General features: G+C 44.4%; 96 protein-coding genes and 1 tRNA gene (2 of these 97 cut by a window edge). 39 read left to right on the forward strand and 58 right to left on the reverse strand.

Annotation, left to right across the window (positions count from 1 at the left end; translation table 11 throughout):
• A protein-coding gene (locus tag AC1DCV_RS10230; RefSeq protein WP_477023094.1) for an alpha-L-fucosidase crosses the window boundary here: on the reverse strand, nt 1-392 show its beginning. 1,048 nt of this gene lie to the left of the window's left edge; 392 of the gene's 1,440 nt are visible here — the first part of the coding sequence; it begins with the start codon at nt 390-392; its stop codon lies off the left edge, out of view.
• 2 nt (nt 393-394) lie between these two features.
• Nucleotides 395-2,974 carry a beta-mannosidase gene (locus tag AC1DCV_RS10235; RefSeq protein WP_477023095.1) on the reverse strand — a complete coding sequence of 860 codons (2,580 nt, stop codon included), beginning with the start codon at nt 2,972-2,974 and terminating at the stop codon, nt 395-397.
• A gap of 54 nt (nt 2,975-3,028) precedes the next feature.
• Between AC1DCV_RS10235 and AC1DCV_RS10240 the strand changes: the two genes are divergently transcribed.
• Nucleotides 3,029-3,199, forward strand: coding sequence for a DUF6728 family protein (locus AC1DCV_RS10240; protein ID WP_441573569.1), 171 nt, complete (start codon nt 3,029-3,031; stop codon nt 3,197-3,199).
• Here AC1DCV_RS10240 and lpxB read toward each other — a convergent pair.
• From lpxB to metG, 8 genes are all read right to left on the reverse strand, one after another.
• The gene (lpxB, locus tag AC1DCV_RS10245) at nt 3,196-4,299 is read right to left on the reverse strand and encodes a lipid-A-disaccharide synthase (protein WP_477023096.1); all 1,104 of its coding nucleotides are present in this window, start codon (nt 4,297-4,299) and stop codon (nt 3,196-3,198) included. The genes AC1DCV_RS10240 and lpxB overlap by 4 nt on opposite strands.
• A gap of 18 nt (nt 4,300-4,317) precedes the next feature.
• The gene (locus tag AC1DCV_RS10250) at nt 4,318-4,623 is read right to left on the reverse strand and encodes a hypothetical protein (RefSeq protein WP_441573567.1); all 306 of its coding nucleotides are present in this window, start codon (nt 4,621-4,623) and stop codon (nt 4,318-4,320) included.
• A 97-nt stretch (nt 4,624-4,720) separates the two neighbouring features.
• Nucleotides 4,721-5,497 carry a 5'/3'-nucleotidase SurE gene (gene surE, locus AC1DCV_RS10255; RefSeq protein WP_477023097.1) on the reverse strand — a complete coding sequence of 259 codons (777 nt, stop codon included), beginning with the start codon at nt 5,495-5,497 and terminating at the stop codon, nt 4,721-4,723.
• Nucleotides 5,498-5,581: 84 nt separating this feature from the next.
• Nucleotides 5,582-6,361 carry an ABC transporter permease gene (locus AC1DCV_RS10260; protein ID WP_477023098.1) on the reverse strand — a complete coding sequence of 260 codons (780 nt, stop codon included), beginning with the start codon at nt 6,359-6,361 and terminating at the stop codon, nt 5,582-5,584.
• Entirely contained in the window at nt 6,361-7,254 is an 894-nt protein-coding gene (locus tag AC1DCV_RS10265; RefSeq protein ID WP_477023099.1) for an ABC transporter ATP-binding protein, read from the reverse strand. Before AC1DCV_RS10265 ends, AC1DCV_RS10260 begins: the two co-directional genes overlap by 1 nt.
• Nucleotides 7,255-7,351: 97 nt before the next feature.
• On the reverse strand, nt 7,352-9,754 hold the full coding sequence (locus tag AC1DCV_RS10270) for a 3-hydroxyacyl-CoA dehydrogenase/enoyl-CoA hydratase family protein (protein ID WP_441573563.1): 2,403 nt from the start codon (nt 9,752-9,754) through the stop codon (nt 7,352-7,354).
• A 26-nt stretch (nt 9,755-9,780) separates the two neighbouring features.
• Nucleotides 9,781-10,158, reverse strand: coding sequence for a four helix bundle protein (locus tag AC1DCV_RS10275; RefSeq protein ID WP_477023100.1), 378 nt, complete (start codon nt 10,156-10,158; stop codon nt 9,781-9,783).
• Between the two features lie 178 nt (nt 10,159-10,336).
• The gene (metG, locus tag AC1DCV_RS10280) at nt 10,337-12,475 is read right to left on the reverse strand and encodes a methionine--tRNA ligase (protein WP_477023101.1); all 2,139 of its coding nucleotides are present in this window, start codon (nt 12,473-12,475) and stop codon (nt 10,337-10,339) included.
• A gap of 157 nt (nt 12,476-12,632) precedes the next feature.
• Here metG and AC1DCV_RS10285 point away from each other — a divergent pair, with 157 nt between their 5' ends.
• Nucleotides 12,633-13,517 carry a S66 peptidase family protein gene (locus AC1DCV_RS10285; protein ID WP_477023102.1) on the forward strand — a complete coding sequence of 295 codons (885 nt, stop codon included), beginning with the start codon at nt 12,633-12,635 and terminating at the stop codon, nt 13,515-13,517.
• Between the two features lie 106 nt (nt 13,518-13,623).
• Here the strand turns inward: AC1DCV_RS10285 and AC1DCV_RS10290 are convergent, their stop codons facing one another.
• Nucleotides 13,624-14,436 (reverse strand): HesA/MoeB/ThiF family protein, encoded by an 813-nt coding sequence (locus AC1DCV_RS10290; protein WP_477023103.1) that lies wholly within the window; start codon nt 14,434-14,436, stop codon nt 13,624-13,626.
• A gap of 15 nt (nt 14,437-14,451) precedes the next feature.
• On the reverse strand, nt 14,452-15,828 hold the full coding sequence (locus AC1DCV_RS10295) for a sensor histidine kinase (RefSeq protein WP_477023104.1): 1,377 nt from the start codon (nt 15,826-15,828) through the stop codon (nt 14,452-14,454).
• Between the two features lie 1,027 nt (nt 15,829-16,855).
• Between AC1DCV_RS10295 and AC1DCV_RS10300 the strand changes: the two genes are divergently transcribed.
• The gene (locus AC1DCV_RS10300; protein ID WP_477023105.1) at nt 16,856-17,413 is read left to right on the forward strand and encodes a YqgE/AlgH family protein; all 558 of its coding nucleotides are present in this window, start codon (nt 16,856-16,858) and stop codon (nt 17,411-17,413) included.
• A 502-nt stretch (nt 17,414-17,915) separates the two neighbouring features.
• Here AC1DCV_RS10300 and atpC read toward each other — a convergent pair.
• Nucleotides 17,916-18,224, reverse strand: a complete 309-nt coding sequence (gene atpC, locus AC1DCV_RS10305; protein ID WP_441573556.1) for an ATP synthase F1 subunit epsilon — start codon at nt 18,222-18,224, stop codon at nt 17,916-17,918.
• Between the two features lie 8 nt (nt 18,225-18,232).
• Nucleotides 18,233-19,735 (reverse strand): F0F1 ATP synthase subunit beta, encoded by a 1,503-nt coding sequence (gene atpD, locus AC1DCV_RS10310; protein ID WP_441573555.1) that lies wholly within the window; start codon nt 19,733-19,735, stop codon nt 18,233-18,235.
• 342 nt (nt 19,736-20,077) lie between these two features.
• On the opposite strand from atpD, the gene AC1DCV_RS10315 reads away from it, so the two are divergent.
• Nucleotides 20,078-21,304 (forward strand): purple acid phosphatase family protein, encoded by a 1,227-nt coding sequence (locus AC1DCV_RS10315; RefSeq protein WP_477023106.1) that lies wholly within the window; start codon nt 20,078-20,080, stop codon nt 21,302-21,304.
• Nucleotides 21,305-21,338: 34 nt separating this feature from the next.
• Here AC1DCV_RS10315 and AC1DCV_RS10320 read toward each other — a convergent pair whose 3' ends face one another.
• Together AC1DCV_RS10320 and pnuC are read right to left on the reverse strand one after the other, a co-directional pair.
• A complete protein-coding gene (locus tag AC1DCV_RS10320) occupies nt 21,339-22,214 on the reverse strand; it encodes a DUF4349 domain-containing protein (protein WP_477023107.1) in 876 nt (291 codons plus the stop codon).
• Nucleotides 22,215-22,237: 23 nt separating this feature from the next.
• Nucleotides 22,238-22,891, reverse strand: a complete 654-nt coding sequence (pnuC, locus tag AC1DCV_RS10325) for a nicotinamide riboside transporter PnuC (RefSeq protein ID WP_477023108.1) — start codon at nt 22,889-22,891, stop codon at nt 22,238-22,240.
• Between the two features lie 334 nt (nt 22,892-23,225).
• On the opposite strand from pnuC, the gene AC1DCV_RS10330 reads away from it, so the two are divergent.
• Complete coding sequence (locus tag AC1DCV_RS10330) at nt 23,226-24,707, forward strand: DUF6600 domain-containing protein (RefSeq protein ID WP_477023109.1); 1,482 nt, start codon at nt 23,226-23,228, stop codon at nt 24,705-24,707.
• Between the two features lie 128 nt (nt 24,708-24,835).
• On the opposite strand, the gene AC1DCV_RS10335 is transcribed toward AC1DCV_RS10330, so the two are convergent.
• Entirely contained in the window at nt 24,836-25,342 is a 507-nt protein-coding gene (locus tag AC1DCV_RS10335; protein WP_477023110.1) for a GNAT family N-acetyltransferase, read from the reverse strand.
• 18 nt (nt 25,343-25,360) lie between these two features.
• Nucleotides 25,361-25,978 (reverse strand): hypothetical protein, encoded by a 618-nt coding sequence (locus AC1DCV_RS10340; RefSeq protein WP_477023111.1) that lies wholly within the window; start codon nt 25,976-25,978, stop codon nt 25,361-25,363.
• Between the two features lie 63 nt (nt 25,979-26,041).
• Between AC1DCV_RS10340 and AC1DCV_RS10345 the strand changes: the two genes are divergently transcribed.
• The 12 genes from AC1DCV_RS10345 (at nt 26,042) to AC1DCV_RS10400 (ending at nt 38,437) form a co-directional block, all read left to right on the forward strand.
• On the forward strand, nt 26,042-27,208 hold the full coding sequence (locus tag AC1DCV_RS10345) for a hypothetical protein (protein WP_477023112.1): 1,167 nt from the start codon (nt 26,042-26,044) through the stop codon (nt 27,206-27,208).
• A gap of 539 nt (nt 27,209-27,747) precedes the next feature.
• On the forward strand, nt 27,748-29,865 hold the full coding sequence (locus AC1DCV_RS10350; protein ID WP_477023113.1) for a M48 family metallopeptidase: 2,118 nt from the start codon (nt 27,748-27,750) through the stop codon (nt 29,863-29,865).
• An 88-nt stretch (nt 29,866-29,953) separates the two neighbouring features.
• Nucleotides 29,954-31,942, forward strand: a complete 1,989-nt coding sequence (locus AC1DCV_RS10355) for a DNA polymerase III subunit gamma/tau (protein WP_477023114.1) — start codon at nt 29,954-29,956, stop codon at nt 31,940-31,942.
• A gap of 118 nt (nt 31,943-32,060) precedes the next feature.
• Nucleotides 32,061-33,713, forward strand: a complete 1,653-nt coding sequence (locus AC1DCV_RS10360) for a pyruvate dehydrogenase complex dihydrolipoamide acetyltransferase (RefSeq protein WP_477023115.1) — start codon at nt 32,061-32,063, stop codon at nt 33,711-33,713.
• Nucleotides 33,714-33,876: 163 nt separating this feature from the next.
• Nucleotides 33,877-34,383 carry a GbsR/MarR family transcriptional regulator gene (locus AC1DCV_RS10365; RefSeq protein ID WP_133806502.1) on the forward strand — a complete coding sequence of 169 codons (507 nt, stop codon included), beginning with the start codon at nt 33,877-33,879 and terminating at the stop codon, nt 34,381-34,383.
• Nucleotides 34,384-34,428: 45 nt separating this feature from the next.
• On the forward strand, nt 34,429-34,794 hold the full coding sequence (locus tag AC1DCV_RS10370; RefSeq protein WP_477023116.1) for a hypothetical protein: 366 nt from the start codon (nt 34,429-34,431) through the stop codon (nt 34,792-34,794).
• Nucleotides 34,791-35,738 carry a TIGR01777 family oxidoreductase gene (locus AC1DCV_RS10375; protein WP_477023117.1) on the forward strand — a complete coding sequence of 316 codons (948 nt, stop codon included), beginning with the start codon at nt 34,791-34,793 and terminating at the stop codon, nt 35,736-35,738. Before AC1DCV_RS10370 ends, AC1DCV_RS10375 begins: the two co-directional genes overlap by 4 nt.
• 18 nt (nt 35,739-35,756) lie before the next feature.
• A complete protein-coding gene (locus AC1DCV_RS10380) occupies nt 35,757-36,134 on the forward strand; it encodes a CoA-binding protein (RefSeq protein WP_477023118.1) in 378 nt (125 codons plus the stop codon).
• Between the two features lie 206 nt (nt 36,135-36,340).
• A complete protein-coding gene (locus tag AC1DCV_RS10385; protein WP_441573540.1) occupies nt 36,341-36,814 on the forward strand; it encodes a ribonuclease H-like YkuK family protein in 474 nt (157 codons plus the stop codon).
• 152 nt (nt 36,815-36,966) lie between these two features.
• Nucleotides 36,967-37,452 (forward strand): hypothetical protein, encoded by a 486-nt coding sequence (locus AC1DCV_RS10390; RefSeq protein ID WP_477023119.1) that lies wholly within the window; start codon nt 36,967-36,969, stop codon nt 37,450-37,452.
• A 98-nt stretch (nt 37,453-37,550) separates the two neighbouring features.
• A complete protein-coding gene (locus tag AC1DCV_RS10395) occupies nt 37,551-38,039 on the forward strand; it encodes a hypothetical protein (RefSeq protein ID WP_477023120.1) in 489 nt (162 codons plus the stop codon).
• A gap of 11 nt (nt 38,040-38,050) precedes the next feature.
• The gene (locus tag AC1DCV_RS10400; RefSeq protein ID WP_477023121.1) at nt 38,051-38,437 is read left to right on the forward strand and encodes a hypothetical protein; all 387 of its coding nucleotides are present in this window, start codon (nt 38,051-38,053) and stop codon (nt 38,435-38,437) included.
• Between the two features lie 63 nt (nt 38,438-38,500).
• Here the strand turns inward: AC1DCV_RS10400 and AC1DCV_RS10405 are convergent, their stop codons facing one another.
• The 5 genes from AC1DCV_RS10405 to yihA all read right to left on the reverse strand — a co-directional run bounded on the left by AC1DCV_RS10405 (nt 38,501) and on the right by yihA (nt 45,784).
• Nucleotides 38,501-40,060, reverse strand: coding sequence for a SusD/RagB family nutrient-binding outer membrane lipoprotein (locus tag AC1DCV_RS10405; protein WP_477023122.1), 1,560 nt, complete (start codon nt 40,058-40,060; stop codon nt 38,501-38,503).
• Between the two features lie 24 nt (nt 40,061-40,084).
• Nucleotides 40,085-43,435: a SusC/RagA family TonB-linked outer membrane protein gene (locus AC1DCV_RS10410; protein WP_477023123.1), complete on the reverse strand. Its 3,351-nt coding sequence runs from the start codon at nt 43,433-43,435 to the stop codon at nt 40,085-40,087.
• Nucleotides 43,436-43,454: 19 nt separating this feature from the next.
• Nucleotides 43,455-44,423, reverse strand: a complete 969-nt coding sequence (locus AC1DCV_RS10415; RefSeq protein ID WP_477023124.1) for a FecR family protein — start codon at nt 44,421-44,423, stop codon at nt 43,455-43,457.
• Nucleotides 44,424-44,493: 70 nt separating this feature from the next.
• Nucleotides 44,494-45,084, reverse strand: coding sequence for an RNA polymerase sigma factor (locus tag AC1DCV_RS10420; protein ID WP_441573533.1), 591 nt, complete (start codon nt 45,082-45,084; stop codon nt 44,494-44,496).
• 91 nt (nt 45,085-45,175) lie between these two features.
• Nucleotides 45,176-45,784 carry a ribosome biogenesis GTP-binding protein YihA/YsxC gene (gene yihA / locus AC1DCV_RS10425; protein WP_133806507.1) on the reverse strand — a complete coding sequence of 203 codons (609 nt, stop codon included), beginning with the start codon at nt 45,782-45,784 and terminating at the stop codon, nt 45,176-45,178.
• Between the two features lie 76 nt (nt 45,785-45,860).
• On the opposite strand from yihA, the gene ubiE reads away from it, so the two are divergent.
• The 5 genes from ubiE (at nt 45,861) to AC1DCV_RS10450 (ending at nt 51,865) form a co-directional block, all read left to right on the forward strand.
• Nucleotides 45,861-46,607 (forward strand): bifunctional demethylmenaquinone methyltransferase/2-methoxy-6-polyprenyl-1,4-benzoquinol methylase UbiE, encoded by a 747-nt coding sequence (gene ubiE, locus AC1DCV_RS10430; RefSeq protein ID WP_441573531.1) that lies wholly within the window; start codon nt 45,861-45,863, stop codon nt 46,605-46,607.
• Nucleotides 46,580-47,281 (forward strand): type IX secretion/gliding motility protein PorT/SprT, encoded by a 702-nt coding sequence (gene porT, locus AC1DCV_RS10435; protein ID WP_477023125.1) that lies wholly within the window; start codon nt 46,580-46,582, stop codon nt 47,279-47,281. Before ubiE ends, porT begins: the two co-directional genes overlap by 28 nt.
• A gap of 58 nt (nt 47,282-47,339) precedes the next feature.
• Nucleotides 47,340-48,683 (forward strand): dihydroorotase, encoded by a 1,344-nt coding sequence (locus AC1DCV_RS10440; protein ID WP_477023126.1) that lies wholly within the window; start codon nt 47,340-47,342, stop codon nt 48,681-48,683.
• A gap of 173 nt (nt 48,684-48,856) precedes the next feature.
• Nucleotides 48,857-50,185, forward strand: coding sequence for a MutS-related protein (locus tag AC1DCV_RS10445; RefSeq protein WP_477023127.1), 1,329 nt, complete (start codon nt 48,857-48,859; stop codon nt 50,183-50,185).
• A 141-nt stretch (nt 50,186-50,326) separates the two neighbouring features.
• Nucleotides 50,327-51,865: a YifB family Mg chelatase-like AAA ATPase gene (locus AC1DCV_RS10450; protein ID WP_477023128.1), complete on the forward strand. Its 1,539-nt coding sequence runs from the start codon at nt 50,327-50,329 to the stop codon at nt 51,863-51,865.
• On the opposite strand, the gene AC1DCV_RS10455 is transcribed toward AC1DCV_RS10450, so the two are convergent.
• Nucleotides 51,862-53,988: an elongation factor G gene (locus AC1DCV_RS10455; RefSeq protein ID WP_477023129.1), complete on the reverse strand. Its 2,127-nt coding sequence runs from the start codon at nt 53,986-53,988 to the stop codon at nt 51,862-51,864. The genes AC1DCV_RS10450 and AC1DCV_RS10455 overlap by 4 nt on opposite strands.
• Nucleotides 53,989-54,137: 149 nt before the next feature.
• Between AC1DCV_RS10455 and AC1DCV_RS10460 the strand changes: the two genes are divergently transcribed.
• The 3 genes from AC1DCV_RS10460 to AC1DCV_RS10470 all read left to right on the forward strand — a co-directional run bounded on the left by AC1DCV_RS10460 (nt 54,138) and on the right by AC1DCV_RS10470 (nt 57,341).
• Nucleotides 54,138-55,916: an ABC transporter ATP-binding protein gene (locus tag AC1DCV_RS10460; protein ID WP_477023130.1), complete on the forward strand. Its 1,779-nt coding sequence runs from the start codon at nt 54,138-54,140 to the stop codon at nt 55,914-55,916.
• Nucleotides 55,917-55,989: 73 nt separating this feature from the next.
• Complete coding sequence (locus tag AC1DCV_RS10465) at nt 55,990-56,433, forward strand: DUF983 domain-containing protein (protein WP_477023131.1); 444 nt, start codon at nt 55,990-55,992, stop codon at nt 56,431-56,433.
• 434 nt (nt 56,434-56,867) lie between these two features.
• The gene (locus tag AC1DCV_RS10470) at nt 56,868-57,341 is read left to right on the forward strand and encodes a hypothetical protein (RefSeq protein ID WP_477023132.1); all 474 of its coding nucleotides are present in this window, start codon (nt 56,868-56,870) and stop codon (nt 57,339-57,341) included.
• Between the two features lie 14 nt (nt 57,342-57,355).
• On the opposite strand, the gene AC1DCV_RS10475 is transcribed toward AC1DCV_RS10470, so the two are convergent.
• The 4 genes from AC1DCV_RS10475 to AC1DCV_RS10490 form a co-directional block, all read right to left on the reverse strand.
• Complete coding sequence (locus AC1DCV_RS10475; protein WP_477023133.1) at nt 57,356-59,812, reverse strand: TonB-dependent receptor; 2,457 nt, start codon at nt 59,810-59,812, stop codon at nt 57,356-57,358.
• Between the two features lie 93 nt (nt 59,813-59,905).
• A complete protein-coding gene (locus AC1DCV_RS10480; RefSeq protein WP_477023134.1) occupies nt 59,906-60,262 on the reverse strand; it encodes a hypothetical protein in 357 nt (118 codons plus the stop codon).
• 43 nt (nt 60,263-60,305) lie between these two features.
• Nucleotides 60,306-61,889 carry a DUF1501 domain-containing protein gene (locus AC1DCV_RS10485; protein ID WP_477023135.1) on the reverse strand — a complete coding sequence of 528 codons (1,584 nt, stop codon included), beginning with the start codon at nt 61,887-61,889 and terminating at the stop codon, nt 60,306-60,308.
• A gap of 18 nt (nt 61,890-61,907) precedes the next feature.
• Complete coding sequence (locus AC1DCV_RS10490) at nt 61,908-63,542, reverse strand: DUF1800 domain-containing protein (protein WP_477023136.1); 1,635 nt, start codon at nt 63,540-63,542, stop codon at nt 61,908-61,910.
• Nucleotides 63,543-64,181: 639 nt separating this feature from the next.
• Between AC1DCV_RS10490 and AC1DCV_RS10495 the strand changes: the two genes are divergently transcribed.
• A complete protein-coding gene (locus AC1DCV_RS10495; RefSeq protein ID WP_477023137.1) occupies nt 64,182-64,466 on the forward strand; it encodes a helix-turn-helix domain-containing protein in 285 nt (94 codons plus the stop codon).
• 52 nt (nt 64,467-64,518) lie between these two features.
• Here the strand turns inward: AC1DCV_RS10495 and AC1DCV_RS10500 are convergent, their stop codons facing one another.
• Nucleotides 64,519-65,697: a thiolase family protein gene (locus tag AC1DCV_RS10500; RefSeq protein ID WP_441573478.1), complete on the reverse strand. Its 1,179-nt coding sequence runs from the start codon at nt 65,695-65,697 to the stop codon at nt 64,519-64,521.
• Nucleotides 65,698-65,856: 159 nt separating this feature from the next.
• Between AC1DCV_RS10500 and AC1DCV_RS10505 the strand changes: the two genes are divergently transcribed.
• A tRNA-Lys gene (locus AC1DCV_RS10505) sits at nt 65,857-65,930 on the forward strand.
• Nucleotides 65,931-66,212: 282 nt separating this feature from the next.
• Nucleotides 66,213-66,956 (forward strand): hypothetical protein, encoded by a 744-nt coding sequence (locus AC1DCV_RS10510; RefSeq protein WP_477023138.1) that lies wholly within the window; start codon nt 66,213-66,215, stop codon nt 66,954-66,956.
• 466 nt (nt 66,957-67,422) lie between these two features.
• Here the strand turns inward: AC1DCV_RS10510 and AC1DCV_RS10515 are convergent, their stop codons facing one another.
• On the reverse strand, nt 67,423-68,946 hold the full coding sequence (locus AC1DCV_RS10515; RefSeq protein ID WP_477023139.1) for a serine hydrolase domain-containing protein: 1,524 nt from the start codon (nt 68,944-68,946) through the stop codon (nt 67,423-67,425).
• A 354-nt stretch (nt 68,947-69,300) separates the two neighbouring features.
• Here AC1DCV_RS10515 and AC1DCV_RS10520 point away from each other — a divergent pair, with 354 nt between their 5' ends.
• Both AC1DCV_RS10520 and AC1DCV_RS10525 read left to right on the forward strand, forming a co-directional pair.
• Entirely contained in the window at nt 69,301-69,885 is a 585-nt protein-coding gene (locus tag AC1DCV_RS10520) for a hypothetical protein (protein WP_477023140.1), read from the forward strand.
• 991 nt (nt 69,886-70,876) lie between these two features.
• Nucleotides 70,877-71,026 (forward strand): hypothetical protein, encoded by a 150-nt coding sequence (locus AC1DCV_RS10525; protein ID WP_477023141.1) that lies wholly within the window; start codon nt 70,877-70,879, stop codon nt 71,024-71,026.
• Nucleotides 71,027-71,148: 122 nt separating this feature from the next.
• On the opposite strand, the gene AC1DCV_RS10530 is transcribed toward AC1DCV_RS10525, so the two are convergent.
• Nucleotides 71,149-72,327: an acyltransferase family protein gene (locus AC1DCV_RS10530; protein WP_477023142.1), complete on the reverse strand. Its 1,179-nt coding sequence runs from the start codon at nt 72,325-72,327 to the stop codon at nt 71,149-71,151.
• Nucleotides 72,328-72,498: 171 nt separating this feature from the next.
• On the opposite strand from AC1DCV_RS10530, the gene AC1DCV_RS10535 reads away from it, so the two are divergent.
• Nucleotides 72,499-73,461 carry a D-2-hydroxyacid dehydrogenase family protein gene (locus AC1DCV_RS10535; protein WP_477023143.1) on the forward strand — a complete coding sequence of 321 codons (963 nt, stop codon included), beginning with the start codon at nt 72,499-72,501 and terminating at the stop codon, nt 73,459-73,461.
• A 332-nt stretch (nt 73,462-73,793) separates the two neighbouring features.
• On the opposite strand, the gene AC1DCV_RS10540 is transcribed toward AC1DCV_RS10535, so the two are convergent.
• The 9 genes from AC1DCV_RS10540 to AC1DCV_RS10580 all read right to left on the reverse strand — a co-directional run bounded on the left by AC1DCV_RS10540 (nt 73,794) and on the right by AC1DCV_RS10580 (nt 87,188).
• On the reverse strand, nt 73,794-74,531 hold the full coding sequence (locus AC1DCV_RS10540; protein ID WP_477023144.1) for a protein phosphatase 2C domain-containing protein: 738 nt from the start codon (nt 74,529-74,531) through the stop codon (nt 73,794-73,796).
• Between the two features lie 2 nt (nt 74,532-74,533).
• On the reverse strand, nt 74,534-75,901 hold the full coding sequence (locus AC1DCV_RS10545; protein WP_477023145.1) for an ATP-binding protein: 1,368 nt from the start codon (nt 75,899-75,901) through the stop codon (nt 74,534-74,536).
• A 173-nt stretch (nt 75,902-76,074) separates the two neighbouring features.
• Complete coding sequence (locus tag AC1DCV_RS10550; protein WP_477023146.1) at nt 76,075-77,385, reverse strand: RagB/SusD family nutrient uptake outer membrane protein; 1,311 nt, start codon at nt 77,383-77,385, stop codon at nt 76,075-76,077.
• A gap of 21 nt (nt 77,386-77,406) precedes the next feature.
• Nucleotides 77,407-80,538: a SusC/RagA family TonB-linked outer membrane protein gene (locus AC1DCV_RS10555; protein WP_477023147.1), complete on the reverse strand. Its 3,132-nt coding sequence runs from the start codon at nt 80,536-80,538 to the stop codon at nt 77,407-77,409.
• Between the two features lie 202 nt (nt 80,539-80,740).
• Nucleotides 80,741-83,230 carry a bifunctional glycoside hydrolase family 9 protein/polysaccharide deacetylase gene (locus AC1DCV_RS10560; RefSeq protein WP_477023148.1) on the reverse strand — a complete coding sequence of 830 codons (2,490 nt, stop codon included), beginning with the start codon at nt 83,228-83,230 and terminating at the stop codon, nt 80,741-80,743.
• A gap of 66 nt (nt 83,231-83,296) precedes the next feature.
• Nucleotides 83,297-83,731, reverse strand: coding sequence for a DoxX family protein (locus AC1DCV_RS10565; RefSeq protein WP_477023149.1), 435 nt, complete (start codon nt 83,729-83,731; stop codon nt 83,297-83,299).
• A gap of 71 nt (nt 83,732-83,802) precedes the next feature.
• Nucleotides 83,803-86,187, reverse strand: coding sequence for an ABC transporter permease (locus tag AC1DCV_RS10570; RefSeq protein WP_477023150.1), 2,385 nt, complete (start codon nt 86,185-86,187; stop codon nt 83,803-83,805).
• Between the two features lie 139 nt (nt 86,188-86,326).
• Nucleotides 86,327-86,791 (reverse strand): hypothetical protein, encoded by a 465-nt coding sequence (locus tag AC1DCV_RS10575; protein WP_477023151.1) that lies wholly within the window; start codon nt 86,789-86,791, stop codon nt 86,327-86,329.
• Nucleotides 86,792-86,819: 28 nt separating this feature from the next.
• Nucleotides 86,820-87,188: a VOC family protein gene (locus AC1DCV_RS10580; RefSeq protein ID WP_441573462.1), complete on the reverse strand. Its 369-nt coding sequence runs from the start codon at nt 87,186-87,188 to the stop codon at nt 86,820-86,822.
• 58 nt (nt 87,189-87,246) lie between these two features.
• Here AC1DCV_RS10580 and AC1DCV_RS10585 point away from each other — a divergent pair, with 58 nt between their 5' ends.
• Complete coding sequence (locus tag AC1DCV_RS10585) at nt 87,247-87,642, forward strand: SRPBCC domain-containing protein (protein ID WP_477023152.1); 396 nt, start codon at nt 87,247-87,249, stop codon at nt 87,640-87,642.
• Between the two features lie 83 nt (nt 87,643-87,725).
• On the opposite strand, the gene AC1DCV_RS10590 is transcribed toward AC1DCV_RS10585, so the two are convergent.
• Nucleotides 87,726-88,364 (reverse strand): SMI1/KNR4 family protein, encoded by a 639-nt coding sequence (locus AC1DCV_RS10590; RefSeq protein ID WP_477023153.1) that lies wholly within the window; start codon nt 88,362-88,364, stop codon nt 87,726-87,728.
• A gap of 39 nt (nt 88,365-88,403) precedes the next feature.
• Complete coding sequence (locus AC1DCV_RS10595; protein WP_477023154.1) at nt 88,404-89,231, reverse strand: metallophosphoesterase family protein; 828 nt, start codon at nt 89,229-89,231, stop codon at nt 88,404-88,406.
• 212 nt (nt 89,232-89,443) lie between these two features.
• On the opposite strand from AC1DCV_RS10595, the gene AC1DCV_RS10600 reads away from it, so the two are divergent.
• Together AC1DCV_RS10600 and AC1DCV_RS10605 are read left to right on the forward strand one after the other, a co-directional pair.
• The gene (locus tag AC1DCV_RS10600) at nt 89,444-90,958 is read left to right on the forward strand and encodes a malate:quinone oxidoreductase (RefSeq protein WP_477023155.1); all 1,515 of its coding nucleotides are present in this window, start codon (nt 89,444-89,446) and stop codon (nt 90,956-90,958) included.
• A 220-nt stretch (nt 90,959-91,178) separates the two neighbouring features.
• Nucleotides 91,179-92,555: an alpha-L-fucosidase gene (locus tag AC1DCV_RS10605; RefSeq protein ID WP_477023156.1), complete on the forward strand. Its 1,377-nt coding sequence runs from the start codon at nt 91,179-91,181 to the stop codon at nt 92,553-92,555.
• Nucleotides 92,556-92,637: 82 nt separating this feature from the next.
• Here AC1DCV_RS10605 and AC1DCV_RS10610 read toward each other — a convergent pair whose 3' ends face one another.
• Both AC1DCV_RS10610 and AC1DCV_RS10615 read right to left on the reverse strand, forming a co-directional pair.
• Entirely contained in the window at nt 92,638-93,030 is a 393-nt protein-coding gene (locus AC1DCV_RS10610; RefSeq protein ID WP_477023157.1) for a DUF1634 domain-containing protein, read from the reverse strand.
• 3 nt (nt 93,031-93,033) lie between these two features.
• Nucleotides 93,034-93,870, reverse strand: a complete 837-nt coding sequence (locus tag AC1DCV_RS10615; protein WP_477023158.1) for a sulfite exporter TauE/SafE family protein — start codon at nt 93,868-93,870, stop codon at nt 93,034-93,036.
• A gap of 144 nt (nt 93,871-94,014) precedes the next feature.
• Here AC1DCV_RS10615 and AC1DCV_RS10620 point away from each other — a divergent pair, with 144 nt between their 5' ends.
• Nucleotides 94,015-94,848, forward strand: a complete 834-nt coding sequence (locus tag AC1DCV_RS10620) for a CvfB family protein (RefSeq protein WP_441573454.1) — start codon at nt 94,015-94,017, stop codon at nt 94,846-94,848.
• Nucleotides 94,849-94,896: 48 nt separating this feature from the next.
• Here AC1DCV_RS10620 and AC1DCV_RS10625 read toward each other — a convergent pair whose 3' ends face one another.
• The 7 genes from AC1DCV_RS10625 to aspT all read right to left on the reverse strand — a co-directional run bounded on the left by AC1DCV_RS10625 (nt 94,897) and on the right by aspT (nt 103,235).
• Complete coding sequence (locus AC1DCV_RS10625; protein ID WP_477023159.1) at nt 94,897-96,348, reverse strand: two-component system sensor histidine kinase NtrB; 1,452 nt, start codon at nt 96,346-96,348, stop codon at nt 94,897-94,899.
• Between the two features lie 51 nt (nt 96,349-96,399).
• Nucleotides 96,400-97,821 carry a DHA2 family efflux MFS transporter permease subunit gene (locus AC1DCV_RS10630; protein WP_477023160.1) on the reverse strand — a complete coding sequence of 474 codons (1,422 nt, stop codon included), beginning with the start codon at nt 97,819-97,821 and terminating at the stop codon, nt 96,400-96,402.
• Complete coding sequence (locus AC1DCV_RS10635) at nt 97,818-98,165, reverse strand: hypothetical protein (protein ID WP_477023161.1); 348 nt, start codon at nt 98,163-98,165, stop codon at nt 97,818-97,820. The genes AC1DCV_RS10630 and AC1DCV_RS10635 overlap by 4 nt, the downstream gene beginning before the upstream one ends.
• The gene (locus AC1DCV_RS10640) at nt 98,158-99,114 is read right to left on the reverse strand and encodes a DnaJ C-terminal domain-containing protein (protein WP_477023162.1); all 957 of its coding nucleotides are present in this window, start codon (nt 99,112-99,114) and stop codon (nt 98,158-98,160) included. The genes AC1DCV_RS10635 and AC1DCV_RS10640 overlap by 8 nt, the downstream gene beginning before the upstream one ends.
• Before the next feature lie 126 nt (nt 99,115-99,240).
• The gene (gene glsA / locus AC1DCV_RS10645; protein WP_477023163.1) at nt 99,241-100,245 is read right to left on the reverse strand and encodes a glutaminase A; all 1,005 of its coding nucleotides are present in this window, start codon (nt 100,243-100,245) and stop codon (nt 99,241-99,243) included.
• A gap of 23 nt (nt 100,246-100,268) precedes the next feature.
• On the reverse strand, nt 100,269-101,501 hold the full coding sequence (locus AC1DCV_RS10650) for a DcaP family trimeric outer membrane transporter (protein WP_477023164.1): 1,233 nt from the start codon (nt 101,499-101,501) through the stop codon (nt 100,269-100,271).
• Between the two features lie 27 nt (nt 101,502-101,528).
• Nucleotides 101,529-103,235 (reverse strand): aspartate-alanine antiporter, encoded by a 1,707-nt coding sequence (aspT, locus tag AC1DCV_RS10655; protein WP_477023165.1) that lies wholly within the window; start codon nt 103,233-103,235, stop codon nt 101,529-101,531.
• Between the two features lie 192 nt (nt 103,236-103,427).
• On the opposite strand from aspT, the gene gad reads away from it, so the two are divergent.
• Nucleotides 103,428-104,816 (forward strand): glutamate decarboxylase, encoded by a 1,389-nt coding sequence (gad, locus tag AC1DCV_RS10660; protein ID WP_441573446.1) that lies wholly within the window; start codon nt 103,428-103,430, stop codon nt 104,814-104,816.
• On the opposite strand, the gene AC1DCV_RS10665 is transcribed toward gad, so the two are convergent.
• Nucleotides 104,813-105,151 (reverse strand): DUF6686 family protein, encoded by a 339-nt coding sequence (locus AC1DCV_RS10665; protein WP_477023166.1) that lies wholly within the window; start codon nt 105,149-105,151, stop codon nt 104,813-104,815. The genes gad and AC1DCV_RS10665 overlap by 4 nt on opposite strands.
• Nucleotides 105,152-105,717: 566 nt before the next feature.
• Here AC1DCV_RS10665 and AC1DCV_RS10670 point away from each other — a divergent pair.
• Nucleotides 105,718-105,978 (forward strand): hypothetical protein, encoded by a 261-nt coding sequence (locus AC1DCV_RS10670; RefSeq protein ID WP_477023167.1) that lies wholly within the window; start codon nt 105,718-105,720, stop codon nt 105,976-105,978.
• A gap of 59 nt (nt 105,979-106,037) precedes the next feature.
• Here AC1DCV_RS10670 and AC1DCV_RS10675 read toward each other — a convergent pair whose 3' ends face one another.
• The 4 genes from AC1DCV_RS10675 to AC1DCV_RS10690 form a co-directional block, all read right to left on the reverse strand.
• Nucleotides 106,038-106,898: a DUF4249 domain-containing protein gene (locus AC1DCV_RS10675; protein ID WP_477023168.1), complete on the reverse strand. Its 861-nt coding sequence runs from the start codon at nt 106,896-106,898 to the stop codon at nt 106,038-106,040.
• A 4-nt stretch (nt 106,899-106,902) separates the two neighbouring features.
• Nucleotides 106,903-109,542: a carboxypeptidase-like regulatory domain-containing protein gene (locus AC1DCV_RS10680; RefSeq protein WP_477023169.1), complete on the reverse strand. Its 2,640-nt coding sequence runs from the start codon at nt 109,540-109,542 to the stop codon at nt 106,903-106,905.
• 130 nt (nt 109,543-109,672) lie between these two features.
• A complete protein-coding gene (locus tag AC1DCV_RS10685) occupies nt 109,673-110,650 on the reverse strand; it encodes a FecR domain-containing protein (protein ID WP_477023170.1) in 978 nt (325 codons plus the stop codon).
• Nucleotides 110,651-110,747: 97 nt separating this feature from the next.
• A complete protein-coding gene (locus AC1DCV_RS10690; protein WP_441573440.1) occupies nt 110,748-111,278 on the reverse strand; it encodes an RNA polymerase sigma-70 factor in 531 nt (176 codons plus the stop codon).
• A gap of 179 nt (nt 111,279-111,457) precedes the next feature.
• Between AC1DCV_RS10690 and AC1DCV_RS10695 the strand changes: the two genes are divergently transcribed.
• Both AC1DCV_RS10695 and AC1DCV_RS10700 read left to right on the forward strand, forming a co-directional pair.
• A complete protein-coding gene (locus tag AC1DCV_RS10695) occupies nt 111,458-112,483 on the forward strand; it encodes a quinone-dependent dihydroorotate dehydrogenase (protein WP_477023171.1) in 1,026 nt (341 codons plus the stop codon).
• Nucleotides 112,484-112,513: 30 nt separating this feature from the next.
• On the forward strand, nt 112,514-113,278 hold the full coding sequence (locus AC1DCV_RS10700) for a TerC family protein (RefSeq protein ID WP_441573438.1): 765 nt from the start codon (nt 112,514-112,516) through the stop codon (nt 113,276-113,278).
• A 104-nt stretch (nt 113,279-113,382) separates the two neighbouring features.
• Here the strand turns inward: AC1DCV_RS10700 and AC1DCV_RS10705 are convergent, their stop codons facing one another.
• Both AC1DCV_RS10705 and AC1DCV_RS10710 read right to left on the reverse strand, forming a co-directional pair.
• Nucleotides 113,383-114,096, reverse strand: a complete 714-nt coding sequence (locus tag AC1DCV_RS10705) for a 16S rRNA (uracil(1498)-N(3))-methyltransferase (protein ID WP_477023172.1) — start codon at nt 114,094-114,096, stop codon at nt 113,383-113,385.
• Between the two features lie 10 nt (nt 114,097-114,106).
• A protein-coding gene (locus AC1DCV_RS10710; RefSeq protein ID WP_477023173.1) for an MATE family efflux transporter crosses the window boundary here: on the reverse strand, nt 114,107-115,343 show its 3' portion. The gene runs 110 nt beyond the window's last position; the window shows 1,237 of its 1,347 coding nt (coding positions 111-1,347); its start codon lies off the right edge, out of view — the gene reads right to left on this strand; it ends in the stop codon at nt 114,107-114,109.

Below are 115,343 nucleotides of genomic sequence, written 5' to 3' on the forward strand. Positions count from 1 at the left end.
CAGAAACCATCATGGTGCTTGGTGGTAAATACCAGGTACTTCATACCGGCATCCTTTGCTGCTTTAGCCCATTTTTCGGGGTTAAAGTTCACCGGGTTAAATGATTTCCCCAGTGCTTCATACTTTTTCAGGTAGTCATAATAGGGAATGCCCGCCGGCTTACGCTGCGTCCAGCCTTCATCTTCCGGGCAAATGCTCCAGGATTCCACGGCGCCCCATTGGGAATAAGGCCCCCAATGCATGATCATCCCAAATTTCCAGTCCTGCCATTCATCCAGCTTTTGTACAACTGCCTGATCTGTTTCAGGTACATAAGGATGCTCTTCGCTTTGTGCTTTGCAGACATTGATGGCCATCCATGCACAGCCTAATACAATCCAGAATTTTTTCATTGTCAATGTTTATAAGACGATTCTAAAGTGGTTATCTTCAATGCCTGTTGAATTATTTCAGGCAATTGCTTTGTTTGCAACCTGATCGTCCGGGTTTCTCCGGGCAACAGATCGAAATAGTTTTCTTCAAAATGTTCCGCTACCAGCGCTTTGTCCAGCGACAGGCAGATGTTCCTGGCCAGCTTATCTGTCGTCAGACGGATATAAACAGCCTCCCTGTCATTTCCTGCTTTGCTCGTCACTACCTCCAGATGTGGTGTTTCGAGATTCATCTCCTTCGCAGTAGCAAAGTAAAAGATATTCCGCTCCATATCCTTATTGTCTATTCGCAGTTGTGTATAGAATATTACCGTTGTTGGGCTTTTACCCTTCAAAATAGCGGCGGTATCGATCGCATGTACCCTGGCACTGGTATTACTATTTAATCTTATATCCTTCAATTCGTCCTTCCAGATAACTTTACCATTCAGATCCATGGCGGTCATCAACAGGCTGACTGCTCCCTGGTATTCATCAGTAACAATATAAGTAGCCAATTGCCCTTTTTCAATAACATTCGATATCAGGCGGGGCTTAAAGGCCTCTTTTACATAATACTGCAGGGCTTTCCAGCGCCCACTATACTCACGGCCCGACCAGGAAGCACCCGGCCAGCAATCATTCAACTGCCAGTAAAGGGTGCCCATACAATAAGGCATGGCCCTGCGGTGCGCTTCTATGGCCATTTTCATGCCTTCTGCCTGTAATACCTGACTCAGATACACAAAAGAAGGGAAGTCTTTTGGCTCCCGGTAATAATGCAACATATAGGTTTTAATAGCGGTATTCCCTTTAGCAGGGCTCTTCTGATGCGATTGCATCACATTGGAAAAAATATCGTAGTCGTCTTTTGTAGCAAACGTGCGAATGGTTTCCATAGATGGGAAGGACTGGAAACCATATTCGCTCATAAAGCGGGGGATATGTGTATTGAAAGCTTCAAACCATTCCATCCCATGCCATACACCCCAGTAGTGGTTATCACCTTTGGTAAAGTCCTCCACCCTGCCCCAGTTGCTGATAGGGGAAGAATGAAAGTAGAAGGCGCCCGGCTGATAAGCAGCCACCTGTTGCGGTAATATCTCTTTAAATAGTTTATCATACCCTTTCAACAGGCTTTGCCACTGCGTATTCGTATAGGCGTAACCGCTTTCCCATCCCCAGTTTTTAATCGCCACGCCTACTTCATTGTTCCCACACCACAAAGCCAGGGCGGCGTGATTACGCAGGCGCCTGATATTATCGGCTGCTTCCTGCTGCACATTTTCCAGGAAAGCCGGATCGGAGGGATAGAGGGTACAAGCAAACATAAAGTCCTGCCACACCAGTATCCCCTTCTGATCAGCCAGCTGATAAAAGATGTCATCTTCATAAATGCCACCACCCCAGACACGCACCATGTTAAAATTAGACTCCACCATGTCCTGGAACAGTTTACGCTGTCTCACTTCTGTTACCCTTGGCAGAAAGTTATCCTGTGGAATATAATTGGCGCCTTTCATAAACACCGGGCGCCCGTTCACTTTCACATAAAATGATTCTCCCAGGCTATCGGGCTTATTCACTACTTCAATCGTACGTAGTCCCACGCTGTTTTTACTGGTAGCGATTATTTTCTTACTGCTTTGTAAGCTGGCCAGCAGCTCATACAGAAAAGGATCTCCCATGCCGGCGGGCCACCACAGGACTGGCTTATTAATAACGAATGGCACCTTTAGTACATTGATACCCGCCTGCAGACTAACCGGCTTTTTTGCCAGTTCAGGCAGTAATCCATGCGAATTTTTTCCCTGCAACTGCAGCGTGTACTCCCCTGCCACAGCGGCTTCTATGGTTACCTCCGCCTGCATATCTGCCTGTGCGGAATCCAGCTTTACCTGTTGCCAGTATACATCACGGATCGTTGCCTTGTTCCAGCTACGCAGGTATACCGGACGCCAGATCCCGGAAGTAACCAGTCGCGGTCCCCAATCCCATCCATAATGGTAGGGCGCTTTACGGGCGTATATGCTTAATGGAATATCGCTGGCATCATTACCGGCGGGATAGATAATACTGTCCTGCAAAAACTTGGGCATATCCGTTTTAACCGGACTTTTAAACAGGATGCGTAATTCGTTGTCGCCCGCTACCAGCCATTCTTTCACATTCACGATATGTGATACAAACATGTTGGCAGACTGTAATATCAAATGGTTGTTGAGGTATACATCTGCATAAGTATCCAAACCTTTGAATTCCAGTTCCACCACATCAAAGTTCAGGTCCGCTTTTTTCAGCTTCCACTTTTTGCGGTATTGCCAGTCCTTCTTATCCACCCATTGCACGGCCTTTTCATTGGTCCCCGCAAAAGGGTCGGGAATTAATTTCAATGCCAGCAAATCGGTATGTACTGTACCCGGCACGGTGGCAGGCCGCCAGATGCCTTCATCTGCACGGGAAAATTCCCATCCCGATGCCATTGGATTGTTCGCGTTGTCCTGCGCTGCTAAGTTGGTTAAAATGGTTAAAAACAAACAAGCAGTTAACAGTATATATTTCATGATTCTTATTTTTCAGAAGAACCAAAAATAGTACTGATTTACGATCTTTGAGAAATGAAAAGTATCTGGCAACAAATATTGAGGTATCTCTACATAGGTAAAAAGGATCCCAATGCACCAAAAACACGCTATGTGGCAATGATGCATGGGATGAACAGAATATCGTTATTACTTTTTTTAGTAGCGATCATTATTATGATCATCAAGCTAATCAGGAGACATTAAGCGATTGCATATTCATAAATCACTTCGGCAGCGCGGCGGGAAGCATCCTTTTCTCCCAGCTTATGCCATAGTTCTGCGTAATCTTTCATGACGCGGCTTCTGGCGGCTTCGTCTTTCAGTAAAGCAGTTAGTTCCCTCAGTAAGTTTTCTTCGGTAAGGTCATGCTGAATGAGTTCTTTCACCACCAGCTTATCCATCACCAGGTTTACCAGGGAGATGTATTTTACTTTGATCAAACGTTTTGCGAAGAAATAGGAAATGGGATTTCCTTTATAACACACCACTTCAGGTACGCCAAACAAAGCCGTTTCCAGTGTGGCAGTGCCGGAGGTTACCAGGGCTGCTTTCGCCTGACGCAATAAATTATACGTTTGCCCTTTTACCATTGACACATTAGGATGCTCTCCGGTCAAGGCTTCCAGGAAATGATCATCCAGACTTGGCGCCTGTGCCACTACAAACTGGTACTCCGGAAAATGTTTCGCCATGGTGAGCATGATAGGTAATTTCACACTCACTTCCTGTTTACGGCTGCCAGGTAATACGGCGATCACCGGCTTATCAGACAACGGCGCATCGGCGGGCTGTTCTTTGGCAGCTTTAATTACTTCCACCAAAGGATGTCCCACATATTCTACTTCATAATTCCATTTGTGATAAAAAGCTTTTTCAAAAGGAAGAATACAGAGCATTTTGTCTACGCTCTGTTTCAGCTTCTTTACACGGTTTTCTTTCCAGGCCCATACCTGCGGAGAAATATAATAGACAATTTTAAAACCTTGTTGTTTACCCCACTCTGCGATGCGCATGTTAAAACCAGGGTAATCTACCAGCACCAACACATCGGGTTTGAATGCTGCAATATCTTTTTTACAGATATCTATATTACGCAAAATAGTACGGAGATTCATTACTACTTCCACAAAACCCATAAAAGCCAATTCTTTGTAATGCTTTACCACATGGGCTCCGGCAGCTTCCATCAAATCACCACCCCAACTGCGTATATCCGCAGACGTATCCAGCTGCCTTAATTGTTTTACAAGATTACTGCCATGCAAATCACCTGACGCCTCTCCTGCAATAATGTAATATTTCAAATTCGTGTAGATTAAAAATTATCTGATCAGTTTAAGCAATAAAATGCCGATCGCATACAGCATGGTCATCAGGAAAATACCTTTGGCAGTAATGTCCAGCCGTTTTCTTGTATACAGGAAAAATACCAACCCGTTCAACAACAGGCAAATGCTGGTGAGCTTGGGAATCATCTGCCGGTTATCTTTTAAGATGCCCAGAAATTGTCCCAGCCCCACGTCATTATGCTGTAACCTGATCACAAAAAAATAGTACAGGAAAAACGCGGCCAGGGGAGTTAAAAACCCCAGTAAAATCCCAAATGGAAGGTTGTCTTTTTTTAACATACTGATGATAGCATTTAGCTGTTAGCTCTTAGCTTTTAGTTTATCACTTGCCGGAAAGCGCTTGCTTTTAACTTTTTGCTTTCTGCTTTTTGCATTATCACAGGTCTATCCAATCCGCTTCCAGCTTCTTTTTTAACGAATAATTAGTCAGGTCAAACTGTACCGGCACAATAGATGCGTAATTATTATCCAATGCCCATACATCTGTATCTTCTCCGGTATCGCGGTTCTTAAACTCACCGGTTAACCAATAGTATTTTTTTCCATGCGGATCACGGCGTTCATCAAACTCCTCTACCCATTTAGCATCTGCCTGCCGGCTGATTTTCAACCCCTTAAATTCCTGTTCACTCACAATCGGGATGTTCACATTAAACAGCGTACCCGGCGGCAAATCAGATTCCAGCATACGCTTGGTCACCTGGTAAGCGACTTTTTTGGGCAAGGTAAAATCTGCATCATAGCTATATTCCAGGAAGGAAAAGCCTACAGATGGAATACCTTCAATAGCTGCTTCCATAGCGGCCGACATCGTTCCGGAATAAATAACGTTGATCGAATGATTGGCGCCATGGTTAATACCACTTACACAAATATCCGGCTTGCCATGCAGGATTTTATCGCGGGCCAGCTTCACACAATCTACCGGTGTACCAGAGCATTGCCATGCTTCTATCCCTTCAAAAATATCTACCTGGTTCAAACGCAAAGGAGTACCAATGGTTATCGCATGCCCTTTGCCCGACTGCGGACTATCCGGCGCTACTACCACCACTTTCCCTAATGGCTTCACCGCCTCTATCAACGCACGTATGCCCGGTGCCGTGATTCCATCATCATTCGTTACCAATATTACACGTTCCTTTGTAGCCATAATTCACATTTTTGCTTTGCACAACAAATTTAAGCTCTCTCCCAAACATTTCGCTTTAAAAGAATGTGAAATATATAGATATTTCTACAGATCGGATTTTAATACTTTCCTGAAAACCAGGTAGATGCCTAACACGATATAACCGATCATAGCGGCTACATACACATACGTATCATACTGGAATACGGAAGGCATCACCTTTCCAAGCAATGGAAAAGGCAGAAGTTCGTCACCACTTTGCAGAGGTAACAGCCCTCCAACAGGGCCTACATATCTTTTAACGAAAAAAGATAACAACTGGTCCAGCATCATATTGTATGCAATAAACAGTACAATCCCCAGTCCGGCACGCTTTACCAGCACCCCTATCAACAGCGCAATGGTCAGCATCACATTGAGCTGCAGGAAGTAATACAGCATATACTCATACCCTTCGAAAGTAAAGGGCTCATCACCATAGATCATCCCTATCAGCATGCTGCTTACAGTAGCCACCAACAGGGTAGTCAAAGAAATGGCCACCAGCCAGAATAATTTAGCATATACAAATTCTTTTCTTTCCCAACCATCAATCACATTTTGCCTGTTGGTACGGTAAGTATATTCATTGGTAACCAGGATGATCAGCAGCAAACCGAATAAAAGGGAGATATAACTGTTCATAGATGCCATGGTGAGCCATACATTCGGGAAACTGAACGGATTTCCTATCAGTTTACCCAGCTGTTTGAAGTTCAGGTCACTGAACTTATCAGCTACCATGAAATTGCCGGCAGGAATAACAATGAGTGCCAACACCAGCATTACCCAGAATGTACGGTAGTTCTTTACTTTCAGCCATTCGGTATATATAATTTGTTTCATCAGGCAGGGATATTAGTGATTTCCAGGAATGCAGTTTCAAGACTTTTCTTACGGAGTTGCAGGTGATTCAGCCAGATGCCCTGTTTGGCACAGTAGCCGTTGATGGCCGCCGCATCCGGAGAAACGGTAAAGGATGCTTTTATAATGCCACCGGTAATTTCAGCACCCGTACAGCCGGGATATTGCAGCAGCGCAGTCCGCAAGGCATTGTTATCTGCGGCTGATAATTCCACGTAGTCGTTGCGGCTGATCACCTCATTCACAGCACCTGACAACAGTAATTTTCCGGACCTGATGATGGCCACATGTGTACATACTTTCTCTACCTCATCCAGCAGGTGGCTCGCGAGGATAATTGTTTTACCGGTATCCGCCAGCTTCCTCACCAGGCTTCGTACTTCCGCAATACCGGAAGGATCCAGTCCATTGGTAGGTTCATCCAGGATCAATACCTCCGGATCTCCCAGCAGTACAGCAGCAATGGCCAGCCGTTGCTTCATACCCAGCGAATACGTTTTAAATGCAGAATGCTGGCGTTGGGTAAGACCGCAAATCTCCAGTACGCGGGCGATATCATCTTTTCCCCGCTGCTTGATCGCAGCGGAAATTTCCAGGTTTTTATATCCGCTAAGATAATGATAGAAGTTGGGCGTTTCCAGCAAAGTGCCTATCTGCCGGCGTTCCCGGGCAGTAGGTGTTTTATCAAATAAGGTAAAGCTACCGGTATCGGCTTTGAGTACATCGGTCACAATGCCCAGCAAGGTGGTTTTACCACTGCCGTTAGGCCCCAGCACACCAAAGACACTGCCTGTCGGCACTTCAAAGGAAACACCCGACAAGGCCTGTACTGTTCCGTATTTTTTGGAAATGTTTTGTAAGGATAGAATTGGCACGGGAAATAATATAAAAGTGTAGAATAAAAAGGGAAATGCAGCGAATGATCTTATGGCTAATCTTCACTACATTTCCCATAAATTAAAATAACAGTTTTTAGTTTCGTACAGGCTTGCCTGTTTTGATAACACTCTGTAAACGCTCCAGTGTTTTGCGTTCACCACAGAGACTCAGGAAAGCTTCGCGTTCCAGGTCCAGCAGGTATTGTTCGCTTACATAGGAAGCTTCTGTGAGATCTCCTCCACACATGACATATGCCAGTTTATTAGCTACTTTCTGGTCGTGCTCTGAAATATAGTTACCGAACTTCATGGCGTAAACACCTGCCAGTAAGGCACCCAGTGCACCACGACCCATTACTTTGATATCTGTTCTTTCTACCGGACGGGTGTATCCTTCATCGGCCAGCGCTATTACACTGCGTTTCGCATCTGCAATGAGGCGGCTGAGATTCATGGTTATTTCATCATGTCCTTTGCGAAGTACGCCCATATCAAATCCTTCGAAACCAGAGGTAGCTACTTTTGCGGTAGCAACGGTCATGAAGTAATCTTTCAGTGGCTCTTCCTCGATACGTCCTTCTTTGTATTCCAGGCTGGCGCGGAGCGTCATTTCTTTGGTACCACCACCGCCAGGAATCAGGCCTACACCCAGTTCCACCAGTCCAATATAAGTTTCGGCTGCTGCCTGTACTTTATCTGCATGTAAACACATTTCGCAACCACCGCCCAGGGTCAATGCATGCGGCGCTACCACTACCGGTATAGAGGAATAACGTAAACGCATGGTGCTGCGCTGGAACAGGCGAACCGCCATATCCAGTTCATCAAACTCCTGCTCTGCTGCCAGCATGAAGATCATGCCCACATTGGCGCCGGCAGAAAAGTTAGTGCCTTCATTTCCAACTACCAGGCCGCGGAAGTCTTTCTCCGCGCGGTCTATCGCCTTATTCAATCCTTCCAGCACTTCACCGCCGATAGTATTCATTTTTGTTTTCCAGTCGAAACAAACTACGCCATCTCCGATATCAATCAGGCTGCAGGCGCTGTTTTTCCAGACAACATTATTGGAGAAATTTTCCAGGATGATGAATTGTCCTTCACCAGGCAAGGTTTTGTAGGCCTGGCTGGCTACATCATAGTAAAATTTCTTACCGTTATCTACTTTGTAGAAGGTTTTGATACCCTTACCCAGCATATCTTTCACCCATTGGGCTACCGTTAATCCTTTTTCTTCTATCAACTTTACCGATGCTTCCACGCCCAGCAGATCCCAGGTTTCGAATGGACCAATCTCCCAGCCAAAGCCGGCTTTCATGGCATCATCTACTTTATAAAGATCATCAGCTATTTCCGGGATGCGGTGTGATACATAGGAAAGCAGGTAAGCATGGAATTGTTTATAGAACTCTCCTGCTTTATCTGTGGCGGCGTTCAGTATTTTAATACGTTGCTTCAGGTCTTCCACCGGTTTAGCAGCATCGATGCTGGCAAACTTCGCTCTTTGCTTAGGCCCGTATTCCATGGTTTGCAGGTTCAGGGTAAGAATTTCCTTACTGCCGCCTTCACCTTTGGTTTTCTTATAAAAGCCTTGTCCTGTTTTATCTCCCAGCCAGTTGTTTTCCACTACTTTCTGCAGAAAATCCGGTATTTTAAATATGCCGATAGCTTCATCCTGCGGGCAGTTATCCATTACGCCTTTGGCTACTTTCACGAGGGTATCTATCCCTACCACATCTGCGGTACGGAAGGTGGCTGATTTAGGTCGTCCTATGACCGGTCCGGTAAGGGCGTCTATTTCATCAATTCCCAATCCCATTTCCTGCATGATGTGGAAAATGGCCATGATAGAAAACACGCCTACCCTGTTGGCAATAAATGCCGGGGTATCTTTACACAATACAGTTGTTTTACCGAGGTAAAGGTCACCGTAGTGCATGAGGAAATCTATAATAGCGGGATCTGTATGTGGAGTAGGTATTATTTCGAGTAAACGGAGGTAGCGGGGCGGGTTGAAGAAGTGGGTACCGCAGAAGTGTTTTTGAAAATCTGCACTGCGGCCTTCTGTCATCAGGTGAATGGGAATGCCGGAAGTGTTGGAGGTGATGAGAGTACCGGGTTTACGGAATTGCTCCACCTGTTCAAATACAATCTTCTTTACGTCCAGGTTTTCCACCACTACCTCGATGATCCAGTCTACATCCGCCACGCGCTTCATATCATCTGTGAAGTTGCCTGTTTTGATGCGTTTGATCACATCTTTGGTAAAAACGGGCGATGGATTGGATTTAATGGCGGCTTGCAGGGCATCATTCACGATCCGGTTCTTCACAGCGGGATGGTCCAGTGCGAGGTTTTTCTTTTTTTCCGCGTCATTTAGTTCTTTGGGCGCTATGTCCAGCAGCAAAACCTGTACGCCAATGCCTGCGAAATGACAGGCAATCCTTGATCCCATTACTCCCGAGCCTAAAACGGCTACTTTGTTGATGTGTCTCGTCATAGCTTTTAGCTTTTAGCTGTTAGCAGTTAGTCTTTAGCGGAGCTTACAGCGGTTGTCAGTTTACTGATCATTGAATTTAGCATTTTTTGGACTTCAATCAGCAGGGGGAGGATGATTTCTGAAATACTTTTTTGGACAGAAGGGTAAATTTGGCTAGAGATTAACAGTTGGGTTTCCATTTCAAAGGAGGAACCGGCAGCCATTAACAGGAATCTTTTGAAGTGTGTGTCTGTCGGTTGAGCAGCCCCCTCGGCAATATTACTGGGGATTGAAACTGCAGCTCTCCTGAGTTGGCTTATCAAACCGAATTTTTCTTCTGAAGGAAATAGTTTTGTGAGATCATAAATTTTCAGGGAGAGATCAAATGATTTCTGCCAAATAATCAGGTTTCTGAAGTTCCTCATTGGGTTAATGGTTATTGGGTTAACATCTACATCATTACATGATAAATATAAAAATAAAGCCGGTACAAAATGTACCGGCTTATTATAATGCTTACATTAAAATCTATCTGCTTCAAAAAACAAACTGCAACATCCTCTTCGCTTGCTAACAGCCAATGGCTAAAAGCCAAAAGCTGGCTCAGTTTACTCCGCTGCCTGGCTTCACCGCTTCGGCAGGGTTTACAAAAATCAGCTTCCCGTTATCTTCGGCCATGAGGATCATTCCCTGGCTTTCGATACCGCGCATTTTGCGGGGGGCCAGGTTGGCTACCAGGGTTACCTGTTTGCCGATGATATCTTCTGGTGAAAAGTGCATGGCGATGCCGGATACAACGGTACGTTGTTCAGTACCAATGTCTACCAGCAGTTTTAATAATTTATCTGCTTTCGCTACTTTTTCTGCTTGTAAGATAGTGCCTACGCGCAGGTCCAGTTTGGCGAAATCATCGTATTGAATTTCCGGTTTGGCAGGAGCAGGTGGCGCTTCTTCTACCGCAGGAGCTGCGGCGGCGGCAGCTTCCATTGCCAGTTTCAGGCCATCATGAAGTTTCTGTACCTGTGCAGTAACCTGGTCATCTTCTATCTTTTTGAATAGCAGTTCCGGTTCGCGGAGTGAGTAACCAACGTTTACCAATTTTTGGCTGCCTGCATTGTCCCATTCCAGCATACGATCCACTACTTTCAGCATGTGACAGATCTTCCTGGAGGTGAAAGGCAGGAACGGATGCGAGAAGATCGCCAGGTTAGCTGTCATCTGCAAAGCAATATGCAGGCAGATGTCTATACGGGCACGTAAATACTCCTCACTTTTTCCTTCATACTTCTGATGCTTTTCGCTCCATGTTCCATTCTTCAGGTTTTCAAGCACAGTGGCCAGTATCCATGGTTCATTCTGTTGCAGGTATATATTTCCTTTGCGGGAAAACTCAATAACTTCAGACAGCGCTTCCCGGAAGCGGTAATTCTCTATACTGTTCTCTATCTTCTCTTTCGCCAGCCCGAATTCTTTCAGGATATCACGATCAGCATCTTCTATAAATTCCTCATGCAGGGGTGGTACTTTCCCTCCGCATAATTTGTGCATCAATACCATCGCCCTGTTCACAAAGTTGCCGAAAACGGCTACCAGTTCACTGTTATTCCTGTCCTGAAAATCTTTCCAGGTAAAGTCATTATCCTTTGTTTCAGGAGCAGTAGCGCAGAGTACATAACGCAGTACGTCCTGCTGATCAGGGAAATCCTGGATATAATCATTTACCCATACTGCCCAGTTACGGGAAGTGGATACTTTTTCACCTTCAATATTGAGGAACTCATTGGCAGGAACATTATCCGGTACTACAAAACCACCGTGCGCTTTCAGCATGGCCGGGAAAATAATACAGTGGAACACGATATTATCCTTACCAATAAAATGTACCAGTTTGGTATCCTCTTTACACCAGTAGTCCGCCCAGTTGTCGGTGAGTTCTTTGGTAGCAGAAATATAACCGATCGGTGCATCAAACCATACGTAGAGCACTTTTCCTTCTGCATCCGGCAAAGGTACTTTGATCCCCCAGTTGCTGTCACGCGTCATGGCGCGGCTTTGCAACCCGCTATCCAGCCAGCTTTTACACTGACCATATACGTTGTTTTTCCACTCTTTATGACCATCGATAATGTATTCCTTCAGCCATGGTTCATAGTTCTGCAGCGGCATGTACCAGTGTTTGGTGGTTTTCTTCACCAGTGGTGCATTGCTCAGCGCAGAGTGAGGGTTGATCAGTTCATCCGGGCTCAGGGTTCTGCCACAGCGTTCGCATTGATCACCATAGGCTTTATCGTTACCGCAGTTGGGGCAGGTACCCACAATATATCTGTCGGCCAGGAACATTTCTTTTTCCGGATCGAAATATTGCTCACTTTCTTTTTCTTCAAACAATCCATCATTATACATCTTCAGGAAAAAATCCTGGGAAGTTTTGTGGTGAATAGGATCACTGGTACGGGCAAATATGTCGAAAGAGATGCCCATGGCGGCAAAGCTATCGCCTATGATTTTGTGGTATTTGTCTACTACATCCTGCGGGCTCACACCTTCCTTCATCGCTTTGATAGTGATAGGTACACCATGTTCATCAGTTCCGCAAACAAATTTTACATCAGCCTTTTTGGAGCGTAAATAACGCACATAAATATCTGCAGGCAGGTAGCAGCCGGCAAGATGTCCTATGTGCACCGGGCCATTGGCATACGGTAATGCCGCAGTTATTAAATATCTATTAAATTTTGCCATATTCTCTTAACGAATGCTTAAATAAACTTTAAATCAGGTGATTGTTTTTGGAATCACCATTACAATTTATCACCTTAGTCAGCGAATAAAGATTGAATTTACGCTAACTAATCTGCAAAGGTAAACAAAAGGTACAATGGTAAAAATTCCGCCATATTTGAAAAAAGGTGATCTGATCGGAATTACCTGCTCCAGTAGCAAAATGGACCTGCAGGCAGCGGAGTACGCAAGAGATGTACTCAACTCCTGGGGCTACCGCGTGCACCTCGGCATTACTGTGGGCACCAGCTTTCATAACTTCTCCGCACCGGATGAACTGAGACTGGAAGAACTACAGGATATGCTGGATGATCCGGAAATAAAAGCCATTGTTTTTGGCCGTGGTGGTTATGGCATGGTGTGTATCATCGACAAGCTGGATTTTACACGCTTCCGCAAGGAACCCAAGTGGTTATGCGGTTACAGTGATATCACTACCCTTCACTCACATGTGCATCGCCAATTCGGTATTGCTACCCTTCACTCCATGATGTGCAGTGGCATTACTCCGGAAACAGTGGATAATGAATATGTACATAGTCTGGCTACTGCCCTCAAAGGCAAGCCATACCGCTACACAGCCGCAGCGCATCCGCTGAACCAGGAAGGAAAAACCACCGGTGTGCTGGTGGGGGGCAATTTATCTATGCTGGCTAATCTTTCGGGGACCGATTCCCAAGTCAATACCAAAGGAAAAATCCTGCTGCTGGAAGATATCGGGGAATACCGGTATAACATAGACCGCATGATGTATAACCTGAAACGCGCCGGATGGCTGGATAAACTGGCCGGACTCGTGGTTGGATCTTTCGTGGACGGCAAGGAAACCGATACTCCTTTTGGTCAGACTGAATATGAAATTATCACCAACCTGGTTAAAGAGTATGACTACCCTGTTTGCTTTGGTTTTCCGAGCGGACACCAGGCAGCTAATTATGCGCTGAAATTAGGGGTGAAGCACGAACTGAAAATCGGGGCGAAAACGATATTATCGGAAGTTTAAATGAAGCCACTCCGTAAAAAAGCGAAGGCCCGGAATATCCGGGCCTTCGCTTTTTTAATAATATCCGTTTACCAGGGTATCAAAGATGAGATCCCCTTTGTAATGCTTAATCTTCTACATCCGGTACAATCTCCAATCCATATTCTTCCGCAGTGAGAATGCCTGCAGCGCGGGTACTTTCAATGAGAGCCGTATCAGGTTGCAGCTCATGCACCTGGGTTTGATTATGGAGATAGTCAATGCCATACAATTTTCCGGCAATACCTGCCGGAACATCCATGAGATATTTTATGACTTCGCATACGATCTGCATGCCCAGTGCACCATGGGTAGCACCAATGGCCCCTGCATCAAAGTTGCGGTAATCTTCCGTGAGTGGTAATGCGCAGCGGTAAGAGGCGGAGGTAGTGCCATCCGGCATGGGCATATTAAAGCCGGCAAACCAGGCCATCCAGTTATGCACTTCGCCGGTGATGAAAGGTTTGTTATGCACCAGGCAGGCATCATTGATCACCAGGTGGGTGGGCAGATGCTGGGTGCAGTCTATCACCAGGTCAAATCCTATCAGCATCATCCCGATCGACTCCGGCTTTACCTGCATGAGGATAGGATAATGTTTGGTATATGGGTTGACCGCCCAAAGCCTGCTGGCGGCCATTTTAGCTTTATGCTTGCGGATATCCTGCATCTGGTATACCGGCTGACGGTGCATATCTTCATCATTGATCACACCGTAATCTGCGATGCCGAGTACGCCTATTCCGCTGGCGCTGAGGTATTGCATAACAGGACTTCCCAATCCACCCGCACCTACTACCAGCACACGGGCTTCTTTCAGTTTTTCCTGCATGCTGATCCCCATGCCCGGAACGGCAATAGGGTGCTTAAAATGCTGTATTTCTTTTTCACTAAGTATCATGTGCTTATCCTTTATCTAATCCTGTGGAAATTCCAGGGTAAACTTACTGCCTTTACCAACAGTACTTTCCACTTTAATTTTTCCTTTATGTGCATCTACGATTGCCTTCACATAGGTGAGTCCCAGACCAAATCCTTTTACATTATGCACATTTCCTGTGTGGGCGCGATAGAATTTTTCAAAGATACGTGAAATAGTATCGCGGCTCATGCCGATGCCATTGTCCGAAATCACTATAAACAGGCTCTTACGGGTGTTATAAGTCTGAATTTTTATTTCCAGCTGATCGTTGGAATACTTGATGGCATTATCCATCAGGTTAAAGATGAGGTTGGAGAAATGTACATCATCAGCTTTGATGACCGGGTTAATGGCATCCAGTTGCAGATCTACCACCCCATTTTTGGCAGCCAGTTGTAATTGCAGGTTATCGGTGGTATGCTGGATAACGGCATGTACATCTGTGGGTTGCAACTTAAGCCCTATTTCGTCTTTCTCCAGGAGGGCAGATTGCAGGATGCTTTCCACCTGCTTATTCATGCGTTTATTTTCTTCCTTAATGATACCGGAGAAGTACTGGATTTTTTCCGGTTTGGACATCACCTTTTCATTCCGGATGGCATCTATTGCCAGGGAAATAGTGGCCAATGGCGTTTTCAGCTCATGGGTCATATTATTGATGAAGTCCGACTTTATTTCCGAGAGTTTTTTCTGATTCAGCAGGGTCCGGATGGTGAGGGCGAAGGCCATAATGATGATCATGGTAAACAATACCCCGCCAGTGATCATCACGCCCAGTTGCTTGGCCACCGAATCATCTGACGGCATAATGATGATGAGTTTTTCTCCCCTTGCATTAAAGTCATTCGGCTCCGAAAGGAGTACTACATGTACATTGTACTGTTTCCGGTCATTCACGCTGTCGGCTTCATTTTGTCGGTACATTTTTTCGAAACCGGCAGATTGCATTTTTAGGGTCCCCAATTCTGATCCGGGTGTGGTGCCGATAATGGCGAATTCAAAACTGGTAGAATCGAGGTGATTTTTCCTCATATTGTTCCTGATGCAACGTTTCACTTCCTGGACATTGAAGAAATCACTGACCGCAGGGGGATTATAGGCCATGCGGGTAACATCCAGGTTAAAACCCTTAGTGACGGCGGCCGGGTCTTTCAACGCATTGTTATCCAACTTAAACATAACGGCAGCCTGACGGCGATACATCATGTCGTTGTATACATCATTAGACATACTGACTGCACGCTGGAAAAGCTGTTCCTGTTTAATCAGGACGGCACTTTTGATCCAACTTACCTGGATATAAATAATTCCAAGCAGGGACAATGTAATCAGTACAACGATGACGGGGAAAATTTTCTTCAGTGGTATCATGTAAATTTTGTCAGGCTTTAAATTACATCAAAGATAAGTGTACAGAAATAGTAAAATATGTTAAAAAAGATGTTTGCTATAGCAACTATGATACAAAATTCCGGGCGGGATATTGCAAGCAGCTTTATTAACAGCAATACAACATTACTTTAACGTAATTTTAACTGGCCACTGCTGATTTTATTAATGCTTCTTTCCTTACCTTTGCTTCAGAATCTTGGTACTAAATTTGATTAGTTCAAGATCATAACAAAGTAATTAAACTTTCTACATACATCGATGTGGATTCGTTCCATAAGCGATTTAGATTTTGGTTGATAAAATGGTAAGGAGGTTTTCTAGCCTCCTTTTTTTATTTTTCCTATCTCTCCTTTCCCGGATCAACTTGAAAACCTCGAGAACATCTTTTTTTCCATATTCTTAAATGCCATTCGGCCTTCGTTTGCCATTCTCAAATCCCCCTCACATATCCATCTGTCATTCAATTGGAATAAAGTCACCTTGCCCTCCCCGGAGATATTTTGGTGAATAAAACCTTTTATACCTGCTTCCTTTGAACGGTATTTCTTTTTTCACAGCTACAGCCCGCTATAATAGCGCTACTATGGCTGATTTCGACCTTCTGATTCAGTTGTACATCCCCGCATCAAGTCCACCTCAAGTCCACATCAAGTCCACCTCTGCTGCAGTGATCCTATGGGTACCTAGCCTGTCTCAGGCATAGTATCGGCATAGCCTACATAGTGACAAAGCACTTTTGCAGGTAATGCTAACTATAATGATGGAGGTTCTTAATGCACTGTCTTAAAAAGACAACGAAGATAGAATTCCTTCTAAAATGCCCATGATACAGACCTACGGTTAGCTGGCAGGCTTAGGTATGTAGCATTCTTCCTTTATAGATTGACTAAACTTTATGCTTAAACTTTATGACTATCCTCCGGGTTTTCAACCTGATCTCCTTTCTCTTTCTTTTTTCCTTTACTATTCAATCATTTAATTAAATTTGAAGAGGCTATAAAATTGTATGTCTATGGTAACTTTGTCGCCCGGCATTTTGCTGATAGCTGATCCATTTCTGAAAGATCCAAATTTTGCGCGAACGGTAGTATTACTCTGTGAATACCAGGAAAAAGGCAGTTTTGGTTTCGTAATCAATAAGTTATTTGACCAGTCGCTCAGTGACCTCGTTCCTGAAGTGCTGATTGGCAATGTGCCTGTGTATTATGGAGGACCAGTACAGATGGACACCATACATTTTATTCACCGGCAGCCGGAGCTGATTAGCGGTGGACTGGAAATACTCCCTGGTATCTACTGGGGCGGAAAGTTCGATAACGTGGTAGATGCGCTCAATAAAGGCTTACTGGACCCTGATAAGGTAAAGTTCTTCATCGGGTATTCCGGGTGGACGGAAGGGCAGCTGGAGGAAGAAGTGAAAGAGAAATCGTGGATCCTTTCTCAAACAGATGCAACGCTGGTATTTGATGCCAAAGAGCAGCAAATATGGCAGCAATCGCTCAAAAACCTGGGCAGCACCTTTGCCATGATGGCAAATTATCCAATTGATCCTTCCTTAAATTAAGTGGTAATATTCTGAAAAAGAACGACATCGGTGGAGGCCGCCGTTTAAAGTGAAAAATGAACAGAAGGAATGCTGTTTATTTAAAACAAATTAAATATCTTGCTAACGTAATTGCTAATTATTACCAATTACATAACCCGTTTTCAGGTAAGTAAATAACCGATAAGAATACACCTATGAAGGCAAAACCTATGAAATATTTTGCTTCTTCTATAGACCGATACCAGAATTTTACCTGAATACTAATCATTTATCGTCAAAGGCATATTCATTAGGTAATATACTCAGCCCTTGATAAGGACTGTCTATTGATGTACAGTATGTAACTGCGGCTATCTCGTATAGTCGTTCAGGTAACGTATTGTATATAGATGAATAGAGAGGAAATCCTGGTGAACAGTCCTGTTCATAACCGGGTCATCTAAGATTGGAATAGTTAGGACAAAAACGAAGGCCGGGTAATCTTACCCGGCCTGGTTATTATAATGTTTTGCTGGTATGCTTATTTCTCCACTGCTACAGCGCCTTCTACGAGTACGGTAGCCTTATTGCGCAACACTTCCACGAATCCACCACTGATAGTAAAAAACTCTGCACGGGTTTTATCTGTCAGCACTTTCATTTTACCATTTCCGAGAGCTGCAATTAATGGCGCATGTTTATCCAGTATTTCAAAAGAACCGTCAATGCCCGGCAGTTGTACTCCGTACACTTCTCCGGCATATAATTTTCTTTCTGGTGTTAATACTTCTAATAGCATGTTATGATCGTAAATGGTGAAGGGTAATGATCCCGGCAAAACCGGGATCATTGACTTAATTAGTTATTCGCTGATTCCAGTAATTTCTTACCTTTTTCAATAGCTGCTTCGATGTTACCTACAAGGTTGAAAGCTGCTTCAGGATACTCATCTACTTCACCGTCCATGATCATGTTAAAACCACGGATAGTTTCTTCGATAGGTACGAGTACACCTTTCAGACCGGTAAACTGTTCTGCCACGTGGAAAGGCTGTGACAGGAAACGTTGTACACGACGTGCACGGGATACTGTCAGTTTATCTTCGTCGCTCAATTCATCCAGACCGAGGATGGCGATGATATCCTGCAGTTCCTTGTAGCGTTGCAGGATCATTTTCACGCGCTGTGCACAGTTATAGTGAGCTTCACCCACGATAGCCGGAGACAGGATACGGGAAGTTGATTCCAGCGGGCTCACAGCAGGGTAGATACCAAGATCGGAGATCTTACGATCCAGTACCGTGGTAGCATCCAGGTGAGAGAAAGTTGTTGCCGGAGCCGGATCCGTCAAGTCATCCGCAGGTACGTAAACCGCCTGTACGGAAGTGATGGAACCATTTTTAGTGGAAGTGATACGTTCCTGCATCAGACCCATTTCAGTAGCCAGTGTTGGCTGGTAACCCACCGCTGAAGGCATACGACCTAACAGTGCGGATACTTCAGAACCTGCCTGGGTGAAACGGAAGATGTTATCTACGAAGAACAGGATGTCCTTACCACTACCTGCAGAACCATCTCCATCACGGAAATATTCTGCCAGTGTTAAACCGGACAATGCCACACGGGCACGAGCTCCGGGAGGTTCGTTCATCTGACCAAACACAAACGTAGCCTGTGATTGTTTCAGTAATTCTTTATCTACAGCGGTAACATCCCAGTCACCGTGTTCCATTGATTCTTTAAATTTATCACCGTATTTTACGATGTTTGCTTCGATCATTTCACGCATCAGATCGTTCCCTTCACGGGTACGCTCACCTACACCGGCGAATACGGATAAACCTTCGTAACCTTTTGCAATGTTGTTGATCAACTCCTGGATCAATACAGTTTTACCCACACCGGCACCACCGAACAAACCAATTTTACCACCCTTAGCGTATGGCTCAATCAGGTCAATTACTTTAATACCAGTGAACAGTACTTCTGTTTCAGTAGCCAGATCCTCAAATTTTGGCGGATCACGGTGAATAGGATAACCGTTTGACGCATCAATATCACCCAAACCGTCAATCGCCTCACCTACCACATTGAACAAACGTCCTTTAACCTGGTCGCCAATTGGCATTTTAATAGGCGCGCCTTTATCAACTACAGTCATGCCACGAACCATACCGTCGGTGGAGTCCATTGCCACTGTACGTACACTGTCTTCACCCAGGTGCTGTTGTACTTCCAATACTACCTTCTGACCATTTTCGCGGGTAATTTCCAATGCGCTGTAGATTTCGGGCAATTTGTCATCAAAATGCACGTCCACCACGGGACCGATAATTTGTTTGATCTTACCTGTGTTAGGCATATTTTTAAAGAGGTTTATAAAAATACTAAAATGTTACTGTTCCAAAAACGGCAGCAATTCATTGCATACAGTTTCCAAAATTTGCCGCAAAGGTAAGAGTTAATGGGTGAAAATCAAAACGCTAACGACGAAAAAAAACCTTTTCCCKCCGCATTTTTCACCGTTTTTATCATTAATAAACTTTTAGCCGCCAGCAATGCAAAGCGCAGTCTATCAAATTATAAATAATCAATATTTATAAATAACCATTAAAGGGAGGCAGCCATCCATATAAAAATAGCTTCCTTTTCTTAATTCCTTTACTATTTTTAGGCCCGATCCTGATATATACAATATATAAATATGAAAAAGACAAACAGTGAACAATCCCGAAGGTCATTCCTCGGCAATCTCTCTAAAGCAGGATTATTGGGCATCACCGGAATAGTACCCGCCGCCGCCAAAGCCGGTATCCTGGCAAACAACAAAAAAGTAGCCGCCCCCGATCATGCTTTCCTTTGCAAACCTTATCTCCAATACCCCGGCCCACACACCATTTCTGTGATGTGGCTTACCTCACGCCCCTGCTACAGCTGGGTGGAATATGGCACAGATGGCCAGCTAAACCAGAAAGCCCATACCGTTACCAACGGACTGGTAGACGCCAATAACCGCCTGCACCGTATTGAACTGGATCACCTCCAGCCCGGAAAAAAATACAGCTATAAAGTTTACTCAAAAGACATCGTGTCCTTTGAGCCATATAAACTCACCTACGGCGATATCATCAGCAGCGATACCTACACCTTCACTGCACCCGATCCGCAGGCAAAGGAAGTGTCCTGGGTCATTATCAACGATATTCACGACCGCCCCGAGTCTATCCCACACCTGGTGGGCCTGAACGGCAGCGATCCCTATGACTTTGTTTTTTTTAACGGAGATGTATTTGACTACCAGGCCGATGAACAACAGATCATCGACCATTTGCTTACTCCCTGCGGCAATACTTTTTCTACCCAAACGCCTTTTATGTATGTGCGCGGCAACCATGAAACCCGCGGCAAATACGCCCGGGAATGGCATCAGTATTTTGATAACCCCGGCCATGGCAACTATTTCACTTTTACAATAGGACCTGTATCCGCCATTGTGCTGGATACGGGAGAAGACAAAGAAGATGAACACCCGGTATATGCAGGCATCGTTGACTTTGACGCCTACAGGGTACAGCAGGCCCATTGGCTGGAACAACAGCTGCAAAGTCCTGCCTTCAAAAAGGCAAAGCATAAAGTAGTCATGATGCACATTCCTCATTACCATTCGGGCGAATGGCATGGCGTGAAACATTGCCGGGAGCTGTTTGGCGGACTATTCAACAAACATAAAATTGACATCCTCATTTGTGGACATACACACCAATATGGCGTATATGCCCCTGCCAAAGGACAGCATGAATATCCGCTGATTATTGGTGGTGGCCCCAGAGATGGTTCAAGGACCCTCATAAAAATAAAAGCCGATCAGCAACACCTGGTCCTCACCATGCTGAAAGACGATGGCACTAAAGTGGGTGAATACACGGTGTAAGTACCGGATGCCGGAGCAGTGGCTCCGGCATTTTTTACTCTTTTTTATTGGCGGCCATCATTGCATTAGCCAGCTGCAATAGTTTCAGCAAAATCCAGGCAGCAGCTGCCGCAATAAAAATGCTGGCCACCAGTACCGCATAGTACTTAATCGTCCACTCCAGCGCTACTTTCACACGGGTTACCCCTCCAACTGATTTCTGGGCTGCTCCTTCATACATCGAAAATTGCACCGTGCAGAATTCATTCTCCGAATCAAAGTTCCCTAATTCCACACCCAGTCCCTGCAATTCCGTTTCCACTTCATAAATCCGGTTATGCAGGCTGATGAAATCTTCAATATGTCCGTCTTTTTTCTTCAGTTCGTTCAAAGAAGCCAGCGATTGCTCTAATGACACCTTCTTCGCATTGAGTTTGCGGTATTCATTCGTTTTATCCGTCTTGGTAATTTCTGTGGATTTAATAACACCTATTTCCTGCGCTGCATGATAAAAGGAATCGAACTTCTCCGGCAAAACACCAATCAGTAACTGGATTTCACGGTTGCCTTTATTACCGGACTCCTGCTGGTACTGCACAGTTGCATCGAACTTATTAATGGTGCTGTGAAGTAGTTTTTCATCTTCCGTAAAATGCGATGACTTAGATCGTACATTCGCTACTTTTTCATATTTCTGATTACCCGTAACACTGGCAGGACCTGCGTTTGAAGGACCATACGCTTTCCCTTTTTCAGATGCATAATTCTTCCGCTGTTTTTCAATACCAGACAAAAAACTATTGTTTCCTGTCTCCTCATACTGAAATCCTTTGTAGGTATAGCCATAAAGAATTCTGAAAAGAAACATTACAACAAAAATGGAGATAAACACAACGGCTATACGCCTGATTTTTTGCTTAGTAGTGAACATAGGTGATGGTGTTATGAATTTTGTTATGGTTTAGCGGGTAGGGATTGCTGCCGATAGGCTTTCACCCATTTAATCAACCCCAGTGTAGCGATGATGAGCAAGATGAAATATTCTATTCCGAGGAATTTGACGCCTTTCTGAAAATAAATAATAGTGGCAACCACATCTACCAATACCCACAGCAGCCAGTTTTCCCAGATTCTTTTCGCTAGCAGAATATTGGCAAATACGCTTAAAACGGCCACCAGTGAATCGGTATAAGGATAAGCAGCCGGATGTTCAAATACGCCGGGCCACCAGGTATGCAAGCGGCTGATGATGAAACCCGTTACCCCGGAAAGCAGGATAGCAGCTCCTCCCAGCAGCCATCGTTGCCGGTTTCCCAAAGCGTATATCGGCTCATTCTCGGGTTGTTTTCTATACCAGAAAAGCCAGCCGTAAACGCCGGTGGCAAAGAAGTATATCTGCAGAAACATGTCTGCATACAACTGTAGTTGCCAGAAAAGAATAAAGAAACAGCTCACATTTATCAATCCTACCGGCCAGGTAAAAATATGGTCCCGGGCTGCCAGCCAAACACATAACAACCCTGTTAAGGTGCCAACAAACTCTATGTAACTAACCGAATATCCTAATGCGGTAAAAAAGATATGATGAATACTAAAAAATGAGGCCATCTTATAAATTAAATCAGCTGCCACAATATTACAGTAATGTTTTATTATTCCCATAAGTGTTTCGTTAAACACTGTATGACAAGCTATTACAGCGGAATATTATTTTGGAACCATTTTTGTCATACAAGGTATATAGCGCGTGAACTGCAGCATGAAGCGTTATAAAAATTTTAACAAATTCCTTTAACATTTAAACACGATGCCGCCATCTATACAGTACTCGAAACCATTAAAAAAATGCTTGTTGAGATAAAACAATTTTACGCGCAACAACATTCATTACATCTCCAGGGTCTACTATAAAACAACCTATCAGGACTAAAAAACAGGAGTTATGAACAGATTAATGAAACACACAGGAGTATCCCTGTTACTTATATCATTCTTTTTGGGCAGCTGTGCATCTACTTATGCACCTGTTTCCAATGATCAATATGATCAATACGGCTCTTCTTATGGATCTGGCCCGCAGGTACAAATAAGCGGTTCCATTTCATTTTATGATGAGTTGAGCCCTTATGGCCGCTGGGTAAGCTATCCCGGATATGACCAGGTATGGATACCTAATGCCGGCCGCGATTTCAGACCTTATTATTCTAATGGGCACTGGGTTTATACAGACTATGGCTGGACCTGGATGTCTGATTATTCATGGGGTTGGGCTGCTTTCCACTACGGCCGTTGGTTATTTGATGATTTCCAGGGCTGGATGTGGGTACCAGGCAATGACTGGGGTCCGGCATGGGTAAGCTGGAGAACTGGTGGCGACTACTATGGATGGGCGCCAATGGGACCACAGTATTCTTATAATGCACCCGCTAATTATTGGGCGTTTGTGCCAAGACAGTATATCAACAGTCCGCGTATAAATAACTACTACGTTAATAACAGCCGGAATGTGACGATTATTAACAACACAACTATTATCAACAACACCAATAATTACCGTGGTAACAGAGTATATTCAGGACCTAACGCGAACGATGTGCAACGTTATTCCGGTCAGGCGGTGAGACCTGTAAGAGTGGAAAACATGAGCAGACCTGGTACGGGAAGGGTTGACAACAACCGTTTACAAATTTATCGTCCGGATGCTGCCGCCATTCAGAGAGGCCGTGAAGCTGATCGTACAAGGCCGGTACAATCAATAGATAACAGCCGTCCTACCCGTGTAACACCAGGTAATACCGGTAATAACAATACAGGCAACGTCCCTTCCAATAATGGAGGCAGGGTTGTTCCGGGCCGTGAAACAAATCAACCGGTAAACAATGGTAGTTTTCCTGCCAATAACAATGGCGGCGGAAGAGTAACTCCGGGTAGTGCCACACAGCCAGGAAATAATACCCCCGGGGATTATAACAGACCATCCAGGGTTATACCAGACAGGACAAATGATCAACAGCAACAGCAGCAGAGACAACAGCAACAACAACAGCAGGAACAGCAGCGTATACAGCGGGTACAACAACAGCAGCAGCAACAACAAAGGATACAACAGCAACAGCAGCAACAGAGACAACAGCAACAACAACAGCAGGATCAGCAACGTATACAGCGGGTACAACAACAGCAGCAACAGCAACAGCAACAACAGGAAAGGGCACAACAACAGCAACAACAGCAGCAGCAACGTGTACAAAGGGAACAACAGCAACAGCAGCAGAGACAACAACAACAGCAACAACAACAGCAACGTGTACAGAGAGAACAGCCGCAGCAACAACCGCAGAGACAACAGCCACAGAGACAGGAACAGCCGCAGAGACAGGAGCAACCACAAGGTCAGAGTCAACGCGTACCACGCGAAGGATGATAACAACAGGCGTTAATGCTGCATAAGCATTGACCTCCATAATAGAAAAAAAGTACGAATGATAACCAGGAATAAATGATGTTTAGTGAGATGACATCACCTTAGTCTGGCATTTCATTCGTACTTTTTTATTTTGTATAAACGTACTTATAGAGTTGATCTTTTACCTGCTGAAAATTGGCTGCGGCCGGGGGAAATCCTTTATACATCAGGCACAGGGTAAGTGGACCAAATTCCGGGTAATAGGATGGCTGCTCATAGGTGTCCGGAAACGTTTGATAGCCCAGCCGCTCATAAAATTTAATTCTGCGTATAGCCTGTTCTGTGGCAGGAGGCTCTACTTCCAACACAATCGTAGCTAACTTTGTTTCCAATAATTGCATTACCTGTGTCCCAGCGCCTCCTCCACGTGCATCTGCATGAATGGCAAAGTGCTCAACAAAATTAAACGCTGGCAATTTCCAGTAAAACACAAACCCGGCAAAGTATTTTTTTTCCTTCACGATACGCAGTAGCTGGATCTTACCGGCAGCAATTAGCTCCAGCTGCCAATCCCAGGGGCGTTTTTCTGCTTTAGGAAAAGCTTCTTCATACAAATCCTTTATTGCTTCATCTGCAATGGCAACGGGTATCATATCAATCATTTAACTAAGTTACTGATTATCCTTAGCAGACGGTACGCATTCAAAAGGATCCGGATTTCCGGGAGGAGTGGGTTTGGTAACGGACCAGCAAAAATTCATTGGCTGACTGGTAATACTCATCAGTTTCACATTTACCTTGCTCCCTTTGCGGCTGTTGGAAGCGGCAATACTACGTGTTCCCTTCTCCGGAATATTGCTGATGGTATATTGTTCAGTTTTAAAAATTTCATTGTTATTCCGCATGTACTCCACTTTCACCACCACATTATCCAACGCGTATTCCGTTTGATTATTTACGGTGATGTTCAGGTCCTTGATGCCTCCCAGTAATCCGGTGCGGTAGTCTCCGGCTGTTACTGCGATAAACTGTTGCCAGTTGCGACGATAATAAGCCCTCCGTTCAATAAACTGTCCGGCTGTTCTTTGCTGCACTTCCTGGTGGGTGGTAATTTGCTGGTTTACCGCCCCGAATTGATCCAGGCTTTTGCGTAAATCGCGGTTTTCGTTCCACAGGCGCTGGTTTTCAGACAATACCTTGCGTACGTGCCGCTGTTGCTGGCAATAGCCAAGGCCGAATACAACTACCAGCAGCAACAGTATGGCGGGATAAACGTAAGTTCTTTTCATGTGTTGGAAGAGAGAAAAAATAATGCCAATGCAGTTTTTATTACATTTGTACAAATGGTCTCAATGCAACTGATTATTGTAAACGATGAACTAACAGCCCGGCAGTTTCTCGATGTGCATGTAATATTAAACAAAGATGTACCTGGATGGATAAGGCCGCTGGATAAGGATATAAACGTAGTATTTGATCCAGAAAAAAACAAGGCATTCCGTCATGGAGAAATTATCAGATGGATTTTAAAAGATGATAATGGCAGGTCCATTGGCAGGATCGCAGCTTTTGTAAATAAGAAGTATAAAAACAAAGGGGACGAATGTCCGGTGGGAGGTGTTGGATTCTTTGACTGTATCGATAACCAGGAGGCAGCCAACTTACTTTTTGACACTGCCAAACAATGGCTTCAGGAAAGAGGTATGGGAGCTATGGATGGTCCCATCAACTTTGGCGAGCGCAATAACTGGTGGGGGTTGCTTACACAGGGATTTCATGAACCCATTTACTGCATGAATTTCAACCCGCCTTATTACATCCGTTTATTTGAGCAATACGGGTTCCAGCTTTTCTTTAACCAGATCTGCTTTGGAATGAAGGTAAGTGATCAGTTACAACCTAAGTTTTTTGAACGCCATGCTCATATCGCAGCAGATCCTGCTTACAAGGCGATTCATCTCCGGAAAAATGAGCTGCCGAAATTTGCAGAAGCTTTCAGTATAGTATATAACAAAGCCTGGGCACAGCATGGAGGCGGCAAGGAAATGGGAAAGGCACAGGCACTCGCCCTTTTTAAGCAAATGAAGCCATTACTGGATGAAAAGATCGCCTGGTTTGTGTATCATCATGAGCAACCTATTGCTATCTGGCTCAACCTTCCGGATCTCAATCAGTATATTAAGCATATGAATGGAAAATTTGGGCTCCTGCAAAAACTGAAGTTCCTGTGGCTCAAACAAACCGGCTATTGCAAAAAAATGGTAGGGATTATATTCGGTATTATACCGGAATTCCAGGGAAAAGGGATAGATGCCTATATGATTGTAGAAGGCGCTAAGCTTATCCAGACTGATATGGCACATTATGTAGATTATGAAATGCAGTGGATCGGCGACTTTAACCCGAGAATGCAAAATGTAGCAGAAAATCTTGGTGCAGTTCCTTCCAGACAGCTGACTACCTACCGCTATTTATTCGACCGTACTATTCCATATAAAAGGCACCCAATGGTGGGGTAATGAAGTGATCCGGATGCTGGCGTTGTGTAGCTCCTGCATCCGGATATTGTCACTGATCGGCTGCTTCGGGAATGCATCCGGTTATGCAGGAAAGGTCGCACACATCGTAACGCATGAAAGCGGTAATTGTTATTCCGGTAAACTCCTTCAACACTGCCTGCTGTAATTTTTATCAGTATCTGATCTTCGTAAATAAGTCTGATGCCTTTACCGGCCGTTATTTCCGAGGGTAAACAATGAGAAAATGCCGTTAGCATGCAGTGGAAAAAATGTCGTTAGGACAATTTTTACTCAATAACTGTCGTTCGCAATAAAGAAACACCTTTCTGTAACTTGTCCTCAAAAAAACTATTGACCATGTGGCAATTAATATATTATTATAAAGTATATACATTTAAAATGTCCCATAAAAGCCAAATCAGGAGCGCTGCTCAGCAACCCATATAAATATCCGATAGCCTCAGAGTAGCAAAGAAGTTACTGAATATTATATACATTTAAATCCCTTTTGCTGTTACGATCGTATCTAACCTGATGTTATGACCAACTTATATCCTGAGTGCCCGGAGAACGCGGATCTGGCACTCGTTCAGCCCACGTTATTATTTAGGCAACAGATAATGAAAGCCATCAGCTGCGTTGTCTTGTTCTTTATTCTTTACGTGGTATTATTGCTCACAGCGGTGGCCCTGGCGGTGACCTTTGTATCAGGAGGTATAATACTATTCCGCACTTATCCTACCTGGATTTCCGGCATCATAGGACTTAGTCTTGTGTTACTGGGAGGGATGGTATTGTTTTTCCTTGTTAAGTTTCTTTTTAATAAACGTCCTGCAGTTAACCCATATCGTACCCAGATTTTTGCCGATAACCACCCTGATTTATTCGACTTCATTACCCAACTGGTAAAAGACACGCGCATACGTTTCCCAAAGAAAATATTTGTAGTCCCCGACATGAATGCCACTGTTTTTCACAATTCCAGCTTTTTAAGTTTGTTCTGGCCTACCCGTAAAAACCTGGAGATTGGGTTGGGGCTTGTCAATAGTGTGAATATCAGCGAACTTAAAATGCTACTGGCACATGAATTCACACATTTCTCACAACGAAGTATGAAGCTGGGCAGCTATATATACACCTTGAATAAGACGTTGTATAATATGCTGTACGAAAATGAGCGGTGGGAGGAAATGGAAGTACGATGGAGCAATGGTGGAAGTCTGTTAAGTTTTTTTGCCCATATCACTACCCGGATCCTGAATATCATGCAATTAGTGCTGAGGAAAATATATTCCCTGATTAACAGGCAGTACCTCACTTTAAGCCGGGAAATGGAATTTTATACTGATACGGTGGCAGTGGGCCTTACCAGTACAGAAACCGCCGTGAGCGGCTTACGCCGGTTAGAAATGGGCAGCTACTGTCTGGATCACTGTTTTCACAAACTGCCTGACCTCGCAGAAAAAGCGGTTCGGTTTTCCAATATTTTCAGGGTACAACGCGCGCTCATTCATTACTATGCTGCCCAGAATCACCTGGCACTTGACAGCGCCGGACTACCTGTTATTACAGACAATTATTTTCAAACGTTCCTGAAAAGCAGGGTACAGTTACGGGAGCAATGGACATCCCATCTTACAAGAGAAGACCGGGAGGCGCATTACCTGCAGGCGAATGTATCATGCAGGCAAATCAGCAACAGTGCCTGGGGTTTATTTAGAGAACCGGAACGCTTGCAGGAGCAAATGACTGCGCTGGTATATAATTTCACCGTTCTCCCTTCTGCGGAAACATTCACCGAAATCAGCCCGGCCAGTTATATTGAGGAACTGGCTCAACGTCACCGCCTATATGAATATCCCAAGGTATTTAATGATTATTATGACAACCGGCCATTCAATGAAATGACCGAAGGATATACCCACTTGCTGCCACCGGAAGAAATCGAAAATTGTGGTATTAAAACGATATATCATCCGGATATCATCGTGAGGATGCGGACATTTTACCGTGACCGCCAGGATGCTGAAACCCTCCAGGCCATCAGTAGTGGGCAGTTTCAGACCCGCTATTTTGAATTTGACGGACAGAAATACAGTGCTGCACGTGCCAGACAACTGGCACGGATGCTATCAGAAAAAGTATCTGCCGAACAGGAATGGCTCCAGACACATGACCAGAAAGCATTTCGTTATCACTACACCATTGCACATCTAAAAAATCCAGCTGCTGCCCAGCTGCTAAAAGAGAAATACCTTCAGATATTACAATATCAGCAAACCGGCCATCAGCTGAATGACCAGGTGATACGGATTATACATTGCATCAGCCTCCTCTTTAATACAGGCGAACATGACATGGAGTCGATGCCGGCACTTTTTGATGAGTTATCTGCCGAATGCTGGAGTTTCCGCATGATGACAGAAAACATCAGTAACTCTCCCCTCTATAGTTCCTTTCCGGAAGGATTGAACGAGAAGCTCAAAAAATTCCGGCAGCAGGACTGTACCTTTATGGAAGATATGATACCCGATTATGTAGCTATCCAGGAGCTGCATGAAATCAGTTCTGCCATGATGGAACATTATAATAATGGAATCATATTATTAAAAAAGGCCTACCTGGAATTTATTTTAACGTTAGAATCAGGGGAATAACACCCTGTCAGAGCGCCGTTCCTGCTGTGCATTTTTCTCTTACTGAATTTGTGCGTATTTTCGGCGCTCGCGAAAGCGTAGCAGTCATATGGAGAATTTTATCGTTTCAGCCCGTAAATACCGTCCACAGAACTTTTCAACTGTTGTAGGACAAGCACATATTACTACCACTCTCAAAAATGCCATCCGCAATAACCAGCTGGCGCATGCCTTCCTGTTTTGCGGACCTCGCGGAGTAGGAAAGACCACCTGTGCACGTATCCTGGCTAAAACCATTAACTGCGAAAACCTGCAGCCGGATGGGGAAGCCTGTAACGAATGTCATTCCTGTAAATCCTTTAATGAAGGCAGTTCTTTCAACATCCATGAACTGGATGCTGCCTCCAACAACTCGGTGGATGATATCCGTACCCTCGTGGAACAGGTGCGTTTTGCACCACAGGCAGGAAAATATAAGATCTATATTATAGATGAGGTACACATGCTCAGTTCCTCGGCATTCAATGCTTTTCTGAAAACCCTGGAAGAACCGCCGTCATACGCGATTTTCATCCTGGCTACCACAGAAAAGCATAAGATATTGCCTACTATCCTGAGCCGTTGCCAGATCTTCGACTTTAAACGTATTACCATACAGGATACGGTAGACCATCTGCAGGAAATCTGTACCAAAGAGCATATAGAGGCAGAAACCGATGCCCTGCACCTGGTGGCGCAGAAGACAGATGGTTGTATGCGTGATTCCCTGAGTACGCTGGATAAGATCGTCAGCTTTACCAGCGGGCATCTTACCTATCAGAATACATTGGAGCACCTGAATATCCTGGATTACGATTATTTTTTCCGGGTAATGGGTTCCGTATTACAGCAGGATATAGCCAGTGCACTGCTCCTGTTTGATGAAATTTTGCAGAAAGGTTTTGAAGGAGATAATTTCCTGAATGGCTGGGCGGAATTTTTGCGCAACCTGCTGTTGTGTAAGGAAGACAAAGCGCTTCACCTCGTAGAGGTATCCGGCAATCTGAAAGAACGCTACAAGCAATTATCCGGTCAGATAAGCCCTGCTTACCTGATCACGGCCCTGCACCTGCTCAACGAAACAGAGATCAATTACCGCATGGCGCGTAATAAGCGCTTACATGTGGAGATGGCCCTCATCAAGTTATGTTATCTGCAACAGGCGGTAACCTTGGTCAGCGATGACAGCACCGGAGAGGTTTCAAAAAAAAAATTAGTACCTGATGGCTCGGTACCACAAAAGCTGCGCGCACCTGCTGCCCAGCCGGTAACGGCCAAAACCATCACAGATAAACCCGCTACTACTGAAAGTATTGCATCGGCGCCTGCTGCCCGTTTAACGGTGGATACCGGAGCGACCGGGCAGACACCAGGCCCTCCCGCAGCACCAGTACAAAGTCCGGTAGCTGCAACACCGGTACAAACACCTCCCGGAGCTTTGCCCGTAGAACAACAGCAGCAACCAGTACCAACAGCACCAGTAAGTGCGCAGGCACAAGCGGTTGCAGCTACGGCTCCAATACAGCAGCCCGCCGCTACACCAATACAAACAGCGCCGGCTAATACAACAGCTCCAGCCTCTGCCACCGCAGCTACACCGGCCAGCAAATTAACCGGACTGGCAGCCATGAAAGAGGCCATGGCAGCGAAACAGCAAACTACTACCCAGGTACAGTCTATCGCACTCACAATGGGAGCAATTTCTGTGTACTGGGAAGAATTTATTGATCTGTACCGGCAAGCCAACAAAATGACGGTGGTGAGTAACTTACAGCTGGCACAGCTGAAGTTGCTGGGCCCTACGGAAGTAGGCATTGTAAGCAGGAACATCGTGCAATTCCGGTTTATGGAAGAAGAGAAGCTGGTGATTGCCGAGTTCCTCAAAAAGAAATTTAATAATCCTACCATCGTGCTTACCCTACAGCTGGACGAAAGTCAGCAAACACAGGATATTGGCCCTGCGCCGCTATCCAGCAGGGAACAATTTCAGCAGATGTCTGAAAAATATCCGATGGTAAAAGAGCTGAAAGACAGACTTAATATGGAGCTGGATTTCTAATCCGGGTACTGTAATTAAATATTAACGATAGATAGACATTTTTAAACAGTTTACAATTCCTTCTTTGCGTTTTTGCGCAAAAACATGTAGGTTTGAACAAAATTTTGAATAAAACACTATGGCAGAAGTTATCAGAATGCCCCTTTTGAGTGATACGATGACGGAAGGGGTGATTGCGGAATGGCATAAAAAGGTGGGCGATACAGTAAAGGCAGACGATGTTATTGCTGAAGTGGAAACGGATAAAGCAACCATGGAAGTGATGGGTTACGTAGAAGGAACCCTCCTGTATATTGGTGTGGAGAAAGGAAAAGCAGCTAAGGTAAACGGAATTATTGCCATTGTTGGTAAACCGGGAGAAGATTATACTTCTCTGCTGGAAGATAAAAAAGAGGCTACTGCTGCTCCTGCAGCTGCTGCAGCCACACCTGCACCGGCACCACAGGCCGCTCCTGCTGCTACTGCCGCACCGGCTGATGATGCTGCATTAAAAGAAGCACTGAAAAATGCGACTGTTATCCGTATGCCGCTGTTGAGCGATACCATGACAGAAGGTAAAATAGTGGCCTGGAATAAGAAAGTAGGCGATGTTGTGAAGAATGACGATGTACTGGCGGAAGTGGAAACGGATAAAGCGACCATGGAAGTAATGGGTTATGCCGACGGTACTTTATTATATATAGGTGTAAAAGAAGGTGAAGCTGCCAAAGTAAACGGTATCATTGCCATTGTTGGTAAAGCCGGTACCAGTGTAGATGCTATACTGGCTGCTGAAAATGGAGCTCCTGCTGCTCCTGCTGCTGCGCCTTCACAAAACGGCACTGCTCCTGCTGCCACCGCTACTGCTCCTGCCGCTACTGCTGCAGTTGCATCCGGTAATGCAGACGGCCGTGTTAAAGCTTCTCCGCTGGCTAAGAAAGTGGCAGAAGAAAAAGGCATCGACATCAGCCAGATTCCTGGCTCCGGTGATGGTGGCCGTATCATCAAAAAAGACGTAGATAGCTTCGTTCCTGCTGCCAAAGCAGCTACTCCTGCTCAAAGCACAAGCAGCGCAGCACCTGCCGCTCCTGCCTTTGTTCCGGCTGGCCAGGAAGGCTTCACAGATATTCCGCTGACCAAAATGCGCCAGGTTATTGCCAGACGCCTTAGCGAAAGCAAGTTTACTGCTCCTCACTTCTACCTGAAAATAGATGTGAATATGGATAAAGCCATGGAAGCACGTAAATCTATCAACGAAATTTCTCCGGTTAAGATTTCCTTCAATGACATGGTGATCAAAGCTTCTGCGATGGCACTGCGTCAGCATCCTGCGGTAAACAGCAGCTGGATGGGCGACTTTATCCGCCAAAACCAGCATGTACACATCGGTTCTGCGGTAGCTATTGAAGATGGTTTGATTGTACCGGTGATCCGCTTTGCTGATCAGAAAACACTGAGCCAGATTGCCAGCGATGCAAAAGGCCTGTACGACAAAGCCAAAAACAAGAAACTGCAGCCACAGGAATTCAGCGGCAATACCTTCAGCATCTCCAACCTGGGTATGCTCGGAATCGATGAATTCACTGCTATTATCAACCCGCCGGATTCAGCGATCCTGGCAGTAGGTAATATCACAGAAACTGCGATTGTGGAAAAAGGTCAGGTGAAAATAGCCAACATCATGAAACTGACCCTGAGCTGCGACCACAGAAGTGTGGATGGTGCTGTAGGCGCCCGTTTCCTGGCTACCCTGAAAGGGTTCCTGGAAAATCCGGTAACCATGCTGGTATAAACTGATTATAATAGCTATACAAAAGGCGGAGTGATACACTCCGCCTTTTTTTGTGCCTTATCCGGTCATTGTCCCGTAAAATGTTTCATTAGCTTTTGAAAGTTCAAAAACTTGGTATACATTTGACCCTGTAAATTGTCAAACGCTATAAATTACAACCTACATGAACTTAGTGGAAGCAAAGGCACAGTTTATCCAAACCTGGGGATCTTTAGGCGCTCAGTGGGGTATTAACCGTACAATGGCTCAGATTCACGCGTTACTGCTGGTAATGCCGGATCCGTTGTGTGCAGATGATATCATGGAGCAACTGAATATTTCCCGCGGTAATACCAATATGAATGTGCGGGAACTTATTAACTGGGGACTGGTGGAACGTATCCTCATTCCAGGTGAAAGAAAGGAATTTTTTGTAGCCGAAAAAGATATCTGGAAAGTAGCTACCTATATCGCACGCGAAAGAAAGAAACGTGAGCTGGATCCTATCATGAAAGTGCTGTTACAGCTGCAGCAGGCAGAAGGCGACCCAAAAGACAAAGAAATGAAAGCCTTCAAAGATTCCATCTCCAACATTACCAAGTTTGCTCAACAAACCGATAAAACAATCGGTGCCTTTATTAAATCAGAAGAAAACTGGTTCTATAGCAGCTTGCTGAAACTCATCAAATAATTTTTTTTGCTTCAATATTTCATTTATTACTGAAAATTCTGAAATATGGAAAGGAAAAAAAGGATTTTATTACTTACTGATGTCGTTATCCAGATCCTGTTATTGCTTTTAGCTTTTATATGCTCTTCTTCTATGGAGCCTTTCAATACACTACTGGTAGCCCTTTTCATCTATCAGCTTTTCAGCTGCATCATTCACCAGGGGTTTTCTATTTCCTTTTTCAGAAAGATATATCACTGGATATTAATTCCTGTACTCATGCTCTGCGCCATCCTGATAGTACTCAGCGTGATGAATATTGGCTTTGCCCTGTTTGGCCTGCTATGGCTGGTATATTCCGCTCCCGTGCTGATGATTTGCTACCTGCTGCTAACTTTTTATGAAACGCTTGAAAACGACAAATTATCGTGAAAAATAAACGTATCATCATCGCTGCCAGCACCGGCTTTATCGGCAAAAGCCTGGTCGAACATTTCGGTAAGGATAACGATATCATTATCCTCACCCGCATGCCACGCCCTGCTGCCGGCCGTATCAGTTATGTAGCCTGGAATGGAGTAAGTGACGGCGAATGGTCTGCAGCACTGGAAAATGCCGATCTGTTGATTAACCTCACAGGCAAAAGTGTCAACTGCCGTTATACCCCGAAAAACAAACAAGCCATACTGGATAGTCGTGTAAACGCCACCAAGGCTTTAGGAGCGGTCATCCAAACCTTAAAACATCCTCCCAAAATATGGATCAATGCAGGCAGCGCCACCATATACCGGCATGCGGAAGACCGTCCCATGGATGAATTTAATGGGGAGATGACCAATGATTTCTCGGTTCAGGTATGCAAATTATGGGAGAAAGCTTTCAACGATATTACCCTGCCGCATACACGAAAAGCAATACTACGTATAGGCGTTACCTTAGGCTGGCAGCCCGGGGGTGTTATGCAGCCTTATCTGAACCTGGCGAAGTTCGGCCTGGGCGGCTATCAGGGTAATGGCAAACAAATGTTTACCTGGATACACATCACAGATGTATGCAGGATGATAGCCTGGCTGTACGAAAATGAAACGGGCAGTGGTACTTATAACTGTACGGCCCCCAACCCGGTGACCAATAAAGTATTCATGCAATCATTGCGGGCAGCTACCGGCCACGCATTTGGTTTGCCGGCCCCTGCTCCTTTATTAAAAATAGGAGCCGCCCTGATCGGCACAGAAACGGAGCTGCTATTGAAAAGCAGGTGGGTAGTACCATCCAGGGCACAACAGGCAGGTTTTACTTTTACCTTTCCGTTGTTAAAAGATGCGTTTCAGGATATCCTGACTCATCTGCCCCGGCATGCTTATCACTTGTTTTGAATTCCGTAAATTAGTGGTATGGAAACCAGCAACGATAAAAAACTCACCGTGGTACTGGGTGCATCACCCAATCCGGAGAGATATAGCAATATGGCCGTGAACAGACTTACCGCTAAAGGCCATCCTGTAGTGGCTATCGGGAGTCGTGCGGCTACGATTGGGGATATCCCGGTGATCACAGAACATCCGGCATTGGAGAAAGTAGATACCGTTACCATGTACCTGAATCCTCTTGCACAGAAAGCGTATTACGACTACCTCCTGCAGCTGCAACCCCGCCGCATTATATTTAATCCGGGTGCAGAAAACGAGGAACTGGAAGACATTGCCAGGCAGCATAATATTCAACCGGTAGAAGCCTGTACACTGGTACTACTGAGTACTGGCCAGTTTTAACCGTATCTCTTCTTTCTTTCTTCTCATTTTTTTAACGTGCAGCTGTTGGTAATTGCTAACAGCTTTTTCGTATATTCGTATATATTGCTGTTATCCCCCAATGAACGCATCCCATATTGTTGACCCACCAAACGCATGGCATTACTTCAACAGGCAGGCATTATAGCATAACCCAATTTGCATGTTCACCCTTTAATATACATTTTATGCAATGGAGAAGATTTAATGGAGAGGTCATCCACCTTCCGGTAAAGGAGGAAGTACGACAAGCCATTGTTCGCGAAACCGCCAAGGGATTTCGTCTGAAAGTGTGCATTGGCACTGATTCCCAGGTAAAAGGAGTGGATACTGAATTCGCTACGGTGATCGTTTTCCTTCGGGAAGGTCATGGCGGATTTATGTTTATCCACAATGAAAAAACCAAAAACCGCTATTCTATCAAAGAGCGCATGCTGGTAGAAGTAGGCAAGAGTATTGAGATTGCGTATGAACTGTGTGACCTGTTTACTGAATATAATGTAGATATGGAAGTTCATGCAGACATCAATACAAACCCTCAGTTCAAGAGTAACCTGGCCCTGCGTGAAGCAATGGGTTATATCCTGGGTATGGGCTTTGCCTTCAAAGCCAAACCTGAAGCGTTTGCCAGCAGCAGCTGCGCCAATAAAATAGTGAACTAAGGCGACTGTTTTTTGTACCTCTCTCAAATATTTTTCTGACGTGATGCCACGTCAGGTGGCTTTTTCTCCCCTTATCTAGCTGTACAAATCCTCACCGAAATTGTAACTTTCCCATTGCTCCCACGCTTAACATACATAAAATACATTTATTCATGACCTCACCAAAATCTTTAATAGCAATATTGCTATTAGCTACCATAAGTATTGTTGCCTGTAAAAAAGATAACGTAACTCCTGCTCCTAAAGGAGATGCGCTTTTTATTGATTTCAACAATCAGATAGCGGCATCTGCGGAGTTCCCATATAAAAGGCTACAAATCACTGCTGACGCCAGCTTTGAAATCAGGTTTAACGGAAAAAAAAGGGAAATCATTCAATTATCCGGTAGTATTCATGATAGTTTGAAACCCTACCTCTCCAGCTTTCCACGTGCAGCCATCAAAGCGGATGCTCAAACAGCTAAGTATAGTGCACTGGGAGCATCAGACATCCCTTATCAACGGTTCAGCTACGTACCCGAAAGGTCTGACGACATCACTAAAATCACCATAGATCAAGGTATTGTTGTACCTTATATAGACGAGTTTCAGAAAAAATTAAATCAAACTATTATCAATTGTAACCTATTGAGACCTTAATACCTTTAGCAGGAAATTAATACTGGTTGGCTGCTTAAATCTTACGGGAATTAAACAGCTTCCTTATTCATCGTTTTATACATAAAATAACCCTTATTATGACATCACCAAAATCACTGGTAGCAGTAATGCTAATTGCTTCCTTCAGTATTACAGCCTGTAAAAACAAAGGCGGAAATACCACTGCACCTTCTTCAAAGGGTAATGCATTGTTTGTTAATTTCGGCGGCGGCAATGTACCGGTACCACATACCAAAAAGCTTCAGATTACCGCTGATGCCAGCTATGAAATCACTTATACCGGAGACAAAAGTGACACCACTACTTTACCAGGTAATGTTCATGACAGTCTGAAACAATACCTCACCAGTTTTCCGCAAACAACCATCAAAGCAGATACACTGGTAGGCAGTTATAGTCTTCTCGGCGCAGCAGACAATTCCTTTGAAACATTCACCTACATACAGGAAACACCCGCCGACACCACCAAAATCTCCATAGATACCGGTACCAGCGTGCCTTACATGGATGATTTCCAGAAAAAAATAAATCAGACCATTGCCAATTGCAAGCTATTGGCCAATTAATACCCTTTACTATGAAAATAAAATACTGGATAACTACTTTCCTGCTGTTTATACTTATTTCCGCCTGCAAGAAAAAAGAAGAAGATACCCCGGCAACAAAAATTGAAGGAAAGTGGCTGCTTGTAAAAGCAGACGGCGATATGATAGGACAGGAACCCAGGATAACAAACAGGCAGGAATTAATTATCCAGCATGGAGAATACAGATTGCTGGTAGACGATTTACAGCTGGTAGCAACTACCTGCAATGTTGTACAAACCGACAACGATCCTGACCCCAAATGGCAACTCAAACTCGGGAACCAGAATTCTTACTATATAGAAATAAAAAAGAATCTGCTTTATGTGTGGGATAAAAACCCGGAGGGAATGAGGCTAATCTATCAAAGAATGTTATAGCGCTTTTATAAAACAGGAAGGCCCACATCAGCTGATGCGGGCCTTCCTGTTTTATAAAATATGTTAGTCTTTCAACAACCACATTACACTATTTACGTTATCACTACCACCAAACTGCCGTTGAATAGCAGCATCCATATTCGCATTGTTATAGCTTAATTCGTTGGCAGGATACAACCATCTTACCGGAAACTGTGTGCCTGGTGTATTCAGATTAGTTGTGCTATTCAACACAAATGCAGGGTAACCGGTGCGTCTTTGCTCATACCACGCATTATAGTTACAGCCTTGCAGGAAGCCTGCGAGGTACTTCTGTGTAATGATCTGCGACAACTGATTTTGCATATTGCCAGTGAGTGCCACGGAAGTAACATATGCCTGAATATACGCATCATCCATTTTCATGTTGTGATGAAAATCAGCCTGATCTGGTGTGTAGGTAGCTGTAAACTTCATGGCATTGGTAATACCATTTGCATAATACGTTTGAGCCGCTGTGCTGGAAATCCAACCACGTATAGTGGCTTCTGCCAGTACAAATTGCAATTCAGGATAGCTGAATACGCTTACCGGCTCTGCACTTACCAGGTTTACATAGCGGTTGTTCAGATCAGAATAATCTTTAGATACACGCATCGTTTGCAGTGCAGAAAATGCGTTGGATGGTTCTGCCCCTACATATGCGTCCCAATCGCTGGGTAGTTTTCCCGCAGCAATTTTTACAGGAGAAGGTTTTCCATAATAGAACAGGCGGCGGTCCTGCAATGTTTTCAACGGCGCGATTAACGTTACTGAAAGCATGGTATAATTCGATTTCACAAATGAATTACCTGAACCTGCCGGCACATCGGACCAGGGATAATTTTGACCAGCAGCAGGAGTATAAGTCAATGCAAAGTTATCGGCATATGAACGCATCAATGGTCTGTTGGCTACAATATCTTTAAAACGTTCCACTACTTTCAAATCTGCATCACCTGTCTTTTTATACAGGTTCATCAACACATGTAATTCAAAACTGTTGACCAGCCTGCGCCAGTTATCTACTTTACCGCTATATATCGGATCGCCTGCAAAATCTTTTCCTGCTGCAAACAGCGCATTCGCGCTATCCAATTCATTCAGGATACCCAGGAACACTTTCTTTTGCGTATCGTATTCCGGCTGAATGATATTCTCCGCTTCGCCTTTACCCGCCTGTGAATAAGGGATATCGCCTACCTGCATCGTAGTTTGAAAAAACTGCCATGCCCGGATAAAGTGACCTAGTCCGTTGTATGATTTTCTGGCCTCTTCATCCAGTGCAGCATTCACCATAGGCGGGATGTTGCGCAACTGCAGCAACCGGTCAAAGTTGCTTCTCCCGAATTTGTTATACTGTAAATTCTCCTGTCCTTCTCCCCAGGTAAGGTATTTACCCAACAGGTAGGGCTGCATAAATCCTTTAGTGGTGCTGATGCTGCTCCTGGTAATATTCAGGATCATCTGGGTAGCCAACAGATCTGAACCTACCTGTGTTGTTTGATTGGGGTTGGTATTGATCTTATCAAATTTAGAACATCCCGCTATCATGGTGGCCGCTAATGGGATCGCCAGTATATATTTCAGTGAATTATTTTTCATGTGATTTACTTTGATGATGAAAGATTAGAACCCAATTTTGAAATTAACCCCGATCATCCGCTGCGATGGTGAATTCAGGTTTTCATCGTCCACATCAGGATCTGAAAATTTGAATTTGGTGAAGAGAAACAGGTTCTGTGCAGTAACGGAAACGGATGCATTTTTAATACCGGAATGAGCCAGCTTATTAGCCGGGAAACGGTATCCTACAGACAGTTCACGCACTTTTACGAATGATTTCTTTTGAATACCACGATCGCCGCCTCTGAAGTTCTGTGCATAATCCTGGTAAGACACTTTGGTATCGTTGTCAGCATACTGACGGGTATCGCTGATGATCTTACCGAAGTTATCATAGCTTGCACTACCGGATATTACTTTTACGCCTTTACCCACGTAATTAGTTAAGCCTTTCACCACTTCATCATAACGATACTGATTATCTGATTCAGGATTGGTACCGGAATCCCACATTTTATCATAAATGTAGTTATACATCCATCCGCCGATACGTCCGTCGATATTAAGTCCTACGGTAAAGTTGCCGATATAGAAGGTGTTGATAAAACCAAAACTAAAAGCAGGATCTGTATAACCATATAATTGTTCATAATCACTTTCTACCGGAATACCGTTGTTATGAATAATATTGCCCTTAGGATCTCTTAACCAATAGTTGTCGGTCATTACATCGAGTCTTTCTTTTGCTTTTACCCAGGGCTTTTTAGCAGAATATATAGAGTCGAGGTCTACGTAATAACGATGTTGATTAGACCAGTTAACAGTAGATACCCACTGGAAATTTTTGTTTTTGATCACGGTGCCACCGACGGTAATTTCTACTCCTTTTCTAACGTAGGTTTCGCCGGTATTCACCAGGGTAGATTCAAATCCACTACTGCCTGAAATAGGCACCAGCGCCTGCTGATTGAAATAATATTTGTTGAAGTAAGCCACATCTATATTCAGGCGTTTTTTAAACAGGTAAGCGGCAGTACCGATTTCCCAGGTACGTTGTGAACTTGGGAGGATATCGGCACCCAGTAAACTACCGGGATACCTGGCAGAATTGGCGCCATTCCACACACCTGTAGTGGTGCTATAGAGACGGTTGATCGCATACGGACTTGCAGGTGTTTTAAAGGTGGCCCAGGAACCGCGGATTTTCCACATATCAGTAAAAGCAGGCATTTTGAATAATTCAGATAATACCACGCTTGATCCGATAGAAGGATAAAAGTAAGCCCTGTTTGCTTTCGGTTGTGCAGAGTTCCAGTCGTTCCTGCCAGTAGCATCCACGAAAACGGTATTCTTCCAGCTAACTGCCAGTCTTCCATACAAGCTATTTACCTGGTTGGCGGTATAGGACGGGCTGAAAGTAGGCGCTTCTACAGATCCATTCAATGAAAAATAGGTGGGTGAAACCAATCCGTTTTTAGTAGAAGCATTTAATCCTTCTTTTTGATAGTAGTAAATGGTACCACCAGCCATCGCATCAAAATTCCAGTTACCCACTTTTTTGGTGTAGCTCAGTATCGCATCGTTGTTGGTACTCCAGCCCCATGAGTTATAAATGGCGTATAGCCCTTTTGCGTTCCAGCCACCTCTGGTAGAATAGATATTAGCTGTTGGGGTGGTTTGCGTTTCTTTATTGCTGTATACATCATAACCGAGACGCACCAGGAGGGTCAGGTCAGGATTGAATTTATAGTTGGCGGTCAAACTGGCATTGGTAGTATTCTGTTGAATCCCATCCAGTTTCTCGTACGCAATCAGGTAAGGGTTATCGTACCAGTTAGTGTACATCCAGTTTTGTGTTTTGTTAGGTACTTTCCAGTAGTCGCGATATTGGCGGATATCATATTCGGGACCTGTCCACATAGTGAGCTGGTAGATGTAGCCCTGGTTACCGTAGCCAGTACCCCATGTTTGCGGCGCTATTCTTTTGCTCACCCCCATATGCCCTTCGAGGTTAAACTTTTCTGTTGCTTTCAATTCACCACCCAGCGTGAAATTGTACATATTCAGTTTTGCATTGGGAAATTGTCCTTTGTTGTAGATGTGGTTCATAGAGGCGCGGAAGCTACCATACTTGCCACTTTGGGATACGTTGATATTGTTGTTGGTGATTAATCCCAGCTCCATAAAATTCTTCAGGTTATCTTTTCCTGCAGAAGTCAATGGCCTGTTATCTTCAAATTGTTTGGTGGCCGGATTCCAATCCCTGGCGGTGTTGCCCACATCTAATTTTGGTCCCCATACGTAGTCGTTATCAATTGCTCCGTACTGTCCACGGGCATAAGAAGTTTGCGATTTAGGGATAGCGAGGAAGCCACTCTGCAACATGGTATTGCTGTTGATATTCACCGACAGGCCGGTGCCGGTTCCTTTCTTGGTGGTTACCAGGAGTACGCCACCAGAGGCTCTGGAACCATACAATGCAGATGCTGTGGGTCCTTTAAGTACATCGAGACTTTCAATATCATCGGCAGGCACATCGCGCAGGGTCATGTTAGCATAAGGTACGCCATCAATTACGAGCAAAGCTCCTTCGCCTCTAAGTTCAATAGTAGGTTTGGCAAAAAATTCAGTGGAATTTTTCACTACCAGGCCGGATACCTGTCCGGTGAGGGAGGTGGCGAGATCTACTCCTTTTACCGTTTGTACCGCTTCTCCTTTTACTTTTTGTACGGCGTATCCCAGTGCTTTTTCCGAACGTTTAATACCGAGGGCAGTGACTACTACCTGGTCGATGCTGATCGCCTGATCATTCAATACGATGGTAATGGTTTGTTCACCTTTTACGATATATTCTTTAGGCGTGTATCCCATGAGGTTAAATACCAGCACCTCACCATCGTTTACATTATCGATAGAGAAGTGGCCTTCTTTATTTGTGACCGTTGCCTTCGAAGTGCTTTTCACCTGTACAATTACACCTGGCAATGCGTTGCCGGCAGAATCTTTTACCGTACCTTTTACAGTTTGCTTTTGTGCTGCATCTATCACCGTTGTTAATTTGGTTTTAGTACTGCCGGCATCTTCTGCTTTTACCACGTACAGTTTGCCATCTATTTTTTTGCATACCAGGCCCAAAGGTGCGATGTATTTATTCATACCTCCTTCAATGTTATCTGCTTCAAAAACACTGGTGCTTTGCAGCAGGATACTTTTTCCTTTCAGCAGGTTGGTGTTATAGCTGAAGCGGACATCAAATTTTGCTTCCAGTTCATTGATCACGGTGATCAAAGGCACTGCCGTGGTGTGGTTTTCGCGGGTGGCAGCTTTCGTTATCTGTGCGGTTGTCCATTGCAGACAGCATAACAAAGCAGTAACCATTATCAGTTGGAAACTGATTGATTTAACTCTTTTCATAACTTAATTTTGGTTGTCTCTAAAGGTTTTTGTTATTCACGTAAATAGTCTTGTGCTGTAAAACGAATTTTAAATTAAAGGACTGTTCTATCGTAAGGATCGCCTGTGGTAGATTGTCGGATGGAAGATATCCAGTGAAGAGAAGGTTTTCTATTCCTTCTGCTTCGAATGCTACTTTATAATCATATTGTTCACCTAGTTGTTGCATGACTACTTTTAGTGGTTGACTTTTAAATGCCAGCAGGTTGTACTTCCAGGAAGTTTGAAACAGGGTATCTACGGGCTGTTTCGATAACACCCTGGTGGTGTTGTTAAACGCAGCCATTTCTCCTGGCTTCAGCAGCAGGGATGCGGTTTTGCCGGCATCTACTTTTACGCTGCCCTCGTTCAATACTACAGCGGCATTGCCATTGCCTGTATTTACATTGAAGGCCGTTCCCAGTACACTGATATCCACGAGGTTAGCGGCATGCACGATAAACGGTTGTGTAGCCTGGTGTTTAACGGTGAAGAAAGCTTCTCCTTCCAACCATACTTCACGGCGTTGGTCATTGGTGTTTACGGCCAGGCTACTGCGTTGATTGAGCCGTATAACGGTACCATCTTCCAATTGAATGGTTTGTACCTGACGCGTATTGTTGACAAAATGCCGGCGGGTATCCTTCTCCCTATAGTATACTATAGCAAGGGAAGCCAGGCCTACAAAGGGAATCAGGGCGGCCGCTATTCTGAAACGGGTTCTTTTCCATAACGGGATCACGGGTGTTGCCGGGGTATGCTGCATAATGGTATTAAAAACATTGGCAGCGGCTTCCTGCGGCATTACCCGTCCGTTTCCGGTTTCCAACAGTTCTTCCACAGACGGGAATTCACTGGGTACCGGATTTTTTTCCAACCAGGCAATGAGTTGCAAACGCTCTTCCTGTGTAGATTTCCTTTCGGCTAATTTTATAAAAAGGTCCTTTACACTATGCTTCTTTTCTTCCATTGTTCCTCGTTGACATAACAGTAATACGATCGGGATGATCTAAAAGACGATCGGCGGGAAAAAATTTTTTTTAGTTCCGGTAGATATGGCAAAAGACAGCCATGACGATAGAGATATCGGCGTGTTGATACAGGTAATGCCGTACAAAGCGAGAAGCCTTTACCAGCTGATCTCTTACGGTATTAACAGAGATGCCCAGGTCATCGGCAATTTGCTGGTTGGATAATCCCTGTACTTTGCTCATTTTGAAGATCCGCTGCCGTTGGGCAGGTAAATGAGAGATGGCATTCATTTTAATGACTTCCAGCTGCCGGGTGTAGAGGATATCGTCCATGGCGCCGGTATCTTCTGTATATAATTGCAGAAAATGTTCGCGGAAATTTTTATCATGAACCGCCTTTTTCAGGTAGTCGAATACGTAGTTGCGGGTGCTGGTAAAGAGGTAGGCCCGGAGTGACAAAGCCGGGTTGAGTTGTTCGCGCTTCAACCATATTTTCAGAAATACTTCCTGTACTGCATCTGCCGCCACGTCTGGTAAGCCACAAAGTTTCAGGGTATAGCCGTATATGGGATCGCGGTATTTTTCGTACAATTCCCGGAAGGCTTCCTGATCTCTCTCCACTATCCTTTTACACAGTATTTCATCTGTTGCATCCAGCATGCCAACAAGTATTTGGGTAAAAAAATGCCATCATTTAACAAGTAGTACCAAATATAAAAAAATATCGGAGAGAGGAGGGCGACTGCTTTTATCAGGCGATGGCCCGGAACTGCGCATTCATTTCATCGATATAATTGAGTATCGCGTCTCTGCCTGTTTTCTTTATGGTAGAGGTCACGAAGTTAGGCGGGAGGAACTGCCATGTTTCCCTCATTTTGTTGAGGAATGTTTTTACGTTCTTGCTCACTTCAGCTTGGGTGCTTTTATCGGCCTTTGTAAATACGAGGCTGAACGGGATATTCCATTCTCCGAGCTGGTTAACGAAGTCCAGGTCTATTTTCTGTGGCTGGTGGCGGCTGTCGATCAGCACAAATACGCTCACCAGGTTAGTGCGTTTGCGCAGGTAGTTTTCGATCATCTGCTGCCACTGGCGGCGTTGTGATAAACTTCTTTTAGCGAAGCCATACCCTGGTAAATCCACGAGGTACCAGGCCTTATTGATGGCAAAATGATTAATCAGCTGTGTTTTACCGGGTGTACCGGAGGTTTTGGCTAATTTTTCATTGTTGGCCAATATATTGATCAAAGAAGACTTACCCACGTTAGAACGGCCTATAAAGGCGTATTCCGGTAATGTAGGACTGGGACATTGTTCCCAATCGGGACTACTGATAAGATATTCTGCTGACTTAATTACCATAATGATATTTGCTTTGTTCCATTAAAAAACCCGTATCTCCTTATTTACATACTACATTTCTTTAACTTTGCGGACTATGTCAGAAAATGTAAATGTTCAGAAGATCGTTCCCTTTGAAGGGTCAAAATTAAGCAAGAAGGAGCAGATAGCGACCATGTTTGATGATATTGCTCATCGCTATGACTTTCTTAACCACTTTATGTCGCTCGGAATCGACATTATCTGGCGGAAAAAAGCGTTGGGCTATTTGAAGTCGCTTCAGCCCAAACTCATGCTGGACGTAGCTACCGGCACGGGCGACTTTGCCATTATGGCCGAAAAGCACCTTCATCCGGAAAAAATTGTGGGCATTGATATTTCTGAGGGGATGTTGACTCATGGGCGGGAAAAGATCGAAAAACTGGGTCTGGCAGATAAAATTACGCTGCAATCCGGCGATAGTGAGACAATAAGTTTTCCGGACCAGACGTTTGATGCCATAACAGTGGCTTTCGGCGTACGGAATTTCGAAAACCTGGAAAAGGGGCTGTCTGACATGTATCGTGTACTGAAGCCAGGAGGTAAATTAGTGATCCTTGAATTTTCGAATCCCACAGTTTTTCCTATTAAACAATTATATAATTTGTATTTTCGTTATATTACACCGCTGCTCGGGAAATGGATAGCGAAGAGCCAGGCGGCTTACAGTTATCTGCCAGAATCTGTGAAAGCGTTTCCGCAGGGTGAAGCAATGCGAACTATTTTAACTAACACCCGTTTCCAGGCCGTTACATGCAAAACGCTAACATTCGGCATATGTTCTATTTATTGCGCTACGCGCTGATATTCGTTTTATTGGTTGGAATGCTTCCTGCAAAGGCGCAAACCAATATGAATATGATAGAACATGATGCAAAACCCTATTACTTTGGCATTACGCTGGCCGCAAACCAGTCCTATTTTAAACTCGAGCATTCTCCTGCCTTCCTGGCGAGCGACTCTATTATGGTGGCAGAGCCATTGAAAACAATGGGGTTTAACCTGGGATTACTGGCTAATGCCAGGCTTAGCGAGCATTTTGATCTGCGTTTTAATCCGCAGCTCATCTTTGCTTCCAAAAATCTGTATTACCGGGACGCCTATCCCAAACCACAGGATAGCGAAAAAAAGATCGAATCTATTTTACTAAGCTTCCCCTTACAGATCAAATTTAAGTCGGACCGCATCGGCAATATGCGTGTATACACCATTGCCGGTCTGAAATACGACTATGATCTGGCCTCCAACGCCCGTCTACGCAGGGCAGACGACCTCGTAAAGATCAAAAAGAGCGACTATGGCTATGAAGCCGGCGCCGGATTTGAGTTTTACTTTGAGAGCTTCATCTTTGCGCCTGAATTCAAAATCAGCAACGGTTTCGGCAATGTACACGTAAAAGACCCTAACCTGCGGTACTCTAATGTGGTAGAAAAGCTGCAATCACGCATGTTTGTATTTTCCATTCACCTGGAAGGATAAAGACAATCGCCGAAGGCGATCCACTCCGCTTTTTCGCTAATTTTTCTACCTTTGCGGCATGCAAAATTACCTCATCAGGAATATAGCCGTGGTAAACGAAGGACAGACCACAGTACAGGATGTATGGATCAGAAACAGCCGCATTGAAAAAATAGCGCCTAATATCACTGTCACCGGCCAATACACGGAAATTAACGGAGAAGGGAAACACCTGCTGCCCGGCGTAATAGACGACCAGGTACATTTCCGCGAGCCCGGCCTCACACAAAAAGCGACTATTTATACAGAAGCACGCGCTGCCGTAGCCGGTGGAACCACCAGCTTCATGGAAATGCCCAATACCAAACCTGCTGCACTCACCCAGGAATTACTGGAAGATAAATATATCATCGCCCAACAACATTCACTGGCGAACTACTCCTTTTTCATGGGAGCTGCCAATGATAATGTGGAAGAAATTCTGAAGACGAACGCTAAAAAAGAAAGTGTTTGCGGTGTAAAAATATTCATGGGTTCTTCTACCGGTAACATGCTCGTAGATAACTACCTCACCCTGGAAACCGTTTTTTCCAACAGCGAATTACTGATAGCTACCCACTGCGAAGATGAAAAAATCATCCGCAGTAATATGGAAGCGTTTCAGCGCGAAAAAGGAGATCACCTCACCGCTGCCGACCATCCGCTGATACGCAATGTGGAAGCTTGTTTTGAGTCTTCATTGGTGGCTATACAGTTTGCACAGAAGCACAATGCCCGCCTGCACATTCTTCATATATCCACTGCCCGCGAACTGCAGTTGTTCAGCAACATGCTGCCACTGGCGGAGAAACGCATCACCGCAGAGGTATGTGTACATCATCTTCATTTTACGGCAGATGATTATGCACAATATGGTAACCTGATCAAATGCAACCCGGCCATTAAAGCTGCAGATAACAAAACCGCGCTGTGGCAGGGACTTCTGGACGACAGGCTGGATATTATTGCCACAGACCATGCACCACATACCTGGGAAGAAAAACAACTCCCCTACCTGCAGGCTCCATCTGGTGTGCCATTGGTACAACACAGCCTCTTGCTGATGCTGGAACATGCCCGTCAGGGTGATATCACGATAGAAAAAGTGGTGGAAAAAATGAGCCATGCACCCGCTATCTGCTTCCAGATAAAGGAAAGAGGATTTTTGAGAGAAGGCTACTTTGCAGACTGCGTCATCGTAGATCTGAATGGCCAGACCAACGTAAACAAACAGAACATTTATTATAAGTGTGCCTGGAGCCCGTTTGAAGGTCATACCTTCCCGGCTGCCATCACCCATACTTTTGTAAGCGGCCACCTGGCTTATGCTGACGGCGCTTTCAATGAAAATGTACTGGGTCATCGGTTAGCATTTAGCCGCTAACAGAAGCTGAAAGCATAAAACAAAAGGCCATCGAAGCGGATAATACCAGCGGAACCTCCGTCAGTGATCCGTTTCGATGGCCTTTTGCTTTATGCTTTCAGCTTTTCTTTCTAATCTTATGGAATTTTTCTATCCTTGCATCTTCCACCGTATATTCACTAAAATGACGCTGCATGCAACTGGACAAAACATCCTACTACGACCTGTCTATTTTTAACCGCGACGAAGAGTATTCCCTATTTCACCGGCTTGATTTTACCACTACTTCCGGAGGTCGTGAATTCCTACGCCAATTATTCAGCAACCCATTAGAAGATATTACCTCGATCCAAAACCGTCAACGGGCATTACAGTATATCCTGGAGCAGGAAAGTAACTGGCCCTCCATTATCTCCAACGGCACGGTGGTAGTAGTGGAAAACTATATGGAAGCGCAGATCGACCCCATCTCCAATACAGAGGGGATGTCGTTGTACATACAGGCAGTGATCAATAAAACATTGTATGCACCTGATTTTGGTTTCATTAAATTCTCTTTCACACAGCTGGTAAACCTCCTGAAAGGATTTCGTTCTTTTATCAACGCCTTTAATTCAGATGACACCCCCAAATTGCTGAAAACATTGCTGGACAGGGCACAGCAGCTGTTAACTAAAAAGGATTTCTATGAAATTCTGAAAGCTGATGAAGAAGGGAAACTGAATTATATAGAAATACTGCGTTATGATAATTATATCAGGAAAAGACATAAAAAGGTGATCACCGAACTGGTGACCCTTTACCAGCAACTGGATGCTTACTATGCAATGGCCAAAGCTATCAAGCATTACAAGCTGATTTTCCCTACCTTTTCCAATAGCACAAGACCTGTGGTGAAAGCTAATCAGCTGTATCACATCATACTGCCGGAGCCGGTAGCTTATGATGTAACACTGGATGAAGCATCGCACTTTATGTTCCTTACAGGCGCAAATATGGCGGGTAAAACTACCTTTATCAAAGCAGTAGGTGTAGCGGTATTTCTGGCACATATAGGTATGGGCGTACCTGCCCAAAGTATGGAGCTGAGCTTCTTTCATGGCATCTTCAGCAACATACAGGTACAGGATAATATATTCAAGGGAGAAAGCTATTTCTATAGTGAAGTATTGCGTATCAAGAATACAATTCTGCAGATCAGCAATGGTAAAAACTGGCTGGTGCTGATTGATGAAATGTTTAAAGGTACCAATGTGGAAGATGCCAGAAACTGTTCCCTGGCGGTTATCCGGGGACTGCTGCAAAGTACCAACTGTCTCTTCATTTTGTCTACTCACCTCTATGAAATAGCAGAAGATCTCAGTGCAGAGCAACGCATTCAATTCAAATATTTTGAATCTACTGTTATAGAAGATGACCTTCATTTTACTTACCTACTGAAAGATGGTATTGCAAAAGAAAAGATCGGGTACCTGATCCTGAAAAGAGAGAAGGTGCTTGATTTGCTGACGCAGATCAAGTAAGCGGAAAGCAGAAGGCATAAAGCAAAAAGCTATTGAAGCAGATGTATTTAACGGATATCACGTTAATCATCCGGTTCAATAGCTTTTTGCTTTTTGCCTTCTGCTTTTTGCTTATCTTCATATCGTTAACCCAACATCCATATGATTGTTAAAACCTTCGGCAGCGCTATACAGGGCGTTAATGCCATCACCATTACCATAGAGGTAAATGTATCTTCCCAGGGAAACAGATTATTTATAGTAGGCCTGCCGGACAATGCGGTAAAAGAAAGTGAGCGGCGTATTGAATCCACTATTCAATGTATGGGATTCCGCATGCCGCGGACGCGGACAGTGGTAAATATGGCGCCTGCCGATATCCGCAAAGCCGGTGCCGCGTACGATCTGCCTATGGCAGCCGGCATTATGGCGGCATCCGGGCAAATACCTGCCACCTACCTGGAAGCCTATCTGATGATGGGAGAACTATCGCTGGACGGCACCATACAGCCCATTAAAGGTGCTTTACCAATGGCTATGCAGGCACAAAAAGACGGCTTCCAGGGATGCATACTTCCCAAACAAAATGCACAGGAAGCTGCAATGGTGAATGGATTGAAAGTATATGGCATTTCACATATTTCAGAAGCCGTTAACTTCTTCAATGATCCCAACACCTTGCAGGCAGTAGTGCCGGCAAAGGATGAGTTTTATATTACGCAGGACCAGTTTGATGTAGACTTCAGCGAAGTAAAAGGGCAGCACCAGATAAAACGTGCCCTGGAAATAGCCGCCGCCGGTGGACATAATGCTATTTTAATTGGTCCGCCGGGCGCCGGAAAAACCATGCTGGCCAAACGTTTGCCCACCATCCTGCCCCCACTCACCCTGCTGGAAGCACTGGAAACCACTAAAATACATTCGGTCGCCGGCAAGCTCCCACAGCATGCATCACTGATTGTACACCGGCCGTTTCGTTCGCCACACCATACCATCAGTGATGCCGCGCTGGTAGGTGGAGGCAGTATTCCACAGCCCGGAGAAATTTCGCTGGCGCATAATGGTGTATTATTCCTGGATGAGCTGCCGGAATTTAAACGCAAAGTGCTGGAGGTAATGCGACAACCGGTAGAAGAAAGAAAAGTCACCATTTCCAGGGCCAGAACAGCGATTGACTTCCCGGCGAGCTTCATGCTGCTGGCTTCTATGAATCCGTGCCCATGCGGGTATTTCAACCATCCGGATAAGGAATGTTCCTGCATGCCAGGGCAGGTACAGCAATACCTGAATAAAGTATCCGGACCTTTGCTGGATCGTATAGACTTACACGTAGAAGTTACACCCGTTAAGTTTTCCGATCTGTCATCGGTTCATGCTACTGAAAAAAGTGCGTGTATCCGTGACCGTGTTATTGCTGCACGTGGCATACAGGCAGATAGATTTGCCGGCTATCCGGGTATTCATTGTAATGCGCAAATGCATAGTAAGTTACTGTCGGCGGTATGCGTGATCAGTGATCAATGCAGGGCGCAACTGGGGCAGGCCATGCAGAAATTAAAATTGTCGGCGCGGGCTTATGACAGGATACTGAAGGTAAGTCGCACGATTGCTGACCTGGAAGGAAGCAGGAGTGTAGAGCCTGTGCATATGGCGGAGGCCATACAGTTCAGGAGTCTGGACAGGGAAGGATGGGGCAATTAAATACTCAGATCTTCCTTATAACTTTCACTTAATTTTTTCTGCATTTCTGCGGGTACCGGCGCATATTCTGCAAACTGGGATTTCAGTTTTGCCTTGCCTTGTGTCACATTACGCAGAGCAGCGAAGAGCTTATCTATTTCTGCCTGAGGGGTACGTGCTTTAATGACCTGGTAGCCATTCAGTGTATCCATCCCCGTTATGATGCTGCGATGCGTTTGCAGTTCACTCATAATATCTCCCATCATTACATCGGGAGCGATGGCTTCCAGGTCATATACCGGCTCCAGCAATTGCGGGGCCGCCTGATGGAACGCTTCGCGGAAAGCCATCATACCGGCTATTTTAAAGGATATATCGTTGCTGTCTACCGGGTGCATTTTTCCATCGTATACGCTTACCCGTATATCGCGTACATACGATCCCGTTAGTGGCCCCTCCTGCATTTTTTCCATTACGCCTTTGAGGATGGAAGGCAGGAAACGATTGTCGATGGCACCACCTACAATGCAGTTATTGAACACCAGTTTGCCTCCCCAGTTGAGTGCTATTTCTTCCGTATCACGCACCGTATGCTCTTTATACGGTGGCATACCCTCATACCAGGGTTCTATTTTCATATATACTTCTCCAAACTGTCCGGCACCACCAGATTGCTTTTTATGTCGATAGGAAGCCTGTGCGGGCTTTTGTATGGTTTCGCGGTAAGGGATTTTGGCGGTATGGAAGGCGATCTGCATTTTATAGATGTTTTCCAGCCGCCATTTGGTAACGAGTAAATGCAGTTCTCCCTGTCCATGGAGGATCACCTGTTTCAGTTCCCGGTTGAATTCTATCAGCAGGGTAGGATCTTCCATGTGGATTTCCGCCAATACTTCGCTGAGTTTTTCATCATCTCCCTTATTCTTTGCTTCAATGGCTACACGCACTTTAGGGGAGGGAAAGTCGATGGGAGCAATTTCTCCGGGGAAGTTCTTTTCTGCCAGGGTATGGTTGGTGAAAGTATTTTTCATTTTAAGAGTGCAGCCGATATCGCCTGCCTGCAGGCGTTCTATGTTATTACGGTTTTTACCGTCTGCAATAAACAGCTGGCTGATACGCTCTGTCGTGTTTTCCTGCGCATTGATGAGTTCCATCCCGCCTTTCACTTCTCCCGACATTACTTTAAAATAGGTGAGCCTGCCTATGTGTGGCTCCTGTAATGTTTTGAATACAAACAGCGCAGCAGGGCCGGCAGCATCGCAGGGAACGGATTTCCCATTGGTAGTGGTTTCTGCAGGCATTTCTACCGCAGAAGGAGCCACATTGTCAATAAAGCCCATCAGACGGCCACTACCCATGTTCATTTTTGCGGATAAGCAGAACAGGGGGAATACCTGGTGATTGAGCATGCCTATTTTGATGCCTTGTCTCAGTTCATCCTCATCCAGGCTACCTTTTTCGAAATACAACTCCATGAGCTGATCATCATTTTCGGCGGCTTTTTCCACCAGCTCGTTGTGCAGCTGGTCGGCGCGTTCCTTTTCGCTGTCTGGAATGGGGAGTTTTTCAGGTTTACCGCCATTTTCGGGGAAACGGTACATCGTCATTTTCAGGAGATCGATGATGGCATTGAATCCCGGGCCCTGATTGACGGGATACTGCATTACTGTAACGGGATGTCCGAGTACCCGGACGGCATCTTCCACTGTTTTATTGAAATTGGCTAATTCGGCGTCCAGTTGGTTAACCGCCAGGATGGTGGGTTTCCGGTACTTATCCACATAATCCCATACCAGCTCAGTGCCTACTTCCACGCCATATTGGGCATTGAGCAGCAGGACCGCCGTGTCTGAGACACGGATGGCCGCAATAACTTCACCTATAAAGTCTTCCAGGCCAGGGGTATCAATAATATTGATTTTGTAGTCTTTCCATTCTGTGTGCATCAGGGTCGCATATACGGAGTTTCCGCGTTCATGCTCAATTTCATGGTAGTCAGAAATTGTATTTTTTTCTTCTACAGTACCGCGTTTACTGATGATGCCGGCTTCGAATAACATGGTTTCAGAGAGGGTCGTTTTGCCGCTTTTGGGTGCACCTAACAGTACGATGTTTTTGATGTGTTTTTCATCATACGTTTTCATATGTGGAGATTTATTTAGATAATCCTTTATCACCTATGCCTTAAAAAGAACTTACTATTAAGTTAACGTTTTTTGACTAAAATAGCCAGTACTTTTCCCCGCAATATGTGGCAACATGCAGTAACTTTGCACCTCAGGAAATCGGACATATGAAACTATTACTGCATTATTTAAAGAGATATAAATGGTTGGTCGTATTAGCAATGGCTTTGGCCAGTATTAACCAGCTTTTCTCACTGATGGACCCGATGATCTTTGGATGGATCATTGACAGGTTTGCATCTCATCCCCAGGCAACTACCAGAGGGGGAACTATATTCAGGCCGGAAAACGACTATTTATGGGGCGTACTGCTGCTGGTGGGCGCTGCCATAGGTGTGGCCATGGTATCCAGGATTGCCAAAGCTTTTCAGGATTATTTTGTGAACGTGATTGTTCAGAAATTCGGCGCACAGGTGTATACAGACGGGCTTAAGCACTCACTGCGACTGCCTTATCAACAGTTTGAAGATCAGCGCAGCGGTGAAACGCTGGCTATTCTGCAAAAAGTAAGGGTAGACTGTGAAAAGTTTATTACTGCTTTTGTGAATGTGTTGTTTGTATCCATGATCGGCGTTGTGTTTGTAATGGTGTACGCAGCTACGGTGCACTGGACACTGCCTTTCGTGTACCTGACCGGTTGTATTTTACTGACGATCCTCATGAGTTTACTGAGCAGGAAAATTAAGGTGATACAGAAGACGATTGTAAAAGAAACTACCGCATTGGCAGGATCTACTACCGAATCGCTCCGTAACATTGAGCTGGTAAAGAGTTTGGGGTTAACCAACCAGGAAATACGGCGGTTAAATTCCACTACCCTGAAAATTTTAATGCTGGAACTGAAAAAAGTGCGGAGCATCCGCAGTATCAGTTTTGTGCAGGGCACTTTTGTGAACCTGATGCGCTCCAGCATCCTGTTCCTGCTGTTATTTTACATTTATCACGGCACCGTGAGCATTGGCCAGCTGATGACATTGCAGTTGTACTCCTTCTTCATCTTTGGCCCGTTACAGGAGTTGGGTAATATCATTCTCAACTACCGTGAGGCACAGGTATCCCTGTTAAACTTCCAGGGCATTTTGAGCACACCGGTAGAAGAAATGCCGGCAAACCCGGTAAAGGTGAACCATATCAATGAACTGATGTTTAAGCAGGTAGGGTTTAAGCACCTGACTGCTGCGACTAAGGCGCTTGATCAGGTAAACTTCTCTGTAAAAGTAGGTGAAACGATTGCCTTTGTAGGACCTTCCGGATCCGGAAAAACCACACTGGTAAAGATGTTGGTAGGGTTATACAAAGCGAACGAAGGGCATATTTACTATAACGGCGTAGATGCCAATGAAGTGGATATGGAAGAACTCCGTCACCAGGTGGGCTTTGTAACGCAGGATACACAACTGTTTGCAGGTACTATCAAGGAAAACCTGTTATTCGTAAATCCTGGTGCCAGCGATGCAGAGGTAATGGAAGCACTGAACAAAGCGTCCTGTTATTCTTTACTGGCGCGGGCTGACAAAGGTCTTGAAACAGTGATTGGAGAAGGTGGTATTAAAATTTCCGGTGGCGAGAAGCAACGTTTATCCATCGCCAGGGCGCTGTTGCGCAAACCACGTTTGCTGGTATTTGATGAAGCTACATCTGCGCTGGACTCTATTACAGAGGAAGAAATTACTACTACTGTTCGCGAGGTGACTTCTACCAAACAGCATATCACGGTGATGATTGCGCATCGTTTGAGTACCATCATGCACGCCGATCGTATTTATGTGCTGGAAAAAGGCCGTATCGTGGAAGTTGGCAAGCATGAAGATCTTGTAGATGAAAAGGGCCTGTATTACGCCATGTGGAGACAACAAATTGGTGAGCGGAAAGTAGAAGCAGTATAAAGTACGAAGCGGAAAGGCTGGCGGGGGTAGCTTCGCCAGCCAGTTCCTGATTGTAATTGATTAATTTTGTAACATGAGTACACAACAGCCCAGGCGCCCTAACTATTTTGTCAGCATGCTGACAATGAAATGTCCGAGATGCAGGAAAGGAGATATGTTCAAAGATCAGAACCCATTTCACATCAGGTTCTCGAAGATCTTTAACATGTATGATAACTGCCCTGTATGCGGACAAAAGTATGAGCTGGAAACCGGCTTCTGGTTTGGAACTGGCTATGTGAGCTATGCGTTATCAGTAGCCTTCAGTGTATTTAACCTGATCTGGTATGCTGTATTTTTTGGTATTACCTGGAGAGATAACAGCATATTTATATGGCTTGGTATAAATGGAGTGTTGCTGGTACTTATTCAGCCCTGGCTGATGCGATTGTCGCGGGCTATCTATCTTTACTTCTTTGTGTATTATGATGAGGATACCGCTGCATTGGAAAAACCGGTTCATCATCATCAGAAATAGTTAAAAAAGTATGGGGCTGTAAAAACAGCCCCTTTCTTTTTCAACCAAAATCTGAACCAATGGTGGTCAGAAAAATCTTAATAATGCAAAAACCAATTTTTTTTGAAAGCTGAGGGAATCTGTTTTTTCTTCCTGGCAGGACATTCAGTATAACACTTACATAACGAGGCTCAAAACTACAAAATCTATACTTATTTTACTTAATTATTTACATCAATGGTAAATAGCCAGATCAATTGTACCACTAAAACGATTTTATTTATCAAGCCCGTCTGGTATGGATCTTCATCACTTAAAGCAAATTTATACAAATTATAAAAACAAATAATGTTAAATAATTAAATAATGTATAAGTAAGCGTTATATATGAATTCACCCGGATGAGCAGATCCATAAAAATTCGATAGCTTTATCTTTCCAAACATCAACTTATCGTGTACAGAACTTTACTATTGATACCTATTTTATTGTTGAGCTGCCAGCAGTCTGCTCCCGGAGAAGCTGCCAAAACAAACAGTATTGCGAAACCGGCAGAAAAAACGAAGCCCATCCCATTTAAACTGATCAGTGGAAATACGGGGAGTGACAGTGCTGTATTTGAAGCAAAAGGAATTACAGCCACTATCGTTAACTCATCGGCAGGGATGCAAACGATTCATATCACGCAAAATGGCAAGCGGCTGATCAACTATATGCGGGCAGTTGACTCCAGCGCCAAAGCCATACCGTTACCGGAACTGCTTATTACAGGAACGGATACTGTTGTTGGATTTAACATTTCATCGCCATCTGCCAGGAAATTCTTCTTCAAAATAAAAAATAACAAGGCCACCTATACGAAAATAGCGGATGCACCGGCGAGCCCGGACAGCATAAAAAAAGCCCCTGCTGACGCAGGAGCCTTTTAAAAAAACAACCTATATTATTTAAAGTCAATCGGAATCGCCAGCTTGAGGCTGAAGTTCCGGCCTACATTATATACGCCGGATCTCCCGGTGACTTCATTGATGGGCGCATATTTCAGCCTGCTGAGGTGATTCTGGTAAGCCACATCTGTAAAGTTATTCACTGCAAAATGCAGGGAGAACAATGTTTTGTTTTTCTTATTCACGAAATCAGATCCCAGCCCTGCGTTAAATAAGGTATAGCCGGGAGTAGTGGTTTCAGTTTCATATGCCGTGAATGCATTGTTTTGTGCGAAATTCACATCCATTTGCACTCCGATATAAGCATTCTGTAAAGGACCTTTACCTACTTTTTTAAACTTCCCTTTCAACTCGGATAACCAACGGGTTGCCGGAATATTGGGCAGGTATTTCGTAGAGTCGGTACCGTTACTGCTAGTCGCCCTTACGTAAGAAACCGTGTTTTCAAAGTGCAGCCAGTCTATCGGATGCGGATGTATATCCAGCATCAGTTCACCACCATAAAGGTTCGCATCTGTCTGCTGATATTTAAAGGCGGAATATCCTTCTTCGTTATCTGTAGCCGGGATAGAGTCGGAACCTGCCTGGTTAAAGAGTTTACGGGAGAAGATGAAGTTATTGATATGATTGTAAAAGAGACTGGCATTTAAGGAAATATGTTGCGTGTTGAAGTCTACACCGGCATCTACCTGTGTACTTACTTCCGGCTTCAGGTCCTGGTTACCATACTCATATTTGATAGTGCCTTCGTGTACGCCGTTGGCAGAGAGTTCTGCAATATTAGGCGCCCGGAAACCTCTGGCAGCATTGAGTTTCAGCACCACGCGATCGCTGGCTTCGTAGCTCAAACCCACGCTACCGGATACATTGGAGAAGTTGCGTTTAAACGCATCAAACTTCGCATCCCCGCTACCTGCAGGTTTGCCGGAGGCATCCAGGAACAGCGCTTTGGAATTCATAGACCGGTTATCATACCGCACACCACCACTGAGGGTCAGCTTATTGAAGGTTTTGCTGGTTACTGCGAAAGCGCCAAAGTCGAACAGGTCATATGCCGGGATGAGGAATTCCTCACCTTTATTTTCGTTGGTTTGTTGCATACCATTCACGCCTACTGTTGTTTGCCAGCCATTCATTTCAGGCAGGTAATATTTCAGGGCGTAGTTGAATGTTTGCAGGTGCAGGTACAACCCGGGGGTATTGGGATTCAGCGGGTCCCCGAATTCACGGCGCTGGTTGAGCTGATAACCCAGGGTAAGTCCTAAACGACCGCCATTATTCAGGTACAGGTTATTGTCCCATACTATTTTCTGGTGATTGATCTGCTGCTTGGGCACCGTCATGCTATACGACTTGTTGTCGCTGCTGGTTACAGGCGCTTCATCTGCCACCCCATTATTGTTGATGGGCTTTACAAAGCCGCCGGTGCTGTCGCGGTCACCTTCTACAAGTCCCAGGTGCTGATTAAAGGAAGAAAAGCTCAGGTGAGAATATCCCCATTGTTTATTGATACCGATAGTAGCACCATAGTTGGTGTTATTAAAGCGGGAATTAAAAACGTAGTTGTCGTACTTGTTTTTATAATCGTGTGCCTGTTTTTGCGTAACATAAGCTCCCCAGCTGAAACCATTATTATTCCCGGCAATATCTGCATGATACGCCATCAGCCCACTATTGGTTTGATAGTTGGCTTCTACATTTCCTTTTATTTTTCCAGGCGGCAGTGGTGCAGGTGGTACAATGTTGACTACACCCGCCAGTGCATCTGATCCATAGATGAGGGAAGCAGGTCCTTTCAGGACTTCTATCCGGCTCACATTATAATCATCTATTTCGATACCATGTTCATCGCCCCATTGCTGGCCTTCCTGGCGGATACCATCTCCTACCACCACTACGCGGTTGTAGCCGAGACCACGGATAAAAGGTTTGGAAATAGCCGGGCCGGTAGAGAGTTGCGTAACACCGGGGACTTTGGCAATAGCGTCTATGATGTTGGTCGAGATATTATCATCCAGGTAATCACGACGGATTACACTGATCGGCGTAGGTGTTTTCTTTACAGAAGTGGCCAGGTTAGCGCCGGTAATGACTACTTCATTTTTTTCTATCAGCGTTTCTGCCAGCACAAAATCCCTGGTGGTAGCACCGGATATAGTAACTGGTTCAGTGTAAGCAGCATAACCGATATAGTGAACATCCACCAGGAATTTTCCTTTAGGAAGATTTTTGATCGTGTAATTTCCCTGTGCATCGGCAGCAGCACCTACGCGGAGATCCGGCAGGTAAACCGTAGCGCCGGGTAAAGGTGTTTGTGTTAATTTATCCACCACCTTACCGGATAATGAGTTTGAATATACCCCTTCTTCAGGGTTAACGCCGGCATAGGCAGCAGGCAATGCCAGTAAGATTACACTCCAGAGTCCGAGTATAAATACACGCAAATAATGCATATCTGAAAATATATAGAATCAGTAAAGATTGGACAGTCGCCAATATTGAATAGCAAACGCGCACAGATAGTTCACGCTGCAATAAAAAGAGGATTATGCAACACCTATCGGGGGCGCCCTGGGAGTGAGGTTATAATAAGCAGTATGTGTGGTTTCCGGTATGGACAGCGGGTAAAATACCCAAATTACTTTTTGAACCGGAGCTATATAATAAGTGACAAATGGCTCATATGGCTCTATGCCTATTTGCAGGAAATCGCAGTGACGGTGGTGTTCAGAAATGGTAACACCATCGTGCTGGTGTACCACATCCACCGTGTCGTGATGGCCTGAAAATTCGTGTATAAACTCCCTTGGGATGGTATTTATGGCAAATACACCCAGGAGAATAATAGCTAATATTTTATGGAGATAGCTTTTGTACACGGAGGCAAAGGTAGCAAAATCCATCTATTTGCAACAGCGTTGCACGATTATTAATGAAATTATAAGGTCATTTTACTTTGAGCATAGGCCATACCTGCTGTATTGGACCATTTTGGAAACGGGCATAATAAATACCAGCGGGCAATTGCCGGCCATCGAATGTAATTTTATAGGTACCCGGTGTATGCACACTATTTACCGGTACGCTGATGAGGCGGCCGGTAGTATCAAAGATCTGGATCATGGTATTGCCACTGCCGGTGATATAGGTAATATACGTATAGTCGGCAAAGGGATTGGGCGCGTTATAGATAAGCTTTTTACCATCTGTGCTCAGATCCGGTAAACCGGTGATCGTACCGCAAGCCACGCCACTAACCAGGGGCAGACGTTGGTAATCTTTCCCCATAATTTTTTGCAATGCAGTTTGATCCACACAAAACCATTGCTCCAGGATAGAAGCGTAGATGGATCTGAAATCGTATTGCATGGGGATATTATCAATCACAGAGGAAGTATCCGGCAAGGCAGGTGAATTACCCAGCACGCCCTGATTTACGTAATCTCCAAAAATGATCATGGGAGCCGCGGCTCCATGGTCGGTACCCATACTATAGTTGGATTTGATACGGCGGCCAAATTCAGAGAAGGTCATCCCCACTACCCTGCGGGAAGCGTGCAGTCCTTTAAGATCATCCATGAAAGCCTTGATGGCATCAGATACACCGCCCAACAGGTTGGCGTGACCACCTTTGCTGGTGTCGCCTCCTTCTGTTTGATTGGCATGTGTATCAAAACCACCGGTGCTGACCATATAAAGCCTTGTTTTGAGTCCACCGGCCACCAATCGTGCTACTATCTTCAGCTGTTCCGCCAGGTTGTTGTTGGCGGGGTAAGCACCCTGCGCTGTCACTTTTTTAGCGGCAGCCAGGATAGCCGTCTCATAGGCATTGGTTTGTTTGGCAATGAGGCGGATATATGCCAGCTCCTTACCTGCTTTGGTATTGGGAACGGGATCCGTTACCCCGTCAATCAGGTTATAAAAATCGTCTGCGCTCGTAATGGCAATGCCCATGCTGGCATTAGGTCCCTGGAACGCGGGCGACACGATAGATCCTATCTGTATGGCCAATGGGTCCGGTGCTTCAGCATTCGGATATCCATCGGGAAAATTATCGTATTGTGTATCGAGGTAGCGCCCACCCCAGCCGGTAGTCAGTACTTCGTTGGAATCGGAGCCGGTGAGCCATATATCGGTGGCGCGGAAATGTGAGTAGTTGGGAGAAGGGTATCCCACACTTTGCACAATGCTGACTTTACCATCGTTGTATAGTTGCTGAATACCTTTCATCGATGGATGCAGCCCGGATTTGATGTAATTATCCAGGCGGAGTACTTTACTTTCCTGGATGGCAATATTGGTACGTGCTGCCTGGTATTTACCGTATACATCGAGTGGTATCACCATGTTCAGACCATCGTTTCCTCCTGTCATCTGGATCATTACCAGCACGTGATCATTATCTGTAGAAGCGCTGCTCAGCGCGTTCAGCATAGGAGAGGAAGCGAAGGCTTTAATGGAAAAGCCGTTAATTAAAGTAGGCAGGATAGCAGCTGGCGCTGTATATTTAAGGAAGTCTCTTCTTTTCATAAAAAGGTTTTTCAGCTATCAGGCTAATTGATATTCCGATAGGTCCATGATGTATTTATACAGTGCTTTGAGGCGGCTTTCCACGTTGTCTTTTAAGGCTGCATCTCCGGGAGACGCTTTATAGGCGTTCCAGGCATCGGTCCAGTAAAAGTTACTGTTAGGACTTTGGCCGAAGAGGATAATGCTGTTTTTCAGGAAGGCTTTCGTTGCATCGGAAACGCCTACACGATATAATATATCCAGGGAATCGCTCACCAGTGCTACCGGGTCTTCCGGGTGTGGAAGCTGGCTGGCAAAGGCGATGGTATCTATATGCAGACCACCGAAGCCGCCCGTGCTGACGAGGGCATCACTTAGTTTGTTGCGTTTAGGGAGTGTATCTGTGTTGATCCACAATTCATGAAAGGAAGGTGCCTGGTAATAGGCATCCCATCCGGCTACCAGTGGAGGGTCACCGAAATCCTGCAGCATGGCAGCGGCTCTTCCGTGAATGGCGCTCCAGGCGTTGTAACGGCTTGGATAGTCAGCAGGAAAAGTGATGCCGTATTCGCGGCATATGCCGATACAAAAATCTGCCGGGCTTTTAATGAGGCAGGCCATGTTTAACGGATCAAAAAAATGTTCGCTGGTAAACAGGGCGTTGAGTGTAGTTTTTATATCGTATTGGCTGCTGCGGAATATTTCCGCGAGTGGCGCTATGACGTTGGTTTCTGTGGCCTGGTCTATATCATAATAAACAAAGAAGCGGTATAGTTTCCGGCAGATAAATTTTGCCACTTCCGGTTGTGCAAAAATGATATCGAGCAGGTTATCTACTTCAGTAGCGCCATCCTGGCCGGTTTTTCCGGAGATGACTTTATTGAGATAGAAACCTGAAAATTGTTTATTGGTGAGATCATGCTGGGTGGTATCGAAGAGGCTCACGATGTTTGTTCTGTCGACCCGAAATCCGGTGAGGACGCGGGCAGTGGCTCTTACGTCATCTTCCGTATAATGGGAATCCGGTCCTTTTCCTACGGTAAAAAGTTCGTGCAATTCGCGTGCATAGTTTTCATCGGCGGCTCCTTTTGAGTTGAGATAACCGTTGAGATACACGAGCATGGCGGGATCGAGCGTGATAGCTTTTGTGAGATCCTTAAAATTGCCGAGGGCATGTTTGCGCAGGGTGAGGTTGTATTGGTAAATAAAGCGGCTGTCACTTACCATACCTGTTTCCGTAACAAAATGATTATGCCAGAAGAGCACCATTTTTTCGTGTATGCTTGCAGGTTGGTTAATCATTTGTCCGGTCCACCAGGCTTTATAGGAGGCCATTCTTTTCCTTTCCAGCATTTCATCGCCGAGTGCGGCTCTTACCCAGGTAGCGCCGGGAGCAACGCCGGTAGCATCGATACCGTAGTTATTTACGGGTGGTGCGGGATCTGCCTGTGCGGTGAGCAGGGTATCTACTGCCTGTTGCATGTTCATGCTTTTAAAGGCATTGACATTAGCGGGCGAAACACCGAATAAGGTACGTTTCAGCAGGTGTATCAGTTGTAATGATTCCCAGTTGCCGGTATAGGGCGCCATGCCGGTGTCGGTACGTGCCGAAGCGACAGCATTCCGCGTATTGCTGCGATCAGGCGATAAGGTTAGGAATTGTCTGCGATCCATAAATGTGATATGGTTGATGGCTTAGGGGGCCGATTATGGAGCCAAATTAACAAAAAGTTTAATCTAATTAAAGAGAAAGGCATATTATATTATAAAGAAGTATCAAAACGATACATCTATTATCATTTTAAAATCAGAATTATCATTTTAATACTCTAATAATCATTAACTTACGAATAAATTTATTTGTATACGCATTATAAAATGTCTAACTTTGGAAAATGTCTGTCGATATACAGACATGCCAAAAGGGAGCTGCCGGTTCCTGGAAAGAAAGACAGTCCCTTTGGCTTTTTCTGTTGTTACACAAAAAAAGAATTCAAAATGATTAAGTTAAAAACGGCGATTCGCCAGTTTGTATTCCGGTCCGGATGTTTTGCAAATTCCCTCACTCATCAACCACCCGATTTTTTTAACAGTCGTTAGTACCTGAAAACGGTAGCTGATGTTTTCCCATTTTTTACCGTCGCTGACGGTAACGGGGTAGCCTTTGCTCAAAATGAAATTCTCTTTATCAAAAAAATGTCGCTCATATCAATTTAATTCAATTAATATCAACACATTACATATTACAATACAAATATAGTCATTTATTGTTACAGCGACACAAATTTGTTACAATTTTAATCATAACGACCCATGTATCCTTACAATAAACGTTTCATTAAATTGATCCGTAAAGAACTAAAACTAACACAACATGAAATGAGTAATCTTCTTGGCATATCCCGCGGGAGCTTTGCTACCTACGAATCAGGCAGATCTAAAGGAAGCCATTTTTTCCATGAGAGAATGGTCGCGCTATTTGGGATCGACCTTCGGCAGCCGGCAGACTTTCACAGCATTGTGTTTAAAGATCCCGGCAAAATAAAGGCCGCCTCGTTCGCCTATCTCCATCAGTTGAAAGTATACGATCAAACATAAAAAAAAGGAGCCCGCAGGCTCCTTTTCCCGTTATAAAGATGAGTTGACCGTATTAACTGATATTTTCTATGATACCTGCAATGCCTTGTCCGCCGCCTACGCAAGCAGTTACGATACCATATTTTTTATTGAGTCGCTTTAAATCGCCCAGCAACTGAACGGTTAATTTCGCACCGGTACATCCCAGCGGATGTCCCAGTGCAATAGCACCACCATTGATATTCACAATATCCGGATTGATACCCAGCTCACGGACAACAGCGATCGCCTGAGAAGCAAACGCTTCATTCAGTTCCACCAAATCGATGTCCTGTAAGGTTTTTCCGGTACGCTGCAATACCTTCGGAATAGCTGCTACCGGGCCCACACCCATAATACGCGGATGTACACCTGCAGAAACACAACCCACCAAACGGCCAATAGGCTTCAATCCCAGCTCATTGACCATACGCTCACTCATCACTACCACGAAAGCTGCACCATCAGAAGTCTGTGAAGAGTTACCTGCTGTCACAGAACCACCTGCAGCAAAAACAGGTTTCAGTTTACCTAACGCCTCCAGTGAAGTATCCGCGCGCGGCCCTTCATCAGTGTCCACCACATAAGAACGTTTCTGCTTCTTCCCATTACCATCTACATATACTTCTTCTACATTAATGGGCAAAATACCCGGCTTGAAATAACCATTCTGAATAGCATTCAATGCCTTCTGATGCGACTTAAATGAGAACTCATCCTGGTCCTGGCGGCTTACTTTGAATTCATTAGCCACTGCTTCAGCGGTGAGTCCCATGCCAATATAATAATCGGGATTAGTACTGGCCACAGTATAATTAGGAACTGTTTTCCATCCTGCCACCGGTACAAGACTCATGCTCTCGGTACCACCGGCAATGATGCAATCTGCCATCCCTGTCTGGATTTTAGCCGTTGCTATTGCAATGGTTTCCAGGCCGGAAGCACAATAACGATTTACCGTCATGCCCGGAACATCAATACCCAATGCCCTTACAGAAATCATTCTGCCAATCTGTAAACCCTGTTCTGCTTCCGGTACCGCATTCCCTACAATCAAATCGTCTACCCGCTTAGGATCCAGTTGTGGCAAGGATTGCAACAACCCGGTGATTACATCTACAGCCAGGTCATCTGGTCTGTAAAAGCGAAATCCCCCTCTTTTGGACTTGCCTACCGCGGTGCGGTATCCGGCTACTATATAAGCTTCCTGCATGAAAAAATATTTTATAATGAGCTAACGATTAGATTATCAACATAATGGGTATTTATCCACATTTCGTCCTTCTTATCAAATTTAATTAAATAAAGTACACGAATATTCAGAAGAACCGTTAAATTTGCACTCACGTTTTTTAACAGGAAACGTTGGAATGACTCCTTAGCTCAGTTGGTTAGAGCTACTGACTCTTAATCAGTAGGTCCAGGGTTCGAGCCCCTGAGGGGTCACTTGAAAGGACATTTCAGTCATATTACTGAAATGTCCTTTTTTTATTTCTCCGAAAACCTCGCCCAAACTACATATCAAGAATCAAGTTGAAAACCTGGGAATATCTTTTTTCAATATTCTCTAAATGCTCATACACTCCCGTTTGTCATTCTCAAATACTCAATGCACTCTCTTTGAATATTATACAATACGCCATACACTCCCTTTAACTAGTCTTCCATCTATCCAGAAAACACGTTCCCCGAATTATGTTATATTTATAGTAATCAAAATAATCTCCCATGGCAAAACAAATGTCTATCATTTCTTTTACGGGAAAACTCGGCCATCTCATAGGCTATAAGCGCAATGGCAACTACTTTCTGCGCAGCATGCCTCAAAGCGTGCAGCAAACGGCTGCTACCCGCCGCGCATCCCGGCGCTTTGGCATCGCCAGCAGGAAAGGCGCTTTTATCCGTAAAGCGCTCTACCCCCACCTGGATATCCATTGTGACGGCGCCCACATCAATCGGCTCAATAAGCTCCTCATTGCTGCCGGCGATCATCACGCCGCCATCACAGGCTTCCGCTTCAATCAGCATACCGGGGTAGATCGCTTCTTTCCGGTGGCTCCCCGGCTTCTAGGTAATGGGATATTAAATATTCCTGCACAAACCATCGCCGAATATAAAGGCATTGCTGCCCTGGAAGTAAAAGTGATCGCAACCCGTATTGATTTTAGATCACGTCAGGTGGCGGGTAGCGAAACGGTTACACTAATGATAGATCCGGATGCCACTTTCCAGGAAACAAATGTTTCGCTGGATATACCCGGAGAAGGTTCATTGGTAGTGGTTTTCCAGGTAAGAGCGATGTACAAAGACGGTCCATCCGCCAACAGACAATATGTGGCAGCAGACATTATTGCGGTGGCAGCGCAACAAGTACCTAAATCTGCGAATAAACGTACTTACCCAAACCGGACAATATTGCTTCCCAAACTAACCTATACATACGCATATCCAGCTGTCATTCAACTGGAATAAAACTACTTTGCCCCCGGAGATATTTTGATAAATAAACTCTTTATACCTGCTTCCTTTCAATAGTATATTTCTTTCCGCAGCTCCCCCTGGCAGGGAAGCAGCCTTTCTATGGCCGGTTCTCACCTCCATCCATTTGCTGATGCAATTTCATCCCCGTTATACACCCGGACGTCATCCCCGCATCAAGTCCACCTCTCCTGCAGGGCTACTATATGTACTTAGCGGGTGCTAAGTATAGCCTGGCCGGAATCTACATAATGAAAAGGTAATGCTGATTATAATGATGGGGATTCTTAATGCACGATATCTTAAAAGTGTATGTAGAGACAATGAAGATAAAATCCCTTCCAAAATATCCGTGATGCAGGCTTTCGGGTCGCTGGCAGGCTTAGACCTCTAGCATTCTTCATTTATAGATTGACTAAATTGTATGCTTAAAATTTACACTACCCCCTTTGTTCTCTTTTTATTCCATTATTGACACCGGAAAAACTTCATTGATTTTATGGGTCCCTTCCTTAATCAAAACCTCGTTTCCATTATCACCAATTTTAAAATTAATCAAGTATTTATTAATCTTTGATAGCATATTAAACTCGATTTCAAATTCATTGGAGGCTTTCCAATATCCTCTTAACGCATATAGATGACCGGAACCGGCATCCTGATAAAATTTATACGCGGCACCAATTCCTAAAGGATAGATGATGGTTTGTTCCCCGGCTTGCTTTAGCATAAGAGATAGATTCCCTTTCTTCCACATAATTTCGGCGCTTTTAATAGCTAAGCTGTTTGTTGGGAAAATGATCGTCTTATTAAACAACTTCCCTTTTTTTGTAGCGTTAGAAATGTAACCGGGCGAATCGATAACCGCTTTTGCCGCCTGAAGTTCCATTTTTTTCAAGCTATTATAGGCTGCAGGATCACTTTTCAATTTCTTATCAGAGCGGAGCGATTTACCAATAATTTCACCAATCCGTTCCTTCTCGTCATCACCAAGACCGCCTGCCGTGACTACGACAATTGCATGGTGTATTGAATCGATATGTAACCTTTGTGTGCCCCTGCCTTCCGCATTATAGCCATGATCCTTGTCGATCCAAAAACCATAGCCGTAGCCATTTCCGTTTGGAAATACCGTATTCATGGATTTGGATTTTTTTACCCAGTCCGCGGAAATAATGGATTTATTATTCCATTTACCACCGTCTAACAATAGTTGGCCAATTTTAGCAAGATCATATGATTCTAAGGCAAGGTCTCCCCACCCGTAATTAATACCATGATTATTTTTCGACCAATAAAAGGACTTTATCCCTAAATCATTAAAGAGATGTTTTTTAGCAAAATCTTCCGGGGATAATCCGGTTGCCCGGTAAATAATTTCGGCAAGCAGGTAATAATTGCAACTGCAATAAGAGAATTGCTGGCCGGGATTAGCTACAAAAGGAATATCTAAAATAAATCCGGGCCAATTGTTTGATGGAAATAATTCATTGAACAGACTATCTTCATTTGAAAAGCCACAATCAAACCCCGAGGTCATAGTGAGCAGGTTTTTGATTGATAATGTTTCAAAACCCTTTCCTGTTAGTTTGATCTCCGGGAAAAATGATGAAACCAATTGATCTTCACTCTTTATATAGCCTTTATCTATGGCTATGCCAATAAGTATGAATGTTATTGATTTTGTACAAGATGCTATGTCATGCCGTAAATCTGCGCGAAAAGGATAGAAATAGGCATCAAATACGATCTTCTTATTCCGTACAATTAAAAGGCTGTGAATATTTATTTTGCTTTCTTTCACATAAGTAAATATATCACTTAAGCCTTTTGAGGAAAACCCTTCGTCTTCCGGTGTTGAGAAAGAAAGTGTTTCATCCGGGATCGCAGGTGTGGGAGCCTTTGTTATTTGAGAAAAAATCAGCACTGTTTTAAACAGCAGCAGTAACAATAAAGTAATTCTTTTACAATGGGAGCTATGCATAAATGGAAATTAATATATCCGCGAAGATAAAAAACTTCCAGGCCAGCAGATTTATCTCAGGTATTGAACGTAATGCCAAGCCGGATATCAATGTAGCGAACCGAAAACATAAGCCAACCATTATTATTAAACGTTGTACCCTGCGGATTCACTAGTGAGCCGGTTGTACGGTGCTTGCTGCTACTGCAATGGGGCTCCCGTGAGGCCTGCGGGGGATGTTGGCCAGTGAAGGCAAGTTGTCCCGTCTGGGAAACCTATACCTGGGAAAAGAGGCAAGGTGAATTAAGGGATTGTTTTTTCCATAAAAAATAAATAATATATTTGGAATTTTTGTCAACAAATTAAACACCCGCAATGAACTACCCAGCTAATGGTTCTAAAAAGCAACTTGAAAAAGTTTTAGATGGATTGTCACTCATGATTATATTTACCATAGTATGGGTAATGATCGGCGAGGTGACATTGAATGGCCGCGATTATTGGCTTATAGGAGCTGTGTTTACCCTGATCGTTTTATCGTTTTTAGCTTTTTATGCAAAGTTTTATACGATAGCTAAAAGATTGCCCGAAGACCCTGTTGCTGTTAATGAGGATAAGAAAACGAAGAACAAAAGATTCATTATTATTTTCATTGCCGAAGGCGTTGGTATATTGGTAATTAAAAATATTTTGGTAAATACCGGCCACGATAACTGGTTTATCCCAGGTATTGCATTAATTGTTGGCTTACATTTTTTCCCTTTAGCCAAAGTATTCAATCGTACGTTTGATTATTTTGCAGGGGCGTTTGTTTGCCTGACCGCTATAACAGGATTTGTATTGATCAATAAAGGGTTTCCTGCTTATATAACAACACCGATCATCAGCACCGGGTGCGCACTTGCAACGTCTGCCTATGGTACAATGATGATTCTTAAAGGAAAGAAAATACGGTCCTAATACTGCTACTATTATTGCTGCTCTGCAATAGATAATGTTACTTCAAATCGATCCATTCCTTCTATAAAATTTTCAACATTGGAAAAAATTTATTATATTACTAATAGGTGTTGATTTTTAACACTACAAATGCTTAACCCATGAAGCCAAAGCTTGTTTATAGTCTCCCGGATATGGTCTCTTCACTATATATCACCTGCAATAAACAAACTGAAGTATTATAGCACTCTGATGACATGCTGAACAACCGCTCCATGATGGCATTGCCCTTAGGCTAAAGACAGGAGAGGACTATTCATTAAATGTTTTCCACCATGAAACAGAACAGAACACCCAAAAAACTCCAGCTGGCGAAAGTGAAAATTGCTAATCTAAATCTACCCAAAGAGAAAGGAGCTGTTTGTCTTACATCCCTGGCGCAAACTACCTGCCCCCATTGCAATTTGTAATTATTACCTGCAAAGGTTAACTAATTCAGATGCTTTATTCATTGTATACCCTAAAGGGTATACAATGAATAAAGCATTACTATACCCCAAAGGGTATAATCCAATTTCTTACACTAGATTTTATACCCTAAAAGGTATAAAATAATATAAAAATAGGTAACCAAATTAAAATGCAGCTCAATAAAGGCAGGTTTGCAGCTCATTTTGAGCTCTATTTCAATTTCAATGTTGTTTGAGCTTTATTTAGCCAATAGGTGATTGATGGCAGAAAATATTACAATCTAATAGTGTTCTTCAACAAAACTTTCAACATTAAAAAAATTTCATTAAATTAGATAGAGGTACTAATCCCAACTTAATTAACCCAATGAAGTCAAAAGCCCATTTATAGCTTTCCCTTGTATTGATCGCTTCACCTTATACATCACCTGTAATAAATAAGCTTAAACATTATTAGCACATTGATTATATGCTGAACAACCACTCCACGGCATTGCTCCAAGCTAAAGACAGGAGAGGACTATTTATAAATGTTTTCCACCATGAAACAGAACGCAACACCCAAAAAGCTTCAGCTGGCGAAAGTAAAAATTGCCAATCTCAATCCACCCAAAGAAAAAGGAGCTGTTTGTCTTACATCCCTGGAGCAAACTACATGCCCTGGTTGCCATTTAACCAACCTTTGCATCTGATAGGTATGTGATAAACAATGTCAAAGGTCATCACAAAGTGTCGTTGACATTGTTTGTCCTTTAGTCTGGTTCATTTTGAGAATATCGCCTTAAATCTCTATTAGTCGCATCTGTACGATAACCTACAAATACTTCCCAATCACTGCATTCTTCCGCACCCAAAACGTCATCCACCAACTCATCCCAACTGCAAAGAAGAAAGTAATAAAAAACTTCACCAACGCCGGCAAATTAAAATCAAGCAACAAAAACTGACACCACACCACAAAAATGTAATGCACTAAATAAATGCCGTAAGCATTCGCAGCCAGCGACTTCCACCAACGCCCTGTTTTATTGAATATACTTTTAAACGTAGTCAAAAATGCAATACTGCTCAGCGTGCAGGATAATACCCATACCGATCTGTAGATCAGCATTCCCTGCACTTCGCTTAACTGATGCTGTTGCACCATTACGGTTAAAGGGGCAGCAATAAACATCAGCAATACAAATACGGCTACACAAGCCAGCAACCATACCGGCCAACGTTTTACCCATACAGCTTCACCTGCAAATATTCCATTGCTTAATCCTGGTGTACCTATTAATATGCCCAACAGAAAATAACCGAAATACAAAAGGAATCTGCTTATCTGGAAATCAAATGGACCAATGCCCGTCCATGCATCAGGAGAAACTAACAGTATAATGGGAACGTATACTATCCAGGTGAAGCCATACCACAAGAGCAGCAACTTAAACGGTTGTTGCTTTTGCAACGCAAGCCATTCGCCGGACTTGCTGATACCATTCTTCACAAACGAATAGCACAATGCAAAAATCAGGTTAAACAGAAACAATACCCAGATAAACCAGGGAGGGCCAACAGGCCAGGCTTCTACCGTAAAAAAATCAACTATGTAATCTTTTATGTTAGTTTTTCCATACGCCAGGTAAAAAGCAGGATAATAAGCTAACAGCATCAGCAACGTAACACCAATAACAAACGGAATAAATAAGCGAAAAAACCTATCTCTGATAAATATTTTTACTTGTTTATTTTGAAGACTAGGCATCACAAAAATGCCACTGATTAAAAACATCAATGACATAAAAAAGCCGTCATTAAAAATTACCAATATATCCAGCTCTTTAGATCTTACAGCATCTACTACCGGGTGCGTAGATGCGATGTATACTGTTTTATTAAACCAGGAAAACGTGGTATAGGCAAGTGCTGCATGATGCGATACGACTAAAATGGTGATGAAAAATCGCAAGTTATCTACCCAACTATTTCTCGTAACATTCTTTTCCATATTGTTAATACGATTAATGAGGAGCAGGTGCTCAGCGTGGTGCTACAGCGATGTTACCAGTAATTTAAGTGGTTGTGTAACAAAAACCACAATAAATTACATGACCGGTATTCCTTAGATCATCTCCTGATAAAAAAGTAATTTGCAACAGCAACACTAAACTTTTGGCAAATGAAAATAGCTATTCCGGATGACTACCAAAATATTATCAGGAGTCTTGACTGCTTTAAATTATTATCATCCCAGGATGTGATCATTCTACATCAAACAGAAAAAGACCCTGCATTGCTGGCGGAAAAACTGAAAGACGCAGACATCCTTGTATTGACCAGAGAAAGAACAAAAATAAATGAAGTGTTGTTGGAAAAATTGCCTAACCTGAAACTGATCAGTCAGACCGGCAAAATAGCTGCACACCTGGATCTGGCCGCCTGTACAAAATACAAAGTGGCTGTAGCAGAAGGGATTGGTTCACCCGTAGCACCCGCTGAACTAACCTGGATACTGATTATGAATACGCTCAGGCAAATTCCTGCAGCTATAGAAGGGATGAAAGATGGGAAGTGGCAAATAAACATCGGCTCCACTATTCATGGCAAAACAATTGGCATTTGGGGATATGGAAAAATCGGTAAAATGATAGCCGGTTACGCAAAAGCATTTGGCGCCAGGGTGCTGGTATGGGGAAGCGATACTTCCAGGGAAAATGCAGTCAAAGATGGATATGAAAAAGCTGCAACAAGAGAAGGTTTCTTCCAAAACGCTGATGTTATTTCACTGCATCTTCGTTTGAACGACAGCACTACCGGTATTGTAAAAGAGACAGATTTAAGTTTGATGAAACCCACTGCTGCACTGATTAACACTTCCAGAGCGGAACTCATTGAAAAGGGGGCATTATTAAAATGTCTCAAAAAAGGAAGACCCGGATTTGCAGGCATTGATGTATATGAAGAAGAACCTGTGTACGATACTGCATTTGAATGGCTCCATATGCCCAATGTTGTATGCACACCACATCTCGGGTATGTGGAAAAAGATAGTTACGAATTGTATTTCGGCAAAGCATTTGAAAACGTGATGAGCTTTATCAACGGGCACCCAATCAACATCGCCAACCCGTCTGTTTTGTAATCAAGAAAAGTTTATTACTAACAACATTACACGTATTACAAGGGTTTCCAGGTATTACAATTCCTGGTTACAATAAATTGCTGTAAACTTACTAATAAGAATTAGCTATCTATGAGCAAAAAAATGAGAATAATTACCGTAGTACTGTTAGTATGCTTTGCAGTTAGCTGCTATCAACAGTTAAATCACACCATTTACGCAAGCAGAACGGTGGTACTTGGAGTCGTTTCGCTGGTGGGATTGCAGGTTATTTTTGTCCTGTCTGTGATAAGGATGTTTATTGCCTGGAGACAACGATAGTAACTGTTACTCATAGGATAAATTTATGCGTACTACTTAATAACTCTAATCACTGCCAGATCATCTGTATGATTCAGGCCGTACTTATGTTCTATCGTCTTTAATTTCATATTCAACATTTCCTCATTTCCCAATCCAGTTGTATCATGTAATAAAAAGGTTATAGGATCTACGGTTTCGGAATTCTCCGGAGCTGCCACTCTTGTAAAAGATTCAATGCCATCTGTGGCAATACTGATATCACTCAGGCTTTCAATAAATAGCCGCTGTTTTTGTGCAGAATACCAGGTATCAAAATCTTCTGACAAATGAAATCCAAGGTAATCTGGTTTATTATCCTGATCAAATGATGTAACCGTTCCATTGATACTGACTACGCCATCTCCAATCGCCAGCAATATACCTTTATCTGCTTTTGCATCTGCCAGCAAGATGATTAATGTTGTCAACAGTTCTTCCCGCTCCAACTGTAATTGATTTTTAAGCACTTTCATCTCACTAAATAATTCCTGCAATATCCCCTTAAGGTAAGTATCGAGCGATAATTCATCTGCTGTTTTTGCATAAAATTCTTTGTAACTGAGTGATTTGCAGATCTTCCTCAGCAATTTGCCAACAATGGCGGAGATCAGATAGCTATCCTTTCCCATGGTGCATCCATCCATCACGGCACAGATAATTTTATTGTTCCCTATTTTATCTGCAAAAAGGTAATCTTCACAATGGTTGATGTGGTAAGCGCCAATGCGGAGTGTAGTGTATATGTTCATAGTTAATTATCGCTATCTGCAGCTATTTCCCCTTTAAACCAAAAGAGATAAGCTTCTAATTGCGAGACTAAGCAATAGGGCAAATTAAGCAGGTTATAATGTTTACCTGCAAGTGTCTGCACCTTACTAATACTTAATCCGCCAGCATAAAAGCGAACCGCCATTGTATGCGGAGCCATATCCATAAAGAGGTGAAGAGACTTCAAAACACCTTCTACCCCTGATTTCACTTCTATTGGAATTAATTTCCCTTCAAATAAATAGACAAAATCAACTTCTGCTGTTGAACTATTTTTTTCACGTACCCAAAAATTCAAATGGCTGAGCGCCTGATATTGACTCGCTAATAACTCTTGCCCTACAAGATGTTCTATCATTGTCCCTCCATAAACAGCATTCAGATCCGTTGTTCCGATGATATCCCGTTGTATACCAACGAAATAATTGAGCATCCCGGTATCTAACAGCTGCAACCTTGGAGACTTTTTCATGTCGGGCATTAGTGGTAATGTTGCATTTGTATCAGGATAGACCAGATGTATTAACAATGCTTTCTCGAGCGTACGCAAAGCTTCGCCCATTTCACGGCTATTATAATTACTTTTACCAAATCCCTGGAATTTAATTCGTCTTCCAGCCTCTCCATAAGATGCACGAATAGCATGTCGGATTACCTGTACCTGATTGCCATTGGAAGCATACTTTTCCACATCGTCTATATAGCCCACTATTATTGATTCATAGATGGCCCCTAATGTCGTTAAATCATGATTCTCCGCGTATTGCTTCACGATTTCTGGCATACCACCAATCAAAGCGTAAGTACGGAACAATTGCATTAATTTATCCTTTGCAAAGTTTTGCAAAGGAACATTTTTTAATTGTTGTAATGCAGCAGCTTCCCCCGTTGCCTGTAAAAACTCAGGGAAAGATGCTGGTCGTAATACCAGATAGTCAACACGTCCAACCGGGAAACTTACTTTCTGATTAAAAATAGTTTCAAGCAAGGAGCCGGCAGCAATGACATGTATATCTCCTGCCTGCTCATAAAAATACCTCAGTACATTGAGCGCCTCGGGGAACTCCTGTATTTCATCAATAAAAATTAACGTGTCCTGCTTTTGATCATAGCTTTTATTTTTAAGAAAAAATAACGCTTGCAGCAGCGTTTCAATGTCGCGGAATTGCTCAAATGGTCGTTTGTCTGCCGGTAGCTCAAGATTTAGATAGATATATTGACTAAATTGTTGGGCAAATTGTTGAATTAACGTGGTTTTACCAACCTGCCTGGCACCTCTTAAGACCAGTGGTTTGCGCGTTGATTGTTTGCGCCATTTCTCCAATGCCGGTAAAATATCCCTGGTAAACATTACACAAAATTAGGGTATTTTATCTTCTTTTATGTCACAAAATTAGGGTAAATATATACAAGGTTTTTCATAAAATAAGGGACAAAATACACTAATACATTGATAATAAATGGTTTAAACAAAAATGGTTGCCGCGCTGCGCAGCAACCATTTTTGTTTATCATTCAACCGCATCAAAATGTTGGATCCGGTGGCGTATTAGGATTATCATTCCGCTCAACAAACGGATACGGGAAATAATTCCTTTTCCGCTCTGACTGTGGCCTTCCAAACCGGCGGCTATCTTCCAGTTCCTGCGCTCCCATAAACAACTCTATCCGGCGATGTTGATAAATTAAATTCAGCAACTCAGGTTCTGTAGTGGCAACAACCGCGGGCAACTGCGCACCTACTCCAAAAGGATCTCTGGAAACTTGCTTGGTAACTACTTTATTTAATTCTATCAAACCATTAGGTACATCATGCTGGCGGGCAAAACATTCTGCTTTTATCAGCATTATTTCTCCCGGCAGGTAAATAGGAACAATATTAACGTTACCCTTGAAAAAGCCATTAATAATAAAACGCGGTTTCTGTGATGCGGGTCTGAGTATATAAAACGGTACCCGCTGATCTGCGAGATTCGGTTGGATGGCCACCGGTAGTCCCATAGAAGAGTCGATAACGTTATAGATATTGTTGGTGGCCGTCACTAAAGTAAAGATCGGGTTTGTAATCTGAGGATTGAAAGCATGAAATGACCTTACACTCAGATCTACTTTGTTAGCAGCAGCCATAGCGGTAGCATAGTCTCCGGCATACAAAGCATACCTGGCTTTCAGCGCATATAGTGTGTTGATGATATTGACGCTGTCGGGTACGCTCGCGGTAAAATTACTACCTATAGGCGTAGCTGTTATTGTATTGATGGCATTATCCAGGGTAGCCACTGCCAGTGTGTATCCCTGCTTGCCAGGAATGAACTTTACGTCTGTAGTAGTGGTGTCTGGCCTGCCAGTGTTGGCCGGCACCTGTTCCCAGAAATTAGCCTGTACACCTATTGCCAGTGCTTTAAAGATAGAAGTATAGCCAATGATACCGCTGGCAAAACCTTTATCTGTAACAATTGTATTCGTGCGGCGTAAGATACTGTCTGCTTCATAACGGATCTTGTTACTAACAGCCCACATACCGGTCACCACTGCATTGGTGTTTAAGATACTGCTACCACCGGCCCCTATTTGTGCTTCATCTGTATTACCCGGATTGGTAACAAAGGTTTCTCCGGTGAGTAAACTACCGGAGGTAACGGTGGTATATAACAATCCCGTCCTGTCTTTTGCATACCATGCCCGTAGCCCTACTGCGTCACTTGCCAGCGTAGTAGGCGAGCTGTATGCCTCTTCTGAAGACGGGCCGGAAGGATCCCGGTAATCCTTTTTACAGGCAGCGATGGTGGAGAAAAATGCGGCGCTTAATAAGCTATATCGGATATATCGTTTCATGATGGATCTTGTTTAATGGGTTTAAAATTTTGCGCGAACAGACAGGTTATAACTTCTGGGGATAGGTACTGAACCAAAATCAATTCCACGCAGCACTGTACTTTGTCCTGCGGCGTTTAATTCCGGATCGTATCCTTTGTAGTTATCCCAGGAAATAAGATTCCTGCCTCCCAGGCTGATGGACAAATCACTTAACCCTTTCAGCTTACCAAAGTCGTAGGTAAATGATACTTCCCGCAATTTTACAAAGGAGCCATCATCTATTCTCCATTCCTGTATGTTATAGTTACCTGCAATAAAACCACGTGGTACCTGCCCTTTATCTTCCATTTCCGCTACTTTACCATTGTCTACGCCTTGTCTTGTTCTCCAGTCCGCATTAAACACATCCACTCCCTGAACCGCGTCCAGTTGTATATGTAGTCCCAGTTTTTTGTACTGAAAATCTGTGGTAATGGTGCCCGTGTACTTGGGATTAGGATCTCCAATTTTAGTATTTAATGCCGGCAATTTAGTATCTGGCAACCCGGTGGCCGGATCACGGTTAACCACATACGTAAGTGGTGATGTTTGTTTACCTCTTTCTGTAACCGGGATACCGGCTGGTGTTTTCAGGATATTCCCGTTGTTATCACGTGCAAAGAAGGTACCGTAGAAAAAGCCGATAGGCTCCCCGTTAGCGATGCCTATTGGCGCACCACCTACCGTGTTATAAAGAATCAGTGATTGTCCGATATCCACTGCTTTATTCTTATTACGGTTGTAGATGGCCGTCAGATTCCAGGTAAAGTCTTTCGTTTTTACCGGCGTAACATTCAATACTACTTCCACACCGCTATTCTGTAAAGTACCGATATTGTCGAGGTAGAAGGAGTAACCATTGGTAGGTGCAATAGCACGACTGATCAACAAATCTTCCACCCGTTTTTTGTAGTAGTTAACGGATAAGGATATACGATTATCCCAGAATGCCATGTCTGTACCAAGCTCAAGCTCCTTTTGTTTTTCTGGCTTCACGTTTGGATTGGTGTAAGTACCGGGTGACTGAAAAGAAGAAGCCCCAATAAATGCGGTGGCGTTATAGGTATTATAACGGCCATAGGCGGGTATACCAGTCAGGTTACCGGATTCACCATAAGCCGCGCGGAATTTCAGCAGGTTCCACCATTTGGAAATGGATGATTTTTCCCAATAATCAGTTCCTGATAATACGTAGCTACCGCTTAATTTGGTGTAGAGCTGATTTCTTTCATCTACGCCAAATACAGAAGATCCATCCACCCTAAGTGCACCGGTAACAAACAACTGGTTACGGTATTTAAAATTCTGCTGAATATATTCCCCGGAAATAGATATCTCTGTCCGCTGGTCAGCACCAGGTATGATAGTAGTTGTTCTGTCTGATGTCTGTACAAAAGGAGGTAAGCCTCTGCCCTGCTCCAGGGTATAGTGCATACGCTGGTATTGTACAGAATATCCTACCTGTGTGACAGAACTGAATTTATCATTGATATCCCAGTTATAGGTAGCATTCAGGTCATGGTTGATCATGAAAGAATTGTTATTACCTGCGCTGGCATATCCATTCTGTGAGGGATCCAGGTTAGGTCCACCGCCATAAAACCCCGGGCTTACAAAATAAGCAAAGGCAGGCATGAGCGTAGTACCTTCCTGGTTGTAATTATCTATGCCCAGACGATAGTCTACGGTCAGATTTTTAATAGGCCGGAGCTTAATCCCTGCGCCGGCAATCACTCTGCCTACATGTTGCTGTTGTTGAAAATCTTCAATAACAGATACCGGATTTACACGTCCACGTTCTCCTACTTTCAACAGCTGGCCTAAATTATTACGTTGCTGGATATCGTAGTAGTTACCGATGATAGTAACCGCATTCATGGGAGAATAAAAAGTATTGCCATCAGGTTTTTCATTTGATTTACTGTACACGTAATTCAGACTGGCATTAAAGCTGATCCAGTTATTCAGTTCCTGGTCGAGGTTGATCCGGAAACTATAGCGACTGAAATCTGTATTCTTAATGATACCCTGGTTATAAAAATAACTGGCAGAAGCAAAGTATTTGGTTTTGTCTTTACCTCCTGCTACAGAAATATTATTGTCGCTGCCAACGCCTGTACGGAAAATATAATCCTGGTAATCGTATCGGTTCACCGCGGTGGTGCTGACAACTGCCGGGGTGAGTATGTTTTGCGTAGAGTCATTGGGAGAACCTCCAAACTTAAGCGGCGCCTCATTTACATCCAACTTCTTACGAAGCTGGTTAACAGAAAAAGTGGTAGAGAAATTAACGACCGGTGCACCGGTGCTTCCTCTTTTAGTGAAGATCTGTACTACCCCGGCATTGGCGCGGGACCCATAGATCGCGGCGGCGGCGGCACCATTCAGTACTTCTATTCTTTCTATATCTGCCGGGTTTATATCCGACATGCGGTTTTGTCCTACACTACCAACAAAATTATCACCTGAAGAATTGGTTCCATAACTGGGATCAGCGTTGGTAACGCGGGTGGTGGAGTTATCAATGATCACCCCATCGATAATATACAAAGGTTCTGTTGACCCTGATATGGTGCTGATACCACGGAGTTTTACAGAGATACCACCCGAAGGGTCACCGGAATTCTGTGTGATCTGTGCACCGGCGGTTTTGCCTTGCAGTGCTGCCAGTACATTACCCGTACCTCCTTTGTTTAACTCATCAGCTTTCACCGTACTGATGTAGTTACCTAGTTGACGCCGGGTCGTTCCTTCTGAAGTACCTGTTACCACTATTTCGTCCAGTTTGGAAACAGAGGTGGTCAATTGTATATTTTGCGTATAAGTGCCTGCAGCATCACTGACTACGAGTACGCTTTCTTTTGGAGAATAGCCAATACCGGAATAAGCCAGTGTATAGTTACCAGGTTGCAGATTTGCGCTGAGGGTATAACGTCCCTCTCCATCTGTTTTAGTACCCAGCTTTGTGTTTTTGATAACCACTGTCATGCCTGGCAGCGGCGAGTTTTGTTCATCAGTGATCCGGCCGGAAATCTTCACTTGTCCGAATGCAGCAAAGGCAAGGAAGTTCATGAATAACAACAGCACAAAGGACCGGCCTTTGGCCATTTTCGTTACTAAAAATAGGTGCATAAAAAAGTTTTAATGAGATGTGTTGGTTGATTACAGATAATGGATTCTAAGCAAAAACAATCCATCCTATTGAGTTTAGACCGATTCAGTGTTMATATCGCTTTTTTTAATGAGTGTATCAATGTGGGTAACAAAACAGGCAGACAAAAGTTTAAATAACGTTTTTCCTCATCCGGGCAATATTTCATTTCAAAAAACTTGTTTACTCTAATACTTTTTCAAGTGTGTCGAAGTGATATCCTTTCTTTTTAAGTGTGGCAATAAGTAAAGACAATCTGTTATAAAATTTGTCGGTGCGGCGTGGATCCGTGCCGATATGTATCAGCAACAAAAAACCATTCAACCCACCTGGTTGGCTGTTTTCATATTGAATAACGGCATTGTAAATCTCCTCGGATGACCGGTACCTCTTGCCCATTTCAGGGTAAGTATAATCCGCATTTGAACTCGTTCCCGGCGTAAAATTAACTAGTCTCATTCCTGCTGCGGAAGTCCACGCTGCAATGCTATCGTTATACCATTCATAAGCAGGCAAAAACCAGCGCATCGATTTTTTGGAGATACCCACAGCTTCCATGCTTTTATAATTGGCAGCCAGATCCTCCTGGAATTGTGTTTTAGTCACCAGCAAACTATCACGCTGCTGCCAGTCGCAATACAGTAAATGCTGATCACCATGTGGGCCAAGATAGTGCCCGTCTGCTTTTAATTGTTGAATCAATTGCTGCGTAGCAGGTTCACGATAAAATTTCCCGGTAAAAAAAAAGGAAGCAGGTATTTGTTGTTGCCGCAGTGCAGCACGTATTGCTGGTCCGCCGTCTGCGAATTCATCTCCCGTAAAAACAAGCGCCAGCTGCTTACGGCTACTATCACCACGGATGATACCTCCATGATCGTATTGCCGTTTCCCGGCCCCTTCCTGTGCCTTGGCGGCCAAGAGATATACCAGAGAGGCGGTGCCGTCCATAGTGGGCTCATTGGTGCTGTAATCACCTACATCGTCATGATACACCGCCAGATCACTCTGAAAAGCGGCATACTCATCCGGTTTTGATAAACGTATACCAATCAGATTTTTGTAGATATTAGTATACACAGGTCCATCCACTAATCCACCATCTACCGGATAATGACCGATGGCAGAAAATGCGGAATGTGGATCTTCAGGTGTATCGCCATTAGCGGGTAAACCGTATACCATACCGGTGCCCCATGGATTACAGCCAAACAACCAGTCGATATTCGCCTGTTCCAATGCAGCAAAATCATTGTTTCCACTTAATTGCCGGTACCAGTAACATTGTATGGCAAATGCAGCTGTCAGATTATTACTACACCAGATAAATGGCACGCCGCGATAAAATGCGTTGTGCCTTGCGCGGTTCCATACTTTTTCAATACCTGTTTTATAGTAGCTGATCAGCTGTTGCTTTTCCGTACCGGAAGTTTGTTGGGCCAGCGCATAATGCCCCAGGTTAATAAAAGGATACCATTGGTAGTGATTGGCGGTATCTGCTCCCAGCCAGGGCGTTACCTTTTCCTGCTGTGCATAATCCCATGCTACACGTTGATATTTTTTCTCCTGCGTCATATGATGTAAGGTGGCAGCAGCCAGTTCCATATCATCGGTCCAGTTATCTTCTGCGTAAATATAAGGGGAGAGTGTGGAGGCGGTTTGACAAACACCGGGTTGCTGCAATCCCATACTATAAGCCGATAGCGCTCTTTTTTTCAGCAACTGCGCATAGGCGGTATCCGTTACCTTAAATAAAGAATATCCCAATGCAAAAGCACTGGAAAATTTGCCCGCCGTAGAGGCGACACCGGTAGTCTTATTTTTATATTTCCCGAGGCCCTGCGGTTGTCCGGTACAAAAATACACCGGGCGTTCGAAGCCTTTGCCATAAAAATTATCTTCACCAGGCAAGCGCATACCATGATGATCGCGGTCGTCAGCTACCTGGTTAAACATGAGCTGATCGCCGGGATGCATTTTCAACAACCAGTCCAGGCCCCACCTGGCTTCATCCAGCACATCCTTCACATGATTGGCACCCGGTAAGCCGTTAGCAGCATACTGATCGCCAAATACACCCGGGAAATCGCGGTATGCTGCCAGCAAATGAAATGTTGCGTTAGCGGAAGTAGTGACGTATTGCAGGTAATCGCTCGCATCATGCCAGCCTCCCGCTACGTTGATATGCGTGCTGTCCGGCATAGGTCCATACATGGTATAACCATCATGCGTGTGGCAGGAGTCTTTCAAAAAAGGGTTAAAACCACTTCTTTGCTGCCGCATATAACGTAATAAAAAATCAGGCGCGCCGGCATATACGTTGTCGCCTATACGAAAAACAGCGGAAACAGTTGTTCCGGCTTTCAGGTAATATTCACCGACATCTCCAAAAGTAGTAAAATCCAATCGGCAGGTTTGACGAAAGGGACCATAAGCACCGAATGAAGTACCGGTATTACCGGTATACATCACCTTATGTGAAACCGCCGCTATCAGCTGAAAGCTTTGTGGTTGCTCATTTTCCTTACTAACCCATACGGCTGCTTTAACTCCACCGGGAAGATAACCAAGCTGATTGATGCGTATCCATGCTGTGGCTAACTGCGCCTGGCCGGGAGTTGCCAGCAACAATAAACAAAACAGATGCAATACTAAAATCGTACTATTTTTCATCATGCCAGATCCGGTTGAAATCCTACATAATAAAAATAACTTTTTTACCGGAGAGGTGGAAGAAATACTTTACTCAATCGTTTTCGTTGTTGCTAATTTTTCATCCAGGCTCCAACGGTAGTATGGCATGGTAGCCAACAACAAAGCGGAAGTACAATCCACCCATACTGCATATGTCAGAGCAGAGAGTGCACCAAAGGAATAAGTCATCGACAAAGCGAATATCAACGTGAGTATAGCTGCTCCCAGTGCCACCCAACGGGTTTTATAACCCACCAGTAGTAAGATGGCAAAAATGATTTCAAGGGCAGTAGCTGATACCGCGAGAAAAGGTATGATGGCTGCCGGTGCAAAGGAATTTACTTTTCCGGTATAGATTACAAACTCTGCCCAGTTACCCTTTTCAGCGCCCCAAAGGCCAAAGCGGATAGCTACCGCCGACAAAAAATTAACGGCAGTGGCTACCCGTAGTAGCAGCACTGCCAGATCCTGGTACTTTTTCATACCATAAAATTAACAGCTATCGGGGCGCCGCCGGTAGTCCAGATAACGGATGCCAGGTAGTCCAGCCGCTTTTATTCCGCGCGTAAACTTTTCACCGGATTAGCCATGGCTGCTTTGGCTGCCTGATAGCTCACCGTCGCCAACGCTATCAGCAAAGCACCCGCTCCTGTTACCGCAAAAATCTCCCATACGATGGTGGTATGGTAATAATACTGCATCAACCATTTATGCAAACAATACCAGGCTACCGGGATAGCGAGACAGCAGGAGATGCTTACCAATATGACAAAGTCTTTGGATAACATCTGCCATAACTGGAATACAGATGCTCCCAACGCTTTGCGGATACCTATTTCTTTGGTTCGTTGTTCTGCTAAAAAAGAAGCCAGCCCAAATAACCCGAGGCAGCTGATCATAATGGCCAGCACCGCAAAGAAAGTAGACAACTGCCCGATACGTTCTTCTTCGCTGAATTTTTTGGCATATTCCTGGTCGGCAAATTTGTATTCAAAAGGAGCAGCAGGATTATACTTTTTCATCACCTGTTCAATGGCTGCCAAAGCCTTCGTGGTGCTCATTTGCGGATTAACCCGCATATTAATAAAATTACCCCCTTCTTTCAGCAGATAATAAATGCCCGGACGCACCGGCTCATAAGGAGACGTCATGATCATATTTTTCACCACCCCCAGTACGTGATAGTCCATACTATCTTTCCTGATAATTTCGCCCACCGGATTTTCCAGTCCCATATATTTTGCGGCAGCTTCATTTAATATCAGCCCCATCGAGTCTGTTGCAAACTGTTCCGAAAAATCACGACCAGCTACAAAGCGCCAGTCTACCACTTTGCCGTAGCCGAACTTTGCGCCAATAACAGAAAATCCCTGCTGCTGGTCCGGCTTGCGCCCCTTCCACTCAAATCCGCCGGCACTGGACCATATGTCGGTTACAGGTCCCTGCGACTCAGACATTTCTGTGATAGCGCCGGTGCTCCGCAATTCAGTACGGATAATATTATAGTTGCTATAGATTTCCGGTGTTGTCATTTGTATAGAAAGCAAACCGTTCCGGGTATATCCAACAGGCAAATCCTTTGCAAACTGTATTTGCCGGTAGATGACAATGGTGCCGATAATCAAAATAATAGATACCGTGAATTGTACTACTATCAATGTTTTGCGGGGAACAGCCGCCAAACGGCCTACACGGAAAGTTCCTTTCAACACTTTCAACGGCTGAAAAGAAGACAAATAAAGCGCAGGATAGCTGCCTGCCAGCAAACCGGTAAAGAGGCTGAAACCAATACCACATAACCAGAAACCAGGACTGCTCCACATGATACCAATGTGTTTATCAGCCACCTGGTTAAACCAGGGCAATACTATTAACACCAGCAATAAAGACAATACGAAAGAAAAGCCAGCCACCAATACAGATTCACTTAAAAACTGCGAGATCAGCTGTCTGCGCATAGATCCAATGGCTTTGCGGATACCCACTTCTTTGGCGCGTTTTTCTGAGCGGGCAGTACTCAGGTTCATAAAATTGATGCAGGCCAGCAACAGTACAAATATGCCGATGATACCAAACAATCTCACATAACGGATTTGTCCGCCTGTATTCACCCCATTTTCAAAGGTGGAATAGAGATGCCACTTACTCATCGGATGTAAAAAAAGAGCTACCTTAAAACCCGGCTCCGGCTTGGCATGTATGGTTTTAACATCCTTTATCTTCCCGGAAACTTTATCGAGATCTGTATTATCTGCCAGCTGTACAAAAATCCGCATCGAATTAAGAGACCAGTTGTCTTTTGAATTCTTCACCCAATCCCATTTGGAAACAAACAGCTCCCAGGGGATAATATAGTTCATGCCTGCTAACGTGGTGTTATCCGGTAAATCCTCGTATACACCAGTTACCTTGATATTCAACTGACTGTTATTATCCAGTTTGATCAACTGATCCATCGGGTCTTTATCTCCAAAGAGAGATCTTGCAAAAGAAGCTGACAACAGCACACTCCCTGGTTCTTTCAGGGCTGCCTGGCTGCCTTTCAATATTTTCAGGGAAAACAGTGCGGGGCCGCCACTTTCCATAAAAGCCCCCATGCTGGTAAACTTCTTATCCCCAAATGATACCGTATGTGTACCGAGAGAGGCGAGTACTACCTGCTTAAAGTCATTGGCATAAGAGGATCTCAGTTCTGCTGCCAGAGGTATGGGCATGGCGTTATAGGCATCCGATTGCTCACCTGTTGTTTCCCGCTGCCAGACCTGGGCAATCCGGTCGTAATGCACATGGTATTTATCGTAAGACAGTTCATTCCATATCCAGAGTCCTATCAGCATAGTAACGGCCATGCCGGCAGATAAACCGAAGATGTTGATAAATGAAATTCCTTTGTTCTTAAACAGATTCCTGATGGCAATTTTCAGGTAGTTCTTTACCATGGCAACTGGATTTAGAGATGGATATGGTAAAGACACAAGAAAATTGCCATAGTTGCATGGCCGGCCTGGTAAAGGTTTACCTGCCGCCTGTTATGGCCGTTTGTTCATAAGTGAACAGGAAACGACCGGAAATGAACAATCAGGATACAAGTTCCGTGAGCTCCTCAGCAATCATATCAAAGGTATGTTCTCCGATTCCGTCCCTGGTCAGGTGAATTATTTTTTCCCGGCCGTTGTATAAGTCGATGTAAGGAATAAATCTTTTGCCTTCTTTGCCGGTTTTATACCTGACGTCTATGAGCGGAATATGTTGTGTTTTTTCTTTAGTGAATAAGGTAACAGTGGTGATCTCCATTACCTGTAACTGGTAATCGAAACAGATCCACACCAGCATTTTATCAAGTACTGTTTTCACTAAAAAGTAAACCGCCAGCAACCCAAAGCAGGTCCAGGTAATTACATCGTCATTAAATTTACGGGCCCCAAGAAAGCCCGCCACTCCCAGTACAAGGAACAGCAAAGCAAAAAAACCTGCCAGTCTGGTTATTCTTTCGGAAGGGCTCCGTAGTTTTTCATTGTACAGTTTCTGTGATACTTTAATCATATAGGATAGATAACCATTAAATACGATCTTATTCCGGTTGCTGTATAATCACGCACACGTCTTCACTGTCTCTGAGGGCAAACTCCAGGGCGCCCCAGGGTTGCGGGCGAACTTCCGGTAAATTAGGGTGCAGCAGTTCCGGATGAGCTGCTTTTACCTGTGCATAAGCGGCTTCAATATCATCTGTTTCCAGTCGTATTTCAGGCCGGTCTTTAATCGCCCATTCATGGCTTTCTATCAGGTGAATCACCAGGGTATCCCGTTTGATGATGCAGAAAGGCTGTTCTCCGCTATCATCCCTGTAAGCGATTATAAAACCAAGTGTGTCTACAAAAAGTTGCAAACCCACATTCATATCCGAATAAAATATATTTGGGATCAGTTTGGTAAATTGCATACACTCAATTTTTATAGAAAAGTAAATAATAATTCATCAATTCAGTAGCTTTGAAACCATGAAAGATTATAAAAAACATTTTATACTGTCTGCTCCGCCGGAAGAAGTATACGCCGCCCTCACCAATCCCGCTACTATTCAGCTGTGGACAGGTGAAGTAGCAGAAATGTCTACAGAACCCGGTTCTGAGTTTGCTTTATGGGAAGCAAGTATTGTAGGCAAAAACCTGGAATTTGAGCAGGACAAGAAAATTGTGCAGCAATGGTATTTCGGGGAAGATGAAGAAGAGGAAGCAGAAAATCCTTCTATTGTTACCATTAAACTGCATCCTTCACCCAAAGGCACCGATGTGGAATTAAAGCATACTAATATTCCGGACGAGGCTTATGAAGATATTACTTCCGGCTGGAATGAACAGTATTTTGGATCACTGATAGATTTTTATAAAGAATAAAGCAGAAGGCATAAAGCAAAAAGCTATTGCAGCGGATATTTAATCGCTACAATAGCTTTTTGCTTTATGCCTTCTGCTTTATGCTATCCTTTCACCTGGTAAGGGAAACTACTATCCAACCATTCGAAATTCATTTCCTTCTCTACGATTTCGTGTAAGGCTACATTGGTGAGCCTTCCAAAATCATATACCGCCTCAATGATCTGCGCCTGATGGGGTGTAAGATAGGGAGCATGGGTACGCAGAAAATTCGCGCAATTCTCCTTCATATTACCGTGAACTATCAGGGATGGATATTTAGGATCCAGGTCTGTTACCGCTTCCAGCATTTGAAGAAATATAAAGTCCTGCAGGTTTTTAGCCAGTATACAGGCTTCATTCACGTCATGAAATACCTGTACGATGGGCACATCTTCGCCATCCTGTAAATTGAAGTAAAACGCGAACCAGTCGCCGGCACCGCTCATCGCAAAAGGAACAAACTTATGAACAGGATCGGCAAACAGCAGTCCTTCATCCATTTCTTCATCCACAGTTGTCAGCGCCATCATTTCAAGATCGTTGGCATAGAGCAGTAAGGGCGGAGCTGTTTTTATTGCTGGATATACCTTGTCCAGCCAGTCTTCACCAAACTCTCCCCAGTCCAGCATTCCATCTTTATATAATTGTTTATAGAGCGTTGGATAGGTAAATCCGTAGTCTTTTTCAAGTTCCTCCAGCATAGTTTTTCTTTTAGCATCCCGAATGTACCGGCAAAATAGCTAAACTTTCGGAAATACGCGTTCGTTCTGGCGCGTAAGCGGGTTCATGATAAAGGAGAGAAGGCTGCCATCTTCCTTTAATTCCACTACGCGAAAGCCGTGATAGCCTACGCCCCAGCTACCGCCAATATGTCCGTCGAAGAGGAATGGTATTTTGGAGTCATCCAGCATTTTCACACTATCCTGGTCATGGTCATGTCCGTTAAAGATGGCCCTGATATTCGGGTATTTTTTAATCAGCGCCTGGAATTCGGTGCAATCCAGCCCGTTGTCAGTCCATTTTACCGGGGTGATATGTAGGAAGATGAATATATTGGTGGCATCCTTGTATTGCTCCAGTTTACTGGCAAACCAGGGCACATCGGGGCATAGGTACTTCCCTTTCTCATCTGCCGTGTTTCCCAGCAAAATCACCTGCTTTCCTACTACCACGTCGTGATTCAGGGGATAGCCCCAGGCTTGTTCCCAGGCGGCAGCCGTTACCATGTCATGATTACCATGGGTAACAAACAGCTGAGGATGCAATTGCTTTAATTTGGCGGCAGCAGGCAAGAGCAGGGCGGGATCATTGTGGATAATGTCTCCGTTGAGCACAAAAAATTCGCAGGGATACTGTTGCTGGTACTGATTAAAAGCATGTTGCAGGTCCTGGAAATACTGCTCCGACGGCGTTTTGGGTTCTCCAAAATGCCAGTCAGACCCTACCGCAAAGCGGAAAATGGTTTTGCTGTCGAAATGCCTGGGAGTAACGGCGGATACTATTTTACCACAGGCAGATATGACTACGGCAGCGGATATTCCCTTAAAAAATGCACGTCTGTTCATCATAAAATAAAAATAATATTTCCCGGCAGTCAATTATTTAATTACCAGATGCTTAACCAAAATATAAAATTATATATACTTCTCCATGCATTCAAAACTTTCAATCCGTTCAGAAAGAATTGTAATAGTATTGTTAAAGTGTAGCAAACGAGCAATTTAATCACCCTGCATAATTGTTTTGATTGTAACTTTGCACCTCGAATAAAAATGGGGTTATGTTTAGAAGCAAGAGTACAGCTGGAACAGGTCCGGATGTGGTTTTAATCGGCGCCGGAATTATGAGCGCCACACTGGGAATGCTCCTGAAAGAGCTGGAACCTGAGTTAACCATTGCAATTTTTGAACGACTGGATGTGGCTGCAGCAKAGAGTTCCGACGCATGGAACAATGCCGGTACCGGTCACTCTGCATTTTGCGAGTTGAACTACACGCCACAGAAACAGGATGGATCAGTAGACATTAAAAAAGCGGTGAACATTGCAGAGCAATTTGAAGTGTCCCGTCAATTCTGGTCCTACCTGGTAGAAAATAACATCATTTCCAATCCGCACAACTTTATACAAAGTATTCCCCACATGAGTTTTGTTTGGGGAGAAGAAAATGTGGATTATCTCAAAAAAAGATACAAAGCCCTGCAGCAGTGTCATCTTTTCAAAACCATGGAGTATTCGGAAGATCCCGAAAAGCTGAATAGCTGGATGCCCCTGGTGATGAAAGGTCGTGATGCGACTCAAAAAGTGGCGGCTACCCATATGGAAATGGGTACAGACGTAAACTTCGGTGCTTTGAGCCGCGCCCTGTTTAACCACCTGGAAAAACTGGATGGCGTATCCCTTCACTTCAATCATGACGTACGTGATTTCAAAAAAGAAGCGGATGGCAGCTGGGTGATCAAGGTGAAAAACCGTGAAACCCGCGAAAAGCAAAGCGTCAAAACAAAATTCGTATTTATTGGTGCAGGTGGCGGTTCTCTGCCTTTACTGGAAAAGTCAGACATTCCGGAAGGAAAAGGTTTTGGCGGTTTCCCCGTAAGCGGACAATGGCTGCGTTGCAACAATCCGGAAATAATTGAACAACACCGTGCAAAAGTATATGGCAAAGCCTCTGTAGGTGCGCCTCCTATGTCGGTGCCTCACCTCGATACCCGTATGATCGACGGACAAAAAGCCCTGTTGTTTGGACCGTATGCCGGGTTCTCCACCAAGTTCCTGAAAAACGGTTCTTTCATGGACCTGCCTTTATCTATCAAAGCCAATAACATACGCCCTATGGTGTCTGCCGGCCTGGATAATATTCCGCTGACCAAATATCTGATTGCACAGGTAAGACAGAAGCCGGAAGACAGATTGGAAGCCCTGCGTGAGTATTTCCCGGAAGCTAAGATGGAAGACTGGGAACTGGAAATTGCCGGACAACGTGTACAGGTGATTAAAAAAGATCCTGAACATGGTGGCATCCTGGAATTCGGAACAGAAGTGGTGAGTGCAGCTGATGGCTCCATTGCTGCGCTGCTGGGAGCATCTCCTGGTGCATCTACTGCCGTTTCTATCATGCTCAACCTGCTGAAACGCTGCTTCAAGGAAGAAGTGGAAACTGAAGCATGGCAGATCAAACTGAAAAAAATGATCCCTTCCTACGGACAGTCCCTGCTGAACAACCCTGCACTGGTAGATGAACTGCGTGTATGGACCACCCAGATGCTGGAACTGCGTGAAGTAGAAATGGCCTGACGATAAGTATATTTATGTAGATATTTTGTTTTTGAAGCACAAATCTTCCCAAACAAAATATCTACATAAAAAAATATTAGCTTCTGGTAAAATCAGTCCATTCTGGTCCGTTTTTTTTATAGACATTAGTAGGTAATTAGGAAGATAAGAGCGCCCTGCGCTTATTTTTTACCCGTATCATGCAAACGATTGCATAATATGCAACATCCACATTATGTTTATGAAAAAAGGGATTCTGTTCCTGGTGGCGCTGCTGATTCCGGCATCCATCCTATTCGCACAAAATACACTGACCCATGATCAGCGCATGCAATGGTGGCGCGATGCCCGTTTCGGCATGTTCATTCACTGGGGCGACTATGCCCAGCTGGCCGGCAACTACAAAGGACAACAGGTAGCCCGCGGTGGCGAATGGATTATGAACCGCGCCAAAATACCCGTTACTGAATATCAACAGTTTGCCAAACAATTTAACCCTGTTAAATATGATGCAGACGCCTGGGTGAAAACAGCGAAGGATGCAGGTATGAAATACATTGTAATCACAGCCAAACACCACGACGGATTTGCCATGTTTAAATCCAACGCCAGCAAATGGAATATCGCAGATGCCACCCCATACGGCAAAGATGTGCTGAAACCACTGGCAGCTGCCTGCAAAAAATATGGTATTAAACTGGGCTTCTACTACTCACAGGCACAGGACTGGAATAACCCCGGTGGGGCTGTTGCCCGCAAAGTAGCAACTGAAGGCTGGCCTAATCCGGATTCCGCACAAATAGATGCTTATACACAAGCACACAGCGGTCATTGGGATCCACTGCAAACCAGTGCTACCATGTCCGATTACATTGATAAAGTAGCAGTACCACAGGTAAAAGAACTGCTGACCAACTACGGCGAAGTAGCCGTATTATGGTGGGATACCCCTACCAATATGACAGATGAATATGCACAAAAGCTGCAGGATGTACTCGCACTCCAACCCAATATCATCACCAACGACCGCCTGAAACGCCCCAACTTTGCCGGCGACTATAAAACACCGGAACAAAAAATCCCTAACCAATCAGAACTGGACGGACGTGACTGGGAAACCTGCATGACCATGAATGGCACCTGGGGATATAAAAGTTTCGATAATAAATGGAAAAGCACGGAAACGCTTATACGTAACCTGGTAGACATCGCCTCCAAAAACGGTAACTACCTGCTGAACGTAGGCCCCGATGGCAGCGGTCAATTCCCCGAAGGCAGTCTCACTGCCCTTAAAGGTATAGGCCAGTGGATGAAGGTAAATGGAGAAGCCATTTATGCCACACAAGGCAGCCCGCTCCCCACTTTAGACTGGGGCCGTTGCACCCAGAAGAAAAATGGTAACAATACCACGCTATACCTGCATGTGTTCAACTGGCCTGCCAATGGCCAATTGCATGTACCTGGCGTAAAAGGAAAAGTAAATAGTGCGAAGTTGCTCGCAAACGGTAAAAAGCTCATCACTACCACCGGTACCGATGATCTGCTGATCAACCTGCCTGCACAGGCGCCTGATGCTATATCTACCGTCATAAAACTGGAAATTTCTAATGCCGGATAATTAAAACAGCCGTTGGCTGTTAGTGTTTCAGATGAACTATGCTATCTGAAACTACTAACAGTCAACGGCTAATTATAAAAAGCTATCCCGCCAATCCTCCCAGCATACTGAATAAAATAATCCCCAGCACGATCAACGTGATCACCACATACAGGTAATCTTTCTCTATCAGGAATGCTATAACAGAAAAGGCTATACGAATAATAGGGGTGGCAATCAATAATACCACTCCCAGCTGAATAATATTCATCCCTCTGTTTTCCATCACGCCCTGCCAGATGCCCGGCAGATTCGTCAATCCTTCCCGCACCCCGGTAAAATCGCTATAGGAGGGCTGTTCGTGCCCATGACGGATCAGGTAAATGACACCACCAATAAATACAATGATGCTGGAAGCAATAACGCCCACGCGTAATTGTTTTCCTATCAGCTGCTGAATATCCTTGTCCCGGAAATAATTTGAAAGTTGTTTCATCGTTTATAATTTTCCGGTAACACCATTATAGATCATTTGCAGCGCCAGGAAACCGATTACTACGCTAAAGACTATACGCAACCACTTCACATTGGCGCGGGTCAGCAATTTAGAGCCGGCAAAAGCTCCGGCCAGCACGCCCAGTACCACCGGCATACATAATCCGGGAGAGATGTACCCCCGCTGCAGATACACGACCGCACTGGCAGCTGCTGTTACCCCAATCATAAAGTTGCTGGTGGTTGTAGATACTTTAAATGGAATGCGCATGATGTTATCCATGGCCAGTACTTTTAATGCGCCGGAACCAATACCCAGCAGGCCCGACATCACGCCGGCAAAAGTCATCATGAAATAACCGCCCGGCACATGATGTACCTCGTAGTTAACTGTTCCTTCTGCGGTGGGGTAGCTACTGTTAAGCCGCAGCTGTGCCGCCAGTTTACTCTGTTGTTCCCCGGTAGGTACGGCTATCTTTTTTCGGAAAGACATCAGCGAGGAGAAAATGAGTACCAGCCCAAAAATAATCGCTACCACATTGGTAGGCATGTATACCGCTATCAGCGCCCCCACCACAGCACCTGTGGTAGTGGCAATTTCGAGGAACATGCCTAACCGGATGTTGGTAATTCCTTCTTTTACATAAGCCGAAGCCGATCCGGAAGAAGTGGCAATAGAAGCCACTAACGCAGTACCAATGGCATAGCGGATGTCTGCATGAAATACAAGGGTTAGCAAGGGTATGATCACTACGCCGCCCCCTAAACCGGTCAGCGACCCCAGCAGTCCAGCCATAAAGGCCCCCCATAGGAGGATCAGGGTGAATGATAAAATCGTCATAAGATGGTTTGGTTGGTTTAGATCAGTCATTCCGGAATTACAGTACTCACTGAATAGCTGATGATTACAAAAGTAAGGAGAATATGATTCTCGCAATCCGGCAATCTATAAGTAACTTGCACCCTGACAATTAATCGAATTTTTATGATAAAGGTGGGTGAATACAACCAGTTAAGGGTAAAAAAGGAAGCTGACTTTGGTGTATACCTGGAAGGAGTAGATCAGGAAATCCTGCTCCCTACAAGGTTTGTACCGGCAGGTACACGGGTGGGCGATGAGCTCGAAGTGTTCCTGTATCATGATTCTGAAAACCGCCTTATTGCCACCACCCAGCGTCCTTTCGGTATTGTAGGGGATATTGTACTGCTGAAAACCGTGAGCGTCACCAAACAAGGTGCATTTCTCGACTGGGGACTCATGAAAGACCTTTTTGTTGCCACTTCTCAGCAATTGACCCGTATGGCACCAGGGCAGGAATACCTGGTGAAAATATACATCGATGAGCAAACCGGTCGCCTCGCTGCCACCGAAAAGCTGGATAGGTTCCTCAGCAATGAAAACCTCACCGTAAAAGAAAAAGATCCCGTAGACCTGGTCATCTATCGCCGTACCGACATCGGTTTTGTTGCCATCATCAACAATCTGCACACCGGAATCCTGCACCACAACGAAATTTTCCGTTCCCTGGAAATTGGTGACAAAATGAAAGGCTTTATCCGTCAGATCAAAGAAGATAAAATAGACCTCATCATCGGCAAGCCGGGATTTGAAAGGGTAGAAGATGAAGCAGAGAAAGTGCTGCGGCTCCTGCAGGAAAATGATGGCTACCTGCCATACCATGATAAATCATCTCCGGAAGAAATCCAGGAGTTCTTTGGTATGAGTAAGAAAACATTTAAAATGACCATCGGCAACCTGTACAAACAACGCAAAATCATCTTTACACAAACAGGTATTAAGGCAGAAGAAAATATATAAACCTATTTATAAAGCAAGAACGGCGGCCCGCATAAGGTCGCCGTTTTTTTATGACTGTTTTTCTTCTATCGGGAAACTAATCAGGAAACTGGTACCTTCTCCCAAAGCACTGTCTACTGTAATGCTGCCATGATGCTGTAGAATAATATTCTGGGTGGCAGTAAGTCCAAGCCCTGTACCTTTCGTTTTATTGGTAAAAAACGGTTCAAATAATTTAGCCAGGTTCTGCTCAGAGATACCACTACCGTTGTCGGATATACGAATAAATACACGTTCTGCGTTTTGCCAGGAATGAATACCCAGGCGGCCTTCGCCCACCTTCATGGCTTCAATACCATTAATAATAATATTCAGAAATGCAATAAGGATTTTGTCTTCATCCGCCAGGATCTTACAATCCGGCTCGCAGAGTTCCTTTACCACGGAAATGTTATTCAGTTGCAACCGGTCGGCCGCCAGGTGCAATGCCTTTTCCACGAGTATATTCAGCCCCATTGGCAGCATGTTTAACTCAGACATGCGGGTAGACTGTAACAGCTCTGTTACCAGGTGATTAATACGATGACAGTTGCGTTCCATGATATCCAGGTACAACTGTGCATCTTCGGTTTCGGCCAGCGGTTCCATTTTAATCTGGGAAACGGCCAGTAAAATATTCGTGAGCGGATTGCGTACTTCGTGGGCTATTAAGCGGGCTATACGACCCGTTATCGCAAACTTTTCCTGTTGCTGTTTCTCCCGTTCCTTGCGTTTACGGGCAGTAATATCCTGGATGATACATAAATACAACTGTTTTTTCTCATCCAGCAAAGATGCATTGATCATTACATCCAGCTGCTGGCCTGATTTTCCGCGGAAAACATATTCCTTTTGCACCACCCCCTCCTCAGAACAAATCTGTTCCAGAAAATCCTTAATCACCAGTTCTTCCGCAAACAAACCCTGGAGATGGCTGTTGTACAGCTCCTCTTCATTATAGTTCAACACCTGAAGGGCAGCAGGATTGGCGGCCACAATTTTATGCTCACAGTCTGCCAGCAGAATAAGATCATTGGATTTTTCGAAAATGCTGAAGTAGCGTTTTTCACTTTTTTCAATAGCGAGGAGATGATTAAACTTATCCAGGGTGTAACGAATGGCTCTTTCCAGCAAGGCGGCATTGATTTCGCTTTTCACGAGATAATCTGCCGCACCGGCCTGCATAGCTTCCTTATCGATGTGATAATCCCCTTTTCCGGTGAACAGGATCACCGGGGCTTTATATCCCAGATTGCGGAAATGATGCAACACATCAATCCCTGTATACGCTCCCAGGCGGTAATCTACCAGGTAAAGATCATGCGAACGTGCTTCTATTGCCAGCAACCCCTCTTTATAGGAAGATACCCATTGCAGTACATATTGATCCGGTGAAATATCCTGTAGCAAAGAATTTACAAGGAAAAAATCATCTTCATCGTCATCAATCATCAGGATATGCTTCTTACCAATTGTTGCCATAAGTACCGAAAAAGTTCACCGATATTAACCAATAATCATGCAGTAAAAAAATCAGGTATCTATATGCGCATCGGTATCTTTTAATACCACATTTCTACGGGGCAGGAACCAGGCCGGAATCAGGGTTACCAACAATATGATCAGGGAAATATGAAATCCTTCCCGTAACGCCAGGTGATGCGCAGGCATGTTGGCCATGCCTGTCAATACATGCTTGTTATAGGCTGCCTGCGTAATAATGGCCAGTACTGCAATACCAATGGCACCGCCCACCTGCTGCATCAGCGTACTGATGGAAGAGGCCATCGTTACCTCGCTGGGCCTTACCGCACTCAGGGTAGCGGCATTCAACGGCGCGAGTAATAGTCCCATACCTAGTCCCCGCACTACCATCGCAGTAATGACTCCGCTGATACTGCTTCCCCGGTCCAGTATGGAAAACAGGTACATAGAAACGGCCAGCAGGGTGATGCCCAGGATAGAAATCTCCCTGGAGCCATGTTTATCGGACCAACGGCCCGCAAAAGGCATCAATGCTGCCATAAAAACGGAATTGGGCAATATGAGCAACCCGGATATCCCTTCAGAAAACCCCATTTGTTCCTGTAGCAGGAAAGGCATCAGAAAGAGGCCACCAAACAAGGCGGCAGACCTGGAAATAGTGACGAGGATACAACTCACAAAAGAGTAATTGGTAAACAGTGCCAGGTCCATAATGGGATCCTTTTTCTGTTTGTCTATCCATATAAAAAATGCAAATGCCAGCAGCGACACTCCCAGTGTAGCCAGTATTTCAGGAGAAGTAATTCCCACCACTTCCGCTCTGGCAATGCCATACTGCAAACATACCAGGAAGATGGTGAGGGCTACAAAACCGGTCAGGTCAAAGGGTAGCTTGAGCTTGGGCTGTTTACGCAATACGCCCAGGTATCGGAAAGCCAGGGCTACCGTTATTATACCAATAGGAAGATTAATATAAAAGATAGAAGGCCAGCCGAATTTCTCCGTAAGAATCCCCCCCAAAGTAGGTCCTAACGCAGGCCCGACGAGATTACCCAGGCCCCACCAACCTAATACAGTGCCGCGCACCCTGGCTGGAAATACATAAGAAATAATGGCCATGGACGTGGGTGCCATAGCACCACCTCCCAGTGCCTGGACCACCCGTGCGGTTAGCAGGGAATCCAGGTTGGTAGACAAAGCGCACATCAGCGAGCCTAATGTAAAAAGGGAGATGGCGCCGATATAAAGATTAAAAAAACCTATCCTGTTTTTCAGCCAGTTGGTCAATGGCATTAACACAGAAAAACTAAGCATGTATACTGTAATCACCCATTCTATTTCCGACAGCGTACAGTTAAACTGCTTGCTCATAACGGGAAGGGATATATTTACAATACTGGAATCTATTCCGGCCATGGTAGTGCCCATAATAACCACTATCAGGATACCGGTCCGGTTGATATCTCTCATACTCGGTCTTTCATCATAAAGATCAGTTGTGCTTTAGCCACAAAAGGATTCAATGGGTTACAATTGATCATAAACAGGTAAGTCGCCAGTTCTGATAATTGCCAGTCCGTGGTTAGTTCACCGTCTTTAAAACAAAATACCTTCTTGAAATTAAAGTCCACCGGGATATTCAATGCTGCACAGGCATGCATTGCCCTGTCCAATGGCTCCTGTTCCATTCCGGACTGGCCATAGCCCAGTTCCTGCATGATTTCACTGGCGGTATATAGCAGCTTTGGGTTGTTCAGCTGTGAAATCCGCTCAGTAGATATGACTTCTTCCAGGTAATCAAAAAGTTTAAGCATCGCCATTCTCATTTAATTGTGAAAGTTGCTGAAACAGTTCTTTTTCCTTTTCGGAAAGGTTTTTTGGTATATGTACCATTGCTTTGATATATAGATCTCCCGCCGTTCCGCTGTTATCGTAGGCAGGCATTCCTTTACCCTTTAAACGAAATACTTTACCACTGTCTGTGCCTGCCGGAATATTCATATTCAGGTCGGCACCGGGTGTATATACAATCGTTTTGCCACCCAATACAGCGGTATACAAAGGCAAGGCCAGATCCGTATAAATATCCTGTCCTTTCAGTTCAAATTTAGGATGTGGCGCCAGATGAATACTGATCAGCAGATCACCGTTTTCTCCGCCTTTGCGGCCGGGATTACCTTTCCCTTTCAACCGGATCACCTGACCTTCATATAAACCGGGCTTCAGCTTAATGTTCAGTCGGCTGCCATTTACTTCTACCTGCCGGGTAGCACCGGTATAAGCATCTTCCAGCGACACTTCCATAGTAGCCTGTACATCCCGGCCGCGACCGGGCCCCTGTTGTTGCCGGCGACCACCACCGCCACCGGAAAAGCGGCTACCAAAAAGTTGTTCAAAGAAATCAGAGAAATTACCCTCGCCACCGCCAAACATATCATCCATATTGCCACTGCTATAGGAACGCGTGCGGCCCTGCCCGCCGCCACCGCCATATTGCGACCAGTCATAATCTTCCGGGCGGCCCCCATGCTGTTCGTAATACTTATAATTTTCCCCGAACTGATCATATTTCTTACGCTTCTCTACGTCGCTCAACACTTCATAGGCTTCATTAATCTCTTTAAATTTATCCTCAGCGGCTTTATTATCGGGATTCTTATCCGGATGATACTTTACCGCCAGTTTACGGTAGGCCTTCTTAATCTGCTCAGCTGTTGCCGCTTTCTCGACTCCCAGTACCTTATAATAATCCTTGACATCCATAGCTCTAAAACATGTTAATGTGATAACTTGTTTTATGAATTTACGAATTAACCTTGAAAAATAATTGGTGAACAGCCACCGGAACTCCCGGTACTGTTCACCAAATTTGCCATACAGAGATGATAATTATTTTCCTACATACACATTGGCTTCCAGCTTATCGGAAATATATTTGATCGCCTGCTGGGCACGTACGCTATTACCAGCTTTATCCAGCGGAGGAGAAAAAACAGCAACCGCAAACCTGCCGGGCACTACGGATATAATACCGCCCCCAACACCGCTTTTACTGGGTAACCCTACCTTAAACATCCAGTCACCCGTAGTTTCATACAATCCTGTTGTCCCCATAATCGCCAATACTTTGGGAACATATTTTTCGCGGATCAACCGTTCTTTGGTGATAGGATTCACACCGCCATTTGCCAGCGTACCCGCCATAATACCCAGATCCCGGGTATTTACGCCATAAGAACATTGTCTGGTATAAAAATCACAGGCATATATAGGATCATCATACATATATCCATATGATTTCAGCAACATGGCAATAGCCTGATTATGCTGATTGGTAGCGGCTTCTGATTTATACAGCTCATCCAGCACGGTTAGATTACGACCGGCAAACCTGGCGAAATAAGCATTCACCTTATCCCAGGCATCCGCATGACCGAAGTGACTGGTGAGTAAGCTGGAAGTAGCCATGGCGCCCGCATTTACCAGGGGATTTGACGGTTTTTGTCCATTCAGTTCTATGGCCGGCACGGAGTTAAAAGGCAAACCCGTTTGATCAGCGCCCACTTTTTGCAGGATGACGGAATCGCCCACAATTTCCATCGCCATACAAAGTGTAAATACTTTTTCTATCGACTCAATACCAAATTCAAACTTTGTTTCTCCTACCTGGTATACCTGTCCTTCTGTGGTCACCAGCACAATGCCATACATGTCGGAATCTACTTTGTCCAGGTAAGGAATATAATCTGCATTCTTCCCGCCTTTTTCATTTTTATATAAATTAAATGCCTCGTTAATGACAGCATTATAATCAACTGTTTTTGCACGCTTCTGGGAATAAGCATCTGTAACACCCAGTGTCAGCAGCATGATTAATCCAATTATAATTTTCATGGTGTATGATTTTATGCAGATGATCAGAATTTGAAAAACGCACTGAACTGCGCACGGACATCTTCCCCGGAGGTATTATCCCTGTTCTCCCTTTTTCCATACAATACTTCTCCTGCTATTTTAAAGAAAGTGGTGAAGTAATAAGTGGTATTGAAAGACGCATAGTGTGTGGCTTTAATGGCCGCATCGGGTAATGCCAGATCCGGGGTATTCAGGCGAAGATAGCCATATCCGATAGTAGATCCCAGACTTTTGGTCCAGAAGTGATCAAAGTACAACCAGGTGGCGAGCATATTGATTTGTTTGATGCTCTTATCATTCGTGCCTGCGAACCCATCGTACCCTTGTCCACTGATATCTTCACTGTATTTCGCATAGCCGCTACCGTAGGCAAACTGGAATTTCACGTCATCATTTTTATCCAGATCAATATTACCGGACAGGTTAAAAGCCCCACCTATATTGGTTTTGTTGTCTTTGTCTGCGTTTTTGTAATCCATCGGATGCATCAAACCGGATAAGCGTACATGACTGCCATTATTTTTGCCAAAATTTTTTTGAAAAGCGGCCGTTACATCTGGAAAGTTCGTTCTGCTTTTCCACGTATCCGGTATGGACAAATCTCCTCCCGGCTGTTCTGCAGATACAGAAAATTTCATGGAAGTACTGATCTGTTGTGTAAACCGTAACTGTATCTGTCGCGTCCATACATAGGAGTTAGGTCCCCAGTAGTCCATGATGTTAGGCCAGTTATCATCATCCATGAAGTTGCTCCAGTATTGTCCGAAGGTCCATTTGCCGTGCTGTATATAAGCATGGCGCAGCCTGGGTGCGCCGGAAAGACTACCCCATAGATCAAATTCGAGTACTGCTTTTAATGCGCGTCCTTTTCCATCGGGCGCCCCAAAAGCCGTAAATGCAAAGCGTGATTGGCGAACTGTAAAGGCAGTGTTGCCTTCTGTAACCGTAGGTACCGTAATCGTAGAAGGCTGCATCGCATGTATGTTGCTTATTTGCATAAAGTCATGGATGTAGTCTGCCTGCACGTAGCCACTGAACTGCAACCGGATGCCTTTTACATCGGTGAACAGGAAGCCCTGATACTTTCCACCTTCAATCATATTACGGGTCAGGCCTTTACCGTTTTCTGTAGTATCCTTTTGCGCCAGGGTATGCAAAGATGCCGCAGACATACATATAACGCAAACGAATACACGCAAATAACGGGTAGATTTTGCTATCACGATATATCTCATTTATGATGAATAGTTTTCACTGCGGATTTAAGTCATCAGTATCACAATCACTACCCCCCAGATGATCAGCAGCGTATTTCCTACTGCATATGTGATAGTATATCCCAGCGAAGGAAGGTTACTCTGTACCTCATCCTGTATAGCAGAAAGCGCCGCAGTAGTTGTTCTGGCGCCGGCGGTACATCCCAGGATCAATGCAGGATGAAATTTAAAAATATATTTAGCCATTAACACTCCAGCAATCAACGGAATGCTCGTTGCTGCAATACCAACTAAAAACAATCCCCAGCCCACTTCTTTAAAACCAGCCACAAAGCTGGGTCCGGCGGTAATACCCACCACAGCAATAAAGGTATTAAGCCCCACATTATTCATCACCCACAAGGCTGGTTCAGGAATTCTGCCAAAGGCCGGATGCCGGGAACGTAACCAGCCAAACACCAGCCCCATGATCAACGCACCACCACTGGTACTTAAGCTGAGCGGCACTCCTCCCACACGGATACTCATCGCACCAATCAAACCACCCAATACAATACCCAGCCCCACAAAAATCATATCTGTTTTGTCGGTAGGAATATCCGCGTAACCAATATGTGCGACCGCTCTGTCCATATCTCTTTTATATCCCACCAACTGTATATTATCGCCTCTTTCCAACACCGCTTCAGGATATACGGGCATCGCGATACCCGCACGCCGTATACTTTGTACCGGTATACCATGCATATAATCCATTGCACGTAGCTCCCTGATCGTTTTGCCAATCGCTTCTTTATTAATCACAAATACCATTACATTCTCCACCGGAAAATTCAGCAGGTCTACGTCTATCATTTCTTTACCAATATTTTCTTCTTCGCCCAGGATAAACTCTCTGCGGCCACTGAGTACAATTTCATCACCGGCTCTAATCACGTATTCAGGAGTGGGGTCCTTTATTTTCTTATCAGCCGCCTGACGTATACGTTCTACAAACAACCGGTGTTCACGCCCCATTAATTCATCTTCCAGTTGCTTTACAGACTTCCCCGCAGCAATAGATTTTTCGCTGATGAGATAAGCCCTGAAGGTGACAGCAATAAATGCGGAGCGCATACCCGGGTCCTGGGTGGGATCTCCGGCGCCCATTGTTTTTTCCAGCTCTTTGCAGGCTGCTCTTACTTTGTCAATACCACCCAGCATCATAGGCGCCACGCTTGATAGCAACCATGCAGAACCAGCGGTACCAAAAATATAAGTCACCGCATAACAAACCGGCATTGCATTTATCATCAACTGTTTCTGATCAGGGGAAAGGTTTACCTGGTTAATGGTATCTGCAGCCACACCCATTACAGCAGATATGGTTTGTGAACCGGCAATCAAACCGGCCGCCTGTCCTACGTTATAGCCCATCAGGATAGATAATAACCAGGGAGCGATCAGGCATACCACGCACATGAGCACTGCAAACAATACCTGCGGTAATCCATCTTTTTTGAGGCCACGGAAAAACTGCGGACCTACGGCATACCCTACAGCAAACAGGAACATCAGGAAAAAAACTGATTTCACGTTGGCAGATACCTGTATATCCATCTGCCCCACAAGTACCCCCATCAGCAACACACCGGTTACGGATCCTAACGAAAATTTACCGAGCTTGATACTGCCTATAAAATAACCTGCTGCCAATGTAAGAAACACCGCTAACTCAGGATACTCCTGGAATGTATGATGTAACCAGTTCATTTATATCTGTATTATAAGAAGAAGAAAATGGTCATAATTTAGGTCGTAATAGGTAACACAGGTCATTCACCATTTGTTCAGTGAAATTCAATTTATATAGCGTCCGCGCTATTTTTCTGTTGGTACCTGAACAAGTGTTCCATCCCGTTGTTAGACATCAAAAGAATTTCTAACAATTAAGCCCATATTGTTATGCCATTATTCACCAAGAAAAAAGAGAATGAAAATTCCCGTTTAGGGTTGTATGCATCTGCAGACAGCAGGGAAAGCATTCCTAAATATAAGATACCCGGCGAGGCGCAGGACATGCGTACGGTGTATCACCTGGTACATGATGAATTAATGCTGGATGGCAATTCCAGGATGAACCTCGCTACTTTTTGTCAGACGTGGCTGGACGAATATGTACATAAATTAATGGATGAATGCCTGGATAAAAACATGATCGACAAGGATGAATATCCGCAGACTGCCGAGATTGAAGACAGGTGTGTACATATCTTAGCTGATTTGTTTAATGCTCCGGAAAGTGCCAGCACTATGGGTTGCAGCACTACAGGATCCAGCGAAGCAGCTATGTTGGGCGGCCTCGCATTGAAATGGCAATGGCGTAAAAGAAGAGAGAAAGAAGGAAAATCTACTGATAAACCTAATCTTATTTGTGGTGCGGTACAGGTGTGCTGGCATAAGTTCGCCAGATATTTTGATGTAGAACTACGTGAAGTAGGAATGGAACATGGCCGTTATAATTTAACACCGGAAAAAGTACTGGAACTGGTAGATGAAAATACGATTGGTGTAGTACCTACTTTCGGTGTTACATTCACGCTGATGTATGAGCCGGTATTAGACATTGCGAAGGCACTGGATAAACTGCAGCAGGAAAAGGGCTGGGACATCCCTATCCATGTGGATGCTGCCAGTGGCGCTTTTATATCACCATTTGTTTCGCCGGACCTGGTGTGGGATTTCCGTATTCCACGTGTAAAATCCATTAATGCATCTGGTCATAAATATGGGCTGAGTCCATTAGGTGTGGGCTGGGTTATCTGGCGCGAAAAGGAAGATCTGCCGGAAGAATTGATTTTCCGGGTAGATTATCTGGGTGGCGATATGCCTACTTTTGCGTTGAATTTTTCGAGACCAGGTGGACAAATAGTAGCACAATACTATAATCTTCTGCGTCATGGCAGAGAGGGATATAAAAAGTTACAACAAGCTTGTCTGGACCATGCTTCCTACATAGCGGAAGCCATAGAAAAACTAGGGCATTTCGATATCCTCTACAATGGTAAAGGAGGATTGCCGGGCGCCTGCTGGACATTAAAGCCGGGCGATCATGGATTTACGCTCTATGACATTACTGATAAAATCCGCTCACGTGGTTGGCAGATCGCATCCTATCCTCTCACCGGTGATGCACGGGACATAGTGGTGCAACGTGTATTAATACGTCATGGGTTTAGCCGGGATATGGCAGATATGCTTATCCAGGATTACACCCGTTGTGTAAAATACTTCGAAGAAAATCCGGTAAGAAAACCGCTGACACAGAAAGAAGGTGGTGGCTTCCATCATTAATCAGCACTAAGGAATCCGGAAGATGTTTCCAGGATATCATACGTGTGCAGCAACGCCTGCACTTCCGCTGTCATATTCGCCAGGGTGCATATTTCAGCGGGAGTTACCAGCATCATTACATGATCAGCTGGCAGGGGCAAACAAATCATCTTTTCATTTTCTGTTGAATAACAATGGTCATCCGCCAGTCGGGTGACCATCTTTTTGAAGCACTCAAACTCTGTAATATCAAGGTTAACAACCGTGGTACCAAAAGCGAGCTGAATTCCTTTACAATGGGGGCAACGGATAACATATCCTGCCGAACCGTGATACAATGTCTGGTAATTACACATGGGCCTATGGGTTTGTGCCTCCAGCGGCCACGTAACGGCCGCTGTCAGGACTTAATTCATCACTCTTAACTATCTATCTGAATATTGTGGTGCAAACAACGGATGTACTCTATGTTTAGCTATAAATTACTCCGGGGTATTATTTACATGGCACAAAAGTAAAGCAGGAAAAATGATGACAATGCTCGGATCAGGAAAACGAGTTACGCAAAAGGGAAAAGTATTGAAATAGCTATTAGCCAGTAGCTTTTAGCTATTGGCAAAATGCAGCAAAGATATTAGCGTGGCTCGCGTTAAAGCTTTGCTAATAAATGCCTTACCCTAGCAACAGGAAATATTTATCAACCAGGTTGGGATGCAAACCAAACCGGGAAAACTGGTTTCCTTTATTCTGGCGGGTATCATAAGGGAGGACCCGGGTTGCCTTTCTTCAGTGTCAGCGAGCCTTAGTCATATAGTTCAAATCCGGGAAATCTATGATAAACCGGGGAAGTCTAAAAAAAATTAGTTCGTGGTGCAACTAAATCGATTTCTACGTGTTTATAACTGCAATAAAATTATTTTTCATGGATTGGGAAGAGTTACTGAACCCACTATCGCCAATGTATAAAGACACTATGCAGGAACAAATCAGAATTGTAAACTTACAGGATGGACTCATTGAAGCTGCTAAAAAGCTCGCAGCGGAAAACTACCCGGCGCTCAGCACCGCAACACCAGGTATTCATAAAGCTCTAAACAACGTAATTATCAAGCATTCCATTACGATGTCAGTAGACATTAACAACGCCATCGCAGGAGGAGAGGCGGAGGATTTCCAATTTTAATAACTATGCCATTTTATTATGTACCACTGAGGTAATACGGGGCTTCACTTGTTCAACAGCTATTCAACCTTAAACAACATTTTTCTTGTATTGATGCCACCTACAATGCCATAGCCATTCGTAACATTGGTAAAGACACGTATGGGGTTGCCAATCGCAACATTGCCACCTTCCTTTTGTGCCGTAATGGTACTGAAATATTCATAGGAAGCACGGGTGAGGGTACTCACTTCCACCGTCACCTGGCTAAGGGCGGCGATAGGTTCTGCTGTTTGCAATACAAAGTTGACTTCCTTGCCATCGAAGCGTTCATCACTCATCACAAGGCTGTTATAACTGCTTTTGGTGAAGAAATCCACCAGGTTATTATTGAAAGCAGGATCTAACCGGAAAAGCCGGTAAGCTCCCTGCCCACCAATATCATCAGTTACATAGATCCGTATCCGGTAATAATCTCCCGCGCCACGGCCATCCTTTAATGTAAACTGTACACGGCTGCTATTTCTTTGTGCGCCGGCATTTTTCACATCAGGGGCTATTGGTAGTGTATCCGTTGCCGTTACGGAGGTGAGCCCTGGTGCAGCGACCTGTACTGTGTATTGTTTACCTCTCACCGCTTTCTGCTCAGATACAAAATAGGAAAAACCGTTGATCTGCTGTATGTGTAATGGGGTAAGCGACACGCCATCAGCCGATAACGTTACTGTACTGCCAGGGATATCTTTATAGCCGCTGTCATCCAATACATTGGATGGTATGCTACGGGTTACACGGATATATACCACACTATCCGGTTGGATAAGTGTGTTCACCACTATTTTGTCGCCTTCATAAGGCAACTTAATTTCTACCCTTTTGGAACATGCACTTAAAAGCATGACTAACAGTACCGTACCTACGAAAAAATGTTTCCTGCACATCTCTTTAAAATTTAATAGCGTATGTGACACTGGGCAATATGGGCAAAATGGTAGCCTGCGAAAGATATCTCTTCTGCTCTGTGGCATCATCCATCATTGTATAAAAGAACGGGTTCTTCCGGTTATACACGTTAAATATGCTCAGGTTCCAGCTTCGGCTCCAATGCTTTTTCTGTTTGGTATGCGTAATTCCTATATCCAACCGATGTACATCTGCGCCGCGGTAATTATTCCAGTTATCATAACGATCAATGGAAGTATGACCACCACTGGGATCCCACGGCGATGCGCCGCCAACACCGGCATAACTGGAAACAGGTATGGTGATAGGCGTACCGGAGTTATAATGCCAGGACGCAGAGAATTCCCAATGTTTACCTAAACGTTGCATCAGTACCAGCTCAAGGTCGTGACGGTGATCATATTTATAAGGATAAATTTCATCGTTGTTCACACCTGGGAAACGCCGTGTAGACCACGACAACGTATATCCAATCCAACCGGTAGTAGTTCCTTTACGTTTCTGCAACATCACTTCTGCACCATAGCTCCAGCCTTTTCCTACTGTCACATTTTCATCCCAGCGTGGCACCAACTGGTTAACAATATTATTGCTCTCCTTATTTTCAATCATGTTGTGCATGGATTTGAAATAGCCTTCCAGCGTACATTCGTACATGTTGTTAGCCGATGTTTTAGCTACACCCAACGTCACCTGTTTCGAAAACATAGGCGCTACGCGCTGGGTAGAAGGTACCCATATATCGGTAGGCAACGAAGTTCCATTACTCGACAACAGGTGAATATACTGGTTCATATGTGTATAGGCGGCTTTTACCGCCCAATTGCGTGGCAGCACGTAACGCAGTCCCAGTCTGGGCTGTACGGAGTAGTAAAAACGCCCTTGCACCAGGAAGGCAGAAGCATGCACACCAATATTAGTGAACAGGTTTGGCCGCAGCTGCCAGTCATCCTCCGCGTACATCGATAATTCGGCCCCCGTTACCCGCAGCACCGACTGTAGTGTATCCAGCGGTTTTACCGGACTTCCCTTATCTTGAAAAGAGGAGTTTCCCGGCTTAAAATAATGCATGGTAGTAATGGCGCCAAACCGGAAAGAATGCTTAGGATTAGGACGGAAATCAAAGTCAATTCTTCCACCACTATTCTCCATCTTGGAGCTATATTTTCCATATACATCCGACAGTTCTGCGGAAGGAGGTACTACCGACTTATTTTCATATTGTGTAAAGAAAGAGTACTGCGAATAATTCACCGTAATATTGGAAAATAAACGAGGGCCGTAAATATGATTCCAGCGTAAAGCTGCAATCGTATTACCCCAGCCTAACTGAAATTTTGAACTTTCCCCGCTTTTCGCAGGGTCGTTTGCCAGCACACTGTCGGAGGGTGTTTGTTTCAGCAAAAGATTATCTTCTCCTTTATAAAAACTAAGGAACACCCGGTCTTTGGCAGAAAAAATATGATTCACTTTTGCATTGATATCATAAAAATAAGCCCTGAAATCACCACCGCTTCCCAATTCATTTTCCGACTTCAACGCTGCATTCAGCAGCAGGTCCGGATAAGAGCGGCGGGCAGATAACATAAAAGAAGTTTTACCCTTAACAATAGGACCTTCTACATTGAATTTGGCTGCAATCAACCCTATAGATATATCACCATGATAATTGTTCATATCCCCTTCCTTCATGGCAATATCTACCACAGAAGATAAACGCCCGCCAAAACGCGCCGGGAACGCGCCTTTATACAGGTCGGTCGTTTTTACCACATTGGCATTTACCAAAGAGTACACGCCAAAAAAATGGGAAAAATTAAATATCGGTGTACCATCCATCAGCACCAGGTTCTGATCCGGGCTGCCGCCTCTTACATACAATCCGCCGGCACCATCCATACCACCACTTACTCCTGGCATCGACTGAAGTGTGCGCATTACATCTACCTCTCCCAGCAGCCTCGGCATGGCTTGCAATTCCGAAGTGGAAAGAGTCACCTTGCTCATCTGGGTTTGTTCCTGTAGCTTACTTTTTTCCTTGCCACTGATCACCACTTCTTTTAAACTACCCACTGGCTTTAAGGAGATATTAAGCAGTTGATCTCCCTTCTGCGGAACAGGCTGTAAACGGGAAGCATAACCAATATAGGAAATGACCAGGCTATTGGAATCCTTTACGGTAGTGAAACTAAAAAAACCATATTGATTAGTGGTTGTACCCTGTTTTAATGCAGGCGAATATATAGTGGCGCCAATCAGATTTTCGCCACTCACCGCGTCTTTTATATAACCGCTGATTGTGCGTGTAGTGCGCTGGTCCGGCAATAACACCACCTGGTCACCCACACGGGCAAACCTGATACCATCGGGGGCAAATAGTTCTTCCAGTACTTTTTTAAGGCGCTGATTATGGGCTGTTAACGTAACTTTCCGTGACAAGTTGACAAGTTCCCTGCTATATGAAAAATGAATACCATACTCTCTTTCCAATAATCCACATATCATTTCTATCGGCTGGTCCTTTACTACTACGGTTACTCTTGTTTGCCAGTCCCACCCAAAAACGTTTAGTGGGAAACATAATATAAATATTCCCGTCAGCAGTTTTCCGGCTAACGACATAGTATAGTTAAATTGAAAGGGTGACAGTATGCAGCTATTAGCCGTTAGCTTTCAGCTTTTAGAAAATGCCGTGTGGATCATTTGTGATCTTCACGGCATTTTCTAAAAGCTGAAAGCTAACGGCTAATGGCTATTTCAATTTGTATTGTCTATCGTTCGTTTTTTCGTACCCTGCATTCAGCATCAGTGCCAGCGTTTTAATCACATCATCTGTAGACTCTCCTGTAAAGTCAGCACGAACCGGCAATTTAAGCAGGTCGGTGTTCATGACTTCTACTTTTATGTCGTACACTTCTGTAATGGTATGTAATACTTCTTCCAGTGGTGTATCATAAAATGACAGTGATCTTTTTCCCATGTCGGTAACGTGGGAAGCTATACGAAATGCGGGTCTTTCATTATCTTTCTGTAACAGCATACCATCGGTGAGAATAACGCTATCCTCTTTATCATGATCTATCACTATTACTTTACCACTGCTTACATGTACTTTCAACATGGCGGTGCCGGGCTGATAATTGATCATGAACCGGGTACCCAGTACTTTCACTTCTGTGCGGCCCAATGTAATTACAAATGGGTTGGCTGCACTACCGCTTACATCAAATGTGGCGGTACCGGTGAGACTTACTTTCCTGTTACGGTCATTAAAGCCCCTGGCTACTTCCAGCCTGGAAGCAGCCGATAACTGCACACTGCTGCCATCCTGCAGCGTAGCCTTTACAGGGCCTGAATATGTTTGTTGCGGATGATTACCTACCAGGAACCACCATCCTGCGCCAAATACGACCAGCAATACCGCAGCAATTTTCAGCCAGATAAAGCGGTTTTTAGGCCTGATGGCAATTAATGCCGGTTTGTCATCCATTTTTTTGCTTAGCTGAGACCAGGCGAAGTCGGTATCTGCTGCCACCACTTTTTCGTTGGCCGCTGCAGTATCCAATACTTTAGCCAGTGAGGTAAGCAGGGCCTGGTTACCAGGGTCTGTTTCTTTCCATGCTTCCACCCACGCATACTCTTCCGTATCCGCTTCATTCAGCAGGTACTTGCAGAGCAAGGTATACAGTGCCTCATCAGGCATTGCCTCATTGGGAAAAGATGGTGTCATTAGTTGTTGTAAGTTTTTACAGTCTGCGCCTTAAGGCGATTATACAATAATAAGACGCATGGGAAATATCAATGCCCCCATGCGACCCGAAATTTTTTTAAAACAAAAAACCTGTCAGCAAGGGCAGGTATTCCTTCAGCTCCTGATGCAGGATCTTTAATGCTTTCCCCATCTGATTTTCTACCGTTTTCACGGAAATATTCATGGCGGCCGCTATTTCTGCATATTTCATGTTCTGCTGCCGGCTGAGCACAAATACCTCCCTGCAACGTTCCGGTAACCGTTCCAATGCCTGCCGGTAAAGTCGTTCCAGCTCCTTCACCTCTTCTCCTGCACCAATCGTTGTTTCTGATACCTTTCCATAACCGGTTTCCTTTTCCGTACGTACAACATCCTTCCGCCATTGACTAATGGCGGTATTACGAATAGCAGAAAACAAATATGCTTTCACGGGTCCCGTAATGGTAATGGTTTCCCGTTTCTCCCACAAACGCAGGAATACCTGTTGTACAATCTCCTCCGCTACATGGGAATCCCCCGTGTAGTGAGTGGCAAACGCCAGGCAATGAGCATGGTTTTCCCTGAATAATGCTTCAAATGTTTGCAGCTCCAGCATGATGAGCAGCAAATATAGTTATGATTTATTTGATTTCTACCATTCTGCACATGGGTAAAAATCTTTACGTACAAATACTGAAAAATGACATCTACAGCCATTATATGAAATTTGAATAGGGGGGAAATACCTCTTTCTGCGTCAGGAGAATCACCAAAATCACATAAATCCTGATTATCTTTGTTCCCGCAATGTACAACCTGATCAAAAACTTCCTTTTCCGCTATCCGCCGGAAAACATTCACCACAGCGTAATGCGTGGTATGAAAACAATATATTCTTTGCCCCTGGGCAAAACTGTGCTGAACGCCTTCTGCGGTGTAAAAACCAAAGGACTGGAACGTGAACTGTTTGGACTGAGGTTTTCCAATCCCGTAGGACTGGCAGCTGGTTTTGACAAAGATGCAAAGTACATTGACGAACTGGCCTGTCTGGGCTTCGGCTTTGTAGAAATAGGCACAGTGACTCCGCAGCCACAACCAGGTAATGAACAGCCAAGATTGTTCCGCCTGCCGGCAGATAAAGCCCTCATTAACCGTATGGGCTTTAATAATGAAGGTGCAGTGGCCGCCGCCAAACGCTTACAACGCAAAAAATCCAATATCATCGTAGGAGGAAACATCGGAAAAAACAAAATCACCCCGAATGAAGAAGCCGTGAGCGATTATGAAAAGTGTTTTCATGCGCTGTATGATGTAGTAGATTACTTTGTAGTAAATGTAAGCTCCCCTAATACACCCAATCTGCGTGCCTTACAGGAAAAAGAGCCATTAAAACAACTCCTGCATCACCTGCAGGTGCTGAATACACAAAAAGTGAAGCCCAAGCCTATCCTGCTTAAAATAGCGCCGGATCTGACAACAGAACAGCTGGATGATATCATCGAAATTGTGACAGAAACGAAACTGGCAGGCATTGTGGCTACCAATACCACCATCAGCCGGGCAGGATTAAAAACGCCTGCGGCGGAAGTGAATGATATCGGCGCCGGGGGATTGAGTGGACTACCTGTGAAACGAAAAGCCACAGAAGTAATTCGTTATATTCACACCCACTGCCAGGGCAGCATACCTATTATTGCGGTAGGTGGCATTTTCACAGCCGAGGATGCCCAGGAAAAACTGGATGCCGGAGCCTCCCTGGTACAGGTATATACGGGCTTCATTTATGAAGGTCCTACCATTGTGAAAAAGATCTGTGCCGGATTACGTCAGTAACATCGCATCATCTCTATCTATTCAACCTATATGGAACAGTTTCTAACAGCAGAATCGCTCATCAGTCTATTGACACTGGTGCTCATGGAAATCGTATTGGGCATCGACAATGTCATCTTCGTTTCTATTGTACTTAACAGACTAACCCCTGAAAAAAGGCCTGCAGCCCGCCGCGTATGGATGTTTGCCGGTATGGCCATCCGTATCATCCTCCTGCTCTGCATCGGGTATATTGTAAAAGCGGTAAATCCCCTGTTCAGCATCGGCAGCCATGGCTTTAGTCTCCGTGACCTTATCATGCTGGGTGGCGGTATCTTCCTGCTGATCAAAACCACCCTCGAAATCCACCATAAGCTGGAAGGAGAGGAAGAATCCACTGAAATTAAAAACGGTGGCAAACCTGCCGCATCTTTCCTGAACATCGTGGGTCAGATTATCCTGATAGACACTATCTTCTCTTTCGATAGTATCATTACTGCCGTGGGACTCGCTAAACAGGTACCTGTAATGATTGTGGCCGTTATCATTGCCATGATTGTGATGTTCCTTTTTGCACCACGTATCAGCGATTTTATCCACAAACACCCTACGCTTAAAATGCTGGCACTGTCATTCCTCGTAATGGTAGGTGCTATCCTCATCATTGAAGGATGGGATGCTGAGAAAGCACATGATATGCACCTTAAAAACTACGTATATTTTGCGATGGCTTTTTCCTTTGGTGTAGAAATGCTGAATATGCGGGTAAGAAAACCGTCCAAAGAAAAGCCGGTGGAATTGAGGGAACCGCACTAGCTTTTAGCTTTTAGCAGTTAGCTTTTAGAAAAAATGCAGCGAATTTGAACACAATATATAAGTTCAAATTCGCTGCATTTTTTCTAAAAGCTAACTGCTAAAAGCTAACCGCTAAACGTGGTATTCATCAGCGTTACTGCTACCATACCAGCCGTTTCTGTGCGTAAACGGGTATTACCCAATGATACCGGCACAAAACCTTGTTCCAGCGCCAGTGTAATTTCGTCCGGCGTAAAATCACCTTCCGGCCCTATCAGTATCAGCGTATCTTTTCCGGGCTGCATGGTATGTTGTAATTCCTGCTTTTGTTCCGGCAAGCAATGCGCGATCAACCGCTGCGGGTCCTTATTACTTTTTACCAGTTTATCAAATGCTTGTGGCTCCTGTAATTCCGGTAAATAAAACTGTTGCGATTGCAGCATTGCTGATACCAGTATATTTTGCAGCCGTTCTGCTTTTATTTTTTCCTTCTCTGTACGCTGACTTACCAGGGGAATAATAGTTTGAATACCTATCTCTGTGGCCTTTTCCAGGAACCATTCAATGCGCGAAGCATTTTTAGTAAAGGAGATCCCTATACGAAGCGCCCGGGCAGGCGGTGGCACCGTTTCGCAAGCCAGTATTTTCACCACACACTTCTTGCGGTTATCGTCGGTAATAGCAGCCGTAAACTTATGCCCACGGCCATCTGCCAGTAACACTTTATCGTCCTTTTCGTGACGGAGCACCTGGATACAGTACTTGGACGTATCCTCATTCATTGTATATGCAATGGCATCCGGTTGTATATCCGGTGCGTAAAAAACTGGCAGATCCATGCGCGCAAAGTTAAGCAGAAAGTTTTTTTGTTTTGATGTGAAACCGCACAAACAGTAACACAGAAGCTACCAGCAAGCCCAATAACAGTGCCCACCATACCCCTTCTACACCAAAACCCAACTTAATTCCCAACAGGTACCCCAAAGGAAGACCCAGTCCCCAGTATGCCAGCAGTGTAATCAACGTAGGTATACGCACATCACCCAAACCACGCAAAATTCCCAGCCCTACTACCTGCATCCCGTCAAATAACTGGAAGAAGGCAGCAATGATCAGTAATCCGGAAGCAATCTTTATTACCTGCGGGTCCTGAATATAAAAGGAAGGAAGCAGGTGATTGCCCAGCGTAAATAACAGCGCGGCGCCCCCCATCAGTAACAGCACCATATGGTAACTGGCAATAGCGGATAAACGGAGTTCCCCGAAATTCTTCTTACCAAAATTATTACCGCTTTTAATACCGGCAGCAGCAGAAATACCACTGGCCATCATGTAAGTCATCGAAGCTAAACTCAATGCTATCTGGTGAGCTGCCAACTCGGCTGCGCCCATCCAGCCTACCATTACGGCCGCACCACTGAAAGCGCTCACTTCAAATAAATATTGCATGGCTACCGGCGTACCGATACCTAATATTTTCTTAACCGCAGCGGCCTTCAGGTTTTTAAAACCGAATGATTGCAGGTAAGGCTTAAAGCGTGGCGCACGCAGTACATAGAACATCATAGTAATTCCCATGATCAGTCTGTCTGTGAACGTGGCAATACCCACACCTATCACACCCATTCTAGGCATACCAAACAAGCCGTATACCAGGGTAATACCAATGATAATGTTAATCACATTACCAATGATACTGATGTTCATCGCCTGCCGTGTAAATCCAAGTCCTTCTGCAAACTGCTTGAACGACAGGAACAGCATCAGCGGAATAAACGAAAATCCCAGAAAACGCAGGAAGGGCCTGGCCTGTTCGGCTACATCGCCTTCCTGGTGCAGGAGAGACAAATGGCTGCTGCCAATATAAATGACGGCAGATAATAAGACGCCCACCACCATATTGATGATGAGGCTATGACTCAGTAAATACCCGATGGCATTTTTGTTGCCTCGCCCGTTTTCCTGGGCAATCAGCGGCGTAAGACCATAGGACATGCCGATGCCTGCCACCATAAAAACCGAAAACAAACCATTGCCCAGTGATACCGCTGCCAGCGGTACTTTTCCTGTATGTCCGATAATAATA

The organism is Chitinophaga sp. 10T418, assembly GCF_056394125.1.

Bases quoted from the DNA above. Each gene is read 5' to 3' on its own strand.
- AC1DCV_RS10235 (WP_477023095.1), bottom strand. From the start codon at position 2,974: ATGAAATATATACTGTTAACTGCTTGTTTGTTTTTAACCATTTTAACC.
- AC1DCV_RS10240 (WP_441573569.1), top strand. From the start codon at position 3,029: ATGAAAAGTATCTGGCAACAAATATTGAGGTATCTCTACATAGGTAAA.
- AC1DCV_RS10250 (WP_441573567.1), bottom strand. From the start codon at position 4,623: ATGTTAAAAAAAGACAACCTTCCATTTGGGATTTTACTGGGGTTTTTA.
- surE (WP_477023097.1), bottom strand. From the start codon at position 5,497: ATGGCTACAAAGGAACGTGTAATATTGGTAACGAATGATGATGGAATC.
- AC1DCV_RS10260 (WP_477023098.1), bottom strand. From the start codon at position 6,361: ATGAAACAAATTATATATACCGAATGGCTGAAAGTAAAGAACTACCGT.
- AC1DCV_RS10270 (WP_441573563.1), bottom strand. From the start codon at position 9,754: ATGACGAGACACATCAACAAAGTAGCCGTTTTAGGCTCGGGAGTAATG.
- AC1DCV_RS10275 (WP_477023100.1), bottom strand. From the start codon at position 10,158: ATGAGGAACTTCAGAAACCTGATTATTTGGCAGAAATCATTTGATCTC.
- metG (WP_477023101.1), bottom strand. From the start codon at position 12,475: ATGGCAAAATTTAATAGATATTTAATAACTGCGGCATTACCGTATGCC.
- AC1DCV_RS10290 (WP_477023103.1), bottom strand. From the start codon at position 14,436: ATGATACTTAGTGAAAAAGAAATACAGCATTTTAAGCACCCTATTGCC.
- AC1DCV_RS10295 (WP_477023104.1), bottom strand. From the start codon at position 15,828: ATGATACCACTGAAGAAAATTTTCCCCGTCATCGTTGTACTGATTACA.
- AC1DCV_RS10300 (WP_477023105.1), top strand. From the start codon at position 16,856: ATGTCTATGGTAACTTTGTCGCCCGGCATTTTGCTGATAGCTGATCCA.
- atpC (WP_441573556.1), bottom strand. From the start codon at position 18,224: ATGATCCCGGTTTTGCCGGGATCATTACCCTTCACCATTTACGATCAT.
- atpD (WP_441573555.1), bottom strand. From the start codon at position 19,735: ATGCCTAACACAGGTAAGATCAAACAAATTATCGGTCCCGTGGTGGAC.
- AC1DCV_RS10315 (WP_477023106.1), top strand. From the start codon at position 20,078: ATGAAAAAGACAAACAGTGAACAATCCCGAAGGTCATTCCTCGGCAAT.
- AC1DCV_RS10320 (WP_477023107.1), bottom strand. From the start codon at position 22,214: ATGTTCACTACTAAGCAAAAAATCAGGCGTATAGCCGTTGTGTTTATC.
- pnuC (WP_477023108.1), bottom strand. From the start codon at position 22,891: ATGGCCTCATTTTTTAGTATTCATCATATCTTTTTTACCGCATTAGGA.
- AC1DCV_RS10330 (WP_477023109.1), top strand. From the start codon at position 23,226: ATGAACAGATTAATGAAACACACAGGAGTATCCCTGTTACTTATATCA.
- AC1DCV_RS10335 (WP_477023110.1), bottom strand. From the start codon at position 25,342: ATGATACCCGTTGCCATTGCAGATGAAGCAATAAAGGATTTGTATGAA.
- AC1DCV_RS10340 (WP_477023111.1), bottom strand. From the start codon at position 25,978: ATGAAAAGAACTTACGTTTATCCCGCCATACTGTTGCTGCTGGTAGTT.
- AC1DCV_RS10345 (WP_477023112.1), top strand. From the start codon at position 26,042: ATGCAACTGATTATTGTAAACGATGAACTAACAGCCCGGCAGTTTCTC.
- AC1DCV_RS10350 (WP_477023113.1), top strand. From the start codon at position 27,748: ATGACCAACTTATATCCTGAGTGCCCGGAGAACGCGGATCTGGCACTC.
- AC1DCV_RS10355 (WP_477023114.1), top strand. From the start codon at position 29,954: ATGGAGAATTTTATCGTTTCAGCCCGTAAATACCGTCCACAGAACTTT.
- AC1DCV_RS10360 (WP_477023115.1), top strand. From the start codon at position 32,061: ATGGCAGAAGTTATCAGAATGCCCCTTTTGAGTGATACGATGACGGAA.
- AC1DCV_RS10365 (WP_133806502.1), top strand. From the start codon at position 33,877: ATGAACTTAGTGGAAGCAAAGGCACAGTTTATCCAAACCTGGGGATCT.
- AC1DCV_RS10370 (WP_477023116.1), top strand. From the start codon at position 34,429: ATGGAAAGGAAAAAAAGGATTTTATTACTTACTGATGTCGTTATCCAG.
- AC1DCV_RS10380 (WP_477023118.1), top strand. From the start codon at position 35,757: ATGGAAACCAGCAACGATAAAAAACTCACCGTGGTACTGGGTGCATCA.
- AC1DCV_RS10385 (WP_441573540.1), top strand. From the start codon at position 36,341: ATGCAATGGAGAAGATTTAATGGAGAGGTCATCCACCTTCCGGTAAAG.
- AC1DCV_RS10390 (WP_477023119.1), top strand. From the start codon at position 36,967: ATGACCTCACCAAAATCTTTAATAGCAATATTGCTATTAGCTACCATA.
- AC1DCV_RS10395 (WP_477023120.1), top strand. From the start codon at position 37,551: ATGACATCACCAAAATCACTGGTAGCAGTAATGCTAATTGCTTCCTTC.
- AC1DCV_RS10400 (WP_477023121.1), top strand. From the start codon at position 38,051: ATGAAAATAAAATACTGGATAACTACTTTCCTGCTGTTTATACTTATT.
- AC1DCV_RS10405 (WP_477023122.1), bottom strand. From the start codon at position 40,060: ATGAAAAATAATTCACTGAAATATATACTGGCGATCCCATTAGCGGCC.
- AC1DCV_RS10410 (WP_477023123.1), bottom strand. From the start codon at position 43,435: ATGAAAAGAGTTAAATCAATCAGTTTCCAACTGATAATGGTTACTGCT.
- AC1DCV_RS10415 (WP_477023124.1), bottom strand. From the start codon at position 44,423: ATGGAAGAAAAGAAGCATAGTGTAAAGGACCTTTTTATAAAATTAGCC.
- AC1DCV_RS10420 (WP_441573533.1), bottom strand. From the start codon at position 45,084: ATGCTGGATGCAACAGATGAAATACTGTGTAAAAGGATAGTGGAGAGA.
- yihA (WP_133806507.1), bottom strand. From the start codon at position 45,784: ATGGTAATTAAGTCAGCAGAATATCTTATCAGTAGTCCCGATTGGGAA.
- ubiE (WP_441573531.1), top strand. From the start codon at position 45,861: ATGTCAGAAAATGTAAATGTTCAGAAGATCGTTCCCTTTGAAGGGTCA.
- porT (WP_477023125.1), top strand. From the start codon at position 46,580: ATGTTCTATTTATTGCGCTACGCGCTGATATTCGTTTTATTGGTTGGA.
- AC1DCV_RS10440 (WP_477023126.1), top strand. From the start codon at position 47,340: ATGCAAAATTACCTCATCAGGAATATAGCCGTGGTAAACGAAGGACAG.
- AC1DCV_RS10445 (WP_477023127.1), top strand. From the start codon at position 48,857: ATGCAACTGGACAAAACATCCTACTACGACCTGTCTATTTTTAACCGC.
- AC1DCV_RS10450 (WP_477023128.1), top strand. From the start codon at position 50,327: ATGATTGTTAAAACCTTCGGCAGCGCTATACAGGGCGTTAATGCCATC.
- AC1DCV_RS10455 (WP_477023129.1), bottom strand. From the start codon at position 53,988: ATGAAAACGTATGATGAAAAACACATCAAAAACATCGTACTGTTAGGT.
- AC1DCV_RS10460 (WP_477023130.1), top strand. From the start codon at position 54,138: ATGAAACTATTACTGCATTATTTAAAGAGATATAAATGGTTGGTCGTA.
- AC1DCV_RS10465 (WP_477023131.1), top strand. From the start codon at position 55,990: ATGAGTACACAACAGCCCAGGCGCCCTAACTATTTTGTCAGCATGCTG.
- AC1DCV_RS10475 (WP_477023133.1), bottom strand. From the start codon at position 59,812: ATGCATTATTTGCGTGTATTTATACTCGGACTCTGGAGTGTAATCTTA.
- AC1DCV_RS10480 (WP_477023134.1), bottom strand. From the start codon at position 60,262: ATGGATTTTGCTACCTTTGCCTCCGTGTACAAAAGCTATCTCCATAAA.
- AC1DCV_RS10485 (WP_477023135.1), bottom strand. From the start codon at position 61,889: ATGAAAAGAAGAGACTTCCTTAAATATACAGCGCCAGCTGCTATCCTG.
- AC1DCV_RS10490 (WP_477023136.1), bottom strand. From the start codon at position 63,542: ATGGATCGCAGACAATTCCTAACCTTATCGCCTGATCGCAGCAATACG.
- AC1DCV_RS10495 (WP_477023137.1), top strand. From the start codon at position 64,182: ATGTATCCTTACAATAAACGTTTCATTAAATTGATCCGTAAAGAACTA.
- AC1DCV_RS10500 (WP_441573478.1), bottom strand. From the start codon at position 65,697: ATGCAGGAAGCTTATATAGTAGCCGGATACCGCACCGCGGTAGGCAAG.
- AC1DCV_RS10510 (WP_477023138.1), top strand. From the start codon at position 66,213: ATGGCAAAACAAATGTCTATCATTTCTTTTACGGGAAAACTCGGCCAT.
- AC1DCV_RS10515 (WP_477023139.1), bottom strand. From the start codon at position 68,946: ATGCATAGCTCCCATTGTAAAAGAATTACTTTATTGTTACTGCTGCTG.
- AC1DCV_RS10520 (WP_477023140.1), top strand. From the start codon at position 69,301: ATGAACTACCCAGCTAATGGTTCTAAAAAGCAACTTGAAAAAGTTTTA.
- AC1DCV_RS10525 (WP_477023141.1), top strand. From the start codon at position 70,877: ATGAAACAGAACGCAACACCCAAAAAGCTTCAGCTGGCGAAAGTAAAA.
- AC1DCV_RS10530 (WP_477023142.1), bottom strand. From the start codon at position 72,327: ATGGAAAAGAATGTTACGAGAAATAGTTGGGTAGATAACTTGCGATTT.
- AC1DCV_RS10535 (WP_477023143.1), top strand. From the start codon at position 72,499: ATGAAAATAGCTATTCCGGATGACTACCAAAATATTATCAGGAGTCTT.
- AC1DCV_RS10540 (WP_477023144.1), bottom strand. From the start codon at position 74,531: ATGAACATATACACTACACTCCGCATTGGCGCTTACCACATCAACCAT.
- AC1DCV_RS10545 (WP_477023145.1), bottom strand. From the start codon at position 75,901: ATGTTTACCAGGGATATTTTACCGGCATTGGAGAAATGGCGCAAACAA.
- AC1DCV_RS10550 (WP_477023146.1), bottom strand. From the start codon at position 77,385: ATGAAACGATATATCCGATATAGCTTATTAAGCGCCGCATTTTTCTCC.
- AC1DCV_RS10555 (WP_477023147.1), bottom strand. From the start codon at position 80,538: ATGCACCTATTTTTAGTAACGAAAATGGCCAAAGGCCGGTCCTTTGTG.
- AC1DCV_RS10560 (WP_477023148.1), bottom strand. From the start codon at position 83,230: ATGATGAAAAATAGTACGATTTTAGTATTGCATCTGTTTTGTTTATTG.
- AC1DCV_RS10565 (WP_477023149.1), bottom strand. From the start codon at position 83,731: ATGAAAAAGTACCAGGATCTGGCAGTGCTGCTACTACGGGTAGCCACT.
- AC1DCV_RS10570 (WP_477023150.1), bottom strand. From the start codon at position 86,187: ATGGTAAAGAACTACCTGAAAATTGCCATCAGGAATCTGTTTAAGAAC.
- AC1DCV_RS10575 (WP_477023151.1), bottom strand. From the start codon at position 86,791: ATGATTAAAGTATCACAGAAACTGTACAATGAAAAACTACGGAGCCCT.
- AC1DCV_RS10580 (WP_441573462.1), bottom strand. From the start codon at position 87,188: ATGCAATTTACCAAACTGATCCCAAATATATTTTATTCGGATATGAAT.
- AC1DCV_RS10585 (WP_477023152.1), top strand. From the start codon at position 87,247: ATGAAAGATTATAAAAAACATTTTATACTGTCTGCTCCGCCGGAAGAA.
- AC1DCV_RS10590 (WP_477023153.1), bottom strand. From the start codon at position 88,364: ATGCTGGAGGAACTTGAAAAAGACTACGGATTTACCTATCCAACGCTC.
- AC1DCV_RS10595 (WP_477023154.1), bottom strand. From the start codon at position 89,231: ATGATGAACAGACGTGCATTTTTTAAGGGAATATCCGCTGCCGTAGTC.
- AC1DCV_RS10605 (WP_477023156.1), top strand. From the start codon at position 91,179: ATGAAAAAAGGGATTCTGTTCCTGGTGGCGCTGCTGATTCCGGCATCC.
- AC1DCV_RS10610 (WP_477023157.1), bottom strand. From the start codon at position 93,030: ATGAAACAACTTTCAAATTATTTCCGGGACAAGGATATTCAGCAGCTG.
- AC1DCV_RS10615 (WP_477023158.1), bottom strand. From the start codon at position 93,870: ATGACGATTTTATCATTCACCCTGATCCTCCTATGGGGGGCCTTTATG.
- AC1DCV_RS10620 (WP_441573454.1), top strand. From the start codon at position 94,015: ATGATAAAGGTGGGTGAATACAACCAGTTAAGGGTAAAAAAGGAAGCT.
- AC1DCV_RS10625 (WP_477023159.1), bottom strand. From the start codon at position 96,348: ATGGCAACAATTGGTAAGAAGCATATCCTGATGATTGATGACGATGAA.
- AC1DCV_RS10630 (WP_477023160.1), bottom strand. From the start codon at position 97,821: ATGAGAGATATCAACCGGACCGGTATCCTGATAGTGGTTATTATGGGC.
- AC1DCV_RS10635 (WP_477023161.1), bottom strand. From the start codon at position 98,165: ATGCTTAAACTTTTTGATTACCTGGAAGAAGTCATATCTACTGAGCGG.
- AC1DCV_RS10640 (WP_477023162.1), bottom strand. From the start codon at position 99,114: ATGGATGTCAAGGATTATTATAAGGTACTGGGAGTCGAGAAAGCGGCA.
- glsA (WP_477023163.1), bottom strand. From the start codon at position 100,245: ATGAAAATTATAATTGGATTAATCATGCTGCTGACACTGGGTGTTACA.
- AC1DCV_RS10650 (WP_477023164.1), bottom strand. From the start codon at position 101,501: ATGAGATATATCGTGATAGCAAAATCTACCCGTTATTTGCGTGTATTC.
- aspT (WP_477023165.1), bottom strand. From the start codon at position 103,235: ATGAACTGGTTACATCATACATTCCAGGAGTATCCTGAGTTAGCGGTG.
- gad (WP_441573446.1), top strand. From the start codon at position 103,428: ATGCCATTATTCACCAAGAAAAAAGAGAATGAAAATTCCCGTTTAGGG.
- AC1DCV_RS10665 (WP_477023166.1), bottom strand. From the start codon at position 105,151: ATGTGTAATTACCAGACATTGTATCACGGTTCGGCAGGATATGTTATC.
- AC1DCV_RS10670 (WP_477023167.1), top strand. From the start codon at position 105,718: ATGGATTGGGAAGAGTTACTGAACCCACTATCGCCAATGTATAAAGAC.
- AC1DCV_RS10675 (WP_477023168.1), bottom strand. From the start codon at position 106,898: ATGTGCAGGAAACATTTTTTCGTAGGTACGGTACTGTTAGTCATGCTT.
- AC1DCV_RS10680 (WP_477023169.1), bottom strand. From the start codon at position 109,542: ATGTCGTTAGCCGGAAAACTGCTGACGGGAATATTTATATTATGTTTC.
- AC1DCV_RS10685 (WP_477023170.1), bottom strand. From the start codon at position 110,650: ATGACACCATCTTTTCCCAATGAGGCAATGCCTGATGAGGCACTGTAT.
- AC1DCV_RS10695 (WP_477023171.1), top strand. From the start codon at position 111,458: ATGTACAACCTGATCAAAAACTTCCTTTTCCGCTATCCGCCGGAAAAC.
- AC1DCV_RS10700 (WP_441573438.1), top strand. From the start codon at position 112,514: ATGGAACAGTTTCTAACAGCAGAATCGCTCATCAGTCTATTGACACTG.
- AC1DCV_RS10705 (WP_477023172.1), bottom strand. From the start codon at position 114,096: ATGGATCTGCCAGTTTTTTACGCACCGGATATACAACCGGATGCCATT.